Source organism: Halomonas sp. DP8Y7-1 (assembly GCF_019801685.1).
Classification (GTDB): Bacteria; Pseudomonadota; Gammaproteobacteria; order Pseudomonadales; family Halomonadaceae; genus Halomonas; species Halomonas litopenaei_A.
Map to the genome: position 1 here is coordinate 516,870 of NZ_JAHVIN010000003.1, position 104,305 is coordinate 621,174.

The 104,305-nt window shown below is 62.0% G+C and carries 93 protein-coding genes and 1 rRNA gene (1 of these 94 running past the window's edge); 39 read left to right on the forward strand and 55 right to left on the reverse strand.

Going from position 1 to position 104,305, the window contains the following annotated elements:
- The 5 genes from KUV41_RS04135 to KUV41_RS04155 form a co-directional block, all read right to left on the reverse strand.
- Positions 1–614, reverse strand: partial view of a hypothetical protein gene (locus tag KUV41_RS04135; RefSeq protein WP_222484438.1) — the beginning only. It extends 970 nt beyond the left edge of the window; the window shows 614 of its 1,584 coding nt (coding positions 1–614); its start codon is at positions 612–614; its stop codon lies off the left edge, out of view.
- Between the two features lie 183 nt (positions 615–797).
- Positions 798–1,571: a tRNA-uridine aminocarboxypropyltransferase gene (locus KUV41_RS04140; RefSeq protein WP_206941817.1), complete on the reverse strand. Its 774-nt coding sequence runs from the start codon at positions 1,569–1,571 to the stop codon at positions 798–800.
- A 172-nt stretch (positions 1,572–1,743) separates the two neighbouring features.
- Positions 1,744–2,472, reverse strand: coding sequence for an SIR2 family NAD-dependent protein deacylase (locus KUV41_RS04145; RefSeq protein ID WP_206941625.1), 729 nt, complete (start codon positions 2,470–2,472; stop codon positions 1,744–1,746).
- Between the two features lie 49 nt (positions 2,473–2,521).
- Positions 2,522–4,264, reverse strand: a complete 1,743-nt coding sequence (aceK, locus tag KUV41_RS04150) for a bifunctional isocitrate dehydrogenase kinase/phosphatase (RefSeq protein ID WP_206941627.1) — start codon at positions 4,262–4,264, stop codon at positions 2,522–2,524.
- A 166-nt stretch (positions 4,265–4,430) separates the two neighbouring features.
- On the reverse strand, positions 4,431–5,909 hold the full coding sequence (locus KUV41_RS04155; RefSeq protein WP_206941629.1) for a TrkH family potassium uptake protein: 1,479 nt from the start codon (positions 5,907–5,909) through the stop codon (positions 4,431–4,433).
- A gap of 161 nt (positions 5,910–6,070) precedes the next feature.
- On the opposite strand from KUV41_RS04155, the gene KUV41_RS04160 reads away from it, so the two are divergent.
- The 3 genes from KUV41_RS04160 to KUV41_RS04170 all read left to right on the forward strand — a co-directional run bounded on the left by KUV41_RS04160 (position 6,071) and on the right by KUV41_RS04170 (position 7,982).
- Positions 6,071–6,841, forward strand: a complete 771-nt coding sequence (locus KUV41_RS04160) for a pseudouridine synthase (RefSeq protein ID WP_206941631.1) — start codon at positions 6,071–6,073, stop codon at positions 6,839–6,841.
- The gene (tcdA, locus tag KUV41_RS04165; protein WP_206941632.1) at positions 6,838–7,641 is read left to right on the forward strand and encodes a tRNA cyclic N6-threonylcarbamoyladenosine(37) synthase TcdA; all 804 of its coding nucleotides are present in this window, start codon (positions 6,838–6,840) and stop codon (positions 7,639–7,641) included. Before KUV41_RS04160 ends, tcdA begins: the two co-directional genes overlap by 4 nt.
- Positions 7,642–7,751: 110 nt before the next feature.
- Entirely contained in the window at positions 7,752–7,982 is a 231-nt protein-coding gene (locus KUV41_RS04170) for a DUF1653 domain-containing protein (protein WP_206941634.1), read from the forward strand.
- A 60-nt stretch (positions 7,983–8,042) separates the two neighbouring features.
- Here the strand turns inward: KUV41_RS04170 and KUV41_RS04175 are convergent, their stop codons facing one another.
- The 6 genes from KUV41_RS04175 to lptF form a co-directional block, all read right to left on the reverse strand.
- Positions 8,043–8,792 (reverse strand): SDR family NAD(P)-dependent oxidoreductase, encoded by a 750-nt coding sequence (locus tag KUV41_RS04175; protein WP_206941636.1) that lies wholly within the window; start codon positions 8,790–8,792, stop codon positions 8,043–8,045.
- A gap of 650 nt (positions 8,793–9,442) precedes the next feature.
- On the reverse strand, positions 9,443–9,928 hold the full coding sequence (bfr, locus tag KUV41_RS04180) for a bacterioferritin (protein ID WP_206941638.1): 486 nt from the start codon (positions 9,926–9,928) through the stop codon (positions 9,443–9,445).
- Positions 9,929–10,279: 351 nt separating this feature from the next.
- On the reverse strand, positions 10,280–10,486 hold the full coding sequence (locus KUV41_RS04185; RefSeq protein ID WP_206941640.1) for a bacterioferritin-associated ferredoxin: 207 nt from the start codon (positions 10,484–10,486) through the stop codon (positions 10,280–10,282).
- Between the two features lie 298 nt (positions 10,487–10,784).
- A complete protein-coding gene (locus KUV41_RS04190) occupies positions 10,785–11,258 on the reverse strand; it encodes an RDD family protein (RefSeq protein ID WP_206941642.1) in 474 nt (157 codons plus the stop codon).
- A gap of 92 nt (positions 11,259–11,350) precedes the next feature.
- Positions 11,351–12,415, reverse strand: coding sequence for an LPS export ABC transporter permease LptG (lptG, locus tag KUV41_RS04195; protein WP_206941644.1), 1,065 nt, complete (start codon positions 12,413–12,415; stop codon positions 11,351–11,353).
- Positions 12,412–13,494, reverse strand: a complete 1,083-nt coding sequence (gene lptF, locus KUV41_RS04200; protein ID WP_206941647.1) for an LPS export ABC transporter permease LptF — start codon at positions 13,492–13,494, stop codon at positions 12,412–12,414. The genes lptG and lptF overlap by 4 nt, the downstream gene beginning before the upstream one ends.
- Positions 13,495–13,699: 205 nt before the next feature.
- On the opposite strand from lptF, the gene KUV41_RS04205 reads away from it, so the two are divergent.
- The 6 genes from KUV41_RS04205 to KUV41_RS04230 all read left to right on the forward strand — a co-directional run bounded on the left by KUV41_RS04205 (position 13,700) and on the right by KUV41_RS04230 (position 21,050).
- Positions 13,700–15,214, forward strand: a complete 1,515-nt coding sequence (locus tag KUV41_RS04205; protein WP_206941649.1) for a leucyl aminopeptidase — start codon at positions 13,700–13,702, stop codon at positions 15,212–15,214.
- 236 nt (positions 15,215–15,450) lie between these two features.
- Positions 15,451–16,545, forward strand: a complete 1,095-nt coding sequence (locus KUV41_RS04210) for a branched-chain amino acid aminotransferase (protein ID WP_206941651.1) — start codon at positions 15,451–15,453, stop codon at positions 16,543–16,545.
- Positions 16,546–16,632: 87 nt separating this feature from the next.
- Positions 16,633–17,094, forward strand: a complete 462-nt coding sequence (locus KUV41_RS04215) for a DNA polymerase III subunit chi (RefSeq protein ID WP_206941653.1) — start codon at positions 16,633–16,635, stop codon at positions 17,092–17,094.
- 219 nt (positions 17,095–17,313) lie between these two features.
- Positions 17,314–17,604, forward strand: coding sequence for a nucleotidyltransferase family protein (locus tag KUV41_RS04220; RefSeq protein ID WP_222484440.1), 291 nt, complete (start codon positions 17,314–17,316; stop codon positions 17,602–17,604).
- Positions 17,597–17,965, forward strand: a complete 369-nt coding sequence (locus KUV41_RS04225) for a DUF86 domain-containing protein (protein ID WP_222484443.1) — start codon at positions 17,597–17,599, stop codon at positions 17,963–17,965. Before KUV41_RS04220 ends, KUV41_RS04225 begins: the two co-directional genes overlap by 8 nt.
- A gap of 238 nt (positions 17,966–18,203) precedes the next feature.
- Positions 18,204–21,050 (forward strand): valine--tRNA ligase, encoded by a 2,847-nt coding sequence (locus KUV41_RS04230; protein WP_222484452.1) that lies wholly within the window; start codon positions 18,204–18,206, stop codon positions 21,048–21,050.
- A gap of 73 nt (positions 21,051–21,123) precedes the next feature.
- Here KUV41_RS04230 and KUV41_RS04235 read toward each other — a convergent pair whose 3' ends face one another.
- Together KUV41_RS04235 and KUV41_RS04240 are read right to left on the reverse strand one after the other, a co-directional pair.
- Positions 21,124–21,378: a helix-hairpin-helix domain-containing protein gene (locus KUV41_RS04235; protein ID WP_206941664.1), complete on the reverse strand. Its 255-nt coding sequence runs from the start codon at positions 21,376–21,378 to the stop codon at positions 21,124–21,126.
- 119 nt (positions 21,379–21,497) lie between these two features.
- Positions 21,498–21,974, reverse strand: a complete 477-nt coding sequence (locus KUV41_RS04240; protein WP_242520761.1) for an META domain-containing protein — start codon at positions 21,972–21,974, stop codon at positions 21,498–21,500.
- 154 nt (positions 21,975–22,128) lie between these two features.
- Here KUV41_RS04240 and KUV41_RS04245 point away from each other — a divergent pair, with 154 nt between their 5' ends.
- The 4 genes from KUV41_RS04245 (at position 22,129) to KUV41_RS04260 (ending at position 26,166) form a co-directional block, all read left to right on the forward strand.
- Entirely contained in the window at positions 22,129–22,533 is a 405-nt protein-coding gene (locus KUV41_RS04245) for a DoxX family protein (protein WP_206941666.1), read from the forward strand.
- A gap of 265 nt (positions 22,534–22,798) precedes the next feature.
- Positions 22,799–24,262 carry a DASS family sodium-coupled anion symporter gene (locus tag KUV41_RS04250; RefSeq protein WP_206941667.1) on the forward strand — a complete coding sequence of 488 codons (1,464 nt, stop codon included), beginning with the start codon at positions 22,799–22,801 and terminating at the stop codon, positions 24,260–24,262.
- Positions 24,263–24,413: 151 nt separating this feature from the next.
- Complete coding sequence (locus tag KUV41_RS04255; RefSeq protein ID WP_206941670.1) at positions 24,414–24,878, forward strand: NfeD family protein; 465 nt, start codon at positions 24,414–24,416, stop codon at positions 24,876–24,878.
- Positions 24,879–25,128: 250 nt separating this feature from the next.
- Entirely contained in the window at positions 25,129–26,166 is a 1,038-nt protein-coding gene (locus tag KUV41_RS04260) for an SPFH domain-containing protein (RefSeq protein WP_374107022.1), read from the forward strand.
- A gap of 193 nt (positions 26,167–26,359) precedes the next feature.
- Here KUV41_RS04260 and KUV41_RS04265 read toward each other — a convergent pair whose 3' ends face one another.
- Positions 26,360–26,800, reverse strand: a complete 441-nt coding sequence (locus KUV41_RS04265; protein WP_206941671.1) for a VOC family protein — start codon at positions 26,798–26,800, stop codon at positions 26,360–26,362.
- 57 nt (positions 26,801–26,857) lie between these two features.
- Complete coding sequence (locus tag KUV41_RS04270) at positions 26,858–27,310, reverse strand: DUF411 domain-containing protein (RefSeq protein ID WP_222484454.1); 453 nt, start codon at positions 27,308–27,310, stop codon at positions 26,858–26,860.
- 227 nt (positions 27,311–27,537) lie between these two features.
- On the opposite strand from KUV41_RS04270, the gene KUV41_RS04275 reads away from it, so the two are divergent.
- Together KUV41_RS04275 and KUV41_RS04280 are read left to right on the forward strand one after the other, a co-directional pair.
- Complete coding sequence (locus KUV41_RS04275) at positions 27,538–28,098, forward strand: DNA-3-methyladenine glycosylase I (RefSeq protein ID WP_222162569.1); 561 nt, start codon at positions 27,538–27,540, stop codon at positions 28,096–28,098.
- A gap of 19 nt (positions 28,099–28,117) precedes the next feature.
- Positions 28,118–29,230, forward strand: a complete 1,113-nt coding sequence (locus tag KUV41_RS04280; protein WP_222484456.1) for a metal-dependent hydrolase — start codon at positions 28,118–28,120, stop codon at positions 29,228–29,230.
- Between the two features lie 149 nt (positions 29,231–29,379).
- Here KUV41_RS04280 and KUV41_RS04285 read toward each other — a convergent pair whose 3' ends face one another.
- Both KUV41_RS04285 and KUV41_RS04290 read right to left on the reverse strand, forming a co-directional pair.
- Positions 29,380–29,985: an FMN-dependent NADH-azoreductase gene (locus KUV41_RS04285; RefSeq protein WP_222484457.1), complete on the reverse strand. Its 606-nt coding sequence runs from the start codon at positions 29,983–29,985 to the stop codon at positions 29,380–29,382.
- A gap of 178 nt (positions 29,986–30,163) precedes the next feature.
- Complete coding sequence (locus KUV41_RS04290) at positions 30,164–30,919, reverse strand: C-type lysozyme, inhibitor (RefSeq protein ID WP_222484459.1); 756 nt, start codon at positions 30,917–30,919, stop codon at positions 30,164–30,166.
- 374 nt (positions 30,920–31,293) lie between these two features.
- On the opposite strand from KUV41_RS04290, the gene KUV41_RS04295 reads away from it, so the two are divergent.
- On the forward strand, positions 31,294–32,208 hold the full coding sequence (locus tag KUV41_RS04295; RefSeq protein WP_206941678.1) for a LysR family transcriptional regulator: 915 nt from the start codon (positions 31,294–31,296) through the stop codon (positions 32,206–32,208).
- Between the two features lie 20 nt (positions 32,209–32,228).
- On the opposite strand, the gene KUV41_RS04300 is transcribed toward KUV41_RS04295, so the two are convergent.
- Positions 32,229–33,833: an ATP-binding protein gene (locus KUV41_RS04300; RefSeq protein WP_206941679.1), complete on the reverse strand. Its 1,605-nt coding sequence runs from the start codon at positions 33,831–33,833 to the stop codon at positions 32,229–32,231.
- Positions 33,834–33,837: 4 nt separating this feature from the next.
- Positions 33,838–34,551 (reverse strand): winged helix-turn-helix domain-containing protein, encoded by a 714-nt coding sequence (locus tag KUV41_RS04305; protein WP_206941680.1) that lies wholly within the window; start codon positions 34,549–34,551, stop codon positions 33,838–33,840.
- Positions 34,552–34,950: 399 nt separating this feature from the next.
- On the opposite strand from KUV41_RS04305, the gene KUV41_RS04310 reads away from it, so the two are divergent.
- The 3 genes from KUV41_RS04310 to KUV41_RS04320 all read left to right on the forward strand — a co-directional run bounded on the left by KUV41_RS04310 (position 34,951) and on the right by KUV41_RS04320 (position 39,681).
- Positions 34,951–37,854, forward strand: a complete 2,904-nt coding sequence (locus KUV41_RS04310; protein ID WP_222484461.1) for a ribonucleoside-diphosphate reductase subunit alpha — start codon at positions 34,951–34,953, stop codon at positions 37,852–37,854.
- Positions 37,855–37,969: 115 nt separating this feature from the next.
- Positions 37,970–39,244, forward strand: a complete 1,275-nt coding sequence (locus KUV41_RS04315; RefSeq protein ID WP_222484475.1) for a ribonucleotide-diphosphate reductase subunit beta — start codon at positions 37,970–37,972, stop codon at positions 39,242–39,244.
- A gap of 122 nt (positions 39,245–39,366) precedes the next feature.
- A complete protein-coding gene (locus KUV41_RS04320) occupies positions 39,367–39,681 on the forward strand; it encodes a hypothetical protein (RefSeq protein WP_222162563.1) in 315 nt (104 codons plus the stop codon).
- 92 nt (positions 39,682–39,773) lie between these two features.
- Here the strand turns inward: KUV41_RS04320 and KUV41_RS04325 are convergent, their stop codons facing one another.
- The 4 genes from KUV41_RS04325 to KUV41_RS04340 form a co-directional block, all read right to left on the reverse strand.
- A complete protein-coding gene (locus KUV41_RS04325; RefSeq protein ID WP_222484477.1) occupies positions 39,774–40,688 on the reverse strand; it encodes a DMT family transporter in 915 nt (304 codons plus the stop codon).
- Between the two features lie 47 nt (positions 40,689–40,735).
- The gene (locus tag KUV41_RS04330) at positions 40,736–41,542 is read right to left on the reverse strand and encodes a helix-turn-helix transcriptional regulator (protein ID WP_261395897.1); all 807 of its coding nucleotides are present in this window, start codon (positions 41,540–41,542) and stop codon (positions 40,736–40,738) included.
- A gap of 458 nt (positions 41,543–42,000) precedes the next feature.
- Positions 42,001–42,255 (reverse strand): hypothetical protein, encoded by a 255-nt coding sequence (locus KUV41_RS04335; RefSeq protein ID WP_222162561.1) that lies wholly within the window; start codon positions 42,253–42,255, stop codon positions 42,001–42,003.
- 103 nt (positions 42,256–42,358) lie between these two features.
- Positions 42,359–44,440 carry a PQQ-binding-like beta-propeller repeat protein gene (locus KUV41_RS04340; RefSeq protein WP_222484479.1) on the reverse strand — a complete coding sequence of 694 codons (2,082 nt, stop codon included), beginning with the start codon at positions 44,438–44,440 and terminating at the stop codon, positions 42,359–42,361.
- Between the two features lie 211 nt (positions 44,441–44,651).
- Between KUV41_RS04340 and KUV41_RS04345 the strand changes: the two genes are divergently transcribed.
- Together KUV41_RS04345 and KUV41_RS04350 are read left to right on the forward strand one after the other, a co-directional pair.
- Entirely contained in the window at positions 44,652–45,266 is a 615-nt protein-coding gene (locus tag KUV41_RS04345; RefSeq protein ID WP_222484481.1) for a glutathione S-transferase family protein, read from the forward strand.
- A 109-nt stretch (positions 45,267–45,375) separates the two neighbouring features.
- A complete protein-coding gene (locus KUV41_RS04350) occupies positions 45,376–47,226 on the forward strand; it encodes a monovalent cation:proton antiporter-2 (CPA2) family protein (protein ID WP_222484483.1) in 1,851 nt (616 codons plus the stop codon).
- Here KUV41_RS04350 and KUV41_RS04355 read toward each other — a convergent pair.
- Both KUV41_RS04355 and KUV41_RS04360 read right to left on the reverse strand, forming a co-directional pair.
- Positions 47,223–49,505: an ATP-dependent DNA helicase gene (locus KUV41_RS04355; RefSeq protein ID WP_222484593.1), complete on the reverse strand. Its 2,283-nt coding sequence runs from the start codon at positions 49,503–49,505 to the stop codon at positions 47,223–47,225. The two genes, KUV41_RS04350 and KUV41_RS04355, sit on opposite strands and share 4 nt — an antisense overlap.
- Before the next feature lie 88 nt (positions 49,506–49,593).
- The gene (locus KUV41_RS04360; protein ID WP_222484485.1) at positions 49,594–51,384 is read right to left on the reverse strand and encodes a VRR-NUC domain-containing protein; all 1,791 of its coding nucleotides are present in this window, start codon (positions 51,382–51,384) and stop codon (positions 49,594–49,596) included.
- A gap of 374 nt (positions 51,385–51,758) precedes the next feature.
- On the opposite strand from KUV41_RS04360, the gene KUV41_RS04365 reads away from it, so the two are divergent.
- The 4 genes from KUV41_RS04365 (at position 51,759) to KUV41_RS04380 (ending at position 54,986) form a co-directional block, all read left to right on the forward strand.
- The gene (locus KUV41_RS04365) at positions 51,759–52,538 is read left to right on the forward strand and encodes a 3-hydroxybutyrate dehydrogenase (protein ID WP_224908555.1); all 780 of its coding nucleotides are present in this window, start codon (positions 51,759–51,761) and stop codon (positions 52,536–52,538) included.
- Between the two features lie 188 nt (positions 52,539–52,726).
- Positions 52,727–53,755: a patatin-like phospholipase family protein gene (locus tag KUV41_RS04370; protein ID WP_206941695.1), complete on the forward strand. Its 1,029-nt coding sequence runs from the start codon at positions 52,727–52,729 to the stop codon at positions 53,753–53,755.
- Positions 53,756–54,160: 405 nt separating this feature from the next.
- On the forward strand, positions 54,161–54,541 hold the full coding sequence (locus KUV41_RS04375) for a carboxymuconolactone decarboxylase family protein (protein WP_206941697.1): 381 nt from the start codon (positions 54,161–54,163) through the stop codon (positions 54,539–54,541).
- Positions 54,542–54,596: 55 nt separating this feature from the next.
- Entirely contained in the window at positions 54,597–54,986 is a 390-nt protein-coding gene (locus KUV41_RS04380) for a cupin domain-containing protein (protein WP_206941700.1), read from the forward strand.
- 180 nt (positions 54,987–55,166) lie between these two features.
- On the opposite strand, the gene KUV41_RS04385 is transcribed toward KUV41_RS04380, so the two are convergent.
- Both KUV41_RS04385 and KUV41_RS04390 read right to left on the reverse strand, forming a co-directional pair.
- A complete protein-coding gene (locus KUV41_RS04385) occupies positions 55,167–56,201 on the reverse strand; it encodes an NAD(P)H-dependent flavin oxidoreductase (RefSeq protein WP_206941702.1) in 1,035 nt (344 codons plus the stop codon).
- On the reverse strand, positions 56,198–56,758 hold the full coding sequence (locus KUV41_RS04390) for a TIGR02281 family clan AA aspartic protease (protein WP_224851962.1): 561 nt from the start codon (positions 56,756–56,758) through the stop codon (positions 56,198–56,200). The genes KUV41_RS04385 and KUV41_RS04390 overlap by 4 nt, the downstream gene beginning before the upstream one ends.
- Positions 56,759–56,947: 189 nt before the next feature.
- Between KUV41_RS04390 and KUV41_RS04395 the strand changes: the two genes are divergently transcribed.
- Both KUV41_RS04395 and KUV41_RS04400 read left to right on the forward strand, forming a co-directional pair.
- On the forward strand, positions 56,948–58,237 hold the full coding sequence (locus tag KUV41_RS04395; RefSeq protein WP_261395898.1) for a homoserine O-acetyltransferase: 1,290 nt from the start codon (positions 56,948–56,950) through the stop codon (positions 58,235–58,237).
- A 210-nt stretch (positions 58,238–58,447) separates the two neighbouring features.
- Entirely contained in the window at positions 58,448–59,065 is a 618-nt protein-coding gene (locus KUV41_RS04400) for a flavin reductase family protein (protein ID WP_315857857.1), read from the forward strand.
- 48 nt (positions 59,066–59,113) lie between these two features.
- Here the strand turns inward: KUV41_RS04400 and KUV41_RS04405 are convergent, their stop codons facing one another.
- Together KUV41_RS04405 and KUV41_RS04410 are read right to left on the reverse strand one after the other, a co-directional pair.
- The gene (locus tag KUV41_RS04405; RefSeq protein WP_222484489.1) at positions 59,114–59,863 is read right to left on the reverse strand and encodes a sulfite exporter TauE/SafE family protein; all 750 of its coding nucleotides are present in this window, start codon (positions 59,861–59,863) and stop codon (positions 59,114–59,116) included.
- A gap of 7 nt (positions 59,864–59,870) precedes the next feature.
- The gene (locus KUV41_RS04410) at positions 59,871–61,232 is read right to left on the reverse strand and encodes an MFS transporter (RefSeq protein WP_261395899.1); all 1,362 of its coding nucleotides are present in this window, start codon (positions 61,230–61,232) and stop codon (positions 59,871–59,873) included.
- Positions 61,233–61,464: 232 nt separating this feature from the next.
- Between KUV41_RS04410 and KUV41_RS04415 the strand changes: the two genes are divergently transcribed.
- Positions 61,465–62,289 carry a helix-turn-helix transcriptional regulator gene (locus KUV41_RS04415; RefSeq protein ID WP_206941708.1) on the forward strand — a complete coding sequence of 275 codons (825 nt, stop codon included), beginning with the start codon at positions 61,465–61,467 and terminating at the stop codon, positions 62,287–62,289.
- 8 nt (positions 62,290–62,297) lie between these two features.
- On the opposite strand, the gene KUV41_RS04420 is transcribed toward KUV41_RS04415, so the two are convergent.
- Positions 62,298–64,511: an autotransporter outer membrane beta-barrel domain-containing protein gene (locus KUV41_RS04420; RefSeq protein WP_222484491.1), complete on the reverse strand. Its 2,214-nt coding sequence runs from the start codon at positions 64,509–64,511 to the stop codon at positions 62,298–62,300.
- Between the two features lie 275 nt (positions 64,512–64,786).
- Here KUV41_RS04420 and KUV41_RS04425 point away from each other — a divergent pair, with 275 nt between their 5' ends.
- The 5 genes from KUV41_RS04425 to KUV41_RS04445 all read left to right on the forward strand — a co-directional run bounded on the left by KUV41_RS04425 (position 64,787) and on the right by KUV41_RS04445 (position 69,713).
- Positions 64,787–66,208: an aminotransferase gene (locus tag KUV41_RS04425; RefSeq protein WP_222484499.1), complete on the forward strand. Its 1,422-nt coding sequence runs from the start codon at positions 64,787–64,789 to the stop codon at positions 66,206–66,208.
- 149 nt (positions 66,209–66,357) lie between these two features.
- Positions 66,358–67,707: a Na+/H+ antiporter NhaC family protein gene (locus KUV41_RS04430; RefSeq protein ID WP_206941716.1), complete on the forward strand. Its 1,350-nt coding sequence runs from the start codon at positions 66,358–66,360 to the stop codon at positions 67,705–67,707.
- Between the two features lie 8 nt (positions 67,708–67,715).
- Positions 67,716–68,834, forward strand: a complete 1,119-nt coding sequence (aguA, locus tag KUV41_RS04435; protein ID WP_206941719.1) for an agmatine deiminase — start codon at positions 67,716–67,718, stop codon at positions 68,832–68,834.
- 122 nt (positions 68,835–68,956) lie between these two features.
- A complete protein-coding gene (locus KUV41_RS04440) occupies positions 68,957–69,205 on the forward strand; it encodes a hypothetical protein (RefSeq protein ID WP_206941721.1) in 249 nt (82 codons plus the stop codon).
- 271 nt (positions 69,206–69,476) lie between these two features.
- Positions 69,477–69,713, forward strand: a complete 237-nt coding sequence (locus KUV41_RS04445; RefSeq protein ID WP_206941722.1) for a hypothetical protein — start codon at positions 69,477–69,479, stop codon at positions 69,711–69,713.
- 42 nt (positions 69,714–69,755) lie between these two features.
- Here the strand turns inward: KUV41_RS04445 and KUV41_RS04450 are convergent, their stop codons facing one another.
- The 4 genes from KUV41_RS04450 to KUV41_RS04465 form a co-directional block, all read right to left on the reverse strand.
- Positions 69,756–70,430 carry an extensin family protein gene (locus KUV41_RS04450; protein WP_222484501.1) on the reverse strand — a complete coding sequence of 225 codons (675 nt, stop codon included), beginning with the start codon at positions 70,428–70,430 and terminating at the stop codon, positions 69,756–69,758.
- A gap of 48 nt (positions 70,431–70,478) precedes the next feature.
- Entirely contained in the window at positions 70,479–70,658 is a 180-nt protein-coding gene (locus KUV41_RS04455) for a hypothetical protein (RefSeq protein WP_206941839.1), read from the reverse strand.
- A 196-nt stretch (positions 70,659–70,854) separates the two neighbouring features.
- Positions 70,855–72,504 carry a BCCT family transporter gene (locus KUV41_RS04460; RefSeq protein WP_222162550.1) on the reverse strand — a complete coding sequence of 550 codons (1,650 nt, stop codon included), beginning with the start codon at positions 72,502–72,504 and terminating at the stop codon, positions 70,855–70,857.
- A gap of 192 nt (positions 72,505–72,696) precedes the next feature.
- Positions 72,697–74,367: a BCCT family transporter gene (locus tag KUV41_RS04465; RefSeq protein ID WP_206941728.1), complete on the reverse strand. Its 1,671-nt coding sequence runs from the start codon at positions 74,365–74,367 to the stop codon at positions 72,697–72,699.
- A 412-nt stretch (positions 74,368–74,779) separates the two neighbouring features.
- On the opposite strand from KUV41_RS04465, the gene KUV41_RS04470 reads away from it, so the two are divergent.
- A complete protein-coding gene (locus tag KUV41_RS04470) occupies positions 74,780–75,778 on the forward strand; it encodes an LLM class flavin-dependent oxidoreductase (RefSeq protein ID WP_222484503.1) in 999 nt (332 codons plus the stop codon).
- Between the two features lie 23 nt (positions 75,779–75,801).
- Here the strand turns inward: KUV41_RS04470 and KUV41_RS04475 are convergent, their stop codons facing one another.
- The 15 genes from KUV41_RS04475 to KUV41_RS04545 all read right to left on the reverse strand — a co-directional run bounded on the left by KUV41_RS04475 (position 75,802) and on the right by KUV41_RS04545 (position 92,936).
- The gene (locus KUV41_RS04475; protein ID WP_222484506.1) at positions 75,802–77,280 is read right to left on the reverse strand and encodes an amidase; all 1,479 of its coding nucleotides are present in this window, start codon (positions 77,278–77,280) and stop codon (positions 75,802–75,804) included.
- A 105-nt stretch (positions 77,281–77,385) separates the two neighbouring features.
- Complete coding sequence (locus KUV41_RS04480) at positions 77,386–78,786, reverse strand: short-chain fatty acid transporter (RefSeq protein WP_222237771.1); 1,401 nt, start codon at positions 78,784–78,786, stop codon at positions 77,386–77,388.
- 294 nt (positions 78,787–79,080) lie between these two features.
- Positions 79,081–80,559, reverse strand: coding sequence for a xylulokinase (xylB, locus tag KUV41_RS04485; RefSeq protein ID WP_222484507.1), 1,479 nt, complete (start codon positions 80,557–80,559; stop codon positions 79,081–79,083).
- A gap of 40 nt (positions 80,560–80,599) precedes the next feature.
- Positions 80,600–82,093, reverse strand: coding sequence for a mannitol dehydrogenase family protein (locus tag KUV41_RS04490; protein ID WP_222484508.1), 1,494 nt, complete (start codon positions 82,091–82,093; stop codon positions 80,600–80,602).
- 120 nt (positions 82,094–82,213) lie between these two features.
- Positions 82,214–82,837: a nucleoside triphosphate hydrolase gene (locus tag KUV41_RS04495; protein ID WP_222162544.1), complete on the reverse strand. Its 624-nt coding sequence runs from the start codon at positions 82,835–82,837 to the stop codon at positions 82,214–82,216.
- A gap of 25 nt (positions 82,838–82,862) precedes the next feature.
- Positions 82,863–83,645 carry an L-iditol 2-dehydrogenase gene (locus tag KUV41_RS04500; protein ID WP_315900541.1) on the reverse strand — a complete coding sequence of 261 codons (783 nt, stop codon included), beginning with the start codon at positions 83,643–83,645 and terminating at the stop codon, positions 82,863–82,865.
- Positions 83,642–84,319 (reverse strand): HAD family hydrolase, encoded by a 678-nt coding sequence (locus KUV41_RS04505; protein ID WP_222162543.1) that lies wholly within the window; start codon positions 84,317–84,319, stop codon positions 83,642–83,644. Before KUV41_RS04505 ends, KUV41_RS04500 begins: the two co-directional genes overlap by 4 nt.
- 11 nt (positions 84,320–84,330) lie before the next feature.
- Entirely contained in the window at positions 84,331–85,473 is a 1,143-nt protein-coding gene (locus KUV41_RS04510; RefSeq protein WP_222484509.1) for an ABC transporter ATP-binding protein, read from the reverse strand.
- Positions 85,474–85,555: 82 nt separating this feature from the next.
- Complete coding sequence (locus KUV41_RS04515) at positions 85,556–86,446, reverse strand: carbohydrate ABC transporter permease (protein WP_206941745.1); 891 nt, start codon at positions 86,444–86,446, stop codon at positions 85,556–85,558.
- A 47-nt stretch (positions 86,447–86,493) separates the two neighbouring features.
- Positions 86,494–87,384, reverse strand: coding sequence for a carbohydrate ABC transporter permease (locus tag KUV41_RS04520; protein ID WP_206941746.1), 891 nt, complete (start codon positions 87,382–87,384; stop codon positions 86,494–86,496).
- 85 nt (positions 87,385–87,469) lie between these two features.
- Positions 87,470–88,810: an ABC transporter substrate-binding protein gene (locus KUV41_RS04525; protein WP_409995783.1), complete on the reverse strand. Its 1,341-nt coding sequence runs from the start codon at positions 88,808–88,810 to the stop codon at positions 87,470–87,472.
- A 534-nt stretch (positions 88,811–89,344) separates the two neighbouring features.
- On the reverse strand, positions 89,345–90,298 hold the full coding sequence (locus tag KUV41_RS04530; RefSeq protein ID WP_206941748.1) for a sugar-binding transcriptional regulator: 954 nt from the start codon (positions 90,296–90,298) through the stop codon (positions 89,345–89,347).
- 68 nt (positions 90,299–90,366) lie between these two features.
- Positions 90,367–91,716 carry a sensor histidine kinase gene (locus KUV41_RS04535; protein ID WP_222484511.1) on the reverse strand — a complete coding sequence of 450 codons (1,350 nt, stop codon included), beginning with the start codon at positions 91,714–91,716 and terminating at the stop codon, positions 90,367–90,369.
- Positions 91,713–92,390, reverse strand: coding sequence for a response regulator transcription factor (locus KUV41_RS04540; protein WP_206941750.1), 678 nt, complete (start codon positions 92,388–92,390; stop codon positions 91,713–91,715). Before KUV41_RS04540 ends, KUV41_RS04535 begins: the two co-directional genes overlap by 4 nt.
- A gap of 144 nt (positions 92,391–92,534) precedes the next feature.
- Positions 92,535–92,936: a PepSY domain-containing protein gene (locus KUV41_RS04545; protein ID WP_224851958.1), complete on the reverse strand. Its 402-nt coding sequence runs from the start codon at positions 92,934–92,936 to the stop codon at positions 92,535–92,537.
- Between the two features lie 143 nt (positions 92,937–93,079).
- Here KUV41_RS04545 and KUV41_RS04550 point away from each other — a divergent pair, with 143 nt between their 5' ends.
- Together KUV41_RS04550 and KUV41_RS04555 are read left to right on the forward strand one after the other, a co-directional pair.
- A complete protein-coding gene (locus tag KUV41_RS04550) occupies positions 93,080–93,559 on the forward strand; it encodes a hypothetical protein (RefSeq protein WP_206941751.1) in 480 nt (159 codons plus the stop codon).
- Complete coding sequence (locus tag KUV41_RS04555) at positions 93,549–93,908, forward strand: hypothetical protein (RefSeq protein WP_206941753.1); 360 nt, start codon at positions 93,549–93,551, stop codon at positions 93,906–93,908. The genes KUV41_RS04550 and KUV41_RS04555 overlap by 11 nt, the downstream gene beginning before the upstream one ends.
- Positions 93,909–93,932: 24 nt before the next feature.
- Here the strand turns inward: KUV41_RS04555 and KUV41_RS04560 are convergent, their stop codons facing one another.
- Together KUV41_RS04560 and pobA are read right to left on the reverse strand one after the other, a co-directional pair.
- Positions 93,933–94,724, reverse strand: coding sequence for an ion transporter (locus tag KUV41_RS04560; protein WP_222484513.1), 792 nt, complete (start codon positions 94,722–94,724; stop codon positions 93,933–93,935).
- Between the two features lie 100 nt (positions 94,725–94,824).
- Positions 94,825–96,009, reverse strand: a complete 1,185-nt coding sequence (gene pobA, locus KUV41_RS04565) for a 4-hydroxybenzoate 3-monooxygenase (protein ID WP_222484601.1) — start codon at positions 96,007–96,009, stop codon at positions 94,825–94,827.
- A 242-nt stretch (positions 96,010–96,251) separates the two neighbouring features.
- On the opposite strand from pobA, the gene KUV41_RS04570 reads away from it, so the two are divergent.
- Complete coding sequence (locus tag KUV41_RS04570; RefSeq protein WP_222484515.1) at positions 96,252–97,172, forward strand: helix-turn-helix domain-containing protein; 921 nt, start codon at positions 96,252–96,254, stop codon at positions 97,170–97,172.
- Between the two features lie 63 nt (positions 97,173–97,235).
- Here KUV41_RS04570 and KUV41_RS04575 read toward each other — a convergent pair whose 3' ends face one another.
- From KUV41_RS04575 to KUV41_RS04585, 3 genes are read right to left on the reverse strand one after another with little or no spacing between them, the layout of a single operon-like run.
- The gene (locus KUV41_RS04575; protein WP_222484517.1) at positions 97,236–98,525 is read right to left on the reverse strand and encodes a TRAP transporter large permease; all 1,290 of its coding nucleotides are present in this window, start codon (positions 98,523–98,525) and stop codon (positions 97,236–97,238) included.
- Positions 98,515–99,042, reverse strand: a complete 528-nt coding sequence (locus KUV41_RS04580; RefSeq protein ID WP_222484519.1) for a TRAP transporter small permease — start codon at positions 99,040–99,042, stop codon at positions 98,515–98,517. Before KUV41_RS04580 ends, KUV41_RS04575 begins: the two co-directional genes overlap by 11 nt.
- A gap of 4 nt (positions 99,043–99,046) precedes the next feature.
- Positions 99,047–100,072, reverse strand: coding sequence for a TRAP transporter substrate-binding protein (locus tag KUV41_RS04585; protein WP_222484521.1), 1,026 nt, complete (start codon positions 100,070–100,072; stop codon positions 99,047–99,049).
- Between the two features lie 454 nt (positions 100,073–100,526).
- Between KUV41_RS04585 and KUV41_RS04590 the strand changes: the two genes are divergently transcribed.
- Together KUV41_RS04590 and KUV41_RS04595 are read left to right on the forward strand one after the other, a co-directional pair.
- Positions 100,527–102,626 (forward strand): TonB-dependent receptor, encoded by a 2,100-nt coding sequence (locus KUV41_RS04590; protein ID WP_222484523.1) that lies wholly within the window; start codon positions 100,527–100,529, stop codon positions 102,624–102,626.
- Positions 102,627–102,793: 167 nt separating this feature from the next.
- The gene (locus tag KUV41_RS04595; protein WP_222237782.1) at positions 102,794–103,351 is read left to right on the forward strand and encodes a HutD family protein; all 558 of its coding nucleotides are present in this window, start codon (positions 102,794–102,796) and stop codon (positions 103,349–103,351) included.
- An 804-nt stretch (positions 103,352–104,155) separates the two neighbouring features.
- On the opposite strand, the gene rrf is transcribed toward KUV41_RS04595, so the two are convergent.
- Positions 104,156–104,271: ribosomal RNA gene (rrf, locus tag KUV41_RS04600) — 5S ribosomal RNA — on the reverse strand.
- Positions 104,272–104,305 lie beyond the last annotated feature (34 nt).

A 104,305-nucleotide genomic window follows, 5' to 3' on the forward strand; every position in this document is an offset into this window, starting at 1 on the left:
ACAATGCTGCGCAAGGCCTGGGCACGTGCATCAAAGCGGCATAGCTCCGCCAGCACCGCGTGCCCCTCCTTCTTGTCGACGGACAGCCCCCCTGCCGTCATTCCTCCAAACTCCGGCAGGTGGCTGTCGAACCAGCCACACACGGCAAGCTCTCCCGCCTGACCGAAGGGAGGACGACCGACATCGCAAAGCAGGCAGCCAACGTCGACCAGACAGCCGAGCGCAGTGTCGAGTCCTGTCAGTTCGTGCCTGGCGGGCTCCTGCTCAGTCAGCTCTTTTTCTGCCAGTTCGTGCCTGGCCAGTTCGTGCTTAGCCAGGTTGCCGTGGAGCTTGCGATAAATCAGGTGGACGATACGGCGACCCACTTGCTGACGTTCAAGCGCCAGCGACAGCAACCGTCGATCGCTGTCCTGGGCCAGGATTCCCCCCTGCTGCGGGAGCAACTGCAGTCGACGAACGCTGGCGCTATGAATGACCCGAGAACGATCCTTGTCGAGACGACGCTCGAGCAAAGGAAGCGACAGATCGACCTCCTGTGCATCATACGGCCAGCCACCTAGCCGTTGATCATCGGGCTGTGGCCGACAGGAAAGAAAACGCTGGTGTAGGTGCATGGGGCTCCCCGCGCGTCATCGCGCTCATTATCGTAGTTGTGTCAAAAAGAGAGCCTGTCGCAGAAAAAGTGCAGGCGAACTAAGACATTTACGACAATGAGTGCCCGATTTGCGGGAATAATGATGTAGCTGATCAGCGATTCATCTGCCTAAAACTTCGCATCAGCACATAACGACCGAGTGCTAGCGCCCCTCAGTTGATGAGGATGGTGCCTGCTGAGCTCTCCTCAGCGCTGCCAGCCTTGTCATCGAGGGGGTGGGCGTCTCGATCTTGGTGTAGTGACGACTGGCCGCATAGCTGTCATTGAACACATCAAAGTAGTCGTCGAGCACCTGAGCCGCCGCCACGTCACCGCTTTGCCGCAGCAACTCGGCTGCCACTTCTGCCGTGCACAGGTGTGCCTGGGAGGCCGGCTTGCGCAGCTGATAGCGGGTCAGGCGATCGGTGCGAAGGGGTAACACGGGAAGGTGTTCCAGGTAGGGGCTCTTGCGAAAGATCCGACGTGCCTGGCGCCAGGTGCCGTCCAGTAGAATCAGCACGGGAATGCGCCCGTCTTCCACCTGGGTGACGGCCTCTACCTCTACCACGCGATCCGCGTAGTCAGGCTGGTCGTCAGGAAAGACCACGAAGGGCGCGTAGCGCGGATCAGCGAGCAGGGCCAGCAGGGTGTCATCTGGCGCCGTGCGATACCAGGTGAAGACGCGAGTCGTGGCCAGCACGTCAGCAATCAGCCGTCCGGTGTTGGTGGGCTTGTGATGTTCCAGCGGATGCGTCATCAACCACACCTGCACCCGGCTGTCGGCCTTGGCTTGATAGGGACAGAGGCAGTTGAGTTCCGGCAGATTGCAGCCTTCACAGCGGGTCACGAAGCTGCCGCGCGCCTTGAACTCGCGACGCGGAGGGCGGGGGTGGCCAGTGGCAGGATCGACCGCGGCAGACTCGGCGCCATCGCTCATGGGCGCAGCATCACGTTCGGCGTCGAGCGAGGCGGCAGGGAAAGCATCACAACGGGAATCACACATGGCAAGGAGGGTGCTGAGGCAAAGGGCGCCCAATCTACCACGCCAGACGGAACACGTCAGTCACGCTGCCAGCACCGCGTACCCGCCACGACCGTCGACATCGCTATCAGGCGTTACCTGATGGCGGCACGAACAGGCGCCCCTCACGCTGCCAGTGGCGGGTAAGCGCAGGCACCCCTTCCCCGGCAGGCATCACCCAGCGGGTCACCCCGGCGGGCACCTGCAGACCAGGGTCTGGATCCACCAGCACGCACTGTGCGTCCAGCGGCAGCTCATGGATCAGGGCAGCGGCAGGCATCACCGCCAACGAGGTCCCTACCACCAGCAGCAGATCCGCGTCGGCCACTAGCTCGCAAGCCTCCTGATAGGCGGGAACCGCCTCACCAAACCAGACCACGTCAGGTCGCAGCTGGCTGCCTCGATCGCAGACGTCCCCCATGGCGATGTTGCGCCGTCCAAGGGGGTAGCGCATGCGCTCATCGACGGAGGAACGTGCGACCATGATCTCACCGTGCAAGTGCAGCACCTGGCGCGAACCGGCCCGCTCATGCAGATCATCGATGTTCTGGGTCACGATGCTGACATCGAACCCCAGGGCCTCAAGATTGGCCAACGCACGATGGGCCGCGTTGGGGCGCGCATCCCGCACCTGCTCACGCCGAGCATCGTAGAAACTGAGCACTCGCTGAGGATTTTTCGCCCATCCTTCAGGCGTCGCCACGTCCTCGATCGGATGATTGGCCCACAGGCCATCTGCTGCCCGAAAGGTCTCGATGCCGCTCTCGGCACTGATGCCAGCGCCGGTCAGCACTACCAGGTGAGGAGATTTGGCCATGCAGGCGCTCCGTGACAGATTGCAGTGATCTTCGCGCCGCCGTTCGCGATCAGTAGGTCAAGCCCCCGGGGTCCGAGGCGAAGCGCTGCTTGTTGCGATAGGGATAGACATCGATCACGTGTCCATCGGTGATCGCACGCTGCAGGCTTTTCCAGTAATCGGCGTCGAACAACTCCGGGTGCAGCTCGTAGAACAGCTTGCGCAAGTGAACGTTGGCGAACAGGAAGGGCCCGAATTCCTCGGGGAAAATATCATTGGGGCCAACCGAGTACCAGGGTTCGTCAGCCAGCTCCTGCTCGGGGTACAAGGGCTCTGGAATATGCCGGAAGTTGCACTCGGTGAGGTAGCTCACCTCATCGTAGTCATAGAAGATGACCCGACCATGCCGGGTGACGCCGAAGTTCTTGAGCAGCATATCGCCTGGAAAGATGTTGGCCGCCGCCATCTGCTTGATGGCATTGCCGTAATCTTTCAGTACCGCGCGGGTTTCCGCCTCATCACACTGTTCCAGATAGAGATTGAGCGGGGTCATCATGCGCTCGGTGTAACAGTGCTTGATGATGACCTTGTCATCCTTGAGATACACCGTGGAGGGTGCCACTTCCAGCAAGTGTTCCAGGCACTCCGGGTCAAAGTGATCCTTGCGCGACACCAGATAGGAAAATTCCTGGGTATCGGCCATGCGCCCTACCCGATCATGGCGTTTGACCAGCCCATACTTGTCGCGCACGTTGTCCCGACTCATCGCCTTGGACGGATCGAAGCGGTCCTTGATGATCTTGAACACGGTGCGATGGGACGGCAGCACGAACACCGCCATGACCATGCCACGCACCCCTGGCGCGATGATGAACTTGTCCTCGCGGCGAGCAATCTGCTGATTCAGCGCGCGGAAGAACTCCGTCTTGCCATGCTTGAAGAAGCCAATCGCAGCGTACAGTTCACTGATGGGCTTGTCCGGCATCAGCATGTGCAAATAGGCGACGAACTCTCTGGGTACCGTCGCATCGACCTGAAAATAGACGCGGGTGAAGGAAAAGATGATCGAGACCTCGTCGGGCTCGATCAACACCGTGTCCAGATGCAGCCCCTTGCCCTCTTCATGCAACACGGGCAACACCAGCGGCACCTGCTGATCTCCGCGATGCAGGCGTCCAACCAGGTACGCCCCCTTGTTGCGGTAGAACACGCTCTTGAGCAGTTCGATCTCGACTCCGTGGCCGTCACGCAACCCCTCGGGCAGGTGATCGACCAGGAAATCCCGGGCCAGATGCCCGCAATGATCGAGGTCGATAAACGGAAGTCCCAGCTGCGCGCCCTCCAACGCCTGGTGGATGGCCTGCGCCCAGTTGCCGTCGACGGCGATGCGTCGACACAGATCGATGCCGGAGTGATGACTGGCGGCGTCCCGGGAGGAATTCACGAACATCCAGTCGTCGCGAATATGACGATGATGGAAGATCGAGCAGAACTGGGAATTGAAGTAGGTTTCCGCCAGCTCGTAGTCGAGGCGCTGGCTGATCAGCTCGATGTAGTGCCCCTTGGCTTCTCGCCAGCACTCGCAGTGGCTCAGGGTATCTTCATCAAAGGTCCGCCTCAGACGCTCCAGGGTCTCGTCGACCTTGGCCTGATACAGGTTGATCCGCTCGGCGGAGGCTTGCTGCGCCTCGCGCCAGGCAGCGTCGCAAAAGCGCCGATTGGCGTCCAGGGTGATCTGCTTGAAGCGCGAACGGTACTCATCGAAGCCATGCAGGATGGTGGCAGCGATGCGATAGGCAGGGGACAGTTTCATCTCGGCACTCCCGGCGGACGTCGACTCAGAATGACGGTCCCCGCCGGTCTCGGCGAGACGACCAATGTCGACTGTCATGTTGCCCCGCAACATGACCAGCGCCAACCCCACTGTCCTAACCAGCACATTGATGACGTCAACGCTTGGCGCGGGCGTCCCACATCGCCTATTTGCGCCAGAACATCGGAGTCAACAACACCAGCACCGTCAGAATTTCCAGGCGCCCCATCAGCATGCCCACACATAACAGCCACTTGGCCGCATCGGGCAGGGTCGAGAAATTTCCGGCAGGGCCAATGATGTCGCCAAGCCCCGGCCCCACATTGGTGACCGCCGTGGCTGCCCCGGTCAGCGCCGTCACCAGGTCCAGCCCCAAAAGGCCCAGCGCCAGTGCCAGACCGGCAATGGTCAGGAAGAAGAAGAACGAGAAGGCGACGACGCCTCGACTGATCTCGTCCGATAGCGGGACGCCGTTATAGCGCGATACGAACACGCCATGGGTATGGATCAGAAAACGCAGCTGGCTCAGCAACATCTTGATAGCCACCTGAAAGCGGAAGATCTTCATGCCACCGCTGGTAGACCCACTGCAGCCGCCCACGAAGGTCAGATAGAAGAACGCCATCGCCGCAAAGGGGCCCCACTGACTGTAGTCATCGCTGGCATAGCCCGTGGTGGTCACCACTGACACCACATTGAAAGCAGTGTGCGTCAGCGCCATGAATCCCGGCTCGCCACGCCATACCCGGTAGAGGGTGAGCGCCACAATGACGACCACTAACAGCCACAGCAGACCGCGTACCTGCTCGTCACGCCACAGCGCCAACGGTGCGCCTCTCAGGCAGCGGATATACAGCACGAACGGCAAGGCGCCGAGCAGCATGAACAGCGTAGCCAGCCACAATAGATGAGGCTGATCGGCATAGGCCCCGAAAGAAGCATCCGAGTTGGCAAAACCGCCGGTCGACGCTGAGGTCATGGCATGGACCACCGCGTCCAGTGGGGTCATGCCACCGATGGCATAGGCCAGCGTTGCCGCCAGGGTACCGAAGACGTAGATGCCAAGGGTGGCCTTGGCGATTCCGCCGGTACGCGGCATCACCTTGTCCGACCAGTCAGACGACTCCGTCTGGAACAGGCGCATCCCGCCGACCTTGAGGAAAGGAAGGATAGCGATACCCATGACGATGATGCCGATGCCCCCGAGCCACTGCATCAGGCCACGCCATAGCTTGAGGCCATCGGATAGCCCATCGATATCCGTGAGGATGGTCGAGCCGGTGGTCGTGATCGCGGACACCGACTCGAATACCGCATTGGTCAGCGTCAGGTGGGGCGCCCCCAGCACCAGTGGAAGGCTGGCGAAGCCACTGATACTGAGCCAGCTCAGGGTGGTCAGCACGAACATCTGCCGGGTCTTGAGCTCCACCGGGATGCGCCAGGTCAACCACCAGCACACCAGCACCGTTGCCAGTACCGTCAACAGCGAGCGGGCGAAGGCGGGAGCATCACTGTCGCCCTCCCATAGCAGTACCCCCCATGGCAGCAGCATGAACAGCGCCAACACCAGCCACAGCACCGACAGCACCTTGAGCACAGGTGCCCAATCCAGCCACCAGCGCAGCATCCCAGTCCCTCGGGCCATAGTGGTTCTCTCACTGATTGTCGGCGCTCATCATAGACCAACGGCGCACCCGGAAAAGCCCCTTCTGCTCACACCCTGATGTGATCACGGATGACAGAACGGCACGACATGGCGACAATAGCGCGCCTTGAGTTCGCATTCACGCCATAGGTACCCCCACGATGTCTCTGCCCCTGCCCATTCTTTACCAGGACAACGACCTTGTGGCGGTGCACAAGCCTTCAGGGCTGCTGGTTCATCGCAGCCCCCTGGCCCGAGGAGAAACCGAGTTCCTGCTGCAACGGCTGCGCGATCAGCTGGGGCAACGGGTCTACCCGGTGCACCGACTCGACAGACCGACCTCAGGAGTGATGGTGTTTGCCCTGTCACCTGAGATGGCCGCGCCGTTGAGCCAAGCCTTCAGCGAGCGCCACGTCGACAAGCGTTATCTGGCAGTGGTGAGGGGCATCGGGCCCGATCATGAGCGCATTGATCGAGCGCTGCGGGAAGAAGATGGAACACGCCCCAAGGCCGACATGCCGGCCATGCCCGCCATCACCGAGGTGCGACGGCTCGACAGCGTGGAGCTGCCGGTGCGAATCGATCGCTACCCCCAGGCCCGCTATTCACTGATGGAAGCCACACCAATGAGCGGCCGACGCCACCAGATCCGCCGACACCTCTCTGGCATCGGCTACCCCATCATTGGCGACGCCAAGCACGGCAAGGGCAACCATAACCGCTTCTTTCGTGACCAACTGGACTGCGATCGCCTGCTGCTGGCCGCCGTGAGCCTGGCATTCGAGCACCCCCGTGAACGCCACCGGCTTCACCTCTGCTGCCCACTGGATGACACCATGACTCGTCTGTTCGATCGCTTTGGCTGGCGCGCTCACCTTCCTCGGCCCGGCGCTGACCTGACGCCGCCAACGACCCACCGAGATCCCCCATGAGTAACGATATATCCCACCAGGACAACGACTACGACTTGCGCTTCGGGGGCATCCGCCGCCTGTATGGAGCGACCGCCGTCCAACGCCTCGCCCACGCCCACGTGGTGGTGGTCGGAGTGGGAGGCGTCGGCAGCTGGGCGGTGGAGGCGCTGGCGCGAAGTGGTATCGGCAAGTTGACCTTGATCGACCTCGATGACGTCTGCGTGTCCAACATCAATCGTCAACTGCACGCACTGGACGGCACCATCGGTCGTCCCAAGGTGGAGGTACTGGCCGAGCGCTGCCGAGCCATTCACCCCGGTATCGAGGTAGTGACCGATGTGGCCTTCGCCACGCCCACCAATCTCGCCGAGCGCATTCCTGCCGATGCCGATCACCTGATCGACGCCATCGACAGCGTGGTGGCTAAGGCCGCGTTGATCGCATGGTGCAAGCGCCGCAAGCTGCCCCTGACGGTGACCGGCGCCGCCGGTGGCCAGACCGACCCTACGCGAATCAAGGTCGCCGACCTGACCCGCACGGAACACGACCCGCTGCTGGCCAAGGTTCGCTCACGCTTGCGCCGAGACCATGGGTTCTCGCGCAACCCCAAGCGACGCTTCAGCGTCGAGTGCGTCTACTCCGACGAACAGCTGGTCTATCCCGGACAGGACGGCGAGGTCTGTCACACCAAACCTGGTGCCGGTGAGGCCACTCGACTGGATTGTGAAGGCGGTTTCGGCGCCGCCACCTTTGTCACCGGCAGCTTCGGCTTTGTCGCCGCTTCCCGTGCGCTGGCCAGACTCACCCGGGTCAACTGAGCAAGCGCCTTGCCACACCGCTAGACACCTTACGGGCCAGCCACGCCACGGGCCTCACGAAAAAGCCCAGCCCGAAGGGAGTCCGGCGTCCATCATGTCAGGAGACGACCATGACACCCCTTTCCCATCCTCCGGTACCCGGCATCTATCGCCACTACAAGGGCGCGCTTTACGAGGTCTGCGGCGTCGCCCAGCACAGCGAGAACGAGGAGGCGCTGGTGGTCTACCGCGCGCTGTATGGCGACTACGGCCTGTGGGTACGTCCGCTGGAGATGTTCTGCGAAACCGTCCAGGTCGACGGGGAGAACCGACCGCGATTTGCCCTCGAGAAGGCATTTTGAACGGCGGCAAGGCGTTTTTTAACGCCGTATCACCAAGCGCAGGCACTTTTCGTGCAAGCCCTAGGCGGTAAAGCCGCCATCGACGGTATATTGCGATCCCGTCACAAAGGCGGCCTCATCGGAAAGCAGGAACGCCACGACATTGGCCACTTCCTCCGACGTTCCGATACGCCCGATGGGATGCAGCGCAGCGAGCGAGTGATATTCTTCACGGCTCAACGCATCAAGCAGCGGCGTGTCGATGTAGCCGGGATGCACGGAGTTGATGCGAACGCCCTGGGCGGAATACTGAAGTGCTGCACTTTTGGTCAACCCCGATACCGCATGCTTTGCCGCGGCATACGGCACATAGTTAGGCGTACCCAAGAGGCCCAGGACGGACGCTGTATTCACAATGGCCCCACCGCCACCCGCAACAATGGCGGGAATCTGGAATTTCAGGCCATAGAAAACCGCATCAAGGTTGATATCGATGAGCTGCTTGTACGCCTCGATATCGACGTCGTGCAATGGCCCTTGCGGGCCGATGATGCCGGCATTGTTGAACGCTAGCTGCAAAGCCCCGAATTCTTCGACGGCAAACGCCACCGCGGCCTCATTCACGGCGGGTAACGTGAAGTCTCCGCCGAATGCGACCGCCTTGCCACCCGCTGCAGCAATCTCGTCCACTACCGCCAGAGCAGCTTGCTCGTGCAGATCTGCGACGATCACCGCCGCGCCTTCGGCGGCTAACTTGACGGCTGTCGCCTTCCCGATCCCGGAGGCCGCGCCAGTGAGCAGTGCTGTCTTTCCCTCGAACCGAATCGACATGAGTCTTCTCCCTTCTGCACGGGACATGCGTGCGTACGCAGCAGGCGTACATCGCACAGCCTCGTAGCCTCTCAGTGCTCGGGTTGCTGCGCATGAAGCAGATTAGCAGACGGCCAGCCGCGCGCTGGCCTCAAGGTATCGCTCAGGCAGGCCGATAACCGGCTTGATCATGGCCAAACGCTGGACGCGGCTCGCCGCATGGGCCCTCGCGAAGTGGCAACGCGCTTCACCGCCACCATGGCGACCTCCCGATAGAGCACAGTTATCTCCATCAGGCGCACGTGTGCGGCAGTGCCTTCGAAGAGTAGGACTGCGAGTTCCCGCGTCCACTGGCTCACCAGAAAAGGCCGATCCCAGTGCGCGCCAAGCGTGACCTAGGTGCTACGCCCTGGGCCCTGGACTCACCGCTATGTGGGTGACGTGCCCTAGTCCTGATCAAGGGTCTTCTGATCAGCCTGATCGAGGGGTAGCTCCTGCTCCCATTTCCGGGTCGACGTCACAAGCGAAAGGGGAGGCCAGTGGCCTCCCCTTTTTTGACATTCTGGATTTAGACATTCTGCGCTTAGACATCCAATGCCTGGCCATCCAACGTTTGGACATCCAACGCCTGGACATCCAGCACCGCATCAGGCGCTGGACAATGTCACAGGTTACTCTTCGCCGCCGGCTTCCTGCATTTGCTTGTGCAAGTAGTTCTGCAGGCCGACCTTGTCGATCAGGCCAAGCTCGGTCTCGATGATGTCGATGTGCTCTTCCTCGTCGTCGAGGATCTTCTGGAACAGATCACGGCTGACGTAGTCCCTCACCTGCTCGCAGTAGGTGATGGCTTCGATCAGATCATTGCGACCCGTGTGCTCTGCCGCCAGGTCAGCCTCGAGCATTTCGCGAGTGTCTTCGCCAATGTGCAGCTTGCCCAGGTCCTGCAGGTTGGGAATCCCTTCGAGGAACAGAATGCGCTCGATCAGGGTGTCAGCGTGGCGCATTTCCTCGATGGACTCGTCGTACTCCCACTTCGCCAGGCGCGCCAGGCCCCAGTCCTTGTACATCTTGGCGTGGAGAAAGTACTGGTTGATGGCCACCAGCTCGTTGCCCAGCACGGTGTTCAAATGCTGAATGACCTTGGGATCGCCTTTCATGGGAAGCTCCTCATTGCTTGTCGGTGGTGACCGACCATGCGTTGCCAGTCGACTTGCTATCAATGAACGAGGCTCTACTACCGCCTCGTTTGCGTATCGTTATTGGACTGCCATCCGCCGGGGGCCTTGCCTCCCGCCTCAAGCATCACCAACACACTGGCACGGCAAAAGTAGCCCTACCAGCTCCTGTTAAGAAGCAGTATAGGCCACGAATGAGAAAATTCAATCAAATCAATAACTTGATAAAAAGAACTACAACGATATTGATTGCCAATTCAGGCGATAGAGACCCTCGACAAGACTGCTGGCGGCTGCCGTAACCGTCTCAGGATCAACCGCTTACACCGCCGCTTACACCGCATAGGCGAGCGATTCCAGCTCGACGCTCGTCGCTTCCTGGATGGCATCACGAGTAATTTGTTTACCTACACAGGCACACTTGCCGCACTGAGTGCCACAACCGGTCTCGCGTTGCACCTGGCGCCAGCTGCGCGCACCGTCGTCTACGCTCTGACGAATCTGGCGGTCACTAACCCCTTTGCACAGGCATACGTACATTGCCATCTCTCCTGAATCACTATAGGCAATGTAAATGATTCCCATAGCGGTACGCAACCTTTTCGAGATTTATTCGTATTCGCTTTCGCTAAAGATATGAATTTCCATGATTCCGCTCAACTTCTGACGCCGCCGTTCAGGCAAGACGTCAGCGTGCGAGGCCCATAACGGACGTAAAAAGAAGAAAGGCCAGACAGGAGAAAGCAGGTGAAGGACTCACCAGGAAGAGGATGGGGCGTGCACAAGGCAGGCCTGGACCACGAACGCTGCGACGCCCGCGCGAGCCATCACGCGTCCATCAAGACCGTTTAGGCAGCACCACGACTTGGGTACCGGAGGCCAGGTCCGCCCAGCTGCGTCGCTCGCCGTCAAACACTACCCAGAGGTGCCCAAGCCCCAAAGGCAGAAAGGACACCGCCCCTACCGCAAATCGCACCATGGTCTGACGCAAGCTGATAGGCGCCCCGTCAAGCGTCTGTACCCGCAAGCGCCACGCCTGCATGCCCAGAGTCATGCCGCCGCGGCGCCAGAAGAAAGCGAAGAAGGCAAACGCTGCGGCCACCAGCAGCAACCTGAGACTGAACACTTGCCACACACCAGCGCCGACCTCTGCCGGTGCCAGTCCCAGTACCTTGCGCACCACCAGCACGTGCAGCGTGGTAATGGCGATCCAGATGGCGAGCAGCAAAAAACCGTCGTAAAGCATGGCACCGAGGCGGCGCCCGAGCCCCGCCGGCCAGACATCATCAAGATCGGTAAAGCGTCGATTCATGGCAATTGCTCGACCACATCAGCGCACGCCGGCAGAGTGCCCGCGCGCATAGCCTAACCACAGACACCGGCCCTGCCGGTATCCCCCACCCATCAACCGGATCGTCTCAGCAGGTGCAGGCCCAGCAGGGCGCACACCAATGTAGGTGCAAGCACCGCCCAGGCAGGAGAGAAACCGAACACGGTAGACGCAGGCGCCAGCAGGTCCTGCAGGTACTTGAACACCAGTCCGGTAATCACGCCGTAGAACACCCGTGTGCCAGCGGCTACTGTCCGCAATGGACCAAACACAAAGGACGCTGCCACCAGGACCAGCGACGCCATGGTCAAGGGCATCAGCATCTTCTGCCAGAAGTACAAAAGCGGCTGGGTAGCATCCAGGCCCTGGTCATCCAGGTAACTGGCATACGCCCACAGCTCACTGGGCGCCTGGGTTTCCACATCCCGCAGCAGCCGCGAAAGCTGGGTCGGCGACAGACTGGTTTCCCAACGCTGGTCCGGCACCTTGATGACCTCGGTGCGATCATCATTGAAGCGAGTGACTTCTACCTGTTGCAGCTGCCAGTGCTGCCCCTGCCAGACCGCTCGATGGGCCGTCGTCACCGACTCCAGGCGATGGCCATCAAACTCATAGCGAGTCAGATCCAGCACGGTATCGTCGGCGCGTATGGCACCAAATCGATAGAAATCGTCGCCTTCGCGCTGCCAGCCGCCACGCTCGGTGACCACGGCGCCCTCGCCTTGCATCTGCTGTACCTTCCAGGCGTGGGCAAACTGCTCCGTGCGTGGGCTGACGAACTCGGCCACCGTCAATACGATCACCACCACCAAAATGATGGGCTTCATGACGCCCCAGACGATCCGCGCCAACGAACGGCCCGCTGCGCGCATGACGGTCAGCTCGTTGTTGGAGGCCATGCTGCCAAGTCCGATCAACGCACCAATCAGTACGCCTACCGGCGCATATTGGTAGAAGCGCCAGGGCAGCCTCAAACAAAGAAACAGGAACACTTCGAAGGCACCATAGCCTCCCTCGATGTCTCCCAGATCGTCGATGTAGGTGATGATGAGGTCGAGACCCAGCAACACCACCTGTACCACCAGAATGGCACCCAGCACATTGCGGGCGATGTAGCCGTCCAGCCGATCGAGAATCATCCGCTCATTCCCTTGCGTTGGGCGTTGAATGCCAGGCCCAGGCCAAGCAACAGAAAGCCTGCGTGAATTGGCCACATGCCGATGATGGCCGGCAGCGTCCCACCACCGATGGCATCCATGGCGGCCAGCAGCATGCTGAGATAGGCCACATAGAGAAAGATCGCCGGCAACAGCTTGGCGAAGCGCCCCTGACGTGGATTGACCCGCGACAGGGGTTGGGCAAGTAACGTCAGCACAAACACCATCAACGGCGCCCCCAGGCGCCACTGCAGCTGCGCCTTGGCTTCCGGGGTGGGGTCCGCGAGCAGCGCTGGGGTAGTGGCAAACTCGGCCGAGTCCGTTTCGACGGCCTCGACCGCCCGGGCCAGGCGGACGGCATAGGTGCCGAACTCCAGCCGCTCGGCATCGGCACGCCCTGCTTCCGCGCTGTAGCGCTCACCATCTTCCAGCACCAGATAGCGGCTACCGGTATCCGGGTCCACCGTCTGGTATCCCTGGGTCGCCCGGGTCACCACGCTTTCGGGAGACCCGTCGCTGCGTTTCTGGCGCTCGCTGATAAACACCTCCTGCATGCGCTCGCCGTCTGCCGAGACGTCGCTGGCATAGGCAATGCGGCCACTGCCGAACTCCTGGAAGCGTCCGGGCGCCAGCGCCGAGAAATCAAGCTTGCTGCGCTGCTCTTCCAGTACCAGCTCGTTGTGCAGCGCACCGGCCGGCGTCAACCACAGACTGAACATCCCCACCAGCACCGCCACCAGAGTGGCCGGGACCAGGCTGACCGTCAGCAGCCGATTGGGACTGGTGCCGCAGGCCACCAGTACCGTGATTTCGCTGTTCAAGTAGAGCTGGCCATAGGCCAACAGGATGCCCAGGAAAAATGCCAGTGGAAGAATCAGCTCAAGAAAGCCGGGCATGTGGTAGAGCATCAGAGAGCCAAGAATGCTCGCGGGTATCTCGCCCTCAGCCGCATTGGCAAAGTAACGGATGAAACGGCTACCCATGATGACCAGCAACAGCACGCCAGCCACTGCCGACATGGTCAGCAGGATTTCACGGGTAAGATAACGAAAAATGATCAATGCACACTCCTGGCCATGGGCATTCCCAGCTGTCTTCCTTGCTCCAGTGTAACCCCGGGGCGAGTCGCCTTGCCTGAGGCGTTGCCTGATCCCGCCAACGCTAACGGCGGCCATGCAATCCACAGGGTGCTTGGGTACACTGGGTGGACTCGGCATCGTGCCGGCATTATCCAGAATCCCCCTACGCTTGTCTTGTGGAGTCAGCATGGAATTCCCTGTAAAGACGGCCAATCCGGTCAAGATCGAGACTGCCTGCCTGGTTATCCCGGTGTTCAAGGACGGCCAGCTCACCCCTGCCGCAGCCAAGCTCGATGACGCCAGCGAGCGCCTGATTGGACAGCTGATCGAGCGCGGCGACTTCAACGCCAAGCTGGGCAACGTTCAGCTGGTGCCCTTCGCACCGGGTCTGTCTGCCGACCGCCTGCTGCTGGTCGGCTTCGGCGATCGCGCAAAATGTCAGGAAGGCGCCTTCTGCAAGGCCGTCGATGCCGCCTTCGCGGCGCTGTCCCAGCTCACCATCGATGAAGTCTCGGTCGCTCTCACCGATGTGCCGGTCGATGACCGCGACGTCGACTGGAAGGCCCACAAGATTGCCGAAAGCGCACTCCGTGCCAGCTACCGCTTCACCGACTTCAAGAAGGACGCCGGTCCTGCCCCGAGCCTCAAGAGCGTGTCGATTCTGCTCAGCGAGGGCGATGACCGCGCCTCTGCCGAAGAAGGCGCTCGTCAAGGCGCCGCCGTCGGCACCGGCATCAACCTGGCGCGTCAACTCGGCAACCTGCCCGGCAATGTGTGTACGCCGCGCTATCTGGCCAGCGAGGCCGAGCGCCTGGCGGCAGAGTCCGCGGGTGCCCTGTCCACCGAGATCCTCGATGAAGAGGCATTGGAAGCGCTTGGCGCTCACTCGCTGTTGTCGGTTGGCCATGGCAGCGACGAACCCTCACGGTTGATCGTAATGCGTTACCAGGGGGCTGACGACGAGAACGAAGCCCCCCACGTCCTGGTCGGCAAGGGCATCACTTTCGACACTGGTGGTATCTCGTTGAAGCCTGGCGCGGGCATGGACGAGATGAAGTTCGACATGTGCGGTGCCGCAAGCGTGTTCGGCACCGTGGCCTCCGTGCTGGCCATCAAGCCCAGGATCAACCTGGTGGCCATCGTCGCAGCGGCAGAAAACATGCCCAGCGGACGCGCGACCAAGCCCGGCGATATCATCAAGACGCTGAAGGGCCTGTCGGTGGAGGTGCTCAACACCGACGCCGAAGGCCGCCTGGTCCTGTGCGACGCCCTGACCTATGCCGAGCGCTTTGAACCCGCCAGTGTCGTCGATATTGCCACCCTGACAGGCGCCGCCATCATCGCCCTGGGTCATCACGCCACCGGCCTGATGTCCAACGATGACGATCTGGCCCTGGACCTGCTCGATGCCGGCGAGACCGCCTGGGATCGCGCCTGGCACCTGCCGCTGTGGGACGAGTACCAGGAGCAGCTGGACTCCAACTTCGCCGACCTCGCCAACATTGGCGGGCGTCCGGCGGGGACCATCACCGCCGGCTGCTTCCTGTCACGCTTTGCCACCGACTTCCCCTGGGCACACCTGGACATCGCCGGCACCGCCTGGAACAGCGGCGCCGCCAAGGGTGCCACCGGTCGTCCGGTAGGCCTGTTGACCCGCTACCTGCTCGACCGCGAGTCAGAGGTCGTCGCCAGCGACGACTGAAACAGCGTCTGTCAGGCCAGGCGGTCTGCACTGACAACCCAGCAGCGCCAGCCCCACGACAGTGATGCTGCGTTGTGACCATGACCAGGCTTCCCCGACAGGGGGAGCCTGTGTCATTCTGGCTCTATCGGCAGGAGCGCATTCTGCCCGCCCCATCCTGGTCGAGCCCCTGACTCGACCCCGATCCGCTGTCGCCGCTTGCCATTGCGGCGCGATACGATTCTGGAGAACGACCCGTGTCCATCCAAGGCTTCTCGCTCGAGCCCAACGCCAACGCTACCGATGCGAGCATCCGCAACACTATTCTCGAGAACCCGGGCTTCGGTCGTCACTTTACCGACCACATGGCTCACATCCGTTGGACCGAAGACGCCGGCTTCCACGGTCATCAGGTACGCCCTTACGGCCCGCTATCGCTGGATCCGGCGGCATCCGTGCTGCATTACGCCCAGGAAATCTTCGAGGGCATGAAGGCCTACCGCCATGCCGATGGCAGCGTCTGGACCTTCCGCCCCGAGAAAAATGCCGCACGCTTCCGTGCCAGCGCTCGTCGCCTGGCCTTGCCGGAACTCTCCGACGAGGACTTTATCGGAGCCATCAAGGCGCTGGTTGCCCAGGACGTCGAGTGGGTACCGACGCCGGCAAGCGAGGCTGAAGAGTCCAGCCTTTATCTGCGTCCCTTCATGATTGCCTCCGAGGCCTTCCTGGGTGTGCGTCCCTCCAAGGAAGTGGATTTCTACGTTATCGCTGCACCGGCCTCCGCCTACTTCAAGGGCGGCATCAAGCCGGTGTCCATCTGGCTGTCCTCCAACTACAACCGTGCGGCCCCCGGCGGCACCGGTTCTGCCAAGTGCGGCGGCAACTACGCGGCATCACTGCTGGCTCAAAAAGAAGCCTTCGACCACGGCTGCGACCAGGTTGCCTTCCTCGACGCCGTCGAGAACACCTGGGTCGAGGAACTCGGTGGCATGAACCTGTTCTTTGTCACCCGTGATGGGCGCCTGGTCACGCCCCGCCTGACGGGCACCATTCTCGAGGGCGTCACCCGAGACTCCATGCTGCAGCTGGCCCGTGACGAAGGCCTGACCCCGGAAGAGCGTCCCATCAGCATTGATGAATGGCGCGACGGCGTCGCGTCCGGCGAAATCACCGAGGTGTTCGCCTGCGGTACCGCCGCGGTGATCACGTCCATTGGTCGACTGGTCAGTGAAGACGGCGTCATCGAGCACTCAGGCAGCAATGAAGTGGCCAGTCGTCTGCGCAAACGCCTGCTGGACATCCAGTATGGTCGCGTCGAGGACACCCACGGCTGGTTGACGCGACTGGTCTAGTACCCGCCGTTCCCCCAACCGCCTCAAGCCACTTCAGACAACAGGCCGCCTGCGGGCGGCCTTTGCCGAGTTTTCAGGTCAGATTGCATGACCAAGATCGACTTCTACATCCTTCCCGACACCACGCTGGAGGCGCGTATCGCCTTCGCCTGCCGGCTGACCGAAACCATCGCACGCAAGGGCTACCGTCTTTACCTTTACGCCGAGGACGAAGCCATGGCCCGCGAGCTGGATGAACGTCTGTGGGACTTCCGCCCAGACGCCTTCGTCCCGCACGTCCTTGAAGGCAGCGACGACGCCAGCATCGAAGCGGCCAAGCGTGTGGCAGTGACCATCGGCTGGGAAGGCCCGCCGGCAAGCCTGGACCCGCCTCCCCAGGCAATGCTCAACCTGTCGCCGGAGATTCCCGAGTGGTTCTCCCGCTTCGAGCGGGTGGCAGAAATCATCAACCAGCATCAGGACGTGCTGACGGCCAAGCGCGAGTGCTGGAAGACCTACAAGCAGCGCGGTTATCCCGTCACCCCGCACCAGCTCAAGGGTCAGGGGTAATCGATCAACGCTTGGTTGGCATCTCATCGTCATCCGCGCCGTCAGCGCGGATGACACGGCAGCATATATCTTGTGAGACGACGAGGTTGGTGCTGCCTTGAACGGTGGTGCCCCAAGCCGGATCTACTATGCTAGGAACGAACGTCAGCATCCCTCCCTTGTGTTAGCGACGTCTCATGGCAGCGCCCCTCTGACACGTTGGCGTACTGGAGTCATGTAGTGGACAAGCAATCACTGTTGACACTACTCCGAGAGCATCTACCCACCCTGACTGCCACATTTGGGGTCAAGCATCTTGCCGTGTTTGGCTCGGTAGCGAGGGGGCAAGAGACCTCAAGCAGTGACATAGACGTACTGGTCAGCTTTGACGGCCCTGCTACGTCTCAACGCTACTTTGGCCTTCTCTTCTATCTCGAGGACCTGACCGGAGCACCTGTGGATCTGGTCACCGATACGGCCCTGCGGGACGAGTTGCGCCCTTTCATCGAGAGCGAGGCTGTCCATGTCTAAGGGAGCGCGCCCTCGTGAATGGCGCTTCTACCTTGAGGATATGGCGGCTTTCACACGCAAGGTGCTGAAGTACACCGCTGGCGTGAGCGAAGCGGAGTTCGTCAATGACGAACTTCTGTTTGACGCCACCCTCAGAAACCTGGAATTGATTGGCGAAGCCGCCACTCATGTCCCTCCAGATATCCGTCTGCGCTTTCCTGATATCCCATGGCGCATGGTCATTGCCACGCGCAATCGCCTGATTCATGCCTATCTAGGGATTGATACACACACCGTCTGGAGCATCATCTGCACCGACCTGCCAGCACTCTTGCGCGCTATTGAGGCCATGCAGCGCCACTTGGACGAAAAGAAGCCCTGAATGAACTCCATCTCAAGTGTGCTTACCACCGGTTGCCCCTGACGCCCTGCTTCAGTTCAGGGTATAATCGACGCCATTTTTCGCAGGCCTCGCTCTCGCCAGCGCTCCGTCAGGACGCGTCACGCACGATCTTGTCAGGCGCGCTGACTCGAGCCGAAGGCCAGCCATCGAACGTCCCGCCCACCCTCGCCATGGCAAGGCCATGATGTCGTCAGGGCGCCGCCAGCAAGAGCATTCCATGGAAAAGACCTACCAACCCGAAAGCATCGAAACCCGCTGGTACCAACGCTGGGAAGAAGACGGCCGCTTTACCCCGTCGGGCGAGGGTGACCCCTTCGCCATCATGATTCCGCCGCCCAACGTGACCGGCAGCCTGCACATGGGCCACGCTTTCCAGGACACCATCATGGATACCCTGATCCGCTGGCGGCGGATGCAGGGCCGCAACACCCTGTGGCAGGTGGGTACCGACCATGCAGGCATCGCCACGCAGATGCTGGTAGAGCGCAAGATCGCCGCAGAGGAAGGCAAGACCCGCCATGACCTGGGCCGCGACGCCTTCATCGACAAGGTGTGGGAGTGGAAACACGAATCCGGCGGGCATATCACTCGTCAGCTCCGCCGCATGGGCGCCAGCCTCGACTGGAGCCGCGAGCGCTTCACCATGGACGACGGCTTCTACAAGGCCGTACAGGAAGTCTTCGTGCGCCTCTACGAAGAGGACCTGGTCTACCGTGGCAAGCGCCTGGTCAACTGGGACCCGACCCTGAACACCGCGATCTCGGACCTTGAGGTAGAGAACCGCGACCAGCAGGGCCAGTTCTGGCACTTCCGTTACCCTCTGGCCGATGGCGTCACCACCGATGCGGGCCTTGACCACCTGGTGGTCGCCACCACTCGTCCCGAGACGCTGCTCGGCGATAGCGCCGTCGCCGTCAATCCAAAGGATGAGCGCTACGCCTCGCTGGTCGGCAAGTTTGTCGAACTGCCGCTGGTCGGTCGCCGCATTCCCATCGTCGCCGATGAACATGCCGACATGGACAAGGGCTCTGGCTGCGTCAAGATCACCCCGGCCCACGACTTCAATGACTATGAGGTCGGCAAGCGTGCTGGCCTGCCGCTGATCAACGTCTTCTCCAAGACCGCCCATATTCTCGAGTCTGCCGAAGCCTTTGATATTCAGGGCCGCCCCCTTGGCGATATCGACACCGCGCTGCCCGCGGCCTACGCCGGACTCGACCGCTTCGCCGCACGCAAGGCGGTGGTGGCCGACATGGACGCCCAGGGCCTGCTGGAGAAGACCGAAACCGTCAACAATACCCTGCCCTACGGCGATCGTTCCGGTGACGTGATCGAACCGCTGTTGACCGATCAATGGTTCGTGGCGGTGGAGACCCTGGCCAAGCCCGCCATCGAGGCGGTCGAGAACGGCGACATCCAGTTCGTGCCCAAGAACTACGAGAACATGTACTTCTCGTGGATGCGCGACCTGCAGGACTGGTGCATCTCACGCCAGTTGTGGTGGGGCCACCGCATTCCCGCCTGGTACGACGACGAAGGCAACGTCTATGTAGCGCGCACCGAGGCCGAGGCCCGCGACAAGCATGGCATCGCAAGCGACGTCGCCCTGACCCAGGACGAGGACGTGCTCGACACCTGGTTCAGCTCCGGCTTGTGGACCTTCGGCACCCTGGGCTGGCCCGAACAGACCGACGAGCTCAAGACCTTCCATCCCAGCAGCGTGCTGGTGACCGGCTTCGACATCATCTTCTTCTGGGTCGCGCGGATGATCATGCTGACCCTCAAGTTCACTGACGAAGTGCCGTTCAAGACGGTCTATGTCCATGGTCTGGTGCGTGATGGCCAGGGCCAGAAGATGTCCAAGTCCAAGGGCAATGTGCTCGACCCGATCGACCTGATCGACGGCATCGATCTGGAAGCGCTGGTGGAAAAGCGCACCGGCAACATGATGCAACCGCAGAAGGCCAAGGCCATCGCCAAGGCGACCCGCTCGGAATTCCCCGATGGCATTGAAGCCCATGGCACCGATGCCTTGCGCTACACCTTCCTGTCCCAGGCCACCACCGGTCGTGATATCAAGTTCGACATGGGGCGTCTGGACGGTTATCGCAACTTCTGCAACAAGTTGTGGAACGCCTCACGCTACGTGTTGATGAATACCGAAGGCGAAGACTGTGGCCGCCATGGGGAAGACGTCGAACTGTCCCTGGCCGACCGCTGGATCGAGGCCCGCCTGACCCAGACCATCACCCAGGTGACCCGGGCGATGGAAGAGTTTCGCTTTGACCATGCGTCGCAGGCGCTCTACGACTTCGTCTGGAACGAGTACTGCGACTGGTACGTCGAGCTCTCCAAGCCGGTGCTGTGGGACGAAAGTGCCAGCGAAGCCGCCAAGCGTGGCACTCGCCGCACCCTGGTGCGGGTGCTGGAGTCCATCCTGCGTCTGGCGCATCCGATGATGCCTTACATCTCCGAGGAGATCTGGCAGCGCGTGGCGCCGTTGTCCGGCACTCTCGAGGGCGACAACGACTCGCTGATGGCCAAGGCCTGGCCACTGGCCGACGACGCCCTGATCGACCAGGACGCCATTCGCGATATCGAATGGCTGAAGGGCGTGATCGTGGCGGTACGTAACATTCGCGCCGAGATGAACATCGCCCCAGGCAAACCGCTTGATGCGGTACTGACCAAGGGCAGCGAGGCCGATCGTACACGCTTGTCCGACAACCGTCTGTTCCTGTCGAAGCTGGCCAAGCTCGCGTCCATCGAATGGCTGGAGGACGCAAGCCAAGCCCCGCTGTCCGCCACTCAGCTGGTGGGTGAGATGGAAGTGCTGGTGCCGATGGCCGACCTGATCGACAAGGATGCCGAACTGGCACGTCTGGGCAAGGAGATCGACAAACAAGACAAGCTGATCATGGGCGTCGAGAAGAAACTCGCCAACGAAGGCTTCGTGGCCAAGGCGCCGGCGGCGGTCATCGACAAGGAGCGCGGCAAGCTCGAGGAGTATCAGGCGGCTCGTCGTGTGCTGGTCGAGCAGCGCGAGAAAATCGCCGCGCTTTAACAAGCACCCGCCCATCGGCCTGACATCGACCCCGCCCCTCGCACTGGCGGGGTCGATGTGTTGGGGCCAGCGCTCAGCCGGCAGCCTGGCTGGCCAGCGAGCGTCGTGCCAACTCCACGGCCGACGCCACCGCCGTCCTGGCCTGGGGGCTGTTCTTCCAACAGGTACTGCCAAGCATCGACGCCACCTGTTCAACGATGTCTGGCATCTCGTACTCGGCCAACGCCTCGAAAGAGTCGATGCCGATCTCCTCGAAGCGCTGCACGACGCTGGGTCCTACCCCGCGTAGCTCAAGCAGCGCCGCCCGTTCCTGGTCAGTGAATGCCATGCTGTCTCTCCGTGTGTTGTCGGCTTCCCCGTGGACACCATCAGCATAGTCGTTGCGCACTAGTGGCCGGCTGCCACATGCCACTGACGCACAGGCGCGGCGTCTTGCCCCCTCATGCATCAGCTGGCGTCGCGGAACCCACCCAGCACCAGCGAGTTGGGGCCAAAGAACACCAGGCGGTCATGATCGATCAGATAGCGGTAGGCGTTGTCGAGCATATCGCGAACCTGCTGGGCCCCCTGGGGGTTGGCACAGGCCATGCGGGTAGCCGCCAGCTCGCTGAAGTCGATCCGCTGACTGTCGCCAAAGCGCACGCTACCGGTAAATCGATTGCAGCCGTCACTGCCACTGACGCTGCCGTCACGGGCGACTTCAAAATAGGGCTTGGTGGGCATACTGAGCCGATCACTGGTCCCGACCAGCAGCAGGTTCCAGCGCTTACCGACCACCGGGCTGGATACGCTACCTGGTGCTGCGGTGCCGCCGCCGTCGACAGTGGACGAAGGCTGACTGGAACAGGCTCCCAGGGCCAGGGCGCAAACGCTGAGAGCGGTGATACGACGAAGTCGTGGCAGAACCATTCGTAGCAGAACCATGCTATCTTCCTTGCAGCTTTATCATCAGGATGCCGCCTAATATGCCAGAAAACCGCGCCATCTCGCCCGGTTTTGTCCAAATCTCTTGGGCACTGCGCTATCGGCACGGTGTTCTGTCATGGCCACTCAAGCCCATCGTGAAAAGGACCTCACCATGCTCAAAGCCCTCGACAACGACGACCTGGGAAAGCTGATCCTGCGCCTGGCGCTGGGCATCATGATCCTGCTCCACGGCATCAACAAACTGATCAATCCCGGCAGCCTTTCCTGGATCGGCGACACTCTGGCCTCCCATGGATTACCGACGGTGCTGGCCTACGGCGTTCTGCTGGGCGAGGTCGTCGCTCCGTTGATGGCGATTCTGGGCTGGAACACCCGCATCGCGGGCCTTTTGATCGCAGGCAACATGGTCGTGGCCATCTACCTGGCTCATATGGGCGAATTGTTCAGTCTGGCCAGCAGCGGCGGCTGGGCCCTGGAGCTGCAGGGCATGTTCCTGTTTGGCGCCTTGGCCATGATGTTCCTCGGTAGCGGCCGCACCGCGCTCAAGCCCGACTGAGCGCTGCAGCGCCTTCTCGCTTTCAAGCGACGCCACATCTTCGCCGACCCGCGTTCCCCGACACCGCCCACCTCCCAGGCGGTGTCTTGTTGCCGTCGCCCGTCCAGCACCAGCACGTCCGGGCCGAGTTCAACTAACGTCGAACGTCTCCTTGATGAGTGTCATCTAGCCCTTGGCTTAACTGTGCGTAAATAAGCAGGACACGTTCAGGTTTGCTCTCTCGCGAGAGAAGACGTTTTGCCCTAGCCGACACACGGAGCCCATCATGCTCGCGTTCAAGCCCATCCCCGCCCTGGTCGCCATTGCCCTGGGCCTGGCGATCTGGTTTGCCGTCCCTATTCCAGACGGCGTCACCCCCGAAGCCTGGCACCTGCTGGCGATATTTGTCGCCACCATCGCTGCCATCATTGGCAAGACCATGCGCATTGGCGCCCTGGCCATCATCGCCATCACCCTGGTGGCTCTGACCGGCGTCACCAACCCGGACAACTCCAAGGCCGCGGTAGCGGATGCCCTGTCGGGGTTTTCCAACCCGCTGATCTGGCTGATCGGCCTGGCCATCATGATCTCGCGGGGGCTGGCCAAGACAGGGCTTGGCAACCGCATTGGCTACGCCTTTATTGCCGCCTTCGGCAAGCGCACCCTGGGCATCGGCTACGCCCTTTCCCTGGCCGAGCTGACCATCGCGCCGATTACCCCCAGCAACACGGCACGGGGCGGGGGCATCATGCACCCGATCATGCGCTCCATTGCTGACAGCTTCGGCTCATCACCTGACGCCGGTACCAGCAAGAAGATCGGTGAGTATCTGGCGCTGGTGAACTATCACGCCAACCCGATCACCTCGGCCATGTTCATCACCGCCACTGCCCCCAACCCCTTGATCGTCGACCTGATCGCCAAGGCCACGGGCTCCGCCCTCTCGATCACCTGGACCCAATGGGCGCTGGCGGCACTCCTTCCAGGCCTGGTCGCCATCGCGCTGATGCCAGCGGTGCTCTACGTACTGTATCCCCCGGAGCTCAAGCGTACTCCCGACGCTACCTCCTTCGCCCGCAAGCAGCTGGATGACATGGGCGCCCTGACTCGCGCCGAGAAAATCATGATTGGTGTGTTCGGTCTGCTGCTGACGCTTTGGGCAGGCATCCCGGCCATGCTGTTTGGCCCCGAGCTCAAGGTCAATTCGACCACCGTGGCGCTGCTCGGTCTGTCCATCCTGCTGGTGACGGACGTGCTGACCTGGGATGACATCCTGGGCGAAAAATCCGCCTGGGACACCATCGTGTGGTTCGCCGCCCTGGTCATGATGGCAAGCTTTCTGGGCAAGCTGGGACTGATAGGATGGTTCTCTGGCGTCATCGAAGAAGGCATCGGTAGCCTCCAGATGGGCTGGTTCGGCATGGCGCTGGCGCTGACCGCTGTGTACTTCTATGCCCACTACTTCTTTGCCAGTACCACCGCCCATATCACCGCCATGTACGCCGCCTTCCTGGCTGCCGGCATGGCGCTCGGCATCCCTACCCTTTACATCGCCCTGCTGCTGGCCGGCGCATCATCCTTGATGATGTCGCTGACCCACTACGCCACCGGCACCGCGCCGATCATCTTCGGCTCAGGCTATGTGGAACTCGGCACCTGGTGGAAGGCCGGCTTCATCATGAGCATCGTCAACCTCACCATCTGGATCGGGGTCGGCAGCCTGTGGTGGAAGGTGCTCGGCTACTGGTAAGCCCATCTAGCGATCCGTGGCCCCACCTCGAGACGCCACCGCCTTGCGGTGGCGTTGTCGTCTGGCCTGTCGGTTGGCTTGCCTGACGTCCCTTCCCGGCGCAGAATCGACAGCGACAGGATGTCGTTTCTGTATCGTCTGGAGGTTGGCCATGGATTTCCTCTCCCCCGCGCTATGGTGGCTGCTCGCAGGGCTCGCGGCCCTGATCCTCGAGCTGCTCAGTGGCTCCTACGTATTGCTTGCCTTGGCGGCGGCATTGATCGTGGGATCCCTGGTCGCCTGGTCGGGTGGCGACATCATCATGCAGCTGATCGCCTTTGCGGTGGCCTGCGGTGTGCTCGTTCCCCTGGCTATCTGGCGCCTGCGCAAGCGTCGCTACGGCCCCCACCCAACGTTTGGCGTGGCCGGTGGCGGCACCCGCCAGGGTGAGCGCTTCGTGCTGGTCAGCCGGGATTTTGACGACGCTCCTTGCATCAAGCTGGACGGAGACCTGTTTCGTGCCTGTTTGGCACAAACCGATGCCGAGGCCCCTGCCCTGCGTCCAGGTGACGAGGTCATCCTGTTACGGTTTGAAGGAACTCAGGCTATCGTGCGCCCAGCCGGAGAAGGCTCCTGAGAGATCCGCTTGCCGTGACTCCTGTTCACGCATCCGGTCAGCGCTGTCGTCTCCTTCTATCGCATGCCCTGGCGCCAGCTCTAGCGCTTACCTATACGCTTCCCTATCCATTTCCCTATCCGCTTCCCTATCCGCTTCCCTATCCCGTGCAACCAACGAGCACGGATTCCCACGGCGGCACATCGCCGCTCCCGACGGGCAGCCAGGCCGGCTTGACGGATGATGCCCTTGCTACCAAGGAGGTGTTTGCATGTTGTTGAATGTCGTTAGCCCAGGCCTGTTGCTGGCCATCGTGGTGGTCGTCATTGCTCTGATCATGCTGATCAAGGGACTGGTGATCGTGCAGGAGTCCGAAGTGATCGTTATCGAGCGCCTCGGGGCTTACAACCGCACGTTGCAGAAAGGGGTGAATTTCATCATTCCCTTCTTCGACAAGCCCAGGCCCATGAAGATGGTGCGCTACATTCGTCAGGGCCAGGAATTCACCCCGGTACTGAGTCAGGAAACCCGCATCGATCTGCGCGAATCGGTCATGGACTTTCCGTCCCAGCCGGTGGTGACAACCGATAACGTGACGGTACGTATCGATGGCGCCATCTATTTCCAGATCATCGATCCCGCCAATGCGGTCTACAAGATCGAGAACATGAGTCAGGCGGTCGAGGTGCTGGCCAAGACCACCTTGCGTTCCGTGGTGGGCCAGATGGAGCTGGACAAGATCTTCGAGTCCCGTGCCGAGGTCAACGCCAAGATCAAGGAACAGATGGAAGAACCGGCCTCCAAGTGGGGGGTGGCGATCAACCGTATAGAGGTGCAGGACATCGAGATGCCAGCGGAAGTGAAGGAGGCCATGCACCTGCAGATGTCAGCCGAGCGTCGCCGCCGGGCCACCGTGACCGAGGCCGAAGGCGACAAGGCAGCGGCGATTGCCAAGGCTCAGGGCCAGAAGGAATCCGCCATCCTCAATGCCCAGGGCGACAAGGAGTCCGCCATTCTTCGCGCCCAGGGGGAAAGTCGCTCGATCGAGCTGGTACTGAATGCCATGGGCGAGGGCGAAAAAAGCTCCAAGGCCGTCATCGGCTATCTGCTGGGTCAGTCTTACATCGCCATGCTGCCAGAGATGGCCAAGCAGGGTGAGCGGGTCTTCGTTCCCTACGAAAGCTCGGCCCTGCTAGGCGCCATGGGGGCCTTCCGTGACCTCAACGCCACCGACGAGGCACTGGGCGACATCGCACGCCGGGCAGCATCCGCCGGCGGACTGACCGGCGCGGCCAGCGCCCACGGCTGATGCCTTTCCCTCGCCGATAGCCCTTGCCGACAGCAACCGCTGAACATCGCCAACCCTATCGCCACGCGGCAGGGTTGGCGGCAGGGTTGGCGGCAAGGATGAGCGCTGCGCAGACAGCAGGGTCTGTCCATGGGAAGCACGCCCGAGAACAGACGGCAGCGCAGTTGGCACGCCCTGCCGCCACGCTTTGCCCCTACCAGCTCCCCGTGTTCTCCATGGATGCCCACGGCTCTTGGGGGGCAAGGGCATCGCCTTTTTGCAGCAGTTCCACCGAAATACCATCGGGGCTTCGCACAAAGGCCATATGACCGTCACGGGGAGGACGGTTGATGGTCACACCATTGTCCTGGAGCTTCTGGCAAAGCCCATAGATATCATCGACACGGTAGGCCAGGTGGCCAAAATTCCGTCCGCCCTGATACTCCTCCGGATCCCAGTTCCAGGTCAGCTCAAGCTCAGGTGCCTGCAGCTCGCTGGAGCGCGACTCATCTTCTGGCGCCGCCAGAAAGACCAGGGTAAAGCGCCCCTTGTCGTTCTCCTTGCGCCGGACCTCTTTGAGGCCCAGCAGGTCGCAGTAGAAATGCAGCGACGCGTCGAGGTCGCTGACACGCACCATGGTGTGTAGAAATTGCATGGCCTGTATCTCCAAGTCAGGGGCTCTTCCTCACCGGCAGCGCAGACACCACTGCCGTTACGGATAGCGGGTCACTACCTTGGCGCGATCCTCCCCCGCTGTAAAGCTCAGCACGGCATAGTCATCTACCCGTCCGGTTTCCATGCCTGGGGAACCATGGGGCATACCGGGAACCGCCAACCCATCGATGTCTGGCGACGCTTGCTGGAGCCAGGTGAGCTGTTCGGCAGGTACGTGCCCTTCGATCAGGTACCGTTTGCCGGCGTCCGTGGTCAGCACAGCGGTATGGCAGGATGCCAGTGCCCTGGGAACGCCAAGCTCGCGCTTCACTGCGCCCATGTCGGCTTCTTCGAGCACTGACACCTCAAACCCCGCCGCTCTGACATGGTCGGCCCAGGCGCTACAGCAGCCGCAGTGGGGATCCTTGTGCATGTCCAGTCCCGCCGCCATGACCAGTGGACTGACAACGCCGAGCAACCCCGCGCCCAGGGCGCGCAAAGAGTGAGCCATCGCGTATGATCTCCTGAACAACGTAAGTCTGTGAGTCGACACAGCATCGCAGAAGGTCGTCAGAAGGGAAATGCCAGAACTCAGCCATGAGGCACAGGCCCACCACGCCTCCGTCAAGACGATACCGGCCAGAACGACAGGAAAAGACGGCATATACCGAGCCCCTTTACATCGCCTCCTTTAAGACGAACTCTTTTACGGTGGCTGCTTACCGAGGAATCCAGCGAATGAGTGAGTACTGCAACGTGGCACCGGGGCACCCCCTGCATGGGCCCTACCACGATACGGAATACGGGTTCCCCATCACCAGCGAGGCCGATTTGTTCGAACGACTTGTGCTGGAGATCAACCAGGCTGGGCTCTCCTGGCTGACGGTACTGAAGAAACGCGACGCCTTCCGCCATGCCTTCGACCACTTCGAGGTTGACCGGGTGGCCGCCTATGGCGATGAGGAGCGGGCGCGACTGCTCAATGATGCGGGCATCATCCGACATCGGCAGAAGATCGACGCGGTGATTCACAACGCCCAGGTGATCCAGCAACTACGCGTGTCTCACGGCGGTTTCGAGGCCTGGCTGAATGCCCATCACCCTCTTCCCCACGCACAGTGGGTCAAACTCTTCAGGCGACACTTCCGCTTCACCGGCCCCGAGATCGTCAAGGAATTTCTGATGAGTACCGGCTATCTCCCCGGGGCCCATCATGATCAGTGCCCGGTGCAGCAGCAGGTCTTGGCCGCCTCCCCGGCATGGACGCAAACCGCCTCCGACACCAACCCGCCCGGCTAAGCGGCGCCAGGAAGAGATAGTGGATTCACTGACACAAGCGGCACTGGGCGCAGCCCTCGGCGGCGCGACACTAGGACGTCAACTCGGGCGAAAATCGCTGTTGGCCGGTGCCGTGGTCGGCAGCCTGCCGGACCTGGATGTGCTGATCGACTATGGCGACGCGGTCGCCAACGTCACCTATCATCGCGGCTTCAGCCACTCGCTGTTTGTGCTTACCGCTGTGTCACTGGCGCTCGCTTTTGCCGCCACGCGGCTTGGCAAGCGATGGGCGGTCACCGCGACGATACCCGCGTTGCGCTGGTGGCTGTTCTTCTGGCTATGTCTCGTCACCCACCCCTTGCTGGATTCGCTGACGACCTATGGCACCCAGCTATGGTGGCCGCTTGAGGTGGTGGCACCCAGCGCCACGCCGCTAGTGTTCATCATTGATCCCGTGTACACCCTGGTACTGCTGGGTGCGCTCGGCGTGGCCCTGTGGCCGAGCACCACGCGCTCTGCACTCCAGCGTGCCGCCAGCGCGGGGCTGATCATCTCGAGCCTGTATCTGCTGGCTGCGATGGGCGCCAAGAGTTGGGTAGAGCTGCGGGCACAAGCCGCGCTGGAGCGAATCGACATGGCCTCGGCGCAGGTGCTGGTCCAGCCGGCACCGTTCTCGACCCTGCTATGGCGAGTAACGGCCATCAAAGGTGATCGTCATGCCGAGATGCTGATCGGCCTGCTGGATGGTGACACCCAGCCTCAGGTAGAGCTGTTCCAGCGCGGTGCAGCCCTGGAGAAAGCCGCCACATCACTGGCCAGCGGCCAACGCCTGGAATGGTTTGCCGGGCCCTTTCTCCGCTACGAGAGGCTGACCACCGAGGATGACACCCTGCTGATCGCCACTGACTTGCGTCTAGGCTTTCCCGGATTTCATCCTTTTCGCTTTGCGCTCGCCCGATGGCAGGGGGATCGCTGGGTCGCCCTGTCGCCCAGCCGGCAGTTGCCGATGTCTGCTCAGCAGCGTCCTCTCGGGCGTTTACTGGCACGCATCATCTCGCCACAGCCCAGACTTTGCATGGGTGACTACGTGGCACCACGTTGGCACCTGGCGACCGATACGGGTGTCTGTGCGGTCCATCACTCAGGGCAATGACGCAACAATGCCGCGACGAAAGCATCCGTCGCGGCATGGCCTCTAGCCTGGGGGAATGGCTGGAGGGGTATAGCTAAAGGGATGTTGCTAGGGGGACATTGCCAAGCAGCTTGGCGGGTTATTGCCAGCCGGCCTGGCATCGGCCGGCGTTACAGCGCCTCGACCAGCGTCGCGATCTCTGCGTGGGCCTGGGTGAGCGCGGCTTCCTTGATCTCATCGCCCATGTTCAGGCCCTCGGCATAGACCGCCTCGAACTCGCTGATGCCGATCAGCCCCAACAGGTGACGAATATGCGGCGTCTGGGTGTCCAGCTCGCTACCTGCATACTGCCCGCCACGGGCTCCCAGCAGTATCGCACGCTTGCCTTCGATCAAGCCCACCGGACCATTTTCCGTGTACTTGAAGCTCTTGCCGGCGCGCAAGATGCGGTCAAACCAGGCCTTCAGCTGGGACGGCATGCCCAGGTTGTACATTGGCACCGCAAGCACCACCACGTCATGGGCCAGCAGTTCGTCGAGCCGCTCGTCGGAGCGCAATGCCAGCTCACGCTGCTGCTCGCTGCGCTCCTCTGGTGCGACCTGCCAACTGGACAGCTCTGACAGAGTCAAGTGCGGCAGATCGTCGGCAACGACATCGCGGTGTGTCAGCTGAATATCGCTGCGCTGACGCACCTGGCGCTCAAACTGTCGGGCCAGGTCGTTGGACTGACCATGCTCACCCAGAATCGAAGACGTCACTAGCAATACGCGGGTCATGGCAAACTCCCTAAGAAGAGGTATCTGCCGATCAGTTTACCGCCTAAAAAGTTGACGAAAAGCGAAAAAATACGGGCCTATCTTTCTATAAAAACGAAAGAAAACGCCTGCTACATCACGACAGGAGCGCCCTGTCGGGCGCTCCTGACATCGTCCTCGACGCCGGGTAACGACTGGTTCAGGGCGCGATGCCCTGGCCACATCCCTGCAACTGCTGGCCATTGACCGTCAGCGTCACCTGAGCAGGCCAGGGCGTGCCGGCCATGTCGTCGAAACAGGCACCAGATTCGATACGCAGCTCAAAGGGGGCGTCCGCACGCCCACTCTGCAAGATTACTCGGCCCGCCTCATTGTCCAGCGTGGTGACCCGATACGGCAGGCTCGCCTCGCGCTCGCCATAGTCCAGCGACATGTCGATGCGCGGCACGTCGTTGGCCAAGGAAAGATGCCACCCGGGCTCATTGCCACGGGCATAGAACATGACACCCGGTTTATCCGTGCGCCGAAGCGAATCGCGCCGGGCAGTCGCCTCACACTGCAGCCGTCCACGGCCGCTCTTGATCACCGCACGATCACCGATCACGTGAGCACTGAGCTCGCCCTGCTGATAGCGCTCGCCCTGGTCCACTACCGCCTGGGGCAGCTGCTCGGCGCCATGGGTCGTCCAAAGCCGCAGGGAGTCTCCCTGAGTGGCGGTGACCACATCCTGGCGTGGTGTGCAGTGCCAGCCCACAAAGGTGGTGCCGTCGCCAACGAAGTACGCCGATGGCAATAGCGGTGCCTGCTGCTCGACAGGAGCGTCAGTGAAGGATCCGCGCCTCTCCACCGCGGGAGCCTGATCCGATCCGGCGTCCTGACCTGACTGGGAGGCACATCCCGCCAGGCCAGCCAGCGCGGCGGTTAAAAGAGTCGAAGCGATAACGGATCGGCGCATGGAAAGCTCCTTCGATAACAGCGGCAAAACGGTCCTTTGACGCCACACGATACCACCGCCAGGCCCATCGTGACCCATTTTCCCCGGACAATCCCTCCCGATTCAGCACGCTATGTAAGCAAGGTGTTGTCACCCAAGCCCTCGCCACGGTCGGTGATCGACGCAGGTAGAGAGCTATCCACGTTCCACCGCCAAGCGTCAGTCCTGAATGCCCCTATCAAGACCCCGAACCGCGCCTTTTATCACGCCATCAGAATGAACCAGACTCATGCTCTATCTCACGGAACATGAGCGATTCCACAGATTTGGACTAGCCCCGCAAGGGTGAGTCAAACTAAACTTCTTAATCTTTATTATGAACAAAGCTCACGATAATGCTTGAACTCCGTCATCTGCGTACATTGATCGCCCTGCGCGACGCTGGTTCTCTGGTGGAAGCCGCCGAGCGAGTGCACCTGACACAATCGGCCCTTTCTCATCAGCTCAAGGACCTGGAGGAGCGACTGGGGAGTCCGCTGTTCCTGCGCAAGACGCGACCGGTCGAGTTCACCCGCGCGGGGCTTCGTCTGCTCGGGCTGGCTGAGCAGATTCTGCCCCAGGTGCGCATGGCGGAGCGGGACCTGGCGAGACTGGCCGGCAACGAGCACGGCCGCCTGCACATGGCCATCGAGTGCCACAGCTGCTTCCAGTGGCTGATGCCCACCGTGGACCATTTCCGCGACCATTGGCCCGAGGTCGAGATCGACATCCCCGGGGGACATCATTTCGATCCCTTGCCCGCGCTGGCCCGGGAACAGCTCGACCTGGTCATCACCGCCGACCCCCAACCTCTCCCGGGGGTGCACTACGAGCCGCTGTTCCGCTACGAAGGCCTGCTGGCCGTCGCTCGTCAGCACGCCCTGGCAGGCAACAGCCACGTCACCCCGGCAGATCTCGCCGACCAGGTGCTGATCACCTATCCGGTAGAGCGCTCGCGCCTGGATATCTTCACGCAGTTCCTTGACCCAGCGGGAGTCACGCCGCGTGAGGTACGCACTGCCGAGCTGACCATCATGATGATGCAGCTGGTCGCCAGCGGCCGTGGGGTCTGCTCACTGCCTAACTGGGCCATGACAGAGTATCTGGAGCGGGACTATGTGAAGGCCGTGACGCTGGGCGAGACCGGCGTCTGGAGCACGCTCTTTGCGGCAATTCGTGAAGACACCAGGGAGGCCCCCTGGATGGTGGACTTTCTGCGCACGGCTCGTGAAACCTCGTTCGCGGTGCTCGAAGGTATCAAGCCCGCCTGACGCAGCGCGACGTTCAAGGGTCAGAAACGCCGGGGAATGATCAGGGTAAAGCGGGCGCCCTGCAGGGTCGGGCTTTCATCGACGGTGACACTGCCCCCGTGCCAGGCCATGACCTTCTGCACGATGGACAGACCCAGGCCATATCCCCCCGAACGGCGGGTGCGGCTATCGTCGAGACGCGCAAAGGGCTTGAAGATATCCTGGCGGGCCTCGGGGGGCACCCCCTCGCCGTCATCTTCCACGTCGACACGCACCAGACGGCTTTCATCGTACAGGCTGACCTTGACGCGAGAGCGGGCATGGCGACAGGCGTTGGCCACCAGGTTCTGGATGGCACGCTGCAGATAGCGCAAGTCTGCGTGTATCTCCACTTCCGGTCCCGCCGCCAGCTGCACGTCGAGATTGCCGTGCAACGGCATCAAGGCATCGATCACTCGCTCGCAGGTATCGCGCAGCTCCACCGGTTCCGGTGTGGCATCCACCCCGTGGATGGTCTCGCTGTCCAGACGAGCGTAGGTCAGAATCTCGTCGATCAGATCATCAAGCTCATCGATATCACTATCGACGCCCTGCAGCTGGCGCCGGACCAGGGCGTCCTCGGACATATCCTCGACCATCTGCACCGCAAAGCGTATCCGCGCCACCGGCGTCCTGAGCTCATGCGACACCGCACGAATCATGTCCTGCTGGGCGCGTAGCAGCGATTGCACCTGGGACGCCATACCGTTGAAGGCCATGCCGACACGTCCAAGGAAGTCGCCACTCTCGACCTTAACTCGGGTATCGAGACGACCACTGGCGAGTCGTGTCGCAGCCATTTCCAGACGCGCCATGCGCGCCTCGATGCCGCGTACGATCAAGTAGATGACGATGGCCAGAGCGCCCATCAGCAAGACCAGCATGGAAGCCAGCAGCGCAGGCGGCAGCGCCTCGTAACTTGCCATGGGGCCGACGGTCAGCCAGAACGGCGCCTCTCCCGGTGGCGAGACCTGCATGAACAGCACCACCGACCAGTGCTCGGGCAGCAGCTGCATCATCACTTCGCCCCCGGCCAGGCGCGACAGGTGACGCTCATCCAGCATGGTCGGCGGCGACTGACTGATCGACACCGCCAGATCCCCTGAGCTCAAACCATCGAGGCTGGACTGACGATCCTTGGCCGGGAGACTCGCCAACCACTCACCGCTGAGCTGGGTCAGGCCCCGCAGCTGGCGTTCCGACAGCCCTGACAGCGCCACCTGCAGCACCGCCCCGCCTCCCGGCATCAACCGCCAGAAGCGCCAGTCATGGGGACTGTCGCGATCCACCAATACGCCGCCGCGCTGTAACCGCAGGCGAGTAAAGTAGCTCGGCGACAAGGACGAAAGGGACACGATCGACATCGATATATCGAGCGCCTCGGAGCGCTCTTCCATCCACTGGCGACGCTCCGATCGAGGCAAACGATCGATCATCGTCGCCATCAGATTCATCGGAGCCTCAGCCAGCGTCTCGCGATAGTGCTCGATACGGATCTTGTCGATCAACGTCATGCCCGACATGGCCACGCCAAGCGCCAGCACCAGAGTCGCCGCCAGCATGACGTAGACCCGCAGGAAGGTACTGTCGGCAAGGGCGCGACGCATGCGCTCAGCTATCCTTCACAAACAGATAGCCCTTGCTTCTGACGGTCTTGATGCGATGCGGATGGTGGGGGTCATCACCGATCTTGGGGCGGATCCGCGATACCCGCACATCGATAGACCGATCCTGTCCGTCGTAACGAATACCGCGAAGCTGAGAAAAGATCTCTTCCCGGGTCAACACGCGTCCGGCATGGCTCGCCAACAGCCACAGCAGATCGAATTCTGCACTGGTCAGGTCGATACGCTCACCCTTCAACCAGGCTTCCCGGGTCGCATTGTCGATGTCCAGATCCTGGAACGACAGCCGGCTTTCGCCCCCGGCCTCTGCGCCGTCGAGTCGGCGCAGCAACGCGCGCATGCGTGCCAGCAGCACACGCGGCTGCACCGGCTTGGGCACGTAGTCGTCGGCGCCCATCTCGAGTCCCAGCACCTGATCCATGTCATCCGTGCGAGCGGTGAGCATCAGGATCGGGCCTGAGTAGTCGCTGCGTACACGGCGACAGATGGACAGGCCATCTTCCCCCGGCAGCATCAGGTCAAGGATCACCAGATCCGGCTGCAGCGACAGGATGCGATCGACTCCCTTACCGCCGTCCTCTTCCAGGCTCACGCGAAAGCCGTTGGCTTCCAGGTAGTCCCGTGTCAGACCAGCGAGACGCTCATCATCCTCGATGATGAGTACGTGATCCTGTTCTCGTTGCTCTGAGCGATCTTCCATAGGGTTTCTCATTCCTTGTGGCGAGTACCGGGCATGAAGCATGCCGGACAGACGACTGATACTAAGCAATGTCACACGCGATAACACAAGGATACCCGAAATTTTCGCCGTCGCCTGCCCTCTCTTCGGTCCCGTCCTGACGCTGCCTTACGCCTGCCAGCGGCACCAACACTGGCCTGGCTGGACGCCCCGGGATGCCCCTCTCCCAAGCGCTGCGACCGGCGCGACATTACCCACTTGATGAAGGCAAAAATGCACACTATCTTGTGTTCGTGGCCCGCCAAGGCACTACATAGTGTGCCTCTAGCAAGTCCACCGAAGGCTGTCAATCAGCACGGAACGACGCCTTCTCACGCCCTTTTCCACGACTCTTCTCGCCTTACAGGGAGCCTCGGCGCCATGGAAACCATCGCAAGCCCGGATCGACCGTCTGTCTCTGTCACTGCGCCCAACACATTGCGCGTGATCAAGCGCACCGGTGATGTGGTGCCCTTCGATGCCGGCAAGATCGCGGTGGCCATCAGCAAGGCCTTCATCGCCGTCGAGGGAGACAACGCCGCCACCTCGAGTCGGGTACGCGACTTCGTCAAGCACTCCGCAGAGGCCATCGAACACACCTTCGCCCGGCGCCTGGCGGATGGAGGCACCGTACATATCGAGGATATTCAGGATCAGGTCGAGCTAGTGCTGATGCGCAGTGGCGAGCAAAAGGTCGCCCGCGCTTACGTGCTCTATCGTGAAGAGCATGCCCGAGCCCGCCAGGACAGCGGCATCGCCAAGCCTCACCCCACGCTCAACGTTACCGCCGCCGACGGCAGCCGCCGCCCCCTCGACCTGGGACGCATAGAAACCCTGGTCTTCGACGCCTGCGAAGGGCTCGAGAACGTCGACCCGAACAAGATTGTTCAAGACTCCCTGAAGAACCTTTACGACGGCGTGACCATCGACGGCGTGTCGCAAGCGCTGATGATGACCGCCCGCACCCTGGTCGAGAAAGACCCCAACTACACCTACGTCACCGCTCGCCTGCTGCAGGACAACCTGCGCCGCGAGGCACTGTCGTTCCTCGAAGTGGCAGAAGACGCCACCTACGGTGACATGGCCAGGCTCTACACGCCGGCCTTCGTGCGCTATGTCGAGCGCGGGATCGAGTTCGAACAGCTCGACCCAGAGCTTGCCAACTTCGATCTGGAGCGTCTCGGCGAAGCCCTGGATCACCGCCGCGACAATCAGTTCACCTACCTCGGCCTGCAGACCCTCTACGATCGCTACTTCCTGCATCGTGACAACGTGCGCTACGAGCTGCCCCAGGTGATGTTCATGCGTGTCGCCATGGGCCTGGCATTGAAGGAAACTGAGCGTGAGGCCCGCGCCATTGAGTTCTACGAGCTGCTGTCGAGCTTTGACTACATGGCGTCGACTCCCACCCTGTTCAATGCAGGCACCGTGCGCAGCCAACTCTCCAGCTGCTACCTGACTACCGTGTCCGACGACCTCGAGAGCATCTACGGCGCTATCCGTGACAACGCCATGCTGTCCAAGTGGGCCGGTGGTCTCGGCAATGACTGGACTCCTGTGCGCGCCCTGGGCTCCTACATCAAGGGCACCAACGGCAAGTCCCAGGGAGTAGTGCCGTTTCTCAAGGTCGTCAACGACACCGCCGTGGCGGTCAATCAGGGCGGCAAGCGCAAGGGCGCAGTCTGCGCCTACCTGGAGACCTGGCATCTGGATGTCGAGGAGTTTCTCGAACTGCGCAAGAACACCGGCGACGACCGGCGTCGCACCCACGACATGAATACCGCCAACTGGGTGCCGGACCTGTTCATGAAGCGGGTGTTCGACGACGAGCAGTGGACCCTGTTCTCGCCGTCCAGTTGCCCGGACCTGCATGACCTGTACGGCATTGCCTTCGAGAAGCGCTACACCGAGTACGAGGAAATGACCCGCAACGGTCAGATCACCCTGTACAAGCGGGTCAAGGCCAAGGACCTGTGGCGCAAGATGCTGTCGATGCTGTTCGAGACCGGCCATCCCTGGATCACCTTCAAGGATGCCTGCAATCTCCGCAGCCCGCAGAGCCATGCTGGCGTTGTGCACAGCTCCAACCTATGTACCGAGATCACCCTCAATACCTCCGCTGACGAAATTGCGGTGTGCAATCTGGGGTCCATCAACCTGGCCAATCACATCGTCGAGGGCCAGCTGGAGGCCAGCAAGCTGAGAAAGACCGTGCGTACCGCCGTGCGCATGCTCGACAACGTTATCGACATCAACTATTACGCGGTGCCCCAGGCGCGACAGTCAAACCTCAAGCACCGCCCCGTGGGCCTTGGCCTGATGGGCTTCCAGGATGCGCTGTATGCCCAGGGCATCGCCTACGCCAGCGAGCAGGCAATCACCTTTGCTGATCGCTCCATGGAGCTGATCAGCTATCACGCCATCGAGGCGTCCAGTGACCTGGCTGCCGAGCGCGGGCGCTACGCCAGCTTCGAGGGGTCGCTGTGGAGTCAGGGGATTCTGCCGATCGACTCGATCGACAGGCTCAAGGCCGAGCGAGGCGAGCGCTTCATTGAGGTCGACACCAGCCAGACCCAGGACTGGGAACGCCTGCGCAGCAAGGTGCAGCAGCAGGGCATGCGCAACTCCAACGTCATGGCCATCGCCCCCACCGCCACCATCTCGAACATCTGCGGCGTCACCCAGTCCATCGAGCCGACTTACCAGAACCTGTTCGTCAAATCGAACCTGTCCGGCGAATTCACCGTGGTCAACGCCTACATGGTCAGCGACCTCAAGCAGCGCGGCCTGTGGGACGAGGTGATGATCAACGACCTCAAGTACTACGACGGCAGCGTCCAGCCTATCGATCGTATCCCGGACGACCTCAAGGCCAAGTACGCCACTGCCTTCGAAGTCGAGCCAAAGTGGCTGGTCGAAGCGGCCGCGCGACGTCAGAAATGGATCGATCAGGCCCAGTCGCTGAACCTCTACATCCAAGGGGTATCCGGCAAGAAACTGGACGTGACCTATCGCATGGCCTGGTTTCGAGGACTCAAGACCACCTACTACCTGCGGGCGCTGGGCGCCACCTCGGTGGAGAAATCCACGGTCAACCGCGGCAAGTTGAATGCCGTCGCCAACGGCGCTTCCGCTGACGCGCCCACCGCGGCTCCCTCACCCAGTATCGACACCGCGGTCGAGGGAGAGCCTCGGGGCATCGAGGATTTCCTCAAGGGCAAGGGCGGCCAACGTCCTCCCTCCGCCGGCGATATCGATGAACTAGGCTGCGAGGCCTGCCAGTAATCCGGACCACCACGCTCGGTCCTGTGGACAAGCCCCGCAGGCCAGGCTGAGGCGACCAGACACCCCTGCCGACGCCCTGCGCGTCGGCCGATCAGACGATCGGGAGAGAGCAACAATGCTGAACTGGGACGAGTTTCACGAGGACGACACCGCCACCGCCGAAGTTCCGGAACCGCAAAAGGTACTGGAACCGCAAAAGGCACCACAGCCGGCAACGGCTCCGGTCACCGAACCAGCGGTCGAGGCGAAGGAGGCGGTGCGCGAAAGCACTGGCCACTATGGCGTCGCCGACCAGAATCGCCTGGCCCGCGCACGCCAGGCCCTTGAGGAGCTCGACGTGGCGGCAGGTCTCGAAGAGCTCGAGATGGGCGCGGCGCGTATCCAGGTCGATGACAAGCAGATGATCAACGCCCGCGCCGACCTTAACCAGCTGGTGCCGTTCAAGTACGAGTGGGCCTGGCAGAAGTACCTGGACGGCAGCGCCAACCACTGGATGCCCCAGGAAGTGAACATGAACGCGGACATCGCGCTATGGAAGAGCAACGACGGCTTGACCGCCGACGAGCGCCGTATTGTCGAACGTTCGCTGGGCTACTTCTCCACCGCCGACTCCCTGGTCGCCAACAATCTGGTGCTGGCCCTGTATCGCCTGATCACCAACCCGGAATGCCGCCAGTACCTGCTGCGCCAGGCTTTCGAGGAAGCGATCCACACCCACGCCTACCAGTACTGCGTGGAGTCGCTGAGCATGGACGAAGGCGAAGTCTTCAACATGTATCGCGAAGTGCCTTCCGTGGCCGCCAAGTCCGCCTGGAGCCTGAAACATACCCAGTCCCTGGCGCGCCCGGACTTCCACACCGGCACCGTAGAGACCGATCAGGAACTGCTGCGCAACCTGATCGCCTTCTACTGCGTCACCGAAGGGATCTTCTTCTACTGCGGCTTCAGCCAGATCCTGTCCATGGGCCGTCGCAACAAGATGACCGGCGTGGCCGAGCAGTTTCAGTACATCCTGCGTGACGAGTCGATGCACCTGAACTTCGGCGTCGACATGATCAACCAGATCAAGATCGAAAACCCGCATCTGTGGACGCCCGAGTTTCAGGATGAGGTCACGCAGATGATCCTCGAGGGCACCGAGCTCGAGATCAGCTACGCGCGTGACACCATGCCTCGAGGGGTGCTGGGCATGAACGCGGCCATCATGGAAGAGTACCTGCACTTCATCTGCAACCGCCGCCTGGCCCAGATTGGCCTGAAAGAGCAGTTCCCCGGCGCCCAGAACCCCTTCCCGTGGATGAGCGAGATCATCGACCTGCGCAAGGAAAAGAACTTCTTCGAGACCCGCGTCACCGAGTATCAGGTCGGCGGCGCACTGAGCTGGGATTGACACCGTGGGACGCCCAGGCCGCATGCCACGGGCGTCTTCATCTTGAGCTGTGAACGGCATCCGCTTGCGAGCGGGTGATGGCGAGACCCCAAGATCTAGCCACCTAGTGAGAGGGCAATACCATGACAGTGTCCAACGCAACACCACAGCAGCACCAGCACGACACTCGCGCCTGGCAGACCGCACTGGACCAGGCCCTGGCTGCCCATGGCGGCGAGCGCGCCCTGGCTCGCTACGACCACCTGGCCCATGCCTTCCCCGCCCCTGAGTATGACCCCCACGATGATCACCACCCCCACCTGAACCTGGACGCCTTGAAGCGCTGGGCGCTGTATCGTGGCTGGCGCGCTCAGCCGGACACCGATCGCGTGGGGCTGGCCAGCACGCCACCGATTCGCTTTACCCGGCTATCACGACATCGCATTACCAGCCATTAAGGCTTCGAGAGACGTGACAGCGCTCACTGACGGTCATCACCGCGAGGGAGCGCTGTCGCATGGCGTTTCATCCAGCCTGTGACACGCCAACCTCAGCGGCTGCGCCGACGCCCGATCCAGCCGCTACCGACCAGCATGCCCAGGGTAATCAGCCCCGCGGCACCGGCCAGCCACAGACTGGGGGCGGCATAGCCAGTGACCACCAGCACCAGCGTCGACAGCAGCGGCGTAAAGTAGGCGAGGAAGCCCAGCAGGCGTAGATCGCCCTGCTTGACCCCGATATCCCAGGTAAAGAACGCGCTGCCTACCGGGCCCAGACCCAGGGCAATGACACCGAGCCAAGCGCTGCCCTCGGGCCAACGAGTCGTCTCGAAGGCCAGGTGACAGATCGCTGCCAGTATCGCCGTGGCCAGACAGAAGCCGCCCACGGCGGCGGTCGGCACCTTGCTGGTGGCCCGGGACAGTACCGAGTAACCGCTCCACACAAAGGCACTGGCAAAGGCGGCAACGTAGCCAAGCAGGCTGCCACCGGCATTGACATCACCGCCGATCAGTAACACCGCACCACAGAAGCCCAGCACACTGCCGATGACGTGATAGCCGCGCAGGCGCTCGCCGGGTAACAGCGCTACCATCAGAACGATCAGCAGCGGCCACAGGTAGCTGATCAAGCCAGCGTTGGCAGGCGGAGCATTCTGCTGAGCGACGAAATACAGGGCGTGATAGCCAAACAACCCACCGACACCCAGCGCCCAGATCAGTGGCGGCTGGCGCATCGGCGCGATGACCGCCTCTCCCCGCACGCGCTGATAGACTACGAAGCAGACGAAGGCCACCGCAAACGCCAAGGCGGTCAACAGAAATGGCGGCACCGGACCGGCCAGCTGGGTAAACAGCGACAGCATGGCCCAGTTGAGCACGGTGGTAGCGCCAATCAAGGTGGCCCGGCGTCGCAGATCAGGACGCGCTGCGATGTCACCGCTGGATGAGGATGAAGAAACAGACATGAGGACCTCCACACAGACGAGGACTCGAGTGTGTGCGGCGCACGCCATCATGTCTTGTACGATTCTGACCTTTGCAAGACCTGCTGGGCGGTCTGTTGTCGCCAGCGCCCCGGCGGCATCCCGTGGGCCTCACCAAAGACCCGGGTAAAATGTGCTGCATCGTGAAAACCACAGGCCAGGGCAATCTCGCTGAGGGAGACGGGCATGGCCCTCCCCTGGGCGCCAAGGCCCATCAGCAGCTGACGGGCCAGGATCAGACGCTCGCGGCGTAGCCAGGCCGCCGGTGCCATGCCCATCAGGACGCGAAATTGACGCGCAAAGACGGCCTCGGACAGGTGACAGAGGCTGGCCATGTCGCTGACCCGCCATGGCTGCTCCAGACGACGACGGACCTCTGGCAACAGTCTGAGCAGACTTAGCCGCTGGGACGGCAACGGCTTGCCTCCACCTGCGTCAAGCGCTGTCGCCAAGGTCAGCAGCCACTGAGCCAGCCGAGGTACATCCGCAGGGCCCGTAGGCGCGGCGGTCGCCAGTGCTGTGGGGACCTTGATCCCCGACAGGCGGCGGCTCGCCCCTCGACCGGATTCAAACAAGGATTCGATACCCAGGGCATGGCACCACTCCACCGGGAGATCGAGCACCAGGACGTCGTTGTCCGCGGGGGCGAGATAATGATGCAGGTCACCGCTGGGGACCGGTGCCAGCACGCCTTCGCTTACCCGCAGACACCGACCGGCCACCTCCAGCTCGACCATGCCACCTTGCCCCAGCAGCAGTTGCTGGTAGTCATGCCGGTCACTGAGCACCCTATCCGGGTAGCTACGCCGTTCGATTACTGGAGCGTCAAGCATCATTGCAAGGTCATGTCCCAAAGCCAGACCTTCAGTCTAGCCCTCGCGCCGTCGCCCTGGAAACCTGGGCGCCAGCTGATCCGGGTCAAACGCACTTCCTTGGCAGAAGCGATACCCTCTCATTTACAACCCCGCCAGGCTCTGATAGAGATGTCTGTCGGAGGTCCTCTCCATGGAACATGCAGGAGGTCCGTCATGGCGACATCCAAGAGTGTCATCAAGCGCGTTTACGTTCCCACCCACGTCAAGACCCTGCCCAACGGTGAACGGGTAAAGGTCCCGGGCCACTACAAGAAGGTCCCGACGGCACACTAGTTCGCGTTTGCCACGCCCTGGAGCCGTCGATCGCTGACCGCTGTCACGCGTTGCTGATTCTGTCACTCAAGATCCAGCCACCCTCGACCCCGTCACACTGATCCAGTCACCCCAGACCCAGTCACCCAGACTCCGTCATCCAAGGATCAGGCGGAAGACGGCTCCCGACACACCCGCCACCAGCCAAGTCCTGCCGGCACGCCGAAGAGTAGCGCATGCACCAGCAGCTCCTCCCCCAGGGCATAGCCGTGTGACAACCCGACGCTTAAGTTCCAGGCACAGACTCCCAGCCATGCCAGGCTAAAGACCCACATCGCGGTATGCTGACGAGGCTTTGGACAGGTCCAGAGCAACAGCAAGACCAGTGCCACGCCAATGATGATCATGATCAGCAGACGCATCTCCCCCTCCTCCTGCCAGTCGAGCGAAGCGCACCGACGGCGCTTTGCCATGGATGTTGACGCAGCCAGTCATCGCCATGACCGCGCGAGACACAACGACTCGCTATTCAGGCATCGAGTTCGGCGTCATCACGATCAACTGTGACGCCCCTTGCCGATGCTTCAGCGCCACGACGAGATACGACGTCCCTGGTGCTTCGGTGAACGTCCACAGCCCCTCTACGGCACCGCCAGCAAGGAACTGTGTGCCCAAGGCTTGGCCAGTGTCGGGCTGCAGGAAAAACAGCCTCGAGGCACTGCTGGCACCGACGACAACGGTGTTGTCGATCGTGACAGGCGCGGTCAAGCCAGTCGCCCCCATCAAACGTCGCGGTGAGAACCGCGACGGCTTCAGGTGGTGAACGTCCAGGCCCGACACCGTGGACACCCACTCCCCCGTTGTCGAAGGCCCGAGGCTGACACGCGCCACCGCCCCCCAAGGGGGCGTTTGGCACCATGGCCACGCAAGCCTGCCCCCGTCGCGGCTGACCAGGCCAGTGCTGGCAAGCAGGTAGGCGCCTTCGTCCGGCGAGCCGAAGATCGTTTGTCGTGACCAGGGCGGTGCCATGGGCGGATGCACGAGCAGGTCCGCGAGCAGGTCTGTCAGCGGAGCCGGCAGCGCACTGGGAAGGCCGTGATCCCGAGTGCGCTGGCGCAGTCGACACCAGAGTTGATCAACGGGGGTGAGCCCCCAGGCATCTCGCTCAGCCGCGCCAGCCGTTGTCAGCGCTGTGTTGCGCCAAGGCTCCTCGGCCAAGGGCGGTGAAGCGGCCAGCACCTCGTGGGACAGTATCTCCCCGGTCAACCGGTTGAATAGCGTCAACCCGGCGACGGTGTCAGCCACCATCACCAGCGCTGTCGCGTCAGGCTGTTCCTCTCTGCCGCCGGCATCTTCCCCAGCGTCGGCGAGACCTGCCTCTTCTGCCGTCAGTGTCATCAAGGCAGCCGTGCCAGACGCGGTGATACCGCCCAGCATCTCGGTCTGCCACAGGACGGTGCCATCGCTGATATCCACTGCCTGTATCAGGCTTCCTGCGTCGCCGGTAGGCACCCTGGCGGCGGACGACACGATCAGGCGATTCAGTGCCTGATCGACCGCCAGCAGTCTGTCGCCACCTGCCGCGTCTCCCCAGCTCCACAGGCTCTCTCCCGAGCCGCTGTCGAGCAGTTGGAGGGCGGGGCCATCCTCCATGGCAGATGCCACTATCGCGCCATCGGTCACCTGCAATGCCGCCAGCGACGTCGCTTCGACGGTAGTCATCCCGGCCGCGGCAAAGCTCTCGCAAGGCCTGCCGGTGTCGGCGTCCAGCGCCAGCAAAGTGCCGGATGAGGAGGCGACAAACAGCCGCTGCGGACACATCAAGTCGGTCTCGCTGATACCGCTCTCACCGGCGCCTTCATGGGTGGATGCCAATTCCAGGGGATCCCCTTCTTGCTCTCCTGGGATGGGTACAAACACCCCCGCCGCGCCCTCGACGGGGCCTTGCCAGGCATCATGAAAGGCCAGATACGCGCAGCGTTCCCCGGCGACATCGCCTTGCCACTGGTAGGCCCATAGCGGCTCTCCCGTGGTGGCTCGGCGTGCCATCACTCCCTGCTGGGTGCAGACAAACAGCTGCTGCTGATCATCCGACAGTGCCAGGGACGACACCCCTGCCGTCAGCTCGGTGTGCCAGACGTCGGTCAGTGCGAACGGCGCATGAGCACGATCACCTTGCTGCCACGCCTCGACGATATGCGGTGCCGCCGCCAGCAGCGGTAGCGCCAGACCAACGATCGACGTCAGCCCGGTTCCCTGACGACCGAGGCCAGTGGCGCCGCGAGACCACCATGGCAGGAGCAACACCAGTCCCAGCAAGGCCGGGGCCCAGAGCCGAGGTATCAAGCGCCAGGCATCTAGCCCCACCTCCCACAGCGCCCAACCAAGCGTGCCGGCGAGCAACGCCGCATACACCGTCAAGGTGCCGCGCCAGCGCCCCATCAACCCTGCGGCCACGGCCACCAGCCCCGCGGCAGATACCACGTAATAGACACTGCCGCCCTGAGCCAGCAGCAGCGCTCCCGCCAGTAGCTGCACCAATGCCACTACAGCCAGCACCAGTCCCAGCATGATGGAAGGCCCCTTGGCAGCCCGACGGTTATCCATTGAGTGCATCTCCTTTCGTCCCTGACGGCCACGAGGCAAGACGTCGCCTCAGCACTCGCGACGTGCAGCTTCAGAATAGAAGCTGCCGTTGATCACTGCGACCTACGTCCACCCTCGTGGCGTACCGTGCAGAGGCACGCCAAATGCCTGGCGTGAGGCGACGAACATGGCATGATGTGCCATCCATCCGTTGCTCCAGAGGAACACGCCGATGAATCTGTACGGCGATACCCGTTCGGGAAACTGCTACAAGATCAAGCTGCTGGCCTCACTGCTCGACATCCGAATGGTGTGGATCGGCATCGATATCCTGGCCGGTGACACCCGTGAAGAGGATTTTCTCGGGCGTAATCCCAACGGCAAGATTCCCCTTCTTGAGCTGGATGACGGACGCTTTCTGGCAGAGTCCAACGCGATTCTCCACTACCTGGCCGGCGGCAGTGATTGGCTGCCGCAGGACCGCTTTGAGCATGCCAAGGTGCTGCAGTGGCAATACTTCGAACAGTACAGCCATGAACCCTATATCGCCGTTGCCCGCTTCATCTCGCTGTATCTCGGCCTGCCTGATGAACGCAAGGCCGAGTACGAAGCCAAGAAAGAGGGCGGCTACAAGGCGCTGAAGGTCATGGAGCGTCAGCTGGAAGCGACGCCTTATCTGATCGGCGACCGCCCGACCATTGCGGATATTTCGCTGTATGCCTATACCCACGTTGCCCATGAAGGCGGCTTCTCGCTGTCGACGTTTCCCGGCATACGGGCCTGGCTCGAGCGCATTCAAGCGCTGCCAGGCTATGTCTCCCTCGGTGACGAAGCGCTCCCTGCCTGAGCCGTTGAGGTGGCCATGGTCAATGACCGACCGGCCCGGTCGGTCATCTCTCATTGTCGGATATCAGGTATGCTGGTGGCTTCTTGCAACGCCGTAACGGAGTCACGACTTGGCCACCGCCCTCCTTTTCAACGTCTTGATTTTTCTTGCTGCAGCCGTGGTGGTGGTACCCGTCATCAAGCGCCTGGGACTGGGAGAGGTGCTGGGCTACCTGATCGCTGGGGTACTGATTGGCCCGTCTGCCCTCGGCCTGGTGCCTGACGCGGAAGGCGTGCTGCAGTTTTCCCAGGTCGGCATCGTCTTCCTGCTGTTTGTCATCGGCCTGGAACTCAAGCCGGCGCGTCTCAAGCTGATGCGTAAACCGGTCTTCGGCTTCGGATCGCTGCAGGTCGCCATCACCACCCTCGTGCTCGGCGTCACGGCTCTCGCGCTAGGCCTGTCTCCGGTCGCGGCGGCCGTCGTCGGCTTCAGCCTCGGACTATGCTCCACCCCGCTGGTCCTGCATCTGCTCGGTGAGCGCCAGGAGCTCAACAGTCGCCACGGGCGCAATGCGTTCTCCCTGTTGCTGTTTCAGGACATGGCCGCCATCCCGGTGCTGGCCGTGATCCCGATCCTCGGTGCGGATAGCCTGGCCGCCGGGGGAGTGATGTCAGCGCTCAAGGAGGTGGCGATTGCGGTCGCCGCCTTCGCCGGCCTTATCTTCGGGGGACGCAAGCTGTTGCCGCCGCTGTTTCGCAGGGCGGCCGCCACCGAAAGCCGCGAGGTGTTTGCCGGCATGTCGCTGCTGGTCTTGATTGGTGCCGCCTTGCTGATGGAGCTGGCAGGCCTGTCGATGGCCCTGGGGGCCTTTATTGCCGGCATTTTGCTGGCCGACTCTGAATACCGCCACAGTATCGAGGCAGATATCGAGCCCTTCAGAGGCCTCTTGCTGGGTCTGTTTTTCATGGCCGTGGGCATGACCGCCCAGATCGGACTGCTGGCCGAGACCCCGTGGCTGGTCCTGGGGCTGACCGCACTGCTGCTGGTGGCCAAGGGCGCCAGTCTGATGCTGGCGGCACGCGCCTATGGCTGTGGCTGGCGCGAGACCACCACCCTGGGGGTGCTGCTATCTCAAGGTGGCGAGTTTGCTTTCGTGGTACTGACCGCGGCCGGCAGCGCAGCGCTGCTGGAGACCAGCCTCGTCAGCCTGCTGGTGCTGGTCGTGTCGCTGTCCATGGCCACCACGCCGGTACTGTTTCTCGGCTATGAGCGGTGGATCCGCCCCCTGTTCAACAAACCTCGTCCGAAGCGCCAGTTCGACGCCATGGACGACGACTCACCCAGGATCATCCTGGCGGGATTCGGTCGCTTTGGTCAGGTGATGGGACGCGCGCTCCAGGGACTCGAGATTCCCTACACGATTCTCGACATCAACGCCGACCACGTGGATTTCGTGCGACGCTACGGCAACAAGGTCTACTTTGGCGACGCCACCCGTCTCGACCTGCTGGAGGCCGCAGGCGCTCGCCGGGCCCAGGTACTGGTGGTGGCGGTGGGTGATCCCGAGATTTCCATGCGTATCATCCAGCGTGCCAGCAAGCGCTTTCCCCACCTCAAGATCTACGCTCGCGCGCGGGATCGTCAGCATGCCCAGCGGCTGATGCGAGCCAAGGTGGATTACGTGCTGCGCGAGCTGCTGCCAGCCAGTCTCGAGATGACCCGAGAAGTGCTGATCGGGCTGGGCATTCCGCGGGACAAGGCCCAACAGACCATCGATACCTTCCGCCCCCATGATGAAGATACCCTGCGGCGACAGCTCGAAGTCTTCGGCAATGAGAAGAAGCAGATGCAGACCATCCGACAGGCGGCCAAGGAACTCGAGACGTTGTACGAAGCGGACGAAGACATCCTGCGCAGGGTCGATGAAATTCCTTCGAGGGCCAGCACCGAGCCCCCCGCCTCCCATACCCCTGAACGCTAAGGGTCGGGCGAACTCACCTGACGCGGCTGCCACCAGGACGGCAGCCTTTCGCGCACCTCCGGCCAGGCGAAGCGGTCATCCAGCAACACCAGCGTGCCGCTGTCCTCTGGCCCGCGGATCACACGCCCGGCGGCCTGAATCACCTTGATCAGCCCAGGAATTCGATAGGCGTAGTTGTCCCCCTGGCCAAAGCGCGCCTCGAGGCGTGACTTCAAGGCCTCCTGGCGAGCGTCGCTGGGAGGCAAGCCCAGGGTCGCCACAAAGGCACCGATCAGCCGATCTCCCGGCAGGTCCACGCCCTCCGAGAAGACACTGCCCAACACCGCAAACGCAATACCAAAGCCTCCCGGTGCGAAATCGGCCAGAAACGCTTCCCGCTCGGCTTCGTCCATGCCGCGACGCTGCACCCGCCGGGGAATCTCCGGGTAGGCATCGGCCATGGCGGCGACCACTCTATCCAGATAGGCAAAGCTCGAGAAAAACGCCAGGTAGTGGCCGGGACGCCGCTGATACTGGGCTGCCATCATCTCGATGATACCCGGCAGCGACTGTTCCCGGTGGCGGTAGCGGGTCGACAGATGGGTGCAGATCCTGACGTCGAGCTGCTCGGCGGTGAAGGGAGATTCGACCTCGGCCCACACGCTGTGGGCCGGTAGTCCCAACAAGTCTTGCTGGTAGCGTGGCGGAGCCAGCGTCGCCGAGAACAACACGCTGGCATGGGCGGCTGCAAAGCGCGGAGCGAGAAAGTCGCCAGGCACCTGATTGACGATGGCAAGTCGGGCGCGACCTCGCCCCCGGCGGGTCAACTCGCACATGGAGTGGTCGCCGAATCGCTCGGCCAGGCGAGAGAATGCCAAAGCCTCGAACAACGCATCGGTCAGGGCGGGCCGGGTATCTTCAGGATGTTCTCCCAGGTGATCACCGATGGCACCGCTCAATCCTTGCAGGGCCTGCAGAAACTCTGCCGGAATCGTCCCCAGGGTCATCCAGCGCGGTGCATCCCGAGACCCGGGCTGGTCGCCGCCATGTTCCCGCACCACCGCCTGCCACTGCCGCACAACCCGTGCCAGAGGCTGTTTCAGCGCGGCGGGCGCCTCCTTGCTCAGACGTGCCAGACTGCGCTGATCGATACTGGCCGAATACATGCCTCGCGCTCTATCGATCAGATTGTGCGCCTCGTCCACCAGCAGCGCCAGGCGCCATTGGCGCGCCTGAGCCAGGCCATGCAGCAGAGCGCTAGCGTCGAAGTAGTGATTGACGTCCCCCACCACCAGGTCGCACCAGCGTGCCATTTCCTGGCCCAGATAGTAGGGGCACAGACGATGCGCCAGCGCCACCTCACGCAGCCCGGCGCGATCCAGCCTGGCGTGGGCTACGGCGGCCTGGCGCGCTTGGGGCAGTCGATCATAGAAGCCCTGCGCCAACGGACAGCTATCACCGTGACAGGCCAGATCAGGGTGTTCGCAGGCCTTGTCTCGCGCGACCAGCTCCAGCACACGAAGCCGCCGCTCGGGGCCTGGATCCAGCTGATTGACGGCTGACAGCGCCAGCTGCCGCCCGGTGGTCTTCATGGTCAGGAAAGCCACGCGATCGAGGCCATGCCGTGGCATGGCCTTCAACACCGGAAACAGGCTGCCCAGGGTCTTGCCGATCCCGGTCGGCGCCTCGACCAGCAAGGCCTTGCCGGTGGCCACCGCCTTGTAGGTGGCTTCCGCCATCTGGCGTTGCCCGGGACGAAAGTCGAGATACGGAAAGCGCAGGCCCTGCAGGGCACTGTCGCGGCGGCGTCGATGGCGCGCCTCGCTCTTGGCCCAGTGCAGATAGTCGTGACAGGCCGCAGCGAGCTCCTGCCACAGCTCCGAGGCGGATGCCTCACAGCTGAGAAGAGTTTCACGACCTGTCACCAGATCGAGGTAGACCAAGGCCAGGGTGATGCGCTCACGCCGCTGCTGGCGACACCACAGCGCGCCGTAGGCGCGCACCTGCGCCCAGTGCAGCGCCCGCTGGTTGTCGGCCATGCGATCCAGGCGCCCGCGGTGGGTCTTGATTTCCTCGAGCCGTGAACCGTCGTCGGCCACACCATCGATGCGCCCTCTCAGGTGTAGCCCTGCCAGCGTCCCTTCGACGGCCACTTCACTGCGGTAACCCTCACCGCGGCGGGCCACCACCTGGGCATGACCATCGATGCCCTCGCGGGAGCTGGGGGCTGGCGTAAAGCGATGATCAAGGTCTCCCCGACGTGCCGTGAAATCACACAGCTCACGCACCGCCACCGACATCACCAGGCTATCGTCAGCGACACTGCCGGATAGCCCTTCTCGTTCTGCCTCAGGCAAAGCGTCTGGGTCGTCCGGGCAGCGCGAGTCGTCACTCATCATGCCACCGCACATGACACACCGACACCGCAATCCCGTGGCGATGAAAATGCTCAAGCCAGCGTTTCTGGTTGTCCTGCAGACGGTCACCTGGGGCCTTGATCTCGATCAGGCGATAGCGGGGCTCGCCCTCAGCTGCCGCTGGAAAGAACTGGATCAGGTCTGGCCAGCCGGCCCGATTGGCCTTTACATCCTCCAGCATGCGGGTGAAGAAGCCCCGAAGATCTGCGCCATCGATGCACTCGAGCGCCACATCCAGCAGCGTGGCATCCAGCACCTCCCAGTGTACAAACGGATTGGCGATGCCCCGCTTCTGTTCCCAGCGCCGACGTATCTGGGAGACGTGGGCCTGGTCGTCCAGCGCAGACAGGCAGGCATCGAACCGCTCTCGGCGACGGCTCACGAAGTCCGCGCGATAAAGGTCTGCAGGCCCACGATGAAACGGATGAAAGAAGGCCCCCGGCAAGGGGGTGAAAATGACATCCCAGCACAACAGGCCAAACAGTCCGGCGATCAAGTGATTCTCGACGTAGAACACCGGCGCGCCATCCTCGCTGAGATGATCTCGCACAGCGCGCTCGACGCAACCGCTGTCATTCAGCGCACGGGACGGCAGCGACAGCTGCCACAGCGTGATATCCGCGAGCGCTGCGCGCTCCTGCCGGGGCAGCCCGAGCCGGCGTCTCAGCCGCGGCATGAGGCGCTCCAGCGCCTGGAGCTCAGCCTCATCCTGCGGCGACTCGAGCGCCTGTTCCGCCAGTTCCATGGCCTGCTGATGATGACCAAGACGCTCCAGCAGGCGTAGCCGCTTGACCCTGGCCTCACCGGGACCCGCCAAGGCATACGCCTCCAAGGCCAGGGCGTCGTGACCAGCACGCTGGGCCTGCTGACCCAGTCTCAGCAGCAGGCGTGCCCGTCGCGATCTCAGCCACGCATTGTCATCAGGCAGCTCAGGCACATCGGCCCATACCGACGCCACGTCCTCGCCTTGCTCGAGGCGCTCGCGCAGGTGGTGCAGCTGAAGATAGGTGTCGACCTCCTGTCGCTGTTGAAAGCCGCGAGAAGCGGGATCGAGTGCCACCTGTTCGTAGCGCATGTGCCCGAGCTCCGCCATGACGAAGTCCGACCAGCTTTGCCGCAGGTTGCCGAAGAACATTAGGCGCAGGCGATCACAGACCTCCATCACGGTCAGTCTCCACAGGCCATCGTCGCTGTCCGGCCACCACTGACTCCAGCGCTGGGGACCCAGCAAGGACGGCGTCTCATCCGCCGACCTATCCGAGGCATCCGCCGACCTATCCGAGGCATCCGCCGACCTATCCAAGGCATCCGCCGATTGATCCTGGGCATCCGCCAGCGCCTGAGCCAAGCGGGTCTTCGATACCGAGGCCGGGAGCTGATGATCCGGCAAACGTGGCACCAGGACCCGTCGCGCCTCAGCAAGACGCAATTGCGTCATCAGCTCGACATGGCTCACTACCGGGTCCGCCGCGATCAGTTCGGCGGCGGCCAGTTCTTCCAGGGCGAGGCCAAGATCCCCCACTTCCACGTAGTCGAGCCGGGACGTACGAAACAGCTCTCCCTTGCGCGACACCATGCGCACCAACAGGGCTTGAGCAGGTTCGGGGAGACCACCGAACTGCGCGATGAAATCACGTTCAGGGGCGGCCAGCAGATCGCCGTGTCGGCTACTCACCCACGCCAGCACATACTGGAAATGGCGCAGGTAATAGAAGGGGTCGTCGCGCAGGTCTGGAGGTAGCTGCGGCAGGTCAGGAGTCATGGCGGCATCTTATCAAGGATGCCCTATCACGCCCAAGCGCCCACTGACGGACACTTCACTCGCCGTCTTGCTGATCGCCAGCAACGGAAGAGGAAGATGTCCGCTACCGCCATGGACATTTCCTTTTGCTGCTAAGCATTGATGAGCAACTGCTACAGAAAGCCATTTCAGCAAAAGCCGAGTCTGTAATGCCAGTCTATGCTGGTGACACTGAAAACGGCGGAACATGCGGCAGGTAGCGCAAGCGACTTAGATAGCGGCAGGTAGCGCAAGCGCCTTCGATAGACAGTAGATAGATACCAAGGCGCCGATACCCCGTACTGATGAAACACATCGACAACCACGTACTGATCGAGAGCCAGAGGACACGACTCATGCCCCAACAGAAGACCGCCATCATCACCGGATCGACCAGCGGTATCGGACTTGGCATCGCCGAGGGGTTCGCCAAGGCAGGCATCAACCTGGTCATCAACGGTATCGAAGCGGCGTCAGACGTGGAGGCCACCCGGTTGGAGCTTGAGAAACACGGCGTCAAGGTGGTCTACGACAACGCCAACATGATGGAGCCGAGCGAGATCAGCGCCATGCACAAGCGCGCCGAAGCCACGTTCGGCGCCGTCGACATCATCGTCAACAACGCTGGCATACAGCATGTGGCACCGGTCGACGAGTTTCCCGAGGACAAGTGGAACGCCATTATCGCCATCAACATGAATTCGGCCTTTCACCTCACCAAGGCCGCTCTGCCTGGCATGAAGGCCCGCGGCTGGGGCAGAGTGATCAACATCGCCTCGGCTCATGCCCTCGTTGCCTCTCCCTACAAGTCGGCCTACGTGGCCGCCAAGCATGGGGTCTTGGGATTGACCAAGACGGTAGCACTGGAAGTTGCCGAACAGGGCATTACCGTCAACGCCATCTGTCCTGGTTATGTGCTGACGCCGCTGGTCGAGAAGCAGATCCCGGATACCGCCAAGGCACGCGGCATCTCCGAGGATTCGGTCATTCGCGACGTGCTGCTGGCCAACCAGCCCACCCGTGAATTCGTCACCACAGAGCAATTGGCGGCCACCGCCCTGTTCCTGTGTTCTGACGGCGCCGCCTCCATGACCGGCATCGCCTTGCCGGTGGATGGCGGTTGGACAGCACATTGACCCTCCCTGTGCTGGGCTGATGATGCGTAGACAGCACATCGACCGTAACGGCAGCGTTAAGCGGTCAGCTGAAAGGGCCTTACAAAAGGCCTTATAGGAAGGTCTTACAAGAAGGTCTGATAAGAAGGTCTGATAAGAAGGTCTTAAGGACGGTCTTGTGCAAGACCGCTGCACCACAGGAGAAGGTGATGGCCAAGCCACCCAAGAAGATCAATCTGGCATTACAAGGCGGAGGCGCCCATGGCGCCTTCACCTGGGGGGTTCTGGACGCCCTGCTCGACGACCCCTGCATCGAGATCGAAGCCATTTCAGGCACCTCCGCTGGTGCCATGAACGCCGTTGTTCTGGCCGATGGCCTGGTTCAGGGCGGGCGCGAAGCCGCCAGGGAAAAGCTGGAAACCTTCTGGAGAGCGGTCTCCAAGGCAGCACGATTCAGCATTCTGCAGCGCACCCCCTGGGACCGGCTCAGTGGCAACTGGAGTCTCGACTACTCACCGGGCCACGTCTACTTCGACCTGATGACGCGCTTTTTCTCGCCGAGTCAGTTCAACCCGATGAAGTACAACCCCCTTCGGGACATCATCATCGAGCAGGTGGACTTCGATAACGTCTGCGGCTGTGACCAGATGAAGGTCTTCGTCGCCGCCACCAATGCCGAAACAGGACGGGTCAAGATCTTCAACCGCCAGGAACTGACACCGGACATGGTGATGGCGTCTGCCTGTTTGCCGTTTCTGTTCGAGGCTGTGGAAGTCGATGGCGTGCCTTACTGGGATGGCGGGTATTCAGGTAACCCTCCGCTGTTCCCGTTCTACCAGACAACAGAGTCTCGCGACATTCTGATCGTGCAGATCAATCCGGTAGAGCGCGAAGGATCACCCATCAGCGCGCAGGAGATCCTCAATCGGACCAACGAGATCACCTTCAATGCCAGCCTGCTCAAAGAGCTGCGAGCCCTGGCCTTCGTCAAGCGCTTGATCCATGAAGGCCATCTTGATCCGGACACCTATCGCGACATGCTGGTCCACATCATCGACAGCCAGGACCTGCTGAAGCCGCTGGGCGCTTCATCCAAGCTCAATGCGGAGTGGGAGTTCCTGTGTCTGCTTCGTGACAGAGGTCGCCAACGTGCCCAGGCCTGGATCGAGCAACACTACGACGATATCGGCAAGCGAGATAGCGTCGACCTGAGAGAGATGTTTGACGGTATCCACTGATCCAAGGCGACCGGAACGACACGCCTGTTGGCATGGGGCGAGTGAGCAGAGGCGCCCTCTCTCGGAAAAGCGAAAGAGCATAGCAGCGCCAGTAAGGCATGGCCTCTGGCGCTGACAAAGCCGGGCCACTGTGGAGCGCTGCCTCAACCAGCCAATGGCCATCGAGAGTCCTGATATCACGTTTGCCGAGGTGCACCCAAGACAAGAAGAGTGCGGCTCACAACAGCAAAGAAAGACACGAAGATCAGTTGAAGTGTGCCGGATGAAAGATAGGCCATCACGGGCACGACAGATGCAACGCTATAAAACGGCCGTATGTTTTAAACAAGAATTTCATTTTCGATGACACCCCCCTAAGTGATGGATGCATGCCATCCCAAAACGCACAACGAGGACGCCGCAATCATGAGCTCACACCCGCCATCACCCAATATGGAAAAAGGCCTCGCCTTCTTCAGGCAACACAATCCTGCCGCCGCCCAGGCGCTGGAAGAAAAGCTCGGTGACTTTGCGCCGGACCTGATGCGCCTGGTGGCCGAATTTCCGTTTGGCGAAATGTACGGTCGTGACGGGCTGGAGCCCAAGGTGCGCCAAGCCGCCACGCTATCGGCCCTGGCCTGCGGCGGCCATGACACCCAGTTGCGCATTCATATCGGTATTGCGCGTTCCCTAGGATTCAGCCGTGACGAATTGGTCGAGCTTTTTATGCAGCTTGCGCCTTACGCCGGTTTCCCCGTGACGATCAATGCCGTACTCGCCGTCAAAGACATCTATCCCGAGTCATGACATCACCCCGGTGATACACGACCCACCCCAACGTAGCGTAAAAAGGAGTCACGCCATGTTTGACCATCAGCAAAATCCGCCCATGGAACCGGTTGACGAAACCGATACTACCCTGGCATTCATCGACCTGGCCGACGTCAAGCTGCCCGCTGGCGCCGCACCGCTGGAGCAGCGTCATCTGCGCTTCCGTCGTGTCGACGTTGGTCCCGGCGGCATCGTGCCCTACCACTCCCACGAAAACCGCCCGGCCATTCTGTTCGTGTTCCAGGGTGAAATCGTCGAGTACAACTCAAAGCACGAGGAGCCGCGTGTGCACAGGGCTCCGTCCATCATCGCCGAGTTCAACGAGATCTGGCACTGGTGGAAGAACGAGTCTGATGGCGACGTCATCATCTATGCCGCCGACCTGGCCGAAACCGAGAAGTGCGCCGAAGGCGAGTGCTAAGACTCGCGGGTGGGGCTAGCTGACACAGCCCCCATCCACAAAGCCGCAGCGATGTGCTGCGGCTTTGTCGTATTTTCACTATCGGTCTTCGGCGCTCGTCTGTTGGGATTCACCTATTCCCCCTCGCCACGGCGACAGACGTCCAGGCGTCACTGACATGGCCGAGTCGGAAAGCCCAGCTCAGTCTGCCAAGCCTCCGGCCAACCACTCTAGCTGTTCCGCGACGGGAATCTCACGGCAGTGCTGGCGATTTTCTCCTGCCCAGAGCGGTGAGAAATCACCGCTGCAGCGGGATTCGTGGGCCGCGCGCAGTTCGCAGAGTGCGCTGGCCGCCAGGGGGAAGTCCGGTACCTCTCGGGAAATGGGGCCCAGCTCTCGCATGGCCCGGTTGACGATTCCCCGGGCCGGTCGGCCAGAAAAGACGTTGGTGATCTCGGTCGTTGAAGCAGGATCCAGCAGCGCCTTGCGATGAACGGCACGCACAGCGGCCTCCGGACAGCACAGTAGCGCTGTGCCAATCTGTACGGCGGCAGCCCCCTGATCAAGCGCCCATCGGACCCCCTGAGGGTCGGCGATTCCCCCTGCCGCCACCACCGGCACCGCCACCGCTTCCACGATACTCGGCAACAGCTTGGCCAAGGGTTGCTGCAGGCTGAGATCATCGCTCAGGAAATGCCCTCGATGGCCGCCGGCCTCGGTGCCCTGCGCAATAATGACGTCGGCGCCATTGGCCTCGAGCCAGCGGGCCTCGTCCAGGGTGGTGGCACTGGACATGACCAGCGCACCACAGCGCTTGACCCGCTCGACGAGCTCGGCGCTCGGCAAGCCGAAGTGAAAGCTGACCACTGCGGGCTTGTGCTTTTCGACAATGGCACAGGAGGCCTCATCGAAAGGACGTCGGGTCGGGCTGTCGCTAGGAGGGGGAGGAGCAATACCGAGCTCCTGATGATAGGGCTCCAGACGTTCTCGCCAACGCTCCAGGCGCTCTGGTTGCGCCTCAGGAGTGGTGTGGCAGAAGAAGTTGACGTTGACGGGGCCATGCCCCTCGATCGCCGCCAGCGCGTGCTCCAGCGCCTCCGGTGACAGCATGCCTGCGGGCAGTCCGCCCAGGCCACCTGCAGCCGTCACCGCGATCGCCAGCGTCTCGTCCTGAGCCCCTGCCATGGGCGCCTGAAAAATGGGGCGCTTCAAGCGAAGTCGCGCAAGGCTGGTCATGGTTGAATCTCCTTATGTGGAGCGGCGGCCTCGTTGTTCAACGACGCCTCACGGGGTCGCAGCTCCAGAATATCGCCACGAATGGCCAAATCGAAACGGCCAAGAAAGCTCATGCCCAGCAATACCGTCTCACCCTCCATGCCAGGACTGATGGAACCATCGACGCGAGACGCGGACAAGCCCCCCAACGTCACAGATTCCAGCGTGGTCAGGGTGCCGCGGGCACGCCCGTTGGCGGTGTGAAACCAAGCGCTGCCATGATCCGGCAACGACAGTTGTCGAGCAAGACTCCCGGGAAGAGCGACCCGCGTCGCACCAGTATCCACCAGGAACGTCACAGGTATGCCATTGATGCTGCCCGGCGCTACAAAGTGTCCACCAGGGCCTCTTTTGAGCTGCAGCGGCTGTCCTTCTGCCACCGCTTCAAGCTGGGCATTGGGGTGCATTTTCTGCGTCAGCCAGACAGACATCCACCAGCCACCCAGTGCCATGAACACCACCCAGAATAACAGCATCATGGCGAGACCTGGGCCACGGGTCCCATGTCGACGGGTCATGCCATTCTCCTTGCTGACGAACACACCACGTCGCCAGAAGCGACGAAGGCAGCATGGCGCAGCCGAGCGGCGACCGCTGTACTGATGCCAGTCGCTACGCGACAAGCGGCAGATCACGGCACAAGTGCCAGGCGTAGCCTCTTATACGGCAGGCGCATCCCATCGGAATGACACCAAGGAGGGTTTATGATGACAGCTTCTACTGACGTACTCCACGACCGCCCCTCTCAACACTTTCATCACTTTCATCACTCTCATCCCTTCCGGCAGGTTCTGGGCACGACCCTGGCCGTGCTGCTCACGGCGATGTTCAGCCCAGGTAGCAGCGCAGACGCTAGCCTTCCGCCCACGACCTCCATGGATGCGGTCGACAAGCATGTCTTCGAGATGTCCCACTACACCACGCAGGGAGGCGACACTATCGCGCCGGTCAGAGTGGGTTGGGAAGCCTATGGAGAGCTCAATGACGCCGCTGACAATGCCATCTTGATCACGCACTTCTTCTCGGGCACTAGCCATGCCGCAGGTCGCTATTCCGGAGAAGACGTTGCCGGCTATTGGGACGCCATCATTGGTCCGGGGAAGCCACTCGATACCAACCGTTACTTCGTGGTGTCCTCGGACACCCTGGTCAACCTCAATGCTGGCGACCCCAGGGTCACCACCACCGGCCCCGCCAGCCTCAACCCCGCCACCGGCGAGCCCTGGGGTACGACATTCCCCCTGGTCGGTATTGGTGACTTCGTGAACGTACAGAAGGCGCTGATGGATGAGTTGGGCATCCAACGCCTGCACGCCGTGATGGGGGCCTCGATGGGGGCTTTGCAAGCGTATGAGTGGGCCAGCGCGTACCCTGATCGGGTCGACCGTCTCATCGCAGTGATTGGCGCTGGCGTTGCCGATCCCTGGCTGATCGCCAGCCTCGACGCCTGGGCCGCTCCGATTCGCCTCGATCCCAACTGGCGCGACGGTGACTACTACGATGATGACCGCCCGCCCATCGACGGCCTGAGAGAATCGCTCAAGCTGATCACCCTGCAGGCTAACCACTGGCGTTGGGCTGATGCCACCTTCGATCGCGACTGGGCGGACCCACTGGCGTCGCCTGAAGACGATCTCGCGGCCGACTTTGAGGTGGTGGCCACACTCGATGAGATTGCCGCCGCCCGCGCCAGCAAGGCAGACGCCAACCACCTGCTGTATCTGGTTCGGGCCAACCAGAATTTCGTGACCGGAACCGAGGGTGACGCCGAGTCTGGCCTGGCCGCCATAAAGGCCCCCACCCTGCTGCTCTACAGCGCAGATGACCTGGTGTTTCCAGCAGAGAACGTGCTCGACACGGCCCGCATGATTCAGGCTGACGGCACCCCGGTTACCTTGCACACGCTGAAGGGAGATCGCGGGCACCTTGATGGCGTGGTCAGTATCGAGCAAGCCGCCGATCAACTGCGCGGTTTTCTCGAAGCGCCAGTGCGCTGATGGTCGCGCCGACGGCTGCAGCGCCATCGACGCCCACCACCCGTCAGCGTCAGCTCAGGCACCCTCGCTAATGGCCATGGCATCAGCGGGCAAGGTGCCCATGACTGGACCTTAGCAGGCAGCCATGCTGGGATGGTCGGGGGTCTGAGGTTACTGATCCTGGGAGCACCGTTTCAGGGTACTCCCAGGCATATCGACAAGGAGTTCACCGTGAGTCATGACGCTACTCTCCAGGTTGCCGACCTGGATGCAGGTCTGATCTATCGTCTGTTTTCCGGCGCTATCGCACCGCGCCCGATTGCGTGGGTATCAACGCTGAGTAGCGAAGGGCATGCCAACCTGGCGCCTTTCTCGTTTTTCAATGTGGCCAGTGTTGCCCCTCCCATACTGGCGTTCTCACCTCTGCTCAATGGCGAGGGTGGCACCAAGGACACCGTTGCCAATTTGCGAGAGGTGGGCGAATGCATCGTGCACATCGGCGGGGAAGCCCTGGCGGAAGCGCTCAATACCACCAGCGCCAGCCTGCCGCGGAACGGCGATGAGTTCGAACACGCGGGGCTCACCAAGGCGCCCCTTGGCGATCTTCGGGTTCCCCGGATCAGCGAAGCGCCGATCGCCTTCGGCTGTCGTCTCCACGACATCCTTACCTTTGGCGATCAGCCGCTTTCAGGCAATCTGGTGCTGGCCGAAGTGACCGTGATTCACGCAGATCCCAAGGTGTGGGATGGACGCCACGTAGGCCGCGAGGCGCTTGCCCCCATCGGCCGCATGGCTGGCAGTGACTATATTCGCTGCACGGATCTGTTCGCGCTGGAACGTCCAAAGTAACCAGCATTCGGCGCCGGCTCGATTGTCCAGGGGGAACCCGGCAGTGCATCAGCCCCCAAGCAGGGAGCCAATCACCAGGTATCCGCCCATGGCCAGCAATCCCATCAGGAACACCAGACGAAAACGTGCCTCGGAGAGTCGTCGCCGGAGCTCGGCGCCCAGCCACATCCCAAGCCCTGCCGGCAGCAAGGCCAGGCAGGAGGCCTGCAACTGCTCAGTGGACAAGAGCTCTCGCTCCCCCAGCGCCAGCGCCAGACTGAGCGTGGACAGGCTGAACAGCATGCCCATGGCCTGCACCAGGGCGTCTCTGGGCAGGCCGATGGACTGCAGGAAAGGGACGCCAGGAAAGACGCTGGAGCCGGTCAGGCCGGTCAACAGGCCGTTAGCCGTACCCAGCCACCCCGCCTGGGTATGACTGCCGCGAAAGCGCAGCTGCCGGCCGCTCAAGTTCAGCGCGGCGTAAAGGATCAGCAGACCGCCCAGCAGCAGCGATAGCCAGCGCGCATCGACACGGGAAAGGACCCATACCCCGGGCCAGACGCCAACGCAGGCCATCAGCAGGAACCCCCACAGGCGACGACACAGCAACAGCAGCTGCCCTCCCACCAATGCCTGCCACACATTGGTGATCACTGTCGGCACCAGCATCAGCGCCATGGCGTCAGGCAGCCCCAGCGTTACCGTCAGCAGCGCCAGCAACACCGTCGGCATGCCCATGCCGAGCACTCCCTTCACCAGCCCTGCCAGCACGAAGATCAGCGCCAGCAGGGCCAGCGACATGACGCCGCTGCTCAGCATGAGGGTGTCATGCTTCAGCTTCCCGCTTGGCTTCCCAGTCACCGGCCACTTGCTGCCCACGGCGCTGATTGACCCCGGCACACAGTATGATCGCGATGATAAAGAAGGCGGCACACAGCAGGATCGAGGCCTTGAGACCGACTGCAGCTTGCAGCAAGCCCAGGCCAACGATCCCGACGATACCCGCCAACTTGTTGGCCAGGCCCCAGAAACCGAAGAACTCCGCCGCCTTCTGGCGTGGCGAGAACAATCCCACCATCACGCGACTGGCCGACTGGCTTGAGCCCAGGCTGAGCCCGGCCAGGCAGCCGACGAACAGAAACAGCTGCTCCGCCTGCCAGTCGAGCCCCCAGGTGGCGTTCAGCCAGGCGGTCACCTCCGGGGTCGCCCAGATGGCCAGAATGGCCAGGACCCACAGCACCAGCGTCAGCAGGTACGTCACCAAGGTGCCGATGCGGTCTTGGATGAAGCCAAACCCCAGCGCTCCGGCGGCAGCCGTGATCTGCACAATGATGAACATCAGATTACGCGTGCTTTCCTGCCAACCGATCACCTGGGCGCCATAGATGAAGGCAAAGGCAATGATGATGTAGACCCCGGCCATGGAAAACAGTACCGATATCAGGAACAGTCCCAGATCACGAAAACTCTTGAGCTCATGAAAGGTCAGTGAGATGCGCTGCCAGGCAATCTGGCTGAACCGCTGACGCAGCGGTTGCGGCTCGGCCCGCTCCTTTAGCCACAGGAAAGTGGGAATGGCTGCCACCAGGAAGAACCCGGCGGCAAACGGGCCCACCCAGCGAATCCGCTCAAAGTTGTCCGCCGTCGCCTCGCCCAGTACCGCCAGGGTAAAGCCGGCCGCTACCAGTCCGCCGACATAGCCCAGTGCCCAGCCAAACCCTGAAATCGCCCCTAGCTTGTCCGGCGGTCCAAGCCCGGGCAAGAACGCCGCGATAAAGGACTCCCCCATGGAATAGGCATAGTTGGACAGGATGATCAGCACGAAGCCCATCACCACATAGCCCGGTTCGACAAAGTAGAGCATCGCCGTCGTCGCTATGGTGGCCACGTAGCTGGCAAACAGAAAACGCTTCTTCTCGGCCCGGTAGTCCATCACCGCGCCACATAACGGCCCGGTCACGACGACCAGCACAAAGCTGAGCGCCAGCGCCAGGCTCCACAGCAGGTTGGCCAGTCGATAGCCATCCCCCCGATCACCAACGATCACCGTGGTAAAAAGCTCGCCGAAGACCACCGTGATGATCAGCAGGGTGTAGGCCTGGTTGGCGAAATCGAACATCGCCCAGCCGAAGATCTCTCGCCGACGCACTCGGTCAGTGGCGGCAGGAATAATGCTGCTCACGCTCATCGCGCCTTCCTGTTGGCAAAGGGGTTCAAGATAGCAGTCGGACACTGCCCGGGGCCACGGCGTTCATGCGCCTTGGGCAGCATGGCCTTCCACGGGAGCACGCACCTGGCGCGACGCCGGTCAGCCCTCGGCCTGTCAACGATCACTGAGCAGAGGGTTGACAACGACCGAGGGTGACAGAGCCTGAGAATGGTAGAGTATGGCGCACGACGTTGACACTCATGTGAGCTGAATGACTTCCATCGATCATCTGGCCAGTGCCGCCGCCCAGGGCTGGCATCAGCGGCTGGCTGGCCTGATTCAAGGCGCCGATCGCAGCGACCTGCCCCAGCAGCTGGATGCCACTCTGACCGAACTGGTGGCCATGGACGCACTCATTCTGCATGCCTACCAGGGACGTGGCAGGCCACAGGTGATTCACGACAACTACCCACCAGAGCGGCGCGAGCGGGACATCGAGCCCTACTTGAGCCGCATCTATCTGCTAGACCCGATGTTTCAGGCGATCGAGGCTGGCGTGGAAAGTGGCGCTCATCGACTACGCGACCTGGCACCGGATCGTTTCGAAAGCAGCGAGTACTACCATCACTACTATCGCGGCCTGGGGCTGAGGGATGAAGTTGGCCTGTTTGCCCGGGTCAGTGACGACACCGTCATGGTGCTGTCGCTCGGTTTTCGCCTTCAGGCCCCAACGCTGACACGCCGCATGCTCCAGGCACTGCGCCACCTCACCCCGGTCATTGAAGCGTTGCTACGCCACTACTGGACCTGGCAGCGCTCCGCCGTCGAATCGACCGCACCGGACGACGAGCCGGTCGACCTGGCGTTCTCGAGCTTTGGTCAGGGCGTACTCACCCGGCGCGAGCAGGATATCGTGCGACTGCTGCTAGCGGGACACTCGGCCAAGTCTGCTGCGCGTCAACTCGGCATCAGTGACGGTACCGTCAAGGTCCACCGCAAGCACATCTATCAGCGACTGTCGGTGACCAGCCAGGCAGAGCTGTTCCGCGCCTTTCTCGATCACGTTGCTCTGATCTCCCGGCGCCAGCGGGAATAAGCCGGAGGTCAGAACCGGTAGGACAGGTACAGCTTGCCTTCCCAGATATCCAGGTCATCGTGACCCAGGCTTAAATACCCTGCACTGGCTTCCAGCAGCAGCGTATCGTCCAAGAACCAGCGTGCGCCCGTCCGCAGCGTCCCCATCAGGTCTGAAGGGTTCTCCCACTCGAGGTCATCGTTCAGATAACGCCCATCGTTGGGCTGCTCGAAGGCCCAGTTGATCCCAAGCTCAGCGTAGGGCATGACCAGGCCATCATCGCCAACACTGTAGATACGGCTGATTTCGCCACTGGCGGTGGCCAATCCGGTGCTGTATGAGTCCCCCGGAACGTCGACATCCACGGGAACTCCGAGGATATCCCCTTGCAGGTCGTAGTCGTCACTACGCTCGTGGGAGTAGAAAAGCGACAGCGTGGGACGCAGCAGAGCTTGTCCCCAGCGGTACTGGCCGTGTGCGTTGACTGCTCCGCCAAAGCTGCGGGTATCGTAGCTCCCCTCAAGGGTTGCCAGCTCGCTGTCGTTATCGCCCCACCGCCAGATGAGTGAAGCGTCCAGCGCCCACCGGTCAGACAGACGATAGGCGACATAGGGGGAGACGCTGAAGCCGTCGCTGTCGTTCTCCCAGGCGCCACCAAAGTTATCCGCATGGCTCGAGTCGACGCTGAAGCTGACGCCTGCCACGGCCTGATCCGACACCCAGCGGTCAACGCCAACCGCTACCACCTGAGAGTCTCCGTCGAGATCCTGCCCATCGCGGTCATCCGAGATGTCGGTGTAGCGTGCATCGACCCAGGTATTCCAGGGGGATCCCGGCTCACCTTGACGCCCCTCGGTAATCGGCACCTGCTCAGCCAGAGTGGCTTCGAGCGCATTGCGTGTTCGTGCTTGAGCATGCTCGCGCAGCACATTCTCGGGGCAGGTCAGCACGGGCAGGCTGCCGTCTGGCAGTGGCTGTCCACCGAGTCTTGGATCATGACGGGGGTCGATGCACCAGTCTCGCGGCAGGGGAATATGGCCCGCCATCCATTGTGCGGCGTCCACCCTGCCGACGACCGTGCCTGGCAGCGGCTCAGGAGTGGGACGTCCTCCTGGTAACACACCGATGGGGGGCGATACTCCCTCCGGGAGATCGGGCGTGGGCCTGGTCGGCAGCGTGGGTGTGATGCCTTCGGGCCCCAACTCGCCAATAGGCGGAACGACACCTCCAGGACGCCCCCTATCGGGAGGCAGCTGCCATTGCCCGAGAGCAGGACGCTCTGGCGTCACGCCGACGGGCGGGCGATCTGGAGTGGGCAGAGTGCCGATGGGAGGCGTCACACCATGGGGCGGCAGCGACGGCATGATTCCCGACGGTGGCAGTGTAGCGATAGGCGGCGTCACACCATGGGGCGGCAGCGACGGTGTGATTCCCGACGGCGGCAGCGTAGCGATAGGCGGTGTCACGCCACGGGGAGGCAAGGTGCCAATAGGCGGCGTCACGCCATGGGACGGCAGCGACGGCGTGATTCCCGAGGGCGGCAGCGTGCCGATAGGCGGTGTCACGCCGCGGGGAGGCAAGGAGCCAATAGGCGGCGTCACGCCATGGGGCGGCAGCGATGGCGTGATTCCCGACGGCGGCAGCGTGCCGATAGGCGGCGTCACGCCATGGGGCGGCAGCGACGGCGTGATTCCCGACGGCGGCAGCGTGCCAATAGGCGGCGTCACACCATGGGGCGGCAGCGACGGCGTGATTCCCGACGGCGGCAGCGTGCCAATAGGCGGCGTCACTCCCTCAGGCCGAGCAAAGTCAGGAAAGATCTTGCCGATCGGAGGTGTGATACCGGGCCGCTCTGGCAAAGGAATCTGTCCGGCAGGAGGCAGCGTGAAACCGCCCTTCTGATTCTGCGTGGCCAACTGGCAGTCCTTGTTGCCTCCCAGATCCAGCAGCTTGTGCACGCCACCATTGCCATTGGACACCACGGGCGACAATGTCAGGTGCAGTCCGCCTGGATTCTTGCTCCATTCGTCGACCCGTTGTTTACCTTGGGCGGCTTCCAGCCCGAAGTCCCCTGCAGAGGTTCCAGAAAGCCAGACGGACCGCGAGTTGTCGTGGGTCACTCCGATGAACGCCAGGCCACCTGAGGCACCGCAGTTAGCGGCGAAGGCCGAGAGAGGGGCCCCCGATACAATGGCCACCGCAATGACCAAAAGACGATGTGCAGAGGGAACAGGTACGGGCATGGCGACATATCCAACAGCAAATCAACACCCGCAGCGGAGCCAGACTGTCGTCATCCTGCCGCTGCCATGTCAGTTCAGCGTAGCCTGTAGTGACATGACCACAAGACTACGCAGCAAAGGAGCTTTATATCATTGCGCACCTGTGTCGCTGATGTTTCTTTGCTGTGTATTGCGCTAGATCAAAGAAGCTTGCCGCCAGCTTTATACCCTCATGGGGATATGTCACCGACAGGGCGAGACTGGAGAGACTGATGGCCTGAACAAGGAGGCCACCAATGACAACAGCCCACTCCCCCCTTTCCGCGCCAACGACTGCCCCTCTGGATGCAGCAACACTATGGCAACAGGACAAGGATCACTTCATCCATCCGTTCACCGACTTCAGCGTCTTCCACGAGAAGGGCTGTGAGCTGATCACGGACGCCGAGGGTATCTACGTCCAGGATGTCCATGGCAATCGTTTCATCGACGGCATCGCCGGACTGTGGTGCGTCAACGTTGGCCATGGACGTGCCGAGATCGGTCAGGCGATGGCGGACCAGGCCACCCGCATGGCCTATTTCTCGACCTTCAACAACCTGTCCAACGCGCCGGCTGCGCAACTGGCGGCGAAGCTGGCCGACCTGGCCCCCGACCATCTCAACCATGTGTTCTATACCTGCGGTGGGTCTACCGCCAATGACGCGACCATTCGCTTGGTTCACTACTATTTCAACCGTCTGGGCAAACCCACCAAGAAGCGCATTCTTTCGCGGCGCAATGCCTACCACGGCACCACCTACCTGGCCGCAAGCCTGACAGGCATCGAGAGCAACAACTGGGAGTTCGACACCCTCGACCAGCTTGTCACCCACCTCAGCGAAGCCAACATGTATCGCCGCCCCGAAGGGATGAGTGAAGAAGCCTACTGCGATCATCTGGTGAACGAGCTGACCGCCACCATCGATGAGATCGGTGCCGACCAGATAGCCGCCTTCATCGCCGAGCCGATCATGGGGGCAGGCGGCGTGCTGGTCGCTCCTCGCGGCTACCACGCGCGAATGCAGCAGGTCTGTCGCGACCACGACATCCTCTACATCGCCGATGAGGTAGTGACGGGGTTTGGACGCCTCGGCCACGTCTTCGCCTCCGGCGAGGTCTTCGCTACCCAGCCCGATATCATCAACCTGGCCAAAGGACTGTCGTCCGGCTACGCGCCACTCGGCGCCACCTTGATCTCCGACCGCCTCTACGAAGTGCTCGGCACTCCTCAGGGCAAGGGCGGCGTCCTGAGCACAGGTTTCACCTATTCCGGTCACCCGGTGAGCTGTGCCGCAGCACTGAAGAACATCGAGATTCTCGAGCGCGAAGATCTCTGCGCCAACGTGCGTGAAGTCGGCCCCTACCTGGAACAGGCCCTGGCCTCGCTGGCCCACCACGATACCGTCGGCGATGTACGCGGCAGTCACTTCATGATGTGCATCGAAAACGTCGCCGACAAAGCCACCAAGGCCCTGTTCCCCGTCGAGGCGCGAGTGGGCGATCGCGTGGCCCACGAGGCCCAGAAGCGTGGCCTGATCATTCGCCCCGTGGGCCACCTGAACGTCATCTCTCCCCCCTTGATCTGGACCCGCGACACCGTCGACACAGCCGTGGAGATACTCGATCAAGCGCTGGCAGCCACCAGCGCATCGCTCAGGCAAGACGGCTACCTGTAGCCGAGGTGTTCCCTGCCAATGACTGGCAGGGAACAGCACATCAACTGAGTAGGCCGCCTCAGCGACACACCCTGTCGAGGACTCCCTTTGGTGGCGGCCACCGCTCCCTTCAATAACAACGCTCGCCTAAAGCGAAACAAGGAGCTTGCATGGACACCTACGGCGCATGGAGCCTGGTTCCGACCCTGGTGGTGCTGGTGACCGCCATCATCACCCGACGTACCATCGAATCCCTGCTGACTGGCTGCCTCGTCGGCCTGTTGATGATCGCCCCCAGCGAAGTCATTACGCGGGGCTCCGATATTCTGCTCGACGTGCTCGGTAACGACACCGTCACCTGGATCATTCTGGTCTGCGGGCTGTTTGGCAGCTTGATCGCCCTGCTGGTCAAGACCGGCGGCGTGCTCAGCTTCGGCGACGCCATGACCCGCCGCCTGCATAGCCGCCGGCAAAGTCTCCTCACCACCTGGGTGCTAGGCCTGGTGATCTTCGTCGACGACTACCTCAATGCACTGACCATCAGCGCCTCGATGAAGAAGATCACCGACCGTTTCGGCGTATCCCGTGAGAAGCTGGCCTACATCGTCGACTCCACCGCGGCGCCGGTGTGCATTCTGGTGCCTTTCTCGACCTGGGCGGTGTTCTTCGCGGGACTGCTGGAGGACAACGACGTCGCCAGCAACGGCATGTCGCTGTACATCTCTTCCATTCCGTACATGGCCTATGCCTGGGTCGCCGCCGCTATCGTGCCGCTGGTAGCGCTTGGCTGGCTGCCCGATATTGGTCCCATGAAGAAGGCCGAAGCGCGTGCCCGGGGCGGACAGCCCGTCCCCGATGGCGGGGAAGAGCATGCTCTGCAGATCGACACCAAGTACGATGGCAAGAGCCCTCACCTGCTTAACTTCCTGCTGCCGATCGCCAGCCTGATCGTCGCCACCTGGTACTTCGATATCGATATCCTGCGCGGCGTCATCGTGGCCCTGGCGGTCACCCTGGTGCTGATCGCCGTGCAGCGACTGCTGAGCTTCAACGACACCTTCGATACGGCGCTGGAGGGTTTCAAGGCGATGATCATGCCGCTGGGCACCCTGGTGGCAGGCTTCGCCCTGAAGGAAGTCAACGATGTGCTCGGCCTGACCGAGGTTGTCATCGCTGCCGTCGAACCGCTGATGACCGCCGGTCTGCTGCCTGCCGTGGTGTTCGTCACCATGGCCTTCCTGGCCTTTGCCACCGGCTCGTTCTGGGGACTGTTTGCAGTCGCGATGCCCATCGTCCTGCCGCTCGCCATGAGCATGGACGCCAACATGCCGCTGGTGGTTGGCGCACTGATCTCGGCCAGCGCCTTCGGCAGCCACGCCTGCTTCTATGGCGATTCCACCGTCCTCTCGGCCCAGGGTAGCGGCTGCAGCCCGATGGCCCACGCCCTGACCCAAATTCCCTATGTCCTGATCGCGGCGGCACTCGCCACCGGCGTCTTTCTGATCCTTGGTCTGCTGTGAGTCCTGCCATGCACCCTACACACTGCCCTTCCTCTGTCGCACCGTCCGCCGCTACGCCCGCCGCACAGGGCTATGTCATGCCGGCGGAATTCGCCCCCCACGATGCGTGCTGGATGCTCTGGCCCCAGCGTCCCGACACCTGGCGCCTCGGCGCGAAACCCGCCCAGCAAGCCTTCGTCGCTGTCGCCAGTGCCATTGCCGAAAGCGAGACCGTCTACGTCGGGGTCAACGACGATCAGTATGAAAATGCCAGGCACCAGTTGCCGGCCCACGTCCGTGTTGTCGAACTTTCCAGCAACGATGCCTGGATGCGAGACGTCGGCCCGACCTTCCTGGTGCATCCGGACAAGGGCCTAGCTCTGGTCGACTGGGAATTCAACGCCTGGGGCGGCCTCAAGGATGGGCTCTACTTCCCCTGGGACAAGGACCGCAGGATTCGGCCCAAGATCGCGGAGATGCTGGGCATTCCCTGCTTTGATGTGGAGGTGGTGCTGGAAGGCGGCGCCATTCATGTCGACGGCGAAGGCACCCTGATCACCACCGAAGAGTGCCTGCTGAACCCCAATCGCAACCCCGGCATGGATCGCGCCACCATGGAGCGCCGGCTCCAGGATAGCCTGGGTATCCAGAAGGTCATCTGGCTGCCCAGGGGCTGCTATCTCGATGAAACCGATGGCCACGTCGACAACCTGTGCTGCTTTGTTGGCCCGGCCGAAGTTGCCTTGACCTGGTGTGACGACGACACCGATCCCGAGTACGCCATCTGCCGGGAAGCCCGAGCGGTGCTCGAGGCCAGTACCGATGCCAAGGGCAGAGCCATCACTGTGCACCCCTTGCCACAGCCTGGCCCGCTGACCATCGCAGAGGATGAGGCCAGCGGCATTGATCGACTGGCCAGCTCCCACCCACGTCGCCCCGGCGACAGGATGGCGGCGTCCTACGTCAACTTCTACATCGGCAACCGTGTCGTGGTCATGCCCCAGCTCGATCCGCGCCATGACGCCACCGTCATGGACATCCTGGCGCGCCTGTTCCCGGACCGCCGTGTGGTTGGCGTGCCCGCTCGCGAGATATTGCTGGGCGGCGGAAACATTCACTGCATCACCCAGCAACAGCCACGGCCCTGAGTGTCTCGCTCACCACGGAAAGCGTCTCCTTTAGGAGACAGCCAGCGCTGAATCAAGGGCTTGTGCTCCAACGCCAAGATCCATAGGCTCGAAAAGGCACATAACAGCAAAGGAGAAACATCATGAGGAAGGGTTCCATCAAGACACTCTCCAGCCTGCTGCTGGCTGCTTTCATGACCCTGGGCCTGGCCGCCTGCGGCACCGGCACTGGCGAGCGTGCCGCTAGCGGTGCCGGTGTTGGCGCTGCCGTGGGCGCTGGCGCTGCCGCCGCCACCGGCGGAGACGTGGCCGAGGGCGCTGTCATTGGCGGCGGCGTTGGCGCTGCTGCGGGTGCTGCCACCGACGAGGACGATATCGACCTCGACAACTGATCCCGATGGATCAGACAGCATCCGAGCCGTTGTCGGACGACAGCACCAAGACGCCGTCGCGCTTAACCGCCGACGGCGTCTTGCTGTGTCTGGCATGTCGATCCGTCGTGTCGCCGGGGCATGTCAACCTGACCCGTTCGACACGACGCCTCCGTCTCGCCGATCACTTTGGCGCAATTTGGAGACATTTCGTTCAAATTTGTTCCACTTGCGCACAGTTAACCCACCGGCCTAAGGTATGAGCAACTCCGATACCAATGAGGAACTCGGCATGAAACGACTGACACTGAGCTGTCTGATGGCTGCCACACTGGCGCTGGGTCTAGCGGCGTGCGGAACCGGCACGGGTGAGCGAGCCCTGAGCGGCGCTGGCGTTGGCGCCGCGGTCGGCGCAGGTGCTGCCGCCATCACCGGTGGCGATGTCGGCAAGGGCGCGGTTATCGGGGGCGGCGTTGGCGCTGCCACCGGAGCGGCGACCGACTCGAATGACATCGACCTGAGCCGCTGATCAGACCGCCGCCGCAACACCGGCGGATGCTCTGAAACGCCACTAGCGACACACCCTGCCGCCCACGCCGAGATGAAAATGATCGGCGTGGGCGGCATTGTAATCGGGCCCCAGAACGGTACCGAACACCGTGCAAGCGTGCTCTCCTGCCTCCTCGAGGAATCGCCCCGGTGCCCCCTCACCCCAGTCGTTGAGCAGACTTATCCTGCGACCATCCGTGGTGATGAAGGCCCCGACATCCAACGCCTCTGCGGTAGCGTGCTGGCTACGCCGGCCGGTCGCCCGTCCGTAGATATTGCGGCAGGCGAAGCTGCCCATATGCTCGATGCGGGCGATGCCGGTGCCCAACTGGCGGCTCGCTGCCTCGCTTAGCCCACGTTCATACATCGCCCACGCAACCGCCAGCGGGCAACGGGTCATGACCGGCGGCTGAACGGCGACATCACCGCCTTGCATGCGCACCAGGTTGGTAAGCGAACAGTCGCCGACGGTGGCATCTTCCATCGCAGAGAAGCGCTGAGCGGGGTCACTGGCCAACACGCTGCGACACGCCTCGGGATCATCGCCCAGGCGGGACAGCTTGTAGCGAAACCAGGGGCCAGGAGAAGCGTCCAAGGAAATGGGAGCCCAGGGATTGTAGCGGTCAGGGATGACGATAATGCCCTTGTCCAGCGCAATGCCAAGCACCAGCAGCATCACCAGCAGCCATTGGATCATTCCCCCTCCCTGGCGCTTGAGCTCATTGGCGGCGGTCTGAAGTGCCGCCTACGGCTCCACCAACAACGACATTGCCAACGCCACGAGTCCCACAGCCACTGCCGTCAGCACCGCTACGGTGACGACACGATCCAGCCAGCGATCAAAACTGGTCCAGGTGAATGACAGGCGTCTGCGACGAGACGATGCCCTGCGGCGGGTGGCGCCGCGGGCAGGTGGAGAATTCATGGCCGAGATCCTTCCGACGATACCTTGAGCTTACGTGCTGGCGGCCTCCCTGACCACCAAAGCATCCAGAATACCGCAATTGCCTAATAAAAGGAGGCGACCGGCGCTAGGCGCCACCGCCATGGCGCCGTCGGATGATGGCCTGTGGACAGCCGGGGGCGCTTCGGAAGCGGCCCCCGCTGCCGGCGGGTCTCGGCTAGTGATTGATGCGCCGGTTGACGACGTTAGGTGCCCGGCGCAAGCGCTCCTCTTCCGCCATGTTGCCGGCTTCGAAGGGATCGGCGCCGACGGGTGTCTCGCCATGCTGGCGATAGAGTTGGGACAGCATGTTGCGACGATCCGTCTGCAATTCCTTGACCAGCACGAACATCATGCCGAAGAGAATGAACGAAAACGGCAGCGCCGCCAGCACCGAGGCGGACTGCAGCCCTTTGAGGCCCCCCGCCACAATCAGGGTGAGGCATATGGCAGCGATCAGCAGCCCCCAGCACACTCGCTTGTAGAGCGGAGGGGCGATGGAACCGTTATCGGTCATCTGAGCCACGATGAATGACGCAGAATCCGCAGAGGTGACAAGAAAGATAAAGATCAGCAGCATCGCCACCACCGACAGCAGCGTCGAGAAGGGCATCAGGTCGAACATCTCGAACAGGGCCACGGTGATATTGCTCTGTGTCGCCGCCGCCAGTCCGGCATCTCCCCCCAGCTCCATATGCAGGGCGGCGCCACCGAAGACGCCGATCCACAGACAGGCCAGCAACGGCGGAACGACGAGCACGCCAAGCACATACTCGCGAATGGTGCGTCCGCGCGAGACACGAGCGACAAAGGTGCCGACAAAGGGCGACCAGGCAATGACCCAGGCCCAGTAGAAGATGGTCCACTGCGACGCCCAGGGATCGTCATTGTAGGGCGACATGGTCAGGCTCATGCCAATGAAGTTCTGAAGATAGTCGCCCAGCCCCAGCGTAATGGTCTCGAGAATCTTCACCGTCGGCCCGGTGAAGAGCACGTACAGCATCATGGCGATGCACAAGGCCATGTTGAGATTGGACAAGCGCTTGATGCCCTTGTCGAGGCCGGACCAGGTCGATGCCATGTACGCCAGGAACATGACCGACAAAATGATCGCCTGCCACCAACCGTTCTCCGGTAGACCGAACACAGCGTTGAGACCGCCATTCATCTGCAGCACGCCCAGGCCCAGCGACGTCGCGACCCCCATCACGGTGGCCACGACCGCAAAGATATCCAGCCAGTCGGTGTAGGGACGGATGGCAGGTCGCTTGGCCGTCATCGAGGACAGCACCGACGACACCAGCCCGGCCTGATCCTTGCGGAACTGGAAGTAGGCGATGATCAACCCCACCAGCGAAAAGGCCGCCCACTGGTGAACCCCCCAGTTGAAGTAGCTCATCTGAATGGCATAGCGCGCGGCCTCCACGCTTTCCGCCTCGACCGCACCATAGGGGGGTACGGCAAAGTGGGTCATGGGCTCGGCCATGCCATAGAACACCAGCCCGACACCAAAGCCTGCCGCCAGCAGCATGCTGATCCACGAGAAGGTGTCATAGGTCGGCGTACTGTCCTGAGGACCCAGGCGTACCTTGCCGTACTTGCTCACCGCCAGGCCGATCAGAAAGATCACAAAGGCGAACACTGCCAGCAGATAGAACCAGCCAAAGTAGTGGGTCACCTTGCCAAGCGCGGCACTGGCGGCGTCGCCAAAGGCCTCGGGGAAGCTGGCGCCAACGGCCACCAGGGCGATGATGATGAGGGCAGACAGACGGAAGACGCGATCCTTGCCAGCGAGCGGTAGACGCTCCTGTATCGTTCGACCGTTCATGGACACTCCTTGCCAAACGGCGGTCATGAGAATCAGGGCGTAGCACCCTAACAAAAGTCGGACTGTCCATCACGGTAGGTGAATATTCGTTTGAGCACAAAAAAGCCGGTGCCCCAAGGCACCGGCATGGCTATCGATAGCGGCATCAATAGCGAACGTCACAGCGGCTACCCGCTCGCTGGCGTAATGGCGTCACGGTTGAGGCTTCGGCGCCACCAGCGTTGCGGTGTCGTTCTCGGCCGTTTCATCATCTTCCTTGAGGGCCTCCTCGGGAGGCGGCATGCCATCACTCTTGGCCTGATCACGTGCCTCGAAGGCATCTGCCCCCACCGGCATCTCACGGTAGTGCTGCCGCAGGCCCTCGAGCATCAGCTTACGATCCTTGCGCAACTCGCGGACCATGACGACCACCATCATGTACAGAATAAAGGTGAAGGGCAGCGCCGCCAGCACCGAGGCTGATTGCAGCCCCTTGAGGCCGCCGGCGGCAATCAGCGTCAGACAGATGGCGGCGATCAGTACCCCCCACAACACCCGCTTGTACAGCGGCGGATCGATGGAGCCGTTGTCCGTCATCTGGGCCACGATATACGAGGCCGAATCTGCCGAGGTGACCAGGAAGATAAAGATCAACAGCATGGCCATGACGGACAGCAGTCCCGAGAACGGCATCAGGTCGAACATTTCGAACAGCGCCACGGTGATGTTCTGCTGTGTCGCCTGGGCCAGCCCCAGCCCTTCCGTCGCCAATTCCATATGGATGGCGGTGCCGCCAAACACGCCCAGCCACAGGCACGCCAGCAGCGGTGGCACAAACAGCACCCCAAAGACATATTCCTTGATGGTACGCCCCCGCGAAATCCGCGCGACGAAGGTGCCGACAAAGGGTGCCCAGGCGATGACCCAGGCCCAGTAGAAGATGGTCCAGTTCTGCGCCCAGGGATCATTGTTGTAAGGCGACATGCGCAGACTCATGACGAAAAAGTTCTGCACGTAGTCGCCAAGGCCCAGGGTGATGGTTTCCAGGATCTTGATGGTCGGCCCGGTGAATAGCACATACAGCATCATGGCGATGCACATGATCATGTTGAGATTCGACAGGCGCTTGATGCCCTTGTCCAGTCCAGACCAGGTCGAGGCCATGTACGCCAGAAACATGCAGAACAGGATAAGGAACTGCCACAGCCCGCTCTCAGGCACCCCGAACACCGCGTGCAATCCACCATTGGTCTGCAGTACTCCCAGTCCCAACGAGGTCGCCACCCCCATCACCGTGGCCACGACCGCAAACACATCCAGCGCGCCATTGAAACGACGCAACCCCGGACGCTTGGCCGTCAGTGGTCGCAGCACCACCGAGACGAGTCCCGCCTGATCCTTGCGAAACTGGTAGTACGCAATGATCAACCCCACCAGCGCGAAGGACGCCCACTGATGGATGCCCCAGTTGAAGAAGCTGTACTGAATAGCATAGCGGGCTGACGCCGCGGATTCCGGTGCGACGTCACCATAGGGCGGTGCGATGTAATGCGTCATGGGTTCCGCCATGCCGTAGAACACCAACCCGACGCCGAAACCGGCGGCCAGCAGCATGCTGATCCAGGAGAAGAAGCCATACTCCGGCTTGCTGTCCTGGGGCCCTAGCCGAATCTTGCCGTAGCGCCCCATGGCCAGCGCCAGCAGAAACACCACAATGCCGGTCACCGACAGCAGATAGAACCAGCCAAAATAGTGGGACACCCCACCGAGGGCACGACTGGCGACTTCTCCAAAGCCCTCGGGGAACAGCGCTCCCAGCGCCACCAGTATCAGTATGATGACGGCGGAGGCATAAAAGACCCGCTGTCCTTCATCACGTTGCATATCGCCTTCCTTTTGTTCGACTGCTTGTTGGAAGGCCTGTGCAGCGCCGCTCCGGCGAGAACTTCGCGCGGACGCTCACGAGAGAACGTTTCTGCCCGGAGACTCACCGAGCAGCCTTTGCAGACCTATGCTTTGATAACAGTTAGTTTGTTATCTATCATCCCCACCTAGCCATCGCCGTCTCGAAGGTGCTGACGTCATGGCAAGGCGTTTGCTCACACCGCGCCGTGGATGCCACGGTGAAGGACGACAAGGCGCGCTTCACGCACCCCAGTGTCATCATAATGAATTGGGTGCGATTGCCAGCATCTTCCCCTAGACATAAGCCGGGACGGCAAAAAATCAGCCGGTATCGACATTCAAGATGTCTCTTTATCCTGACGAAACATGCCGGATCGCGGAGGAACGCTTCATGACTCGCCTCAGCACTACCCCTCTTTCTGTTCTCGACCTGGCCCCCATCCGTGACGGCGGCACCATCGCCGATAGCTTCAGCGATAGCGTGGCGCTGGCCCGCTTGACCGAGTCGCAGGGTTTCACTCGCTACTGGCTGGCGGAGCACCACAGCCTGGAAGGCATTGCCAGTGCCGCCACCTCGGTACTGATGGGCCACATTGCCGGGAAAACGTCGCGCATTCGTATCGGCAGCGGCGGCATCATGCTGCCCAATCACCCTCCTCTGGTGATTGCCGAGCAGTTCGGGACACTGGAGACGCTATATCCTGGGCGAATTGATCTCGGCCTGGGCCGCGCCCCCGGCTCTGATGCTGCCACCATGGCAGCCATGCGTCGCGACCCCCACGCGGGGGTGGACGACTTTCCGCAGCGTCTGGAAGAACTGGAAGGTTACCTGGATGAGGCGCGTCCGGGACAGCGAGTTCAGGCCGTGCCGGGCCAGGGAACCCGGGTGCCGATCTGGCTGCTGGGCTCAAGCCTCTACAGCGCCCAACTTGCCGCTCACAAGGGTCTGCCGTTTGCCTTTGCCGCTCAATTCGCCCCGGCGCAGCTGGATGATGCTCTGGCGGTCTATCGGCGCAACTTCCAGACCTCAGCCGTACTGGAGGCGCCTTACGCCATGGTCGGACTGCCGGTACTGGCGGCGGACAGCGACGAACATGCGCACTTTCTCTCCACCACCGCACAGCAGAAGTTTCTGGGCCTGATTCGCGGCCAGCGGGGACGCGCCAAGCCACCGGTCCGCTCGCTCGACTGGAACCCCATGGAGCGCGCCCAGGTCGAGAGCTTTCTCGGCGCGGCGGTCATCGGCAGCCCAAGCACGGTGCGCGACGGCCTGGAGCGCATGCTCGAGCGCACCCAGGCCGACGAGTTGATGCTCAACACGGATACCTATGCCCTGGAGGATCGCCTCAACAGTTACCAGCTGGTGAGTGACGTATGGCGGCAGGCATGAGAATCCCTCGCTGAGCCCCTGTCTCAGTTAGCCAGGTGACGCCAGTTGGGCTCACGCGTCAGCCAGTCAGGCCCGGCCTGTTCAAAGGCATGGGCCCAACGCAGCAGCGCCAGATCCTGGCGATGCGGGGCGATCACCTGGATGCCCATGGCACGTCCTCGAGCATCAAAACCTGCAGGCAGGTTGATCACCGGACAACCCGACAGTGACCCAGCGATGACCACTTCCATCCAGCGGTGATAGGTGTCCATGGTGCGCCCTGCGATTTGGGGTGGCCATGGGGTCTCCACATCAAACGCAAAGACCTGAGCGCTTGGCAGGACCAGGGCGTCATACTGCTGGAAGAGTTCGAGCAGACGAGCGTGCCAGGCACTTCGCGCCACATTGGCACGGTGAACATCCAGCGCCGACCGCTGCATACCCTGTTCGATTTCCCACTGCGCCTCTGGCTTCAATGCGTCTCGGCGCGACACGTCCTGCCACACTTCGGAAAGGCTGCCGGCGATGGCCCATTGGCGCAATACCAGCCAGCTTTGCCACAGTCGCGCAGGGTCGAAGCCCGGGTCCAGGGCCTCGACCCGGGCGCCCAGATCCTCGAATACCGCCAATGCCCCCTGGCACACCTCCAGCACCCCCTGTTCCATCGCCAGATGTCCCTGCCAGTCGCCCAGCCAGCCGATTCTCAGACCCTTGATCGCATCTTCTTGGGCGAGTGGGCCTGCCAGTGACGCCGGATCATCTTGCAATGACAAGGGCGCACTGGGGTGTGCCCCCGCCTGGGTCGCCAGCAAGCGGGCCACATCCTCGACAGTTCTCCCCATCGGGCCCTCGGTCGCCAACTGGTGGCCGAATATCTCTGGACCCGGTCCATGGGGCACCCGCCCAAAGGAAGGGCGCAAGCCAAACACGTTGTGATAGGCCGCAGGGTTGCGCAGCGAACCCATCATGTCGCTGCCATCCGCCACCGGCAGCATTCGCATGGCCAGCGCCGCCGCGGCACCGCCACTGGATCCCCCCGCACACAAGCGAGGATCATAGGCGTTTCGCGTGGCGCCAAAGACCTGGTTGTAGGTGTGGGAGCCAAGGCCGAATTCCGGCGTATTGGTCTTGCCGATAAAGATGGCCCCGGCTCGACGCATGCGCTCGACCATGATGCCGTCCTGTTCGGGCACCTGACCGGCAAACAAGGGGGATCCCATCGAGGTCGGCATATCCCGGGTGGCCGAGAGGTCCTTGATCGCCTGGGGGATGCCATGCAACCAACCGCGAGAACGCCCTGCCGCCAGCTCACGATCGCACTCGCCGGCTTCGTCCATCAGCAGGTCAGGATCGCGCCGGGACACGATGGCATTGACCACCGGATTGGCGGCATCTATGTGCGCCAGATATGCGGCCATGACGTCTTTACAGCTCAGCTCCTTGGCGTGCAGTTGCCGCGAGAGCTCGCTGGCGGACAGTGACAGCAGTGCATCCTGGTGCATGGACCCTTGATCGCTTGGCATGCCTTCATCCTTGTCTTGTTGGACCTTGTACAGGCCCTTGTATTGGACGTCTGGTGGAAAGCCATGGGACTGTGACATGGCTTTCCGAGCCTACCCGAACCGGCCCTACACCAGCCACAGCAAACACGCCGCGTTGATGATGAAGACCACGAACATCAGCAGGATGGTGTAGCCCATCACCTGACCGGCCTTGAGCCCTGTCACCCCCAGAATGGGCAGCAGCCAGAAGGGCTGTGCAAGATTGGTCAGCTGATCCCCCATCATCACCGACATGACGGCAAGATGGGCCGGTAGGCCAAGTTGCAGCGCCGCCGCTGTAGCGATCGGTCCCTGAACGGCCCACTGCCCGCCACCGGAGGGCACGGCAAAGTTGACCAGTGCAGCGCTGATCATGCTGTACAGCGGAAAGGTGTCTGGCGTCGAGATGCTGACAAACCAGTCTGCAATCATGCTGAACAGGCCACTACCGGCCATCAGCCCCAGGATGCCGGCGTAGAAGGGGAACTGCAGGATGATGCCACCTGCGGCAGACGACGCCCGCATGATGGCTCGGGAGTAGTTGCCCAGCGAGCCGTGCATCAGCAGGCCCAGCATCAGAAAGCCAAAGTTCAGCACATTGAGATCCAGCCCCAGCAGGCCTTCCGCCAGGATGTAGCGCACCACGAAGAACAGGCCGGCCAAGGCGATGGCCCAGCACAGTACGCGGCTGCGGTTTACCCGGTTGGCGGGCAGGCGCCGCTCCTCGTCGGAGAGCGGCTCTTCCACGCTGTCTTCATCGTCCTGGCCCGCGTAGACCACGGTCGTGGTGGGCGATGGATGCAACAGTGCCAGCAGCAGCGGCGTGACCACCACCGTCAGCAGCACAAAGATCAGGTTGTAGGGCTGGAAGATCGTCTCGGAGAGGGGGATCAGGCCGATGCTGGATTCCAGAAAGTGTCCTGGCGTATTGACCAGCAGGGCGCCCGAACTTGTCAGCCCAGTCTGGGAAATGACCCCACCTCCGTAGGCAGCCGCAGCGAGCAGAGGAAAGTGCACCGCCAGACCATTGTCGCGGGCGTAGCGCGCCACCTCTCTGGCAAGAAAGGCACTGACGATCAGACCTACCCCCCAGTGCAGGAAAGACAAAATGCTGCCCGCCAGCGCGGTCACCACAATCGCGCCTGTGCGTGAACGGGGCAGCGAGGCCACCCAGCGTAGTGCCCGCTGCATTGACGGTGCAGTGGCCAGGCCAAAGCCGGTGACCACGATCAAGACCATTTGCATGGCAAAGGTCAGCAGGCGCCAGAAACCGCCGTACCACTGGTCGATCAGCTCCACAGGACCATGCGGAGTGAACGCCAGCGCAGCGCCGAACACCATCAGCGTGAGGATTACCGCCAGGGCGAAGGGATCGGGAATCCAGCGGATACCGAAGGAAGCAGCGCCATCACCCAGGCGCTGCATGAATGATGAGAAGGATCGGCCAGAGCCAGAGGGTTTTGCCACGGACCGCTGTGGAGTCGACATGTTGGTAGCCTCTTGAATGCCACACTTGTTGTTGTGACGGCGACCAGCATGGCCCGGAGCCCGGGCCCGACCTACCAGGCCAGGAAACGTGATGACACAGAGGGCCATGCAGACGCCGAGGAAAGATCCGCCAGCGCCTTCCGACCCGTAAAATACCAGAAGCCCCTGCGTTATATACATCAGTAGGGCAGCGCGTGATTCCAGGTCAACGTGTCATGACCGATAGCGCAGATAACGTAAGCTTTAGATTAGAATTCTTCCATACAACGCCAGACACGGCACAGCCCCTGCGCCTCAGTGTCCTCCGTGCAGGGTGGCTAGCGCCTGTCGCCAACCGGGGTACACGTCACGATAGCGCCTCACACCCTCCGGATCCGGCACGCAGCGCGTGGTCTCATCCAACTGAATCAGCGACTGGCAGAGGCTGTCGAGTTCGCCCTCGCCGTTGCACCAGGCCGCCTGTATGGCACCACCTAGCGCCGCGGCGTCAGTGACGCTTGGACACACCACTTCTGCCTGGGTGACGTCCGCTACCATCTGACGCCAGGCGGGGCTGTGGGCGCCGCCCCCGATCAGGCGAATCTGACTGGCCTGATCGGCCAATGGGCCCAGCAGGTCAAGCCCGTAGCGCAAACAGAAGGTCGCGCCCTCGACCACCGCACGACATAGATGCGCAGGCGAGGTATTGCGGCTGTTCAATCCCAGAAAGGAAGCGCTCGCCTCTGGCAGCGCGGGTACCCGCTCGCCGTTGAAGAACGGCAACACCGTCACTCCATCGGCGCCTATCGGTGCCGACTGGATCGCCTGATTGAAGCCGGCGAGGTCGAGGCCGAACAGCTCTCGCACACGATTGGTCGCCGAGGTGGTATTCATGGTGCACACCAGCGGCAGCCAGCCATCGTGGCTGGCGCAGAAGTTGGCAACCATGGCGGATTCGGCCTTTACCGGCTGCGCAGAATGGGCACATACCGTGCCCGAGGTGCCGAGACTCATGGTGACCATGCCGGGCGCAATGTTGCCGGTACCGATGGCCCCCAGCATGTTGTCCCCGCCACCGCTGGCAACGATGACGCCTTCGCGTAAGCCGAGCTCTCGCGCCAGGGCGGGCCGCACCTGCCCGGCGACCTCGCGGGAGTCGATCAACCGCGGCAGCACCCGCTCAGGGTCGAGCTCCGGTGCGATCAGCGACCATACATCGGGGCGCCAGTGTCGCGCGCGAGTATCGAAGTAGCCGGTGCCCGAGGCGTCCCCTGCCTCGGCCACCCGCTCTCCGGTCAGCCAATAGTTGAGATAGTCGTGGGGCAACAGCACGCTGGCGACCCGAGCATACACCTCGGGATGCTGGCGGCGCAGCCAGGCGACCTTGGAGGCGGTATAACCGGTCTGCAGCACCAGTCCCAGACGCTCGAGACAGCCTTGTTCCCCCCCCAGGGCATGGATCAGCGCGTCATTTTCCCTGTGGGTTTCGGTATCACACCAGAGCTTGGCGGGATACAGCACCTGGCCCCTTTCATCCAGCGCCACCATGCCATGCTGCTGACCGGAAATCCCGATCGCCTGCACCGAGGCAGCCGTCACGCCAGCGCGGTCAAGCGCCTGGTGAAACGCCCCTCGAAACGCTTCCGTCCAATCTTCTGGCCACTGCTCACGCCGCCCATTGGCCCCTTCATCGAGTCGGTGAGGTCGGCTGGCTTCACCAAGGCATGCTCCCCTTTCCAGGTCCACCACCACCACTTTGGTGCTCTGCGTGCCGCAATCCACACCGAGATACATGGGCTGTCTCCTTATCTCGTCGCTTGTCTCGTCGCTTGTCTCATACCTGGCTCCGGGTCTCGTCAGCGGCCAATGCCTCAAGGGTGGCGCGTGCCCCCTGCTGCTGCAAGCGCTTGAGCGCTTCGACATAGGCGTCGACGAAGCGTGGGGCCTCCGCCAGACTGCCAAACAGCTCTCTGTTCTCGATAAAGGCCGTGGGCCGCGCGTGTTGAGAGGCGGCAATCGGTGTCAGCTGGTCCTTGAGACGATCGACAACGGCAATAGGCTGTCCCTGTTCGTCCACACCCTCGGCATAGCGCGCCCAGCTTGCCACCACCGTGGCCGAGCGCTTCAGCGCGCCGCCCTGTTCCAACTGGCGGCGTATCACCGGCACCAGCCACTTGGGAATACGGTCAGAGCTTTCGGCACACAGCCGTGCCAAGGTGTCCTTGATCTCGGGATTGGCAAAGCGCTCGATCAAGGTATGTCGGTACTGGTCCAGGTCGACGCCAGGCACTTCCGGCAGCGTCGGGCTGCCTTCGTCTTCCATGTAGCCCAGCAGGAACTCGACGAACAGCGGGTCCTGGCACACCTCGTGGGCATACCGATAACCCGCCAGGTAGCCCAGATAGCACATGGCCTGATGACTGGCGTTGAGCAGCCGTAGCTTCATCAGCTCATAAGGCTCCACATCCTCGACCACCTGCACCCCCACGTCATCCAGGGCCGGGCGCCCCATCGCGAAATGATCTTCCAGCACCCACTGGGTGAACGGCTCGCAGATGACGGGCCAGGCATCCTCGAGATCAAAGCGCTGATGCAGTTCCTCGATATCCGCCGGCGTGGTCACGGGCGTGATCCGGTCCACCATCGAGTTGGGAAACGGTACCTGCGCTTCAAGGTACTGCCCCAGCTGCGGATCCCGCGCGTGGGCGAAGGCGCCGAACATCCGCCTGGCCACATCGCCATTGCCGGGAATATTGTCACAGGACATCACCGTAAAGGGGGCAAGGCCGCGATCCCGGCGACGCTCGATCGCCGCGACCACCAGGCCAAAGCTGCTGCGAGGCGCCATCGGATGTTCCAGGTCATGGAGCACATCGGCCGTTTCCAGATCAAACTCTCCGGTGATCGGATGAACGTTGTAGCCTCCCTCTGTGACCGTCAGCGACACAATGCGGATAGCAGGGTCTGCCAGCATCTCGATAACGCCTTCCGGGTCATCCGGCGCGTAGCGGTAGTCGATGATCGAGCCAATGACACGCGGTTCGAGCACCCCGTTCGGGTGCTTTACCACCAGGGTGTACAGGTAGTCCTGGCTGGCCAGCGCCTCCTGCATGCGACGGTCACCCGGCATCACGCCAATGCCGACAATGCCCCAGTCGTGGGCCTGCCCTGCTTCCATCAAGCGATCCAGATACATGGCCTGGTGGGCGCGATGAAAGCCCCCTACCCCGATGTGCGCCATCCCGGGAGTCAGCGCCGTGCGCCGGTACGATGGCACCGACACGTGCGGATCGAGATGAGCCAGTGTCGCATTGGAAAGTCGAGTCATATTGGCTCTCCGCCAGTGTTGCAGTAAGAAAACGTTGCGCCACGCCAATCTGATTAGACGTGCAGGCGATGGATGCAGATGTGTCCCGGGAAAGGGCCACGCCGCCGTCGACGACGGGGGTCAGTGCCAGTAAAGATCGGCGCGCCGCGACCGGGTCTTGATCAAACGCGCGTTGAGCATGTCCTTGTCTCGCGCCTTGGCAATGGCGCCGGAGGGATCCTGGCCCATGCCGATCCAGCGTTCGATCAGGCGCCTCTCCAGCTCGCTGTCATCGACTTCAAGAAACAGGCTGAAGTCGAAGAAGTCCTGCAACGCCTGCCATGGACCATGATCCAGCAGCAGATAGTTGCCTTCGACAATCAGTAGACGGTGATGGGGCGTGATGACCCTTGCGCCAGCGCGCGCCAGATCGAGAGGACGATCGAACACGGGTACCGCCACCGGGCGGTCGGCTCGCTTCAGCCGCGTCAGGTCATGACGCAATCCCTCCACGTCAAAGGTCTCTGGTGCTCCCTTCAACGCCAGCAACCCCATGGGCTCGAGCACGGCGTTGTCGTAGTGGTAGCCATCCATAGGCACCACTTCGGCGATGCCCGGCAGACGCTCATTGAGCTGTCGGGCCAGCCAGGCGGATCGAAACGACTTGCCCGCGCCGGGAGGGCCTGCCAACGCCACGATGAAACGGTCCTTGCCGTCACTGCGCGCCAGCAGTTCGTCCGCGATGGACGCTATGGTAGGGGTCATCGTTTACCTCCCGAGAGCCAGCGGCTCAACTCATCCAATTGCCGCCGTCGACATTGAGTGTCTGGGCGACGATGTAGTCACTCTCACGACTGGCGAGGAACACCGCCGCGCCCACGTGATCCTCCGGGCGTCCCATCCTGCCGTAGGGTACCGACTCCCCCACCAGTCGCTTCTTCTCTCCTTGAGGCCGTCCTTCGTAGCGCGCAAACAGCGCATCTACCTCATCCCACATGGGGGTATCCACCACTCCCGGCGCGATGCCATTGACGCGAATCCCGTGACGGATCAGGTCGAGCGCGCAGGACTGGGTCAGACTGATGACGGCTGCCTTGGTCGCGCAATAGGTGCTCACCAGCGGCTCACCGCGACGGCCCGCCTGGGACGCCATATTGATAATGGCACCTCGGCGTTCGTCCTCCACCATCGCTCGCGCCACCGCCTGCAGGGTGAAGAAGAGCCCTTTCACGTTGACGGCAAATTGACGGTCAAAGTCAGCCTCGGTGACCTCCAACACCGGCGCCATGCCAAATACCGCCGCATTATTGACCAGCACATCAATGCCGCCGAAGCGCTGCCGCACATCCTGCACCATGGCGTCGACCGAAGCCTGGTCACGCACATCCAGCACCACCCCCATTCCCCGCTCGGGGGCAACACCTTCCAGCGCCTGGTCGATCGCCCGCTGGTCGATATCGGCAATGACCACTGTGGCGCCTTCCTCAGCGTAGCGCTGTGCGATCGCCAGACCGATGCCACGTGCACCGCCGGTGATGACCGCTACCTTGTCCTTGAGCTGGCCGTTCATCATGCTCGTTGCTCCTGCTGTTGGCGCCAGATGCCCCACAAGCCAGGCAGCTGGTCCATGTGGGTCATCACCTTCCAGACTCCCAGGTGCTCCAGGCGCTCGGCATGGCCTGGCGCGAGGTGGCTGGCGCCGACGAAACCAATGACCGTCATCCCCGCCGCGCGTGCGGCGGTTGCCCCCGCCAGGGAGTCCTCGACCACCAGGCAGGCCTCAGGGGCCACGCCCAGGGTCGCCGCGGCGAGCTGATAAACGGCAGGATCTGGCTTGGGCCGTGCGACCTGTTCCGCACAGAAGATCGGGGCCTGAGCCAACAGCTGATCCAGCCCGGTGTGGGCCAGCGAGGCTTCCACCCGCTGGCGCCGACTGTTGGAGACCACGGCCTTGGCCTGTGGGATGACCGCCAGGGCCTGGGCTACGCCATCCACCGCCTGAAGCTGCTCGGCCAGCCGCGCTTCGATCTCATCATCCAGCCGCTCGAGCGCCCTTGAGGGCAATTGGTGAGTGCTGAGTGACTCCAGGGACGCCAATATCGCCTCGGTGGTCTGCCCCAAGGCCGCGTTCAGGGCGGCCTCGATATCCAGATCCGGCAGCCAGCTGCTCAGCCGCTCGGCCAGGGTCGCCTCGGCGATGACTTCGCTATCCACCAGCACTCCATCACAATCGAATATCAGCATCATGCAGCGGCTCCTCACGCGTCAGCGGTACTGGCAGCGCGGTTATCCTGACGGGTCAGCGAGGCCAGCGGGTGGCGTTCCAGGCCGGCAAGCGCCAGCCCCTGCTCATCGAACAGGTGGGCTCGGGACGGTGCGAAACCGAAGCGAATCTGATCTCCCACGCGGTGACCGACATCGCCGTCCACCATCAGCGTCAGCAGTTCGCCATCCATCTCCACGTACAGCGACGTCTGGCCGCCCAGGCGTTCGATAACGCTGACCCTGGCCGCCAGCGGACCCTGGTCATCCAGCATCAGATGCTCAGGGCGGATGCCCAGCTCGAGTGCCTGCCCCGCGGTGATGGCGTCGCCTTCCACGGGTACCTTGACGCTCTCGCCCCCCGGTACTGTGACCGTCACTCCCTGGGCATCCGAGGAGCGAGCCTCGACCTTGAGGAAATTCATCTTGGGCGAACCGATGAAACCCGCCACAAAGCGATTGCGCGGATGGTGATACAGCTCCATCGGGGATCCCACCTGTTCGACCACGCCGCCTTGCAGGACCACAATCTTGTCGGCCATGGTCATGGCCTCGATCTGATCATGGGTCACGTAGATCATGGTCGCCTTGAGCTCTTCGTGCAGGCGCGCCAGCTCAATGCGCATCTGCACACGCAGCGCCGCATCCAGATTGGACAGCGGCTCGTCGAACAGGAAGATGCTGGGATTGCGGACGATGGCGCGGCCGATGGCGACCCGCTGGCGCTGGCCGCCGGACAGGGCCTTGGGCTTGCGCTCCAGCAGCGGCTCAAGCTGCAGAATCTTTGCCGCCTCAAGCACTTTCTGGCGACGCTCCTGCTGAGAAACGCCAGCCAGCTTGAGGCTGAAGCCCATATTGTCTTCCACCGTCATATGGGGGTAGAGCGCATAACTCTGGAACACCATGGCCAGCCCACGCTCTGCCGGGCCAAGCTCGTTGACCCGCTGGTCATCGATCACGATGTCGCCGCCGCTGGTGCTCTCGAGTCCCGCGATCATGCGCAACAGCGTCGACTTGCCACAGCCCGAAGGGCCGACAAAAACCACAAATTCCTGATCCTTGACCACCAGGTCGACGCCCTTGATGACGTGGGTATCGCCGAAGCTCTTGGTGACCTGATGGAGGTTGAGTGTCGCCATCTTGTTATCCTCGTTGTTCCGTTCGGGGCGTCACGACGCCACCGCAAAAAACTGATATCGCATCGAGTCGTTGCCACCGCGACTACTTGACCGCACCAAAGGTGAGGCCGCGCACCATCTGCTTTTGCGTCAACCACCCAAAGATCAGAATCGGCGCGATGGCCATGGTCGAGGCCGCCGACAGCTTGGCCCAGAACAGGCCCTCGGGACTGGAGAACGACGCGATGTAGGCGGTCAGCGGCGCCGCCTGGGAGGTGGTGAGATTGAGGCTCCAGAACGCTTCGTTCCAGCTCAGGATGACCGACAGCAGGCCGGTGGAAGCGATTCCCGGCAGCGTCAGCGGCAGCAGCAGATACCAGACCTCCTGAAGGGTGCCTGCGCCGTCCATGCGGCCTGCCTCGAGAATGTCCTTGGGCAGATCCTTGAAGAAGGTGTAAAGCATCCACACCACGATCGGCAGATTCATCAAGGTGTAGACGATGGTCAGGCCAAGGCGGGTATCCAGCAGGCCGATATCACGAAACAGCAGGTAGATAGGCACCAGCACACCGACCGACGGCAGCATCTTGGTCGACAGCATCCAGAGCAGCGTGCCCTTGGTTCGCTTGGTCGGCAGAAACGCCATGGCGTAGGCAGAAGGAATCGCGATCAGCAGTGCCAGCAAGGTCGAACCGAACGACACCACCACGCTGTTCCAGGCAAACTTGATGTAGTCGGCACGCTCCTGAACCTCGACGTAGCTGTCCAGGGTCGGCGTGAAGATCAGACTGGGGTCGGCAATTGCCTCGGCCTCGGTCTTGAAGCCGGTAAGGATCATCCAGAAGATCGGAAAGAAGATCGTCAGGGCCACACCCCAGCCCAGCAGGGTAATACCCAGCTTGCGCCAGCGCTGGGCGCGTTGCGCGGCGGCGCCCCGCTCGGCAGCGGCCGGGGCCGAGCGAATGGCCGAGGCGGTGGAGGGAGACGTGGTCATGGCAGGCACCTCATGAACGTAGGGTGGTCGGACAGGCGCAGAAGGCGCTACTGTTCGAGATTCTTGGCGACCATTCGCACCAGAAAGATGGCAACGATATTGGCCAGAATGATGGCGATGACCCCACCGGCTGACGCGGTCCCCACATCGAAGTCGAGCAGCGCCCGAATATAGATGAGATACGCCAGGTTGGTGGTCGCCAGCCCCGGTCCCCCGGACGTGGTCACAAAGATCTCGGCGAAGATGGTCAGCAGGAAGATCATCTCGATCATCACGACCACGCTGATCGCGCGCTTCAGGTGAGGCAGGGTGATGTAGAAGAAGATGGCCAGGGGCCCCGCGCCGTCCATGCGCGCCGCCTCGACCTGATCGTCATCCAGTGATTGCATGGCGGTCAGCAGTATCAGCAGGGCGAAGGGCAGCCACTGCCACGACACAATGATGATGATGGAGGTCAGCGGCAGGCTGGAAAACCAGTCCAGGGCCGGCAGTCCCAGGCTTTCCGCCAACCAGGCCAGCACGCCGTTGGCGGGGTGCATCATCATGTTCTTCCACACCAGCGCGCTGACCGTCGGCATGACGAAGAACGGCGAGATGGCCAGCACCCGGGCAATGCCTCGTCCTAAAAACTCCTGCTGGAACAGCACTGCCAGCAAGGTGCCGCCGACCACGGTGATGACCAGCACCCATCCCACCAGCAGCAGCGTCGTTCCCATCGCCGACCACAGCGCCGGATCTGTCAGCAGGTATTCGTAGTTTTCGACGCCGGCAAAGCCGGTCATGCCGGGCATCAGCAGGTTATAGCGCTGAAACGAGAACCAGATGGTCATCGCCAGCGGCACTATCATCCATAGCAACAGTAGAGTGACAGCCGGGGCCTGCAGCGACAGGGTTCTCAAGCCCCCGACGGTACGTCCGGAAGTTCGATTCTTGTTCATAAGGGTCATGCCTGCTCGAGCCCCGGGACGGCGTCCCGGGTGGAAAGGCCAAGGGCCAGCCGAACGGCCGGCCCGCGTGCATGTATCAGTCGGTGTAACCCGCTCGTGCCATGGTGCGCTCCGTTGCACGCTGCGCTGCCGCCAGCGCCTGTTCGACGCTGGTATCGCCGGTCAACGCAGAGGCCACCATCTGGCCTACCTGCGTGCCAATGGCCTGGAACTCAGGGATGCCGACAAACTGGACCCCGACATAGGGATTGGGCTCGAGGCTCGAGTCCAGGGGGTCGGCATTGCGGATCGCGTCGACCACGAAGCTGGCGAAAGGCGCGGCCTCGACATAGCTGGGATGGTCGTAGGTAGACTGGCGGGTACCAGGAGGCACGCTGGTCCAGCCTTCACGCTCGCCAACCAGTGCCACGTACTCCTGGGAGGTCGCCCAGGTCACGAAGGTGCGTGCCGCTTCCTTGGCATCGGAGGAGGTAGGAATCGCCAGCGCCCAGGACCACAGCCAGTGGGATCCCTTGGGCGTTTCGGCCACTGGCGCCGGGGCGAAGCCGAGCTCAGCGGCCACCTCGGACTCCTCAGGGTTGAACAGCTTGCCCGCGGCAGACGTGGCATCGACCCACATGGCGCAGTTGCCGCGCGAAAACAGGGCCAGGTTCTCGTTGAATCCATTCGAGCTGGCACCAGCAGGGCCGTAGTTGTCGAGCAGATCCACGTAGAACGACACGGCCTCCTGCCAGGCCGGGCTATCGATCTGTGCCTGCCAGTCCATATCGAACCAGCGACCGCCAAAGGTATTGATCATGGTCGAGACGAACGCCATGTTCTCACCCCAGCCAGGCTTGCCACGCAGGCAGATGCCCGCGACATCGTTGTCTGGATCGTGGAGCTGCTCGGCCCAGTCCCGCACTTGCGTCCAGGTGGGCTGCTCGACCATGTCGATACCTGCCTCGGCAAACAGATCCTTGCGGAAGTACAGCATCGAACTCTCTGCATAGAACGGCACCGCGTACAGCGTGCCGTCATGGCTCAGGCCATCACGCACCGGTCCCAGCAGGTCATCGACCTGGTAGTCGGCGGGCAGCTCGTTCAGTGGCTCGAGCCAGCCACGCTCGGCCCATATCGGGGCTTCATAACTGCCAATGGTCATGACATCGAACTGACCACCCTGGGTCGCAATATCCGTTGTCATGCGCTGGCGTAGCACGTTCTCTTCCAGCACCACCCAATCGAGGGTGATATCAGGATGTGCCTTTTCAAATTCTTCGGTCAGGCTCTGCATGATCACCATGTCGTTATTGTTGACGGTGGCAACAGTGATGGTATCGGCCTGGGCGGCACCGACGCTGACGGCGAGGGCGCTGCCCGACAGGTATGCCAGCGCGGACAGATAGCGGATGGGAGAGTGAAGGGGATAACGGATGGGATAGCGGCTAGCGTAGGGCTGAGAATGACGCTGCTTCATGACGTACTCCTGTTATTGGCCCCTGCGGGGCTTGTTGTTGTGTGACCAGAGCCACCAGGGGTTAGCGGCGGAAGCGCGGCAGCCATTGGCTCAGTACCGCAGGTAACGCGCATCGGGTTCGCTGCTGCGCTGCACGTGCCCGTTCTGATGAAACACATCCACTTCTGACCAACTCACCTGCTTCCGATCAACCAATAGGCTTGTGATCAACCCTTCAGCGTGTGGTCCATGGAACCCGCGTGGAATCCTTACGCTGATTTCTGATCAATCAAATCAAGCAATGATCAAATGATCGAACAGGACACCAGAAAACGCAAAGCGCAGACCCTTAGACTTTAGCGGTAGGCCTGATCGCTTTGCGCTGTTTGCCGGGCAAACCCCGTGGCAGCGTCCACAGAATAATGCGCCCTACTCAAAGGTTTACGGTGCAACGGCGGGAAGCCCCATCAGGGCGATGACAGCGGGGACATGACTGGGGTGACCAAGAGAGGGTCAGGAGGCTAACCGATCCACGATATAGCGAGCGGCCTGGTCGTCGGTAATCAGACTCGACAACCAGCCTCCTCGCAGAGCCGCCAGGATGGCCGCCCCCTTGTCGCGTCCGCCAGCCACCGCCACCAGTGACTGATGCTGCAATGTCTGCAGGGGCAGGCTGGTGACCCGCCTGCTGGTGGAGCAGTCGATCAGGACACCATTGGCGTCCATCGGCCAGCCAACCAGCTCACCCACCGCATCGAGCGCCAGCAGCTCCTCGAGCTCGATTTCGCTGATGAAGTGGTCCTGAAACAGCGTGGCCTGGCGGTCAATGCGCCCTACCCCGACAAACGCCACACAGGCTTGGCTTGCCACCTCACCGATGGCGCGAAACAGCGGCTGAGCGGCCAGAGCACGCTTTTCTTCGACGCTGCTGGCCACCACCGGGGTCGGTAGTAGAAAACGTTCGCCGCCGGTCTTGTCCGCCGCCACCATCACGCCGTCATAGCGGTTGGAGGAACCATCGCGAGCCACGTTGCCGACCAGCGAGACAAAGCGATGCTGAGGACGCTCGATGCGACTCAATGCTTCCACCATGGCGCGAATCGAGCGCCCTGAGCCTAGTGACAGCGTCTGCGGCTCGCTTCGCTCGATAATGCGGGACAGACGCTCGGCGCCGGCTACCGCGAGATAGGGGGCACTGTCCGCCGTACCTGCAGCCACCGGCACGACGTCACAATAGGCGAGCGCAAAGCGCTCGCGGATCGCCTGGGACAGGGCTGTGCAATGGGCGACCGGATGATCGATGTGGACCTTGACCAGGCCTTCCTGCCGGGCCAACGCCAGCAGACGCTGAACCCCAGGACGAGATACCCCAAGCTGCGCCGCAATTTCATCTTGGGTCTGACCACCGACATACGACAACCAGGCGGCCCTGGCAGCCTGATCCAGCTTGACCTCGAACTTGTCCACACGCCATCTCTCTCACTGATTCACTAGCGCATCATCGCAAGCCAACCGCACTGGCACAATGGACGCGCCTAGCGCTGCGCCGACGAAGCGCCAGCCGGCAGCTTGACCTTCACGCGCAAGCCCCCCAGCGGCGCGGCTTCAAGCGCGAGTTCACCGCCATACAGTTCTACCAACTCTTCCACGATGGCCAGTCCCAACCCATTGCCAGGCCGCTGCTCGTCCAGGCGCACGCCGCGACGCAGTACCGCGGCGCGCTCATCCTCGCTCATGCCAGGACCGTCATCATCGAGGCACAAGCATAGCGCTCGCGACTCACGCTGAATGCTGAGCGTCACTCGCGATGCTGCCCAGTCGATCGCGTTCTCCAGCAAGTTGCCTACCAGCTCCTGCAGGTCATTGGGATCGATACGCAGTGCCAGCTCGTCGGCCAGCAAGATACTGACCCGAACGCCCCGCCGATCCGCCAGGCGGGTCAGTCCCTCCAGCACGGGCGCCAGCACCTGACCAACGTGTACCTCGGCGGCGAGCGCGCTGCTGCCCGCAGCACTGGCCCGCGCCAGGTGATGGCGAACCGCGGCATTGATGCGCTCAAGCTCTTGTCGCATCTTGTCCCGCTCTGCCGCAGGCAGCTTCTCGACACGCGTCATCAGCACGCTGACCGGGGTTTTCAAGGCATGCGCCAGATTGCCGGCGGTTGCCCTTCCTCGCTCGATCAAGCGACGATCATGATCGAGCACGTCATTCATGGTGGCCGCAAGTTCGGCAAGTTCCGTTGGCAGTTGGGTGTCCAGGCGCTCACGCTGCCCCGCCTTGACCGCGGCCAGGTCCGCGTACAGCGAGCGAAGTGGCGCCAGCCCCCAACGAATCTGTGCTGCCAGGCCAGCCAGCAGCAGCGTTCCCAGCGCCAGCAAGGACAACCACAGCAGCCACTCGAAGCGAGCGACCTCGGTATCCAGTTCCTGTCGGCTGACCGCCAGGCTGATCACCACCGGATGGGGGTGGTGGGACAGCGTGAGGGTGCGCTCCACCAGTCGCAGCGGCTGGCCTCGCGGGCCTTCGATGTTGCGCCAGTGGGTACCCGCACGGCCGTCCGTCGGCAGGCGCTGATCCCAGAGGGAACGAGAGCCCCGGGACAGGCCCTGGCCATCGCTGATCTGCCAGTACCAGCCCGAAAACACCTGACCAAAGCGCGAGTCGCCGAGGCTGTCAGTGACGATCAGTTCACCACTGACCGGATCCCGCTCCAGGGCGGCCAGCAGCACTCGGTGCATGGATGACAGCCGTTCGTCGAAGGACGCCGAGGCCGATTCACGGAAGCTGTAGGAGAGTCCTGCCCCCACCAGCGGCACGATCACCAGCACCAGCACCAACGAGGCGACAATCAGGCGCCGCGACAGCGAGCCTGTGGTGGCCTTCACGACGTAGACTCGTTATCTGGCGTGACCAGCCGATAACCCTCACCGCGACGGGTCACAATGCGCTCACTTCCCAGCTTTCGCCGCAACCGACTGATCTGCACATCGATAACGTTGGAGTCAGGCTCGTGATCGCGATCGTAGACGTGCTCAGCCAGCTCCGTACGACTGACCACACGGTCCCTGGCGTGCATCAGGTAAGACAGCAGGCGCGATTCGTGGGCCGTCAAGGATACCGGCCGTCCGGCCACGGATACGGCACCGGTGTGGGTATCCAGACTCAAGGCACCGGCATTCAGTACCGGATGAGAGTGACCGTGGCTGCGCCGCACCAAGGCGCGCAATCGGAACAGCACCTCGGCGGTCTCGAAGGGTTTGGTGACGTAATCGTCTGCCCCGGCTGAAAAGCCTGCCGCCTTGTCCGACCAGCGTTCGCGGGCGGTCAACACCAGGACGGGCAAGTCGATGCTATCGTCGCGCCACTGCGCCAGCCAGCGGGTACCGTCTCCGTCCGGCAGTCCCAGGTCCAGGATCACCGCGTCATAGCGTTCGGTTCGCAGCAGGAAGTCCGCATCACTGCCATTGGTCGCCGCTTCCACCAATAGCCCACCCTCGCCGAGAGATTCCGCTAGCGCCTCACTCAACGCCTGGTCGTCCTCGACCAGTAGAATTTTCATGACTACGTCTCCTGACATCCGTTTCGCTAGGGGCTTATTAGAAAGGGGCTTGCTAGAAAGGGGCTTGCTCGACAGGGGCTTGATCGACAGAGTCTCACTCGTCAGGGGTTCTCTAGAAAGGGGCTTGCTCGATAAAAGCGAGCGCTAAGGTGCCGAAGGCTGACGTCTCATGGCGTCGATGCCCACCCCTTCAATCGCCTTCAGCTCACCGTTGCGACCGTCGAATTCAAACTCGACCACCTGTCCCTGGGCGCCGACCATCTCGATCTCGTAGATCGCTACGCCATCTTCCCGCTCCAGCTCGACTTCCAGCACCTGTCCGTCGTAGCGCTCATCCAGCCAGTCCAGCAGTGTGGGCAGTGCGACCAGACGTCCTTCATGAACTTCCTGATGCAGGTTACGCCAGTCGTCATCGGCCATGGCGTCGCCCACGCCGAGCGACTGGCGTGCAAGATGCTGGAGGCCGTCGACCTGGGCCAGGTAGGGCAGCTGCAGAGCGCTGGCCACTAGCAGCGCGACGACTAAAGAGTGTTTTACATATTTCATGACAGACAGTCTGAAGTAGCTGAGATGAACGAAACATGAACGACAACGTCAGGCTGGTGACAGGTTGCCCGTGACAGGATGGCCTCACTCACCGGACAGCAGTATGTGGTGAGCATACCTTCAACAGCGCAAGGAGTCCGCACATGAACAGAACAGTTACCCTCAGCCTGGCCGCACTGACCCTCACCGGCGCTTTCGCCACCTCGGCGCTGGCCGATGACGGAGGCATCAGCCGCGAAGAGCTCGATCGGCTGCTGACCAGTACCGGCGAATACGGCTTCGCCAGCTACGACGAACTCGGCGTCGACGATGGCCATCGCTTTGAGGCAGAAGGCTGGCGTGACGACGGCTGGCGGCTTGATGTCGATATGTCGCTGGACGACGCCAGCATCCTGCGAGAGCAGCAGCGAGAGGGTCAGCTCCCAGAGTGGAGCCTGAGTGGCGACGAGGTCTCCCAGGCCCTGGACGCCGCACAGCAGGCGGGCCTGGAACTGTTCGGCTCATTGGATGTCGACCGTATGGGCGATATCGAGATCGAAGGCTACGACGCCCAACATCAGGAGATCGAGATTCGTCTTGATCGAGATACCTTCGATGTCACTGGAGTTCAGCATGACGACTGATCAATCGCGCTTTACCCACGAATACCAGCAAAACGCCGCCTGGAGGGCGGCGTCCCAATGGCAGCAGCGCGCTCGCCAAGCCCGAACCGCGCAGCGCCCCAGCGGCCTGCGACTCGTACTGGTCAGTCTGATCGGCATGGTCACACTGGTCTTCGCGACGCTGATGGCCCTGACCTTGAGTCTCGTCGGTCTGGCGCTGATGCCCTTCGTCCGCCACCGCATGAAAAAGCGCATGGAAACCTACCGCGCAGACCATGCAGATGACATCACCCCCGGAATGACCAGCCGTGCCGCGCATCACGACTCAGCGCGAGTCTGGGAGGGGCAATGCGAGGTCAAGTCATCCTGATAGACGGCGCCCCTGGATGGACCGTCAGCGACTGACGTCATCCCGGGGCGTATCGCGCTGGTCGTCTCGCTGTGCCAGCTCTTGGCGCAACGCCACGACTTCCGTCTTCAGTTCGCGTACTTCCCGAGCGAGCTCTCGCAACATGTCCCGCTGCGCCCGGTGCAATCGGCTGGTTTCGTCTTCCTGGTCACCGATGAACAGCGAACCGACATACGCCGCGAAACTACCGAACAGACTGACCCCCGCGACCATCAACAGGGCAGCCACCACACGGCCCAGGGTCGTGACCGGATAGAAGTCGCCGTACCCTACCGTCGTCACCGTCACGAACGCCCACCACAGTGCTTCTTCAGCGGTATTGATCTGGCTATTGGGATTTGGCCCCTCGACGACCAGGATGACCACCGAGCCGAAGATCAGCAGCAGCACCGTCGCGGATGCCACCGAGGCAAAGATCCCCTTGGCCTTGTTGCGGAACAGCAAATTCCAGATCAGGCTAAGCGACTTGATCGCACGCAGCATCCGGATCACCTGTACCACCCGCACCAGTCGCCCTGCCATAAAGAAGCTGGCGGGTATGCTGGCAAGCAGGTCAATCCATCCCCAGCGCATGAAACGCCATTTGCTGTCTGCCTGGCTGAAACGGATCACAAAGTCCGCGAGAAAGAAGCCACAGACAACAAAGTCCAGCTTGGAAATCAGATCATCGACTTCCGGCGGCAGGTCATGCAGCTCCTGCACAGCCATGGCGCCAATAACATAAAAGGACAGGATCAGGATCAGGATCTGAAACGGAGATAGACGCTCTTGATTCATGGTGTTCGGGTCGATGGACGGGTCATCCTTGACCTTACGCGAAGCATGTCGGGCTGCCTAGCAGCAAGGCCGCCGGCAACACCTCGGCGTCAACGACAACTCACTCCAGCGCTTCGTAGGGCAACCCCACATAGTTTTCAGCCAGCGTGGTCAAGCCTGCCCGTGACCCTGTCAGGTAATCAAGTTCGGCCAGCTGCATGCGCTCATCGAAAGTCTCTTCATCACTAAAGCGGTGCAGCATCGACGTCATCCACCAGGAAAAACGCTCGGCTTTCCAGATACGCCTGAGGCAAACCTCCGAGTAGCGCTCCAGCAGGTCTGTGCGGCCATCCTCGAACACCTTGACCATCAGGCGGTACAGGGTACTGACATCACTCGCCGCCAGATTAAGCCCCTTGGCTCCGGTAGGAGGAACGATGTGTGCCGCATCCCCCACCAGGAAAAGGCGGCCAAATTGCATCGGTTCCACCACAAAGCTGCGAAGCGGTGCAATGCTCTTCTCGATCGAGGGCCCCGTGACCAGCTGTTGAGCGACATCATTCGGCAAGCGTTGCTTCAACTCCTGCCAGAAACGCTCATCGGACCAGTCATCGACCGTGTCATCCAGTGATACCTGGAGATAGTAGCGGCTGCGCTGGACCGAGCGCATGCTGCACAGCGCAAAGCCCCGCTCGTGGCGTGCATAGATCAACTCATGAGTCACCGGCGGAGTATCGGACAGCAGCCCAAGCCAGCCAAAGGGGTAGACCCGCTCGAAGGTCTTCAATCGCTCGTCAGGAATCGTGCGACGTGACACCCCATGGTATCCATCGCAGCCAGCCACATACTGGGCGTGCAGATGGTAGCGCTTACCCTGGTGGATGAAGGTCACGCTAGGATCGGCGCTCTCCAGGTCGTGCAGCGCCACCTCGTCCGCCTCGTAGAAGGTCGTAGCGCCCGACGCCTGACGCGCCGCCATCAAGTCTCGCGTCACCTCCGTCTGGCCATACACCATGACCCGCTGTCCCCCAGTCAACGCCGCCAGGTCCACCCGCGCACGGCGATTGTCGAAAGCCAGCTCAAAGCCCTCATGGGGCAGCCCTTCGGCCTCCATCCGCTCACTGACACCCGCCTCACGCAGCAGATCGACCATCCCCTGCTCCAGCACACCGGCACGGATACGTCCCAATACATAGTCGCCGCTCTTGCGCTCGAGAATGACGGTAGCGATGCCAGCACGCTCCAGCAATTGCCCGAGAAGCAAGCCCGAAGGACCCGCTCCGATGATCGCCACCTGGGTCGTCATCGTCTCGTCGATATCTTCGTGGGCGGATGCAGTCATCGAGTCAAGCATGGCAGTGGCCTCGTCAGCGGGGTTGGAAGACGTTATGGTTGTGATGATATTTTTCGCTCCAAAGCACCGCCAAATAAGGCATGAAAAGCCCTTTTACTTGGACTTATCGAAGATGCTCATCTGACTTTTGTCGTACAGGTGCGCACTTCAGACCACTCTGGTCGATGGGCGCTGGCCCCGTCGCGAGGTGATCCATGCAGACGCCGTCAACCACCTCTGAGCTCCCCCTGCCGATTCCGACGTTTAGCCTTTATGGAGAGCATCAAGGCTGGCCAACACCTGACTTGATTCACTGCGAATCCATCGCTGAACGCAGCCGCCTGCATGATTGGCGCATCCATCCCCATCGCCACAGTGACCTGAGCCATCTGCTGCTGCTGACATCAGGGGAGGTGGAGCTTGAACTCGAGGGCAAGCGCCTGTCCTGCCAGGCGCCGCTGATGATTCTGGTACCGGCCCTTAGCGTCCACGGTTTTACGTTCTCGCCAGGGATTCAGGGGCACATCCTGACGCTGGCCGCGCCATTGCTGGCCCATCTGCGCCGCGAACTCCCCGAGGCCAGCCGCGTGTGGACCCGGGCAGGGGCAACGCCCCTCGGCACAGGGGGGAAGCGTCTGGTGGGGTTGATGGATCACATCGATGCGGAGTACCGCCGGCCGGCACGGGATCGCAGTGTCCTGCTCGATGCACTGACCAAGGCACTGACGGTGGAAGCGGCACGCGCTGCCACCCCACCTTCTCAGCGCATCTCAGGGGTAAAACCAGACCCGGGTCACGTTCATCTACAGCGCTACCAGGCGCTGGTCGAACAGCGCTTTCGCCAGCACCCCAGGGTCTCCGAGCTGGCCACGGAAATCACCGTAAGTGCCGCCCATCTCAATGCCTTGTGTCAGCGCCTTACAGGTCGCGGCGCACAGGCGCTGATGCATGAGCGGGTACTACTGGAGGCCAAGCGGGAACTCACCTATACCAACCTGACCATTGCCCAGGTCGCTGATGGGCTGGGATTTTCAGAGCCGGCGTATTTCTCACGTTTTTTCAGACGCTTGACGGGCTGCTCGCCCAAGGATTTTCGTCAGCGACAGCAGCGGGCAGCGCCGCCGCCAGGAGCATGAGCGGGCCTCGTGACGGACAAGGCCCGCCTGCAGGCAGCCTTGTCGGTCATGGGAAGGCAGCGGCTACATCAGAAAGAACGTCGTCAGCACGGGAAACAGCAACAGCAATGCCAGGCGCACCAGGTCAGACACGATAAAGGGCGACACGCCACGGAAGATCTCGCCCAACCCGACATGCGGCGCCATGGCCTTGATCACGAAGACGTTCATGCCCACCGGAGGGGTGATCAAACCAAGCTCTACCGTCAGCACGGTGATGATGCCAAACCATACCGGGTCGATACCCAGCACCTGAATGATCGGGAACACCACAGGCACCGTGATGACCAGCATGGCGATGGAGTCCATGAACATGCCCAGCACGAAGTACATCAACAAGATGCACAGGACCACCCAGATGGGCGACAGCTCCAGAGCAAACAGCGCATCACTGATCGAAAACGAGATGCGTGACAGAGAAATGAAGTAACCCAGCGCCTCCGCCCCAACCAGCATGAAGAACACCACGGCGGACAGCGCCAGCGTTTCCTGAACCGCTGCCCACAGCTGGGCGCCACGCAGGCCCTTGACCAGTGCATACAGCAAGGTGGCAAATGCGCCCACGCTTGCGCCTTCTGTCGGCGTAAAGACGCCCAGGTAGATGCCGAGGATCATCACCAGAAAGACACCAAAGAAAGGGACCAGCCCTCCCAACGATGCCAGCTTGTCGGCCCAGCCAGTTGGCTCTCCCGCCACCGCCAGGCCAGGCTTTACGCGCATGACGACGCTGACGGTGAGCGCGTAGAGGACCAGGCCTAGTAGCCCTGGAATCAGGCCCGCCATGAACATGTCGCCCACCGACTGTTCCGTCAGAATGGCGTAGATCAGCAGGGCAATGCTGGGAGGGATCATGATGCCCAGGGTGCCCCCAGCCGCTAACGCACCGGTGGCCAGCCCTCGGTGGTAGCCGTAGCGCTCCATCTCTGGCAAGGCCACACGGGTCATGGTACTGGCCGTTGCCAGGGATGAGCCGGAGATGGCCGAAAACACTCCGCAGGAGCCCACTGCGGCGATGGCCAGGCCACCTTTCCAGCCGCCGCAGATGACCCGCGTCGACTGGAACAACTTGCCGGCCATGCCAGAGTGCGCCGCCAATACGCCCATCAGGATGAACATGGGGACCGCACTGAAGCTGTAGTTGGACAGCACCTCCACCGGCACTGACTTGAGCATGGAGACAGCGGCGCCTGCATCGATGATGAGCGCGAAACCACCGACTCCCACCACCAGCATGGCCAGGGCCACCGGCACCCGCAGGATCATCAGCCCCAGCAGTACCGCCAAGCCCATCGCTCCGATCCATTCAGTCGCCATGGGAAACCTCACCTCCACGGCCAGTGATCATGGCCAGCATTCCCTCCAGCAGGCTGCGCAGGCCCATCACGGCACTCAAGACGGCCGCTGTCAGATAGATCGGCCCCAGCGGTAGGCGCAGGTCCTGAGTGACTTCGCCATACTCTGTTGCGCTGTGGGCTGCGCCTACCAGCCCGCTGGCCAATACGGCGCCTAACAGTGCAAAGCCGAGCAGGTAGCCGCCATGCAGTCGCGCGGCAATTGATGCAGGCAGACGATGAGAAAATGCCTCCACCACCACCTGGCTTTTCTCGACGGCGGCCGCCATGGTCGCCAGCAGGGCAAACAACATCAGGTAGCTGACCATCTCGACACTGCCGAAGACCTGAAGTGACAGGGCTCCGTCCGACAGGCGCTGTGCATAGCGTGTGACCACATCCGCCACGGTGATGGACAGCATCAGTACCAGACAAAGACCGCCAAGCCCACGGCACAGCAGCGCCAGCCAGTGGCTGGTACCAAGCATCAAACGCTGCATGATGTCACTCCACCGAGCCACAGCTGTCTCGTGCGACAAGCGCCGCCTGATACACGTCCTGGGCCTGTGAGATGCCTCGCTCTTCCAACCCACTCAGATAGTCGTCGATGCCCTGCTCGAGGGGCGGCGCCCAAGCCGCATCCTCAAGAGGCGCGTCGATCACACGGATGGTGTGCCCCGCATCCACTGCCTCCTGATGGCCAACTTCATCAATGGCATGGAAGACCTGACCCGCATTCGTCGCCCACTTCATGCCGGAGTTGTCATCGATGACCGCCTGCTGTTCCGGCGTCAGTCGCTCATAGGCGCGCTGACTCATCGTGGCAACAAAAATCAGGGAATAGAACGGTACCTGGGTGTGGTACTCCACCAGCTCATTGATACGAAACCCCTTCATGCCCTCCCAGGGAAAGCTGAGGCCATCCAGCACGCCGCGCTGCATCGAGCTGTAGATGTCCGGGGCTGGCATCGCTACCGGGCTGGCCCCCATGTTTTCCAGGATATCCCCCGCCACCGCGGTGGGACGACGAATGCGCAGCCCAGCGAGGTCCTGGGGCGCTTGCACGTCGGTGTCGACAGTGTGGATGTACCCCGGCCCCGTGGTGAACATGAACAGTACGTGAGTGTCGTCGTACTCGCTCGCGATCTGGCCGTCGTCATAGAGCGTCTGCAAGATGCACGATCCTTGTACCGCAGTGTCGGAGACACCGGGAAGCTCCACTACCTGAGACAGAGGAAAGCGCCCAGCCGTGTACCCTTGGGCCGTCGCGCCGATATCGGCGATACCGTTGACCGTCGCCTCATAGATATCATCGGCCTTGGCGAGCGTGCCGGAAGGGAACAGCTGCACCTTCAGGTCTCCGCCAGAATCCTCCTCGACCGCCTTTGCCCACTGTTCGAAAATCTGCGTATTGATACCGGATGCCCCGGGCCAGAAGTGCGCCATGCGCAGTGTCGTCGCAGCCTGGGCCTGAGCACATGCCAAAGCGGTCAGCGACGCTGCCATCAAGCAGGCGAGCGGTGTCTTCATCGGGGGTCCTCCCGTCGTTGTCGTTATTGGCACTGCCTGACGTCAACAGGTGGCTCCCTGCACTGGCGTCAATGACGGCAATGTTCGCATAGAGAACATGCGTTCGTTATTTGAGTTAAAGAAGGTAAACCACCCGCAATGCGAACGAAAAGCGACTTTGGTATAGGACCCAGCGACTCCACGCTTCTCTCGCCCTTTTCGACACTCGGTATCGCGGGCAAGAGGTATCCCACGCTGTCCCTCTCGGCAGCGGTAGATGTCGACACATACATCAACACCGGCCGCCTACCCGGCGCCCAGGGCTTGGAATAAAAGCCCTGAGGTAAAAGCCCTGGAGCCAATGCCCCTGAGAAAAAGCCCCTGAGCAAAAGTCCTTGGGCGAAAGTGGTACTTAGATGCTTGCTTCACTAAAATTGTGTGCTGAAACGATACAGCCCTCCCCTCAAGGACGATCATGACTCCCCCTCGCCCGGGTATTGCCCTCTCCCTGCTGTTGCTGCTGGCCTCACCCGCCGTGGCAGAAACCGCTATTCAAAGCGCGGCTCAAACCCTGCCACAGAACACGGCGCCACCGGCTGATCACACTGACGGATCCACGATGACCGTGACGGCCTCGCGTTTGTCACGCGAGCTGCTGACAACCCCCATAGCCATGTCAGTGGTCGATGAAGAGGAGATCCAGCGTGGACAGCAGCGCGTACGGATCGATGAGTCTCTGGTACGGGTGCCCGGCGTGTTCATCCAGAACCGCGACAACTTTGCACAGGGCGCAAGGGTCTCCATTCGCGGTTTCGGCGCGCGCGCACCTTTTGGCGTGCGTGGCGTCACCATCCTGGTGGATGGCATCCCCTACACCCTGCCCGATGGTCAGGCGCAGCTGGATGCCATTGATCTGGATAGCGCAGAACGCATCGAAGTCATTCGTGGCCCTTCTGCCGTGCAGTACGGCAATGCGTCGGGGGGTGTCATTGCGGTGACTACCCGCGATGGCAGATCCGATGACAGTACCCGCATCCGCGTCGGAGTTGGCAGCGACGGCTACAACAAGCAGTCCGTGTCGACGGGCGGCACGCATGACGAGTGGGCCTATCACATCAATGCGTCGCGTCTTGAGCTGGCGGGCTACCGGGACCATAGCCGCGCTGAAAAGACCCTTCTCAACACCAAGGTTTCGCGGGAGCTGGACGATCAACGAAGGCTGACAGCGATCGTCAACCTGCTGGACAATCCGCGCGCCGAAGACCCCGGAGCCCTGACCGCGGAACAGGTGGATGCCGATCGCCGACAAGCGGGTCGCTTCACCGAGGAATATGACACCGGACAAGACGTGGATCAGCAGGTCCTCGGGCTGCTCTACCAAGACCTGGGGTTCGGTCCCGGTGAGCTGTATATAAAAGGGTTCAGCACCTGGCGCGACTTCGAGCAACAGCTGCCCTATCCCGGTGACAGCTTGATTGACTACCGTCGGCAGTACTTCGGCGGTAGCGCGGAGTACCATCAGCGCTTTCATGTTGGCGGCATGGCCCTGGACGGCATGGTCGGCGTTGATGCCGCGCGTCAGGAAGATGATCGACACCGGCAGGAGGTAGCCTTCAGCGGTGAGATTACCGGTGAGGTGGCGGATGAGACGCAGACTGCCGAAAGCCTGGGAATCTTTGCTCAGGGTGATCTTGCGCTCGACGAGCAATGGACCCTGTCGGCCGGTATTCGCCATGACCGCGTCGAGCTGGACATCGAGGACGATTTCACCAGCGATGGCGACCAGAGCGGTCAACGGACCTTTGAGGATACCAATGGCAGCCTCGGCATCAGCTATCGCTATCACCCGAATCACCAGCTGTATGCTAATACTTCGACGGCCTTCGAGACGCCTACCTTCTCTGAGTTTGCCAATCCAGCAGGTGGAGGCTTCAATCCAGACGTGGAGCCACAGCAGAGCTGGAGTCGCGAAGTGGGGGCGCGAGGCACCCTGACCAGTGGCCTGGACTACGACATCACCTTGTTCTCCATCGAGGTGAAAGATGAACTGGTGCCTTACGAGATCGAGGGAAGCGACCGCACCTTCTACAGCAATCTCGGCGATACCCGTCGCGAAGGCCTCGAGCTCGCCCTTGGCTGGGCGCCATCTGCTCACCTCGAGTTGTATACCGCGCTGACCCTCGCCCGCTACGAATTTGATAGCGCGGGAGGGGCAGGTCTGAAGGGCAACCGACTTCCAGGTCTGCCCGAGACCACCTGGGTCAACCAGCTGACCTGGTATGGCTCCAGCGACCGTGACACCAGCCCCTTCGCGACCCTGGAAACCCAGTATGTAGGAGACATGGTGGCGGACAACGCCAATACCGTCGACGTCGACAGCTACTGGCTAGCCAATCTAAGGGCTGGCAAGGGATGGCGTCTGGGCAGTGAGCAGACACTGTCGACGTATCTCGGCATCCGCAATCTGTTTGATGAAGATCACTATGCCAACGTCCGCATCAATGCCAGCAACGACCGCTACTTCGAGCCAGCACCTGACCGTGCTGTCTATGCCGGTGTAGAACTGGCGTTCTAACCCTCCCGCGCATCTTCTAAAATCATGCCGATCCGCTCGTTTCCCCTTGGGAAGCGAGCGAATCCTCATGCTCTATTGAGCCAGATCAAGTACATCAACATAGGCCACTGAGACGATGAGGTGATACGTCGTCACAAGAGGTCCAGCTTGCGCTGGTTCCACCGCCCATGCTGATCCGACGCTCCACAGAAGTGACCATGCGGCTATGGTCTGGCGGCACAACAAGAGAACTGCTCATTGCTCCCGAGGGCAGTGACTACGCACGACGCGACTTTCACATACGCCTGAGCACGGCGACGGTCGAAAGTGAAGAAAGCATGTTCACCCCCTTGATTGGCTACGAGCGCCACCTGATGGTATTGGAAGGGCAAGCACACCTGGTACACCAAGGGCAGCGTAGCGATCGACTGAGCCGCTTCCAGACAAGCACGTTTGACGGCGCGTGGCAGACCCAGAGCTTCGGTCTCTATCGGGATTTCAATCTGATCCTTCGCTACGGCAATCGCGGGTACATCAGCCATCAACATCTATCACTACGGGAAACGCTTCACCTATCTCGCGAGGAAGCCTTGGTTCGCGCTATCTATCTGGAACGGGGGCGTCTCGAGCTGGTCAACGGTGACATCATCAACTGCCAGGACATGCTGATGGTAGAGCCAGGTGATCGATTATTCTTGCGCGCCCTGGAAAGCTCCGACCTGATCCTTGCGACCTTCACCGCATAGACCTTGCATAGAGCCTTGCATAGAACCTTGCATAGAACCTTGTATAGAACCTTGTATAGACCTTCCCTGGATAGACCTTCCCGACATAGTCCTTCCTTCTCAGAGAAAGCCTCAACATCGGGACTTCTCCTATCCTCCGATCCTCGTCATCGACGTGTCATTGATGGAAAGGGTTTAGGCCGGACCACGCCGAGGGGGTTATCGGCGCGGCCCCAAAAATAAAGAGCGGGCCTCCCCATATATGAGAAAAACCCCGACTATCTCTCGATAATCGGGGTTCTTCTGAATAACTGCCTGACGATGACGCCTAGATATCAATGTCTTTACTCGCCTCATCCCTGAGACTCGCCCTTCGTTCCTCAGGGCCCGCCTGCGGCGGTTCTCCCCTGTTCCCGACAGGGTAGTCGCATGGGGGTGAGTCACCCTGGAGCTCTTTGCAAGGGCTGCAGCGAAGCTGCAAGGGGTGGCGAACGCCACGAGCCTGCGAGTGGCCGGACCGCACGCAGTGCGGCCCCACACATAAAAAGCGGGGTCGACCCATGCATGCGAAAAACCCCGACCATCTCTCGATAATCGGGGTTCTTCTGAATAAATGCCTGACGCCTCTGCGGCCACTTCGTGGCCTTGAGCCTGGGCTCGGGGCGCCGCAAGCGGCTTTACATCCCTCGCCCGTTCGAGCCTGACAATGCGTTGCATTGTCCAGGCGGCTCTCACCCTACTCTCGCATGCGAGGAAGGGTCATCGGTCAGACATAAACAAAAACCCCCAACTCCTTCGGAGTCGGGGGTTTTTGCTTATGTAAATGCCTGACGATGACCTACTCTCGCATGGGGAGACCCCACACTACCATCGGCGCTGAGCGGTTTCACTTCTGAGTTCGGCAAGGGATCAGGTGGTTCCCACTCGCTATGGTCGTCAGGCGAAAAAAGGCAATGTATATCAATGCTGACAAAG

Excerpts from the sequence above, each read along its gene's own strand:
- KUV41_RS04475 (WP_222484506.1), bottom strand. The coding sequence starts at position 77,280 with ATGCCAAGCGATCAAGGGTCCATGCACCAGGATGCACTGCTGTCACTG.
- KUV41_RS04320 (WP_222162563.1), top strand. The coding sequence starts at position 39,367 with ATGACAGTGTCCAACGCAACACCACAGCAGCACCAGCACGACACTCGC.
- KUV41_RS04335 (WP_222162561.1), bottom strand. The coding sequence starts at position 42,255 with ATGCGTCTGCTGATCATGATCATCATTGGCGTGGCACTGGTCTTGCTG.
- KUV41_RS04410 (WP_261395899.1), bottom strand. The coding sequence starts at position 61,232 with ATGAGCGTGAGCAGCATTATTCCTGCCGCCACTGACCGAGTGCGTCGG.
- lptG (WP_206941644.1), bottom strand. The coding sequence starts at position 12,415 with ATGATTCTCGATCGGCTGGACGGCTACATCGCCCGCAATGTGCTGGGT.
- KUV41_RS04175 (WP_206941636.1), bottom strand. The coding sequence starts at position 8,792 with ATGTCGATTCGGTTCGAGGGAAAGACAGCACTGCTCACTGGCGCGGCC.
- KUV41_RS04250 (WP_206941667.1), top strand. The coding sequence starts at position 22,799 with ATGCTCGCGTTCAAGCCCATCCCCGCCCTGGTCGCCATTGCCCTGGGC.
- KUV41_RS04305 (WP_206941680.1), bottom strand. The coding sequence starts at position 34,551 with ATGGAAGATCGCTCAGAGCAACGAGAACAGGATCACGTACTCATCATC.
- KUV41_RS04365 (WP_224908555.1), top strand. The coding sequence starts at position 51,759 with ATGCCCCAACAGAAGACCGCCATCATCACCGGATCGACCAGCGGTATC.
- KUV41_RS04265 (WP_206941671.1), bottom strand. The coding sequence starts at position 26,800 with ATGCAATTTCTACACACCATGGTGCGTGTCAGCGACCTCGACGCGTCG.
- KUV41_RS04270 (WP_222484454.1), bottom strand. The coding sequence starts at position 27,310 with ATGGCTCACTCTTTGCGCGCCCTGGGCGCGGGGTTGCTCGGCGTTGTC.
- KUV41_RS04245 (WP_206941666.1), top strand. The coding sequence starts at position 22,129 with ATGCTCAAAGCCCTCGACAACGACGACCTGGGAAAGCTGATCCTGCGC.
- KUV41_RS04510 (WP_222484509.1), bottom strand. The coding sequence starts at position 85,473 with ATGGCGACACTCAACCTCCATCAGGTCACCAAGAGCTTCGGCGATACC.
- KUV41_RS04555 (WP_206941753.1), top strand. The coding sequence starts at position 93,549 with ATGACGACTGATCAATCGCGCTTTACCCACGAATACCAGCAAAACGCC.
- KUV41_RS04145 (WP_206941625.1), bottom strand. The coding sequence starts at position 2,472 with ATGGCCAAATCTCCTCACCTGGTAGTGCTGACCGGCGCTGGCATCAGT.
- KUV41_RS04205 (WP_206941649.1), top strand. The coding sequence starts at position 13,700 with ATGGAATTCCCTGTAAAGACGGCCAATCCGGTCAAGATCGAGACTGCC.
- KUV41_RS04500 (WP_315900541.1), bottom strand. The coding sequence starts at position 83,645 with ATGATGAACGGCCAGCTCAAGGACAAGGTAGCGGTCATCACCGGCGGT.
- KUV41_RS04460 (WP_222162550.1), bottom strand. The coding sequence starts at position 72,504 with ATGAACGGTCGAACGATACAGGAGCGTCTACCGCTCGCTGGCAAGGAT.
- aceK (WP_206941627.1), bottom strand. The coding sequence starts at position 4,264 with ATGAAACTGTCCCCTGCCTATCGCATCGCTGCCACCATCCTGCATGGC.
- KUV41_RS04140 (WP_206941817.1), bottom strand. The coding sequence starts at position 1,571 with ATGAGCGATGGCGCCGAGTCTGCCGCGGTCGATCCTGCCACTGGCCAC.
- KUV41_RS04340 (WP_222484479.1), bottom strand. The coding sequence starts at position 44,440 with ATGGATAACCGTCGGGCTGCCAAGGGGCCTTCCATCATGCTGGGACTG.
- KUV41_RS04215 (WP_206941653.1), top strand. The coding sequence starts at position 16,633 with ATGACCAAGATCGACTTCTACATCCTTCCCGACACCACGCTGGAGGCG.
- KUV41_RS04580 (WP_222484519.1), bottom strand. The coding sequence starts at position 99,042 with ATGCAGCGTTTGATGCTTGGTACCAGCCACTGGCTGGCGCTGCTGTGC.
- KUV41_RS04465 (WP_206941728.1), bottom strand. The coding sequence starts at position 74,367 with ATGCAACGTGATGAAGGACAGCGGGTCTTTTATGCCTCCGCCGTCATC.
- KUV41_RS04235 (WP_206941664.1), bottom strand. The coding sequence starts at position 21,378 with ATGGCATTCACTGACCAGGAACGGGCGGCGCTGCTTGAGCTACGCGGG.
- KUV41_RS04395 (WP_261395898.1), top strand. The coding sequence starts at position 56,948 with ATGACAGCTTCTACTGACGTACTCCACGACCGCCCCTCTCAACACTTT.
- KUV41_RS04540 (WP_206941750.1), bottom strand. The coding sequence starts at position 92,390 with ATGAAAATTCTACTGGTCGAGGACGACCAGGCGTTGAGTGAGGCGCTA.
- KUV41_RS04430 (WP_206941716.1), top strand. The coding sequence starts at position 66,358 with ATGGACACCTACGGCGCATGGAGCCTGGTTCCGACCCTGGTGGTGCTG.
- KUV41_RS04570 (WP_222484515.1), top strand. The coding sequence starts at position 96,252 with ATGCAGACGCCGTCAACCACCTCTGAGCTCCCCCTGCCGATTCCGACG.
- KUV41_RS04360 (WP_222484485.1), bottom strand. The coding sequence starts at position 51,384 with ATGACTCCTGACCTGCCGCAGCTACCTCCAGACCTGCGCGACGACCCC.
- KUV41_RS04225 (WP_222484443.1), top strand. The coding sequence starts at position 17,597 with ATGTCTAAGGGAGCGCGCCCTCGTGAATGGCGCTTCTACCTTGAGGAT.
- KUV41_RS04380 (WP_206941700.1), top strand. The coding sequence starts at position 54,597 with ATGTTTGACCATCAGCAAAATCCGCCCATGGAACCGGTTGACGAAACC.
- tcdA (WP_206941632.1), top strand. The coding sequence starts at position 6,838 with ATGAGTAACGATATATCCCACCAGGACAACGACTACGACTTGCGCTTC.
- KUV41_RS04545 (WP_224851958.1), bottom strand. The coding sequence starts at position 92,936 with ATGAAATATGTAAAACACTCTTTAGTCGTCGCGCTGCTAGTGGCCAGC.
- KUV41_RS04490 (WP_222484508.1), bottom strand. The coding sequence starts at position 82,093 with ATGACTCGACTTTCCAATGCGACACTGGCTCATCTCGATCCGCACGTG.
- KUV41_RS04415 (WP_206941708.1), top strand. The coding sequence starts at position 61,465 with ATGACTTCCATCGATCATCTGGCCAGTGCCGCCGCCCAGGGCTGGCAT.
- KUV41_RS04390 (WP_224851962.1), bottom strand. The coding sequence starts at position 56,758 with ATGACCCGTCGACATGGGACCCGTGGCCCAGGTCTCGCCATGATGCTG.
- KUV41_RS04160 (WP_206941631.1), top strand. The coding sequence starts at position 6,071 with ATGTCTCTGCCCCTGCCCATTCTTTACCAGGACAACGACCTTGTGGCG.
- KUV41_RS04470 (WP_222484503.1), top strand. The coding sequence starts at position 74,780 with ATGACTCGCCTCAGCACTACCCCTCTTTCTGTTCTCGACCTGGCCCCC.
- KUV41_RS04260 (WP_374107022.1), top strand. The coding sequence starts at position 25,129 with ATGTTGTTGAATGTCGTTAGCCCAGGCCTGTTGCTGGCCATCGTGGTG.
- KUV41_RS04405 (WP_222484489.1), bottom strand. The coding sequence starts at position 59,863 with ATGCTGAGCAGCGGCGTCATGTCGCTGGCCCTGCTGGCGCTGATCTTC.
- KUV41_RS04455 (WP_206941839.1), bottom strand. The coding sequence starts at position 70,658 with ATGAATTCTCCACCTGCCCGCGGCGCCACCCGCCGCAGGGCATCGTCT.
- KUV41_RS04515 (WP_206941745.1), bottom strand. The coding sequence starts at position 86,446 with ATGACCACGTCTCCCTCCACCGCCTCGGCCATTCGCTCGGCCCCGGCC.
- KUV41_RS04345 (WP_222484481.1), top strand. The coding sequence starts at position 44,652 with ATGAATCTGTACGGCGATACCCGTTCGGGAAACTGCTACAAGATCAAG.
- KUV41_RS04330 (WP_261395897.1), bottom strand. The coding sequence starts at position 41,542 with ATGATGCTTGACGCTCCAGTAATCGAACGGCGTAGCTACCCGGATAGG.
- KUV41_RS04445 (WP_206941722.1), top strand. The coding sequence starts at position 69,477 with ATGAAACGACTGACACTGAGCTGTCTGATGGCTGCCACACTGGCGCTG.
- KUV41_RS04595 (WP_222237782.1), top strand. The coding sequence starts at position 102,794 with ATGCTGATCCGACGCTCCACAGAAGTGACCATGCGGCTATGGTCTGGC.
- KUV41_RS04370 (WP_206941695.1), top strand. The coding sequence starts at position 52,727 with ATGGCCAAGCCACCCAAGAAGATCAATCTGGCATTACAAGGCGGAGGC.
- KUV41_RS04275 (WP_222162569.1), top strand. The coding sequence starts at position 27,538 with ATGAGTGAGTACTGCAACGTGGCACCGGGGCACCCCCTGCATGGGCCC.
- KUV41_RS04295 (WP_206941678.1), top strand. The coding sequence starts at position 31,294 with ATGCTTGAACTCCGTCATCTGCGTACATTGATCGCCCTGCGCGACGCT.
- pobA (WP_222484601.1), bottom strand. The coding sequence starts at position 96,009 with ATGACGACCCAGGTGGCGATCATCGGAGCGGGTCCTTCGGGCTTGCTT.
- KUV41_RS04155 (WP_206941629.1), bottom strand. The coding sequence starts at position 5,909 with ATGGCCCGAGGGACTGGGATGCTGCGCTGGTGGCTGGATTGGGCACCT.
- xylB (WP_222484507.1), bottom strand. The coding sequence starts at position 80,559 with ATGTATCTCGGTGTGGATTGCGGCACGCAGAGCACCAAAGTGGTGGTG.
- KUV41_RS04170 (WP_206941634.1), top strand. The coding sequence starts at position 7,752 with ATGACACCCCTTTCCCATCCTCCGGTACCCGGCATCTATCGCCACTAC.
- KUV41_RS04290 (WP_222484459.1), bottom strand. The coding sequence starts at position 30,919 with ATGCGCCGATCCGTTATCGCTTCGACTCTTTTAACCGCCGCGCTGGCT.
- KUV41_RS04230 (WP_222484452.1), top strand. The coding sequence starts at position 18,204 with ATGGAAAAGACCTACCAACCCGAAAGCATCGAAACCCGCTGGTACCAA.
- KUV41_RS04385 (WP_206941702.1), bottom strand. The coding sequence starts at position 56,201 with ATGACCAGCCTTGCGCGACTTCGCTTGAAGCGCCCCATTTTTCAGGCG.
- bfr (WP_206941638.1), bottom strand. The coding sequence starts at position 9,928 with ATGAAAGGCGATCCCAAGGTCATTCAGCATTTGAACACCGTGCTGGGC.
- KUV41_RS04440 (WP_206941721.1), top strand. The coding sequence starts at position 68,957 with ATGAGGAAGGGTTCCATCAAGACACTCTCCAGCCTGCTGCTGGCTGCT.
- KUV41_RS04420 (WP_222484491.1), bottom strand. The coding sequence starts at position 64,511 with ATGCCCGTACCTGTTCCCTCTGCACATCGTCTTTTGGTCATTGCGGTG.
- KUV41_RS04285 (WP_222484457.1), bottom strand. The coding sequence starts at position 29,985 with ATGACCCGCGTATTGCTAGTGACGTCTTCGATTCTGGGTGAGCATGGT.
- KUV41_RS04325 (WP_222484477.1), bottom strand. The coding sequence starts at position 40,688 with ATGTCTGTTTCTTCATCCTCATCCAGCGGTGACATCGCAGCGCGTCCT.
- KUV41_RS04575 (WP_222484517.1), bottom strand. The coding sequence starts at position 98,525 with ATGGCGACTGAATGGATCGGAGCGATGGGCTTGGCGGTACTGCTGGGG.
- KUV41_RS04355 (WP_222484593.1), bottom strand. The coding sequence starts at position 49,505 with ATGTCGGTGGCGGTGCGTGAGCTGTGTGATTTCACGGCACGTCGGGGA.
- aguA (WP_206941719.1), top strand. The coding sequence starts at position 67,716 with ATGCACCCTACACACTGCCCTTCCTCTGTCGCACCGTCCGCCGCTACG.
- KUV41_RS04190 (WP_206941642.1), bottom strand. The coding sequence starts at position 11,258 with ATGAATCGACGCTTTACCGATCTTGATGATGTCTGGCCGGCGGGGCTC.
- KUV41_RS04450 (WP_222484501.1), bottom strand. The coding sequence starts at position 70,430 with ATGATCCAATGGCTGCTGGTGATGCTGCTGGTGCTTGGCATTGCGCTG.
- KUV41_RS04310 (WP_222484461.1), top strand. The coding sequence starts at position 34,951 with ATGGAAACCATCGCAAGCCCGGATCGACCGTCTGTCTCTGTCACTGCG.
- KUV41_RS04495 (WP_222162544.1), bottom strand. The coding sequence starts at position 82,837 with ATGACCCCTACCATAGCGTCCATCGCGGACGAACTGCTGGCGCGCAGT.
- KUV41_RS04480 (WP_222237771.1), bottom strand. The coding sequence starts at position 78,786 with ATGTCGACTCCACAGCGGTCCGTGGCAAAACCCTCTGGCTCTGGCCGA.
- KUV41_RS04585 (WP_222484521.1), bottom strand. The coding sequence starts at position 100,072 with ATGAAGACACCGCTCGCCTGCTTGATGGCAGCGTCGCTGACCGCTTTG.
- KUV41_RS04300 (WP_206941679.1), bottom strand. The coding sequence starts at position 33,833 with ATGCGTCGCGCCCTTGCCGACAGTACCTTCCTGCGGGTCTACGTCATG.
- KUV41_RS04185 (WP_206941640.1), bottom strand. The coding sequence starts at position 10,486 with ATGTACGTATGCCTGTGCAAAGGGGTTAGTGACCGCCAGATTCGTCAG.
- KUV41_RS04255 (WP_206941670.1), top strand. The coding sequence starts at position 24,414 with ATGGATTTCCTCTCCCCCGCGCTATGGTGGCTGCTCGCAGGGCTCGCG.
- KUV41_RS04550 (WP_206941751.1), top strand. The coding sequence starts at position 93,080 with ATGAACAGAACAGTTACCCTCAGCCTGGCCGCACTGACCCTCACCGGC.
- KUV41_RS04240 (WP_242520761.1), bottom strand. The coding sequence starts at position 21,974 with ATGGTTCTGCTACGAATGGTTCTGCCACGACTTCGTCGTATCACCGCT.
- KUV41_RS04505 (WP_222162543.1), bottom strand. The coding sequence starts at position 84,319 with ATGATGCTGATATTCGATTGTGATGGAGTGCTGGTGGATAGCGAAGTC.
- KUV41_RS04375 (WP_206941697.1), top strand. The coding sequence starts at position 54,161 with ATGAGCTCACACCCGCCATCACCCAATATGGAAAAAGGCCTCGCCTTC.
- KUV41_RS04560 (WP_222484513.1), bottom strand. The coding sequence starts at position 94,724 with ATGAATCAAGAGCGTCTATCTCCGTTTCAGATCCTGATCCTGATCCTG.
- KUV41_RS04590 (WP_222484523.1), top strand. The coding sequence starts at position 100,527 with ATGACTCCCCCTCGCCCGGGTATTGCCCTCTCCCTGCTGTTGCTGCTG.
- KUV41_RS04425 (WP_222484499.1), top strand. The coding sequence starts at position 64,787 with ATGACAACAGCCCACTCCCCCCTTTCCGCGCCAACGACTGCCCCTCTG.
- KUV41_RS04315 (WP_222484475.1), top strand. The coding sequence starts at position 37,970 with ATGCTGAACTGGGACGAGTTTCACGAGGACGACACCGCCACCGCCGAA.
- KUV41_RS04520 (WP_206941746.1), bottom strand. The coding sequence starts at position 87,384 with ATGAACAAGAATCGAACTTCCGGACGTACCGTCGGGGGCTTGAGAACC.